General features: G+C 32.9%; 136 protein-coding genes, 1 tRNA gene and 14 pseudogenes (1 of these 151 only partly in view). 90 read left to right on the top strand and 61 right to left on the bottom strand.

Annotated elements, in window-relative coordinates; genetic code table 11:
- Both AAHN00_RS04215 and AAHN00_RS04225 read right to left on the bottom strand, forming a co-directional pair.
- Positions 1-526 (bottom strand): annotated as a pseudogene (locus AAHN00_RS04215) (acetyl-CoA C-acyltransferase); it reaches 660 nt to the left of the window's first position.
- A gap of 195 nt (positions 527-721) precedes the next feature.
- Positions 722-1,135: pseudogene (locus AAHN00_RS04225) on the bottom strand (IS6 family transposase); the annotation flags it as partial.
- A gap of 707 nt (positions 1,136-1,842) precedes the next feature.
- On the opposite strand from AAHN00_RS04225, the gene AAHN00_RS04230 reads away from it, so the two are divergent.
- Positions 1,843-2,427 (top strand): transposase, encoded by a 585-nt coding sequence (locus tag AAHN00_RS04230; protein WP_342271763.1) that lies wholly within the window; start codon positions 1,843-1,845, stop codon positions 2,425-2,427.
- Between the two features lie 149 nt (positions 2,428-2,576).
- Here AAHN00_RS04230 and AAHN00_RS04235 read toward each other — a convergent pair whose 3' ends face one another.
- Positions 2,577-3,839 carry an IS256 family transposase gene (locus AAHN00_RS04235; protein ID WP_342270914.1) on the bottom strand — a complete coding sequence of 421 codons (1,263 nt, stop codon included), beginning with the start codon at positions 3,837-3,839 and terminating at the stop codon, positions 2,577-2,579.
- Positions 3,840-3,895: 56 nt separating this feature from the next.
- On the opposite strand from AAHN00_RS04235, the gene AAHN00_RS04240 reads away from it, so the two are divergent.
- Positions 3,896-4,099, top strand: a complete 204-nt coding sequence (locus tag AAHN00_RS04240; RefSeq protein WP_342272224.1) for a hypothetical protein — start codon at positions 3,896-3,898, stop codon at positions 4,097-4,099.
- Here the strand turns inward: AAHN00_RS04240 and AAHN00_RS04245 are convergent.
- The 3 genes and pseudogenes from AAHN00_RS04245 to AAHN00_RS04255 all read right to left on the bottom strand — a co-directional run bounded on the left by AAHN00_RS04245 (position 4,000) and on the right by AAHN00_RS04255 (position 5,436).
- Entirely contained in the window at positions 4,000-4,260 is a 261-nt protein-coding gene (locus tag AAHN00_RS04245) for a hypothetical protein (RefSeq protein ID WP_342271599.1), read from the bottom strand. The genes AAHN00_RS04240 and AAHN00_RS04245 overlap by 100 nt on opposite strands.
- Positions 4,261-4,319: 59 nt before the next feature.
- Positions 4,320-4,832 (bottom strand): annotated as a pseudogene (locus tag AAHN00_RS04250) (helix-turn-helix domain-containing protein); the annotation flags it as partial.
- A gap of 55 nt (positions 4,833-4,887) precedes the next feature.
- Positions 4,888-5,436: an IS982 family transposase gene (locus AAHN00_RS04255; protein ID WP_410521412.1), complete on the bottom strand. Its 549-nt coding sequence runs from the start codon at positions 5,434-5,436 to the stop codon at positions 4,888-4,890.
- A gap of 99 nt (positions 5,437-5,535) precedes the next feature.
- On the opposite strand from AAHN00_RS04255, the gene AAHN00_RS04260 reads away from it, so the two are divergent.
- The 3 genes and pseudogenes from AAHN00_RS04260 to AAHN00_RS04270 all read left to right on the top strand — a co-directional run.
- On the top strand, positions 5,536-5,724 hold the full coding sequence (locus AAHN00_RS04260) for a hypothetical protein (RefSeq protein WP_342272225.1): 189 nt from the start codon (positions 5,536-5,538) through the stop codon (positions 5,722-5,724).
- Between the two features lie 4 nt (positions 5,725-5,728).
- Positions 5,729-6,067, top strand: coding sequence for an AAA family ATPase (locus tag AAHN00_RS04265; RefSeq protein WP_342272566.1), 339 nt, complete (start codon positions 5,729-5,731; stop codon positions 6,065-6,067).
- A gap of 130 nt (positions 6,068-6,197) precedes the next feature.
- A pseudogene (locus AAHN00_RS04270) lies at positions 6,198-6,464 on the top strand (IS6 family transposase); the annotation flags it as partial.
- Positions 6,465-6,525: 61 nt separating this feature from the next.
- On the opposite strand, the gene AAHN00_RS04275 reads toward AAHN00_RS04270, so the two are convergent.
- Positions 6,526-7,233, bottom strand: a complete 708-nt coding sequence (locus AAHN00_RS04275; RefSeq protein WP_342272226.1) for an IS6 family transposase — start codon at positions 7,231-7,233, stop codon at positions 6,526-6,528.
- Between the two features lie 313 nt (positions 7,234-7,546).
- Here AAHN00_RS04275 and AAHN00_RS04280 point away from each other — a divergent pair, with 313 nt between their 5' ends.
- Together AAHN00_RS04280 and AAHN00_RS04285 are read left to right on the top strand one after the other, a co-directional pair.
- Entirely contained in the window at positions 7,547-8,053 is a 507-nt protein-coding gene (locus AAHN00_RS04280) for an IS110 family transposase (protein WP_342272227.1), read from the top strand.
- 42 nt (positions 8,054-8,095) lie between these two features.
- Positions 8,096-8,722 carry a transposase gene (locus AAHN00_RS04285; protein ID WP_342272228.1) on the top strand — a complete coding sequence of 209 codons (627 nt, stop codon included), beginning with the start codon at positions 8,096-8,098 and terminating at the stop codon, positions 8,720-8,722.
- A gap of 3 nt (positions 8,723-8,725) precedes the next feature.
- Here AAHN00_RS04285 and AAHN00_RS04290 read toward each other — a convergent pair.
- The 4 genes and pseudogenes from AAHN00_RS04290 to AAHN00_RS04305 all read right to left on the bottom strand — a co-directional run.
- Positions 8,726-9,022: pseudogene (locus tag AAHN00_RS04290) on the bottom strand (transposase); the annotation flags it as partial.
- A gap of 29 nt (positions 9,023-9,051) precedes the next feature.
- Entirely contained in the window at positions 9,052-9,852 is an 801-nt protein-coding gene (locus AAHN00_RS04295; protein ID WP_410521413.1) for an IS3 family transposase, read from the bottom strand.
- A gap of 59 nt (positions 9,853-9,911) precedes the next feature.
- Positions 9,912-10,202 (bottom strand): transposase, encoded by a 291-nt coding sequence (locus tag AAHN00_RS04300; RefSeq protein WP_342270937.1) that lies wholly within the window; start codon positions 10,200-10,202, stop codon positions 9,912-9,914.
- An 18-nt stretch (positions 10,203-10,220) separates the two neighbouring features.
- Positions 10,221-11,159, bottom strand: a complete 939-nt coding sequence (locus tag AAHN00_RS04305) for an IS3 family transposase (protein ID WP_342272229.1) — start codon at positions 11,157-11,159, stop codon at positions 10,221-10,223.
- Positions 11,160-11,298: 139 nt separating this feature from the next.
- Between AAHN00_RS04305 and AAHN00_RS04310 the strand changes: the two genes are divergently transcribed.
- From AAHN00_RS04310 to AAHN00_RS04360, 11 genes are all read left to right on the top strand, one after another.
- Entirely contained in the window at positions 11,299-11,664 is a 366-nt protein-coding gene (locus AAHN00_RS04310; protein ID WP_342272568.1) for a transposase, read from the top strand.
- 121 nt (positions 11,665-11,785) lie between these two features.
- On the top strand, positions 11,786-12,169 hold the full coding sequence (locus AAHN00_RS04315) for a transposase (RefSeq protein ID WP_342272230.1): 384 nt from the start codon (positions 11,786-11,788) through the stop codon (positions 12,167-12,169).
- Positions 12,170-12,419: 250 nt separating this feature from the next.
- Positions 12,420-12,740, top strand: a complete 321-nt coding sequence (locus AAHN00_RS04320) for a hypothetical protein (protein ID WP_342272231.1) — start codon at positions 12,420-12,422, stop codon at positions 12,738-12,740.
- 128 nt (positions 12,741-12,868) lie between these two features.
- A complete protein-coding gene (gene murC / locus AAHN00_RS04325; RefSeq protein WP_342272232.1) occupies positions 12,869-14,320 on the top strand; it encodes a UDP-N-acetylmuramate--L-alanine ligase in 1,452 nt (483 codons plus the stop codon).
- 258 nt (positions 14,321-14,578) lie between these two features.
- A complete protein-coding gene (gene murB, locus AAHN00_RS04330; protein ID WP_342272233.1) occupies positions 14,579-15,457 on the top strand; it encodes a UDP-N-acetylmuramate dehydrogenase in 879 nt (292 codons plus the stop codon).
- Entirely contained in the window at positions 15,450-16,415 is a 966-nt protein-coding gene (locus AAHN00_RS04335; RefSeq protein WP_342272234.1) for a D-alanine--D-alanine ligase, read from the top strand. The genes murB and AAHN00_RS04335 overlap by 8 nt, the downstream gene beginning before the upstream one ends.
- Positions 16,412-17,206, top strand: a complete 795-nt coding sequence (locus AAHN00_RS04340) for a cell division protein FtsQ/DivIB (RefSeq protein ID WP_342272235.1) — start codon at positions 16,412-16,414, stop codon at positions 17,204-17,206. The genes AAHN00_RS04335 and AAHN00_RS04340 overlap by 4 nt, the downstream gene beginning before the upstream one ends.
- Before the next feature lie 5 nt (positions 17,207-17,211).
- Entirely contained in the window at positions 17,212-18,450 is a 1,239-nt protein-coding gene (gene ftsA / locus AAHN00_RS04345) for a cell division protein FtsA (RefSeq protein ID WP_341755129.1), read from the top strand.
- A gap of 231 nt (positions 18,451-18,681) precedes the next feature.
- On the top strand, positions 18,682-19,944 hold the full coding sequence (clpX, locus tag AAHN00_RS04350; RefSeq protein WP_341755128.1) for an ATP-dependent Clp protease ATP-binding subunit ClpX: 1,263 nt from the start codon (positions 18,682-18,684) through the stop codon (positions 19,942-19,944).
- Positions 19,945-19,999: 55 nt separating this feature from the next.
- Positions 20,000-20,143 carry a hypothetical protein gene (locus AAHN00_RS04355; RefSeq protein ID WP_341752180.1) on the top strand — a complete coding sequence of 48 codons (144 nt, stop codon included), beginning with the start codon at positions 20,000-20,002 and terminating at the stop codon, positions 20,141-20,143.
- Between the two features lie 500 nt (positions 20,144-20,643).
- Positions 20,644-21,861, top strand: coding sequence for an IS256 family transposase (locus AAHN00_RS04360; protein ID WP_342272569.1), 1,218 nt, complete (start codon positions 20,644-20,646; stop codon positions 21,859-21,861).
- Positions 21,862-21,883: 22 nt separating this feature from the next.
- Here AAHN00_RS04360 and AAHN00_RS04365 read toward each other — a convergent pair whose 3' ends face one another.
- The 3 genes from AAHN00_RS04365 to nuoF form a co-directional block, all read right to left on the bottom strand.
- A complete protein-coding gene (locus tag AAHN00_RS04365) occupies positions 21,884-22,570 on the bottom strand; it encodes an IS6 family transposase (protein WP_342272236.1) in 687 nt (228 codons plus the stop codon).
- A 176-nt stretch (positions 22,571-22,746) separates the two neighbouring features.
- Complete coding sequence (locus AAHN00_RS04370; protein WP_342272237.1) at positions 22,747-22,953, bottom strand: hypothetical protein; 207 nt, start codon at positions 22,951-22,953, stop codon at positions 22,747-22,749.
- A gap of 328 nt (positions 22,954-23,281) precedes the next feature.
- Complete coding sequence (gene nuoF / locus AAHN00_RS04375; RefSeq protein ID WP_342272238.1) at positions 23,282-24,547, bottom strand: NADH-quinone oxidoreductase subunit NuoF; 1,266 nt, start codon at positions 24,545-24,547, stop codon at positions 23,282-23,284.
- A gap of 235 nt (positions 24,548-24,782) precedes the next feature.
- Between nuoF and AAHN00_RS04380 the strand changes: the two genes are divergently transcribed.
- The 12 genes from AAHN00_RS04380 (at position 24,783) to AAHN00_RS04435 (ending at position 33,337) form a co-directional block, all read left to right on the top strand.
- The gene (locus AAHN00_RS04380; RefSeq protein WP_342272239.1) at positions 24,783-24,962 is read left to right on the top strand and encodes a hypothetical protein; all 180 of its coding nucleotides are present in this window, start codon (positions 24,783-24,785) and stop codon (positions 24,960-24,962) included.
- Positions 24,963-25,585: 623 nt separating this feature from the next.
- A complete protein-coding gene (locus AAHN00_RS04385) occupies positions 25,586-25,747 on the top strand; it encodes a hypothetical protein (protein WP_342272240.1) in 162 nt (53 codons plus the stop codon).
- A 468-nt stretch (positions 25,748-26,215) separates the two neighbouring features.
- Complete coding sequence (locus tag AAHN00_RS04390) at positions 26,216-26,584, top strand: hypothetical protein (RefSeq protein WP_342272241.1); 369 nt, start codon at positions 26,216-26,218, stop codon at positions 26,582-26,584.
- Between the two features lie 102 nt (positions 26,585-26,686).
- Positions 26,687-26,959: a hypothetical protein gene (locus tag AAHN00_RS04395; protein ID WP_342272242.1), complete on the top strand. Its 273-nt coding sequence runs from the start codon at positions 26,687-26,689 to the stop codon at positions 26,957-26,959.
- Between the two features lie 554 nt (positions 26,960-27,513).
- Positions 27,514-27,657, top strand: coding sequence for a hypothetical protein (locus AAHN00_RS04400; RefSeq protein WP_342271455.1), 144 nt, complete (start codon positions 27,514-27,516; stop codon positions 27,655-27,657).
- Between the two features lie 109 nt (positions 27,658-27,766).
- A complete protein-coding gene (locus AAHN00_RS04405; protein ID WP_342272243.1) occupies positions 27,767-28,132 on the top strand; it encodes a hypothetical protein in 366 nt (121 codons plus the stop codon).
- Between the two features lie 495 nt (positions 28,133-28,627).
- A complete protein-coding gene (locus tag AAHN00_RS04410) occupies positions 28,628-28,843 on the top strand; it encodes a hypothetical protein (protein WP_342272244.1) in 216 nt (71 codons plus the stop codon).
- Positions 28,844-29,063: 220 nt separating this feature from the next.
- Positions 29,064-30,416, top strand: a complete 1,353-nt coding sequence (rho, locus tag AAHN00_RS04415) for a transcription termination factor Rho (RefSeq protein WP_341755175.1) — start codon at positions 29,064-29,066, stop codon at positions 30,414-30,416.
- A 20-nt stretch (positions 30,417-30,436) separates the two neighbouring features.
- Positions 30,437-31,384 carry a malate dehydrogenase gene (gene mdh / locus AAHN00_RS04420; protein ID WP_342272245.1) on the top strand — a complete coding sequence of 316 codons (948 nt, stop codon included), beginning with the start codon at positions 30,437-30,439 and terminating at the stop codon, positions 31,382-31,384.
- A gap of 22 nt (positions 31,385-31,406) precedes the next feature.
- Positions 31,407-32,159 carry a peroxide stress protein YaaA gene (locus tag AAHN00_RS04425; RefSeq protein ID WP_342272246.1) on the top strand — a complete coding sequence of 251 codons (753 nt, stop codon included), beginning with the start codon at positions 31,407-31,409 and terminating at the stop codon, positions 32,157-32,159.
- 122 nt (positions 32,160-32,281) lie between these two features.
- Entirely contained in the window at positions 32,282-32,746 is a 465-nt protein-coding gene (locus AAHN00_RS04430) for a hypothetical protein (RefSeq protein ID WP_342272247.1), read from the top strand.
- 87 nt (positions 32,747-32,833) lie between these two features.
- Positions 32,834-33,337, top strand: coding sequence for a hypothetical protein (locus AAHN00_RS04435; RefSeq protein WP_342272248.1), 504 nt, complete (start codon positions 32,834-32,836; stop codon positions 33,335-33,337).
- Here the strand turns inward: AAHN00_RS04435 and AAHN00_RS04440 are convergent.
- Positions 33,276-33,437, bottom strand: coding sequence for a hypothetical protein (locus tag AAHN00_RS04440; protein ID WP_342271320.1), 162 nt, complete (start codon positions 33,435-33,437; stop codon positions 33,276-33,278). The genes AAHN00_RS04435 and AAHN00_RS04440 overlap by 62 nt on opposite strands.
- Positions 33,438-33,997: 560 nt before the next feature.
- Between AAHN00_RS04440 and AAHN00_RS04445 the strand changes: the two genes are divergently transcribed.
- From AAHN00_RS04445 to tnpB (AAHN00_RS04475), 7 genes are all read left to right on the top strand, one after another.
- On the top strand, positions 33,998-34,153 hold the full coding sequence (locus tag AAHN00_RS04445) for a hypothetical protein (protein ID WP_341752237.1): 156 nt from the start codon (positions 33,998-34,000) through the stop codon (positions 34,151-34,153).
- A 174-nt stretch (positions 34,154-34,327) separates the two neighbouring features.
- Positions 34,328-34,681 carry a transposase gene (locus AAHN00_RS04450; protein WP_342272249.1) on the top strand — a complete coding sequence of 118 codons (354 nt, stop codon included), beginning with the start codon at positions 34,328-34,330 and terminating at the stop codon, positions 34,679-34,681.
- Entirely contained in the window at positions 34,675-34,953 is a 279-nt protein-coding gene (gene tnpB / locus AAHN00_RS04455) for an IS66 family insertion sequence element accessory protein TnpB (RefSeq protein WP_342272250.1), read from the top strand. Before AAHN00_RS04450 ends, tnpB (AAHN00_RS04455) begins: the two co-directional genes overlap by 7 nt.
- A gap of 109 nt (positions 34,954-35,062) precedes the next feature.
- Complete coding sequence (gene tnpC, locus AAHN00_RS04460) at positions 35,063-36,658, top strand: IS66 family transposase (protein ID WP_342272251.1); 1,596 nt, start codon at positions 35,063-35,065, stop codon at positions 36,656-36,658.
- A gap of 334 nt (positions 36,659-36,992) precedes the next feature.
- A complete protein-coding gene (locus AAHN00_RS04465; RefSeq protein ID WP_342271466.1) occupies positions 36,993-37,172 on the top strand; it encodes a hypothetical protein in 180 nt (59 codons plus the stop codon).
- A 128-nt stretch (positions 37,173-37,300) separates the two neighbouring features.
- The gene (locus tag AAHN00_RS04470) at positions 37,301-37,726 is read left to right on the top strand and encodes a hypothetical protein (RefSeq protein WP_342271098.1); all 426 of its coding nucleotides are present in this window, start codon (positions 37,301-37,303) and stop codon (positions 37,724-37,726) included.
- Positions 37,714-38,067, top strand: a complete 354-nt coding sequence (gene tnpB / locus AAHN00_RS04475) for an IS66 family insertion sequence element accessory protein TnpB (protein ID WP_341752109.1) — start codon at positions 37,714-37,716, stop codon at positions 38,065-38,067. The genes AAHN00_RS04470 and tnpB (AAHN00_RS04475) overlap by 13 nt, the downstream gene beginning before the upstream one ends.
- Here tnpB (AAHN00_RS04475) and AAHN00_RS04480 read toward each other — a convergent pair.
- Both AAHN00_RS04480 and AAHN00_RS04485 read right to left on the bottom strand, forming a co-directional pair.
- Positions 38,064-39,260, bottom strand: coding sequence for an IS66 family transposase (locus AAHN00_RS04480; RefSeq protein WP_342270935.1), 1,197 nt, complete (start codon positions 39,258-39,260; stop codon positions 38,064-38,066). The two genes, tnpB (AAHN00_RS04475) and AAHN00_RS04480, sit on opposite strands and share 4 nt — an antisense overlap.
- Positions 39,261-39,475: 215 nt before the next feature.
- Positions 39,476-39,709: a hypothetical protein gene (locus tag AAHN00_RS04485; RefSeq protein ID WP_342271086.1), complete on the bottom strand. Its 234-nt coding sequence runs from the start codon at positions 39,707-39,709 to the stop codon at positions 39,476-39,478.
- 817 nt (positions 39,710-40,526) lie between these two features.
- On the opposite strand from AAHN00_RS04485, the gene AAHN00_RS04490 reads away from it, so the two are divergent.
- A complete protein-coding gene (locus AAHN00_RS04490) occupies positions 40,527-40,751 on the top strand; it encodes a hypothetical protein (RefSeq protein WP_342272006.1) in 225 nt (74 codons plus the stop codon).
- A 36-nt stretch (positions 40,752-40,787) separates the two neighbouring features.
- Positions 40,788-40,961, top strand: coding sequence for a hypothetical protein (locus tag AAHN00_RS04495; protein WP_342271558.1), 174 nt, complete (start codon positions 40,788-40,790; stop codon positions 40,959-40,961).
- On the opposite strand, the gene tnpB (AAHN00_RS04500) is transcribed toward AAHN00_RS04495, so the two are convergent.
- Both tnpB (AAHN00_RS04500) and AAHN00_RS04505 read right to left on the bottom strand, forming a co-directional pair.
- Positions 40,888-41,076, bottom strand: coding sequence for an IS66 family insertion sequence element accessory protein TnpB (gene tnpB, locus AAHN00_RS04500; protein ID WP_342271559.1), 189 nt, complete (start codon positions 41,074-41,076; stop codon positions 40,888-40,890). The genes AAHN00_RS04495 and tnpB (AAHN00_RS04500) overlap by 74 nt on opposite strands.
- Positions 41,064-41,489, bottom strand: a complete 426-nt coding sequence (locus AAHN00_RS04505) for a hypothetical protein (protein WP_342271013.1) — start codon at positions 41,487-41,489, stop codon at positions 41,064-41,066. The genes tnpB (AAHN00_RS04500) and AAHN00_RS04505 overlap by 13 nt, the downstream gene beginning before the upstream one ends.
- Positions 41,490-41,569: 80 nt before the next feature.
- Here AAHN00_RS04505 and AAHN00_RS04510 point away from each other — a divergent pair.
- Positions 41,570-42,037, top strand: a pseudogene (locus tag AAHN00_RS04510) (IS6 family transposase); the annotation flags it as partial.
- 14 nt (positions 42,038-42,051) lie between these two features.
- Here AAHN00_RS04510 and AAHN00_RS04515 read toward each other — a convergent pair.
- On the bottom strand, positions 42,052-43,032 hold the full coding sequence (locus AAHN00_RS04515; RefSeq protein ID WP_342271025.1) for a transposase: 981 nt from the start codon (positions 43,030-43,032) through the stop codon (positions 42,052-42,054).
- 80 nt (positions 43,033-43,112) lie between these two features.
- Here AAHN00_RS04515 and AAHN00_RS04520 point away from each other — a divergent pair.
- A pseudogene (locus AAHN00_RS04520) lies at positions 43,113-43,337 on the top strand (DDE-type integrase/transposase/recombinase); the annotation flags it as partial.
- 169 nt (positions 43,338-43,506) lie between these two features.
- Positions 43,507-43,818: a hypothetical protein gene (locus AAHN00_RS04525; RefSeq protein ID WP_342272252.1), complete on the top strand. Its 312-nt coding sequence runs from the start codon at positions 43,507-43,509 to the stop codon at positions 43,816-43,818.
- Positions 43,819-43,852: 34 nt separating this feature from the next.
- Here AAHN00_RS04525 and AAHN00_RS04530 read toward each other — a convergent pair whose 3' ends face one another.
- The gene (locus AAHN00_RS04530) at positions 43,853-44,833 is read right to left on the bottom strand and encodes a transposase (RefSeq protein WP_342271025.1); all 981 of its coding nucleotides are present in this window, start codon (positions 44,831-44,833) and stop codon (positions 43,853-43,855) included.
- An 81-nt stretch (positions 44,834-44,914) separates the two neighbouring features.
- Here AAHN00_RS04530 and AAHN00_RS04535 point away from each other — a divergent pair, with 81 nt between their 5' ends.
- The 3 genes from AAHN00_RS04535 (at position 44,915) to AAHN00_RS04545 (ending at position 47,081) form a co-directional block, all read left to right on the top strand.
- Positions 44,915-45,811, top strand: a complete 897-nt coding sequence (locus AAHN00_RS04535) for a virulence protein RhuM/Fic/DOC family protein (RefSeq protein WP_342272253.1) — start codon at positions 44,915-44,917, stop codon at positions 45,809-45,811.
- Positions 45,812-46,198: 387 nt separating this feature from the next.
- Complete coding sequence (locus tag AAHN00_RS04540) at positions 46,199-46,684, top strand: conjugal transfer protein TraG N-terminal domain-containing protein (RefSeq protein WP_342272254.1); 486 nt, start codon at positions 46,199-46,201, stop codon at positions 46,682-46,684.
- Complete coding sequence (locus AAHN00_RS04545; RefSeq protein WP_342272255.1) at positions 46,677-47,081, top strand: hypothetical protein; 405 nt, start codon at positions 46,677-46,679, stop codon at positions 47,079-47,081. The genes AAHN00_RS04540 and AAHN00_RS04545 overlap by 8 nt, the downstream gene beginning before the upstream one ends.
- Here the strand turns inward: AAHN00_RS04545 and AAHN00_RS04550 are convergent.
- Both AAHN00_RS04550 and AAHN00_RS04555 read right to left on the bottom strand, forming a co-directional pair.
- Entirely contained in the window at positions 47,078-47,980 is a 903-nt protein-coding gene (locus AAHN00_RS04550; RefSeq protein WP_342272567.1) for an IS3 family transposase, read from the bottom strand. The two genes, AAHN00_RS04545 and AAHN00_RS04550, sit on opposite strands and share 4 nt — an antisense overlap.
- Positions 47,938-48,228, bottom strand: coding sequence for a transposase (locus AAHN00_RS04555; protein WP_342270937.1), 291 nt, complete (start codon positions 48,226-48,228; stop codon positions 47,938-47,940). The genes AAHN00_RS04550 and AAHN00_RS04555 overlap by 43 nt, the downstream gene beginning before the upstream one ends.
- Before the next feature lie 24 nt (positions 48,229-48,252).
- Between AAHN00_RS04555 and AAHN00_RS04560 the strand changes: the two genes are divergently transcribed.
- The 7 genes from AAHN00_RS04560 (at position 48,253) to AAHN00_RS04590 (ending at position 51,409) form a co-directional block, all read left to right on the top strand.
- The gene (locus AAHN00_RS04560; protein ID WP_342272256.1) at positions 48,253-49,014 is read left to right on the top strand and encodes a conjugal transfer protein TraG N-terminal domain-containing protein; all 762 of its coding nucleotides are present in this window, start codon (positions 48,253-48,255) and stop codon (positions 49,012-49,014) included.
- A 21-nt stretch (positions 49,015-49,035) separates the two neighbouring features.
- Complete coding sequence (locus AAHN00_RS04565; RefSeq protein WP_342272257.1) at positions 49,036-49,743, top strand: IS6 family transposase; 708 nt, start codon at positions 49,036-49,038, stop codon at positions 49,741-49,743.
- Between the two features lie 346 nt (positions 49,744-50,089).
- Complete coding sequence (locus AAHN00_RS04570) at positions 50,090-50,248, top strand: hypothetical protein (protein ID WP_342272258.1); 159 nt, start codon at positions 50,090-50,092, stop codon at positions 50,246-50,248.
- Between the two features lie 184 nt (positions 50,249-50,432).
- Positions 50,433-50,693 carry a hypothetical protein gene (locus tag AAHN00_RS04575; RefSeq protein ID WP_342272259.1) on the top strand — a complete coding sequence of 87 codons (261 nt, stop codon included), beginning with the start codon at positions 50,433-50,435 and terminating at the stop codon, positions 50,691-50,693.
- Between the two features lie 31 nt (positions 50,694-50,724).
- Positions 50,725-50,967 carry a type II toxin-antitoxin system Phd/YefM family antitoxin gene (locus AAHN00_RS04580; RefSeq protein ID WP_341753545.1) on the top strand — a complete coding sequence of 81 codons (243 nt, stop codon included), beginning with the start codon at positions 50,725-50,727 and terminating at the stop codon, positions 50,965-50,967.
- An 8-nt stretch (positions 50,968-50,975) separates the two neighbouring features.
- Positions 50,976-51,242, top strand: coding sequence for a Txe/YoeB family addiction module toxin (locus tag AAHN00_RS04585; RefSeq protein ID WP_341753546.1), 267 nt, complete (start codon positions 50,976-50,978; stop codon positions 51,240-51,242).
- The gene (locus tag AAHN00_RS04590; RefSeq protein ID WP_342272260.1) at positions 51,242-51,409 is read left to right on the top strand and encodes a hypothetical protein; all 168 of its coding nucleotides are present in this window, start codon (positions 51,242-51,244) and stop codon (positions 51,407-51,409) included. The genes AAHN00_RS04585 and AAHN00_RS04590 overlap by 1 nt, the downstream gene beginning before the upstream one ends.
- Positions 51,410-51,412: 3 nt before the next feature.
- Here the strand turns inward: AAHN00_RS04590 and AAHN00_RS04595 are convergent, their stop codons facing one another.
- Complete coding sequence (locus AAHN00_RS04595) at positions 51,413-52,597, bottom strand: IS3 family transposase (RefSeq protein ID WP_342270912.1); 1,185 nt, start codon at positions 52,595-52,597, stop codon at positions 51,413-51,415.
- A 106-nt stretch (positions 52,598-52,703) separates the two neighbouring features.
- Here AAHN00_RS04595 and AAHN00_RS04600 point away from each other — a divergent pair, with 106 nt between their 5' ends.
- A complete protein-coding gene (locus AAHN00_RS04600) occupies positions 52,704-53,000 on the top strand; it encodes a hypothetical protein (RefSeq protein WP_342272261.1) in 297 nt (98 codons plus the stop codon).
- Here AAHN00_RS04600 and AAHN00_RS04605 read toward each other — a convergent pair.
- Positions 52,995-53,423, bottom strand: coding sequence for an IS6 family transposase (locus AAHN00_RS04605; RefSeq protein ID WP_410521382.1), 429 nt, complete (start codon positions 53,421-53,423; stop codon positions 52,995-52,997). The genes AAHN00_RS04600 and AAHN00_RS04605 overlap by 6 nt on opposite strands.
- A 99-nt stretch (positions 53,424-53,522) precedes the next feature.
- Between AAHN00_RS04605 and AAHN00_RS04610 the strand changes: the two genes are divergently transcribed.
- Positions 53,523-53,696, top strand: coding sequence for a hypothetical protein (locus AAHN00_RS04610; protein ID WP_342271197.1), 174 nt, complete (start codon positions 53,523-53,525; stop codon positions 53,694-53,696).
- Here AAHN00_RS04610 and AAHN00_RS04615 read toward each other — a convergent pair.
- Positions 53,676-53,963, bottom strand: a pseudogene (locus tag AAHN00_RS04615) (IS6 family transposase); the annotation flags it as partial. The gene AAHN00_RS04610 and the pseudogene AAHN00_RS04615 sit on opposite strands and share 21 nt — an antisense overlap.
- A 139-nt stretch (positions 53,964-54,102) precedes the next feature.
- Positions 54,103-54,903 carry a cytochrome c oxidase subunit II gene (gene coxB / locus AAHN00_RS04620; protein ID WP_342272262.1) on the bottom strand — a complete coding sequence of 267 codons (801 nt, stop codon included), beginning with the start codon at positions 54,901-54,903 and terminating at the stop codon, positions 54,103-54,105.
- A gap of 171 nt (positions 54,904-55,074) precedes the next feature.
- Here coxB and AAHN00_RS04625 point away from each other — a divergent pair, with 171 nt between their 5' ends.
- Positions 55,075-55,827: a YebC/PmpR family DNA-binding transcriptional regulator gene (locus AAHN00_RS04625; RefSeq protein WP_342272263.1), complete on the top strand. Its 753-nt coding sequence runs from the start codon at positions 55,075-55,077 to the stop codon at positions 55,825-55,827.
- Complete coding sequence (locus AAHN00_RS04630; protein WP_342272264.1) at positions 55,820-56,566, top strand: sugar phosphate nucleotidyltransferase; 747 nt, start codon at positions 55,820-55,822, stop codon at positions 56,564-56,566. Before AAHN00_RS04625 ends, AAHN00_RS04630 begins: the two co-directional genes overlap by 8 nt.
- Positions 56,567-56,581: 15 nt before the next feature.
- On the opposite strand, the pseudogene AAHN00_RS04635 reads toward AAHN00_RS04630, so the two are convergent.
- Positions 56,582-56,791, bottom strand: a pseudogene (locus AAHN00_RS04635) (IS110 family transposase); the annotation flags it as partial.
- Positions 56,792-56,875: 84 nt separating this feature from the next.
- Between AAHN00_RS04635 and AAHN00_RS04640 the strand changes: the two are divergent.
- From AAHN00_RS04640 to tnpB (AAHN00_RS15000), 10 genes and pseudogenes are all read left to right on the top strand, one after another.
- Complete coding sequence (locus tag AAHN00_RS04640) at positions 56,876-57,211, top strand: hypothetical protein (protein WP_342272266.1); 336 nt, start codon at positions 56,876-56,878, stop codon at positions 57,209-57,211.
- 61 nt (positions 57,212-57,272) lie between these two features.
- A complete protein-coding gene (locus tag AAHN00_RS04645; RefSeq protein ID WP_342270937.1) occupies positions 57,273-57,563 on the top strand; it encodes a transposase in 291 nt (96 codons plus the stop codon).
- 11 nt (positions 57,564-57,574) lie between these two features.
- Positions 57,575-58,423: an IS3 family transposase gene (locus AAHN00_RS04650; protein WP_342272570.1), complete on the top strand. Its 849-nt coding sequence runs from the start codon at positions 57,575-57,577 to the stop codon at positions 58,421-58,423.
- A 526-nt stretch (positions 58,424-58,949) separates the two neighbouring features.
- Complete coding sequence (locus AAHN00_RS04655) at positions 58,950-59,840, top strand: IS982 family transposase (RefSeq protein ID WP_342270981.1); 891 nt, start codon at positions 58,950-58,952, stop codon at positions 59,838-59,840.
- A gap of 28 nt (positions 59,841-59,868) precedes the next feature.
- Positions 59,869-60,516 carry a transposase gene (locus AAHN00_RS04660; protein ID WP_342272267.1) on the top strand — a complete coding sequence of 216 codons (648 nt, stop codon included), beginning with the start codon at positions 59,869-59,871 and terminating at the stop codon, positions 60,514-60,516.
- Between the two features lie 36 nt (positions 60,517-60,552).
- The gene (locus tag AAHN00_RS04665) at positions 60,553-60,699 is read left to right on the top strand and encodes a hypothetical protein (RefSeq protein ID WP_342271580.1); all 147 of its coding nucleotides are present in this window, start codon (positions 60,553-60,555) and stop codon (positions 60,697-60,699) included.
- Positions 60,698-61,378 (top strand): annotated as a pseudogene (locus tag AAHN00_RS04670) (IS256 family transposase); the annotation flags it as partial. The gene AAHN00_RS04665 and the pseudogene AAHN00_RS04670, both read left to right, overlap by 2 nt.
- 30 nt (positions 61,379-61,408) lie before the next feature.
- Positions 61,409-61,600, top strand: coding sequence for a hypothetical protein (locus AAHN00_RS04675; protein ID WP_342272268.1), 192 nt, complete (start codon positions 61,409-61,411; stop codon positions 61,598-61,600).
- Between the two features lie 127 nt (positions 61,601-61,727).
- Positions 61,728-61,874 (top strand): IS66 family insertion sequence element accessory protein TnpB, encoded by a 147-nt coding sequence (gene tnpB, locus AAHN00_RS04680; protein WP_342270934.1) that lies wholly within the window; start codon positions 61,728-61,730, stop codon positions 61,872-61,874.
- Between the two features lie 282 nt (positions 61,875-62,156).
- Positions 62,157-62,342 carry an IS66 family insertion sequence element accessory protein TnpB gene (gene tnpB / locus AAHN00_RS15000; RefSeq protein ID WP_410521371.1) on the top strand — a complete coding sequence of 62 codons (186 nt, stop codon included), beginning with the start codon at positions 62,157-62,159 and terminating at the stop codon, positions 62,340-62,342.
- Between the two features lie 100 nt (positions 62,343-62,442).
- Here the strand turns inward: tnpB (AAHN00_RS15000) and AAHN00_RS04690 are convergent, their stop codons facing one another.
- The gene (locus AAHN00_RS04690; protein WP_342270912.1) at positions 62,443-63,627 is read right to left on the bottom strand and encodes an IS3 family transposase; all 1,185 of its coding nucleotides are present in this window, start codon (positions 63,625-63,627) and stop codon (positions 62,443-62,445) included.
- A gap of 88 nt (positions 63,628-63,715) precedes the next feature.
- Between AAHN00_RS04690 and AAHN00_RS04695 the strand changes: the two are divergent.
- A pseudogene (locus AAHN00_RS04695) lies at positions 63,716-64,018 on the top strand (transposase); the annotation flags it as partial.
- A gap of 11 nt (positions 64,019-64,029) precedes the next feature.
- Here the strand turns inward: AAHN00_RS04695 and AAHN00_RS04700 are convergent.
- On the bottom strand, positions 64,030-64,950 hold the full coding sequence (locus tag AAHN00_RS04700) for an IS66 family transposase (RefSeq protein ID WP_342272270.1): 921 nt from the start codon (positions 64,948-64,950) through the stop codon (positions 64,030-64,032).
- A 215-nt stretch (positions 64,951-65,165) separates the two neighbouring features.
- Positions 65,166-65,399, bottom strand: a complete 234-nt coding sequence (locus AAHN00_RS04705) for a hypothetical protein (RefSeq protein WP_250310741.1) — start codon at positions 65,397-65,399, stop codon at positions 65,166-65,168.
- Between the two features lie 336 nt (positions 65,400-65,735).
- Here AAHN00_RS04705 and AAHN00_RS04710 point away from each other — a divergent pair, with 336 nt between their 5' ends.
- Positions 65,736-65,930: a hypothetical protein gene (locus AAHN00_RS04710; protein WP_342272271.1), complete on the top strand. Its 195-nt coding sequence runs from the start codon at positions 65,736-65,738 to the stop codon at positions 65,928-65,930.
- A gap of 670 nt (positions 65,931-66,600) precedes the next feature.
- Here the strand turns inward: AAHN00_RS04710 and dnaE are convergent.
- Together dnaE and AAHN00_RS04720 are read right to left on the bottom strand one after the other, a co-directional pair.
- Positions 66,601-69,948 (bottom strand): annotated as a pseudogene (dnaE, locus tag AAHN00_RS04715) (DNA polymerase III subunit alpha); the annotation flags it as partial.
- Complete coding sequence (locus tag AAHN00_RS04720; RefSeq protein WP_410521431.1) at positions 69,938-71,242, bottom strand: UDP-glucose dehydrogenase family protein; 1,305 nt, start codon at positions 71,240-71,242, stop codon at positions 69,938-69,940. The pseudogene dnaE and the gene AAHN00_RS04720, both read right to left, overlap by 11 nt.
- Positions 71,243-71,350: 108 nt before the next feature.
- On the opposite strand from AAHN00_RS04720, the gene AAHN00_RS04725 reads away from it, so the two are divergent.
- Together AAHN00_RS04725 and AAHN00_RS04730 are read left to right on the top strand one after the other, a co-directional pair.
- Complete coding sequence (locus AAHN00_RS04725; protein WP_342272273.1) at positions 71,351-73,885, top strand: DUF3971 domain-containing protein; 2,535 nt, start codon at positions 71,351-71,353, stop codon at positions 73,883-73,885.
- Between the two features lie 544 nt (positions 73,886-74,429).
- Complete coding sequence (locus AAHN00_RS04730) at positions 74,430-75,410, top strand: transposase (RefSeq protein WP_342271025.1); 981 nt, start codon at positions 74,430-74,432, stop codon at positions 75,408-75,410.
- Between the two features lie 208 nt (positions 75,411-75,618).
- Here AAHN00_RS04730 and AAHN00_RS04735 read toward each other — a convergent pair whose 3' ends face one another.
- The 4 genes from AAHN00_RS04735 to AAHN00_RS04750 form a co-directional block, all read right to left on the bottom strand.
- The gene (locus AAHN00_RS04735) at positions 75,619-76,536 is read right to left on the bottom strand and encodes a transposase (RefSeq protein ID WP_342272274.1); all 918 of its coding nucleotides are present in this window, start codon (positions 76,534-76,536) and stop codon (positions 75,619-75,621) included.
- On the bottom strand, positions 76,503-76,940 hold the full coding sequence (locus tag AAHN00_RS04740) for a transposase (RefSeq protein WP_342270975.1): 438 nt from the start codon (positions 76,938-76,940) through the stop codon (positions 76,503-76,505). The genes AAHN00_RS04735 and AAHN00_RS04740 overlap by 34 nt, the downstream gene beginning before the upstream one ends.
- Before the next feature lie 213 nt (positions 76,941-77,153).
- Positions 77,154-77,321, bottom strand: a complete 168-nt coding sequence (locus tag AAHN00_RS04745; protein WP_342272275.1) for a hypothetical protein — start codon at positions 77,319-77,321, stop codon at positions 77,154-77,156.
- Positions 77,322-77,399: 78 nt separating this feature from the next.
- Positions 77,400-78,290, bottom strand: coding sequence for an IS982 family transposase (locus tag AAHN00_RS04750; RefSeq protein ID WP_410521414.1), 891 nt, complete (start codon positions 78,288-78,290; stop codon positions 77,400-77,402).
- 230 nt (positions 78,291-78,520) lie between these two features.
- Between AAHN00_RS04750 and sdhC the strand changes: the two genes are divergently transcribed.
- The 7 genes from sdhC (at position 78,521) to AAHN00_RS04790 (ending at position 81,982) form a co-directional block, all read left to right on the top strand.
- On the top strand, positions 78,521-78,907 hold the full coding sequence (sdhC, locus tag AAHN00_RS04755; protein WP_341748050.1) for a succinate dehydrogenase, cytochrome b556 subunit: 387 nt from the start codon (positions 78,521-78,523) through the stop codon (positions 78,905-78,907).
- A gap of 420 nt (positions 78,908-79,327) precedes the next feature.
- Positions 79,328-79,711: a succinate dehydrogenase, hydrophobic membrane anchor protein gene (sdhD, locus tag AAHN00_RS04765; RefSeq protein WP_341751466.1), complete on the top strand. Its 384-nt coding sequence runs from the start codon at positions 79,328-79,330 to the stop codon at positions 79,709-79,711.
- 115 nt (positions 79,712-79,826) lie between these two features.
- On the top strand, positions 79,827-80,051 hold the full coding sequence (locus AAHN00_RS04770) for a hypothetical protein (protein ID WP_342272276.1): 225 nt from the start codon (positions 79,827-79,829) through the stop codon (positions 80,049-80,051).
- Between the two features lie 36 nt (positions 80,052-80,087).
- The gene (locus AAHN00_RS04775; protein WP_342272277.1) at positions 80,088-80,288 is read left to right on the top strand and encodes a hypothetical protein; all 201 of its coding nucleotides are present in this window, start codon (positions 80,088-80,090) and stop codon (positions 80,286-80,288) included.
- A 270-nt stretch (positions 80,289-80,558) separates the two neighbouring features.
- A tRNA-Leu gene (locus AAHN00_RS04780) sits at positions 80,559-80,644 on the top strand.
- A gap of 43 nt (positions 80,645-80,687) precedes the next feature.
- Positions 80,688-81,251 carry a NifU family protein gene (locus AAHN00_RS04785; protein WP_341751468.1) on the top strand — a complete coding sequence of 188 codons (564 nt, stop codon included), beginning with the start codon at positions 80,688-80,690 and terminating at the stop codon, positions 81,249-81,251.
- A 5-nt stretch (positions 81,252-81,256) separates the two neighbouring features.
- Positions 81,257-81,982, top strand: a complete 726-nt coding sequence (locus AAHN00_RS04790) for an SDR family oxidoreductase (protein ID WP_342272278.1) — start codon at positions 81,257-81,259, stop codon at positions 81,980-81,982.
- Between the two features lie 59 nt (positions 81,983-82,041).
- Here AAHN00_RS04790 and AAHN00_RS04795 read toward each other — a convergent pair whose 3' ends face one another.
- From AAHN00_RS04795 to AAHN00_RS04810, 4 genes are all read right to left on the bottom strand, one after another.
- Positions 82,042-82,749: a metal ABC transporter ATP-binding protein gene (locus AAHN00_RS04795; RefSeq protein ID WP_342272572.1), complete on the bottom strand. Its 708-nt coding sequence runs from the start codon at positions 82,747-82,749 to the stop codon at positions 82,042-82,044.
- A 1,045-nt stretch (positions 82,750-83,794) separates the two neighbouring features.
- Entirely contained in the window at positions 83,795-84,712 is a 918-nt protein-coding gene (locus AAHN00_RS04800) for a transposase (RefSeq protein WP_342272279.1), read from the bottom strand.
- Positions 84,679-85,116 carry a transposase gene (locus AAHN00_RS04805; RefSeq protein WP_342270975.1) on the bottom strand — a complete coding sequence of 146 codons (438 nt, stop codon included), beginning with the start codon at positions 85,114-85,116 and terminating at the stop codon, positions 84,679-84,681. The genes AAHN00_RS04800 and AAHN00_RS04805 overlap by 34 nt, the downstream gene beginning before the upstream one ends.
- A 136-nt stretch (positions 85,117-85,252) precedes the next feature.
- Positions 85,253-86,083 carry a transposase gene (locus AAHN00_RS04810; protein WP_342272280.1) on the bottom strand — a complete coding sequence of 277 codons (831 nt, stop codon included), beginning with the start codon at positions 86,081-86,083 and terminating at the stop codon, positions 85,253-85,255.
- Positions 86,084-86,249: 166 nt separating this feature from the next.
- On the opposite strand from AAHN00_RS04810, the gene AAHN00_RS04815 reads away from it, so the two are divergent.
- On the top strand, positions 86,250-86,441 hold the full coding sequence (locus AAHN00_RS04815) for a hypothetical protein (RefSeq protein WP_342272281.1): 192 nt from the start codon (positions 86,250-86,252) through the stop codon (positions 86,439-86,441).
- 221 nt (positions 86,442-86,662) lie between these two features.
- Here AAHN00_RS04815 and AAHN00_RS04820 read toward each other — a convergent pair whose 3' ends face one another.
- From AAHN00_RS04820 to AAHN00_RS04865, 10 genes are all read right to left on the bottom strand, one after another.
- On the bottom strand, positions 86,663-87,070 hold the full coding sequence (locus AAHN00_RS04820; protein ID WP_342272282.1) for a transposase: 408 nt from the start codon (positions 87,068-87,070) through the stop codon (positions 86,663-86,665).
- 193 nt (positions 87,071-87,263) lie between these two features.
- Positions 87,264-87,599 carry a DUF2610 domain-containing protein gene (locus AAHN00_RS04825; RefSeq protein ID WP_341751470.1) on the bottom strand — a complete coding sequence of 112 codons (336 nt, stop codon included), beginning with the start codon at positions 87,597-87,599 and terminating at the stop codon, positions 87,264-87,266.
- Between the two features lie 337 nt (positions 87,600-87,936).
- Positions 87,937-88,692: an inositol monophosphatase family protein gene (locus AAHN00_RS04830; protein ID WP_342272283.1), complete on the bottom strand. Its 756-nt coding sequence runs from the start codon at positions 88,690-88,692 to the stop codon at positions 87,937-87,939.
- 154 nt (positions 88,693-88,846) lie between these two features.
- Positions 88,847-89,413, bottom strand: a complete 567-nt coding sequence (gene efp / locus AAHN00_RS04835) for an elongation factor P (protein WP_341751472.1) — start codon at positions 89,411-89,413, stop codon at positions 88,847-88,849.
- Between the two features lie 244 nt (positions 89,414-89,657).
- Positions 89,658-90,179: a methylated-DNA--[protein]-cysteine S-methyltransferase gene (locus tag AAHN00_RS04840; protein ID WP_342272284.1), complete on the bottom strand. Its 522-nt coding sequence runs from the start codon at positions 90,177-90,179 to the stop codon at positions 89,658-89,660.
- A gap of 1 nt (position 90,180) precedes the next feature.
- Positions 90,181-93,474, bottom strand: a complete 3,294-nt coding sequence (locus AAHN00_RS04845; protein ID WP_342272285.1) for an FAD-dependent oxidoreductase — start codon at positions 93,472-93,474, stop codon at positions 90,181-90,183.
- A gap of 25 nt (positions 93,475-93,499) precedes the next feature.
- Positions 93,500-94,276, bottom strand: coding sequence for an ABC transporter permease (locus AAHN00_RS04850; protein WP_341755383.1), 777 nt, complete (start codon positions 94,274-94,276; stop codon positions 93,500-93,502).
- The gene (locus tag AAHN00_RS04855) at positions 94,276-95,013 is read right to left on the bottom strand and encodes an ABC transporter ATP-binding protein (RefSeq protein WP_341762772.1); all 738 of its coding nucleotides are present in this window, start codon (positions 95,011-95,013) and stop codon (positions 94,276-94,278) included. Before AAHN00_RS04855 ends, AAHN00_RS04850 begins: the two co-directional genes overlap by 1 nt.
- Before the next feature lie 16 nt (positions 95,014-95,029).
- Positions 95,030-95,353, bottom strand: coding sequence for a thioredoxin (gene trxA, locus AAHN00_RS04860; RefSeq protein WP_342272286.1), 324 nt, complete (start codon positions 95,351-95,353; stop codon positions 95,030-95,032).
- 292 nt (positions 95,354-95,645) lie between these two features.
- Positions 95,646-96,491 carry a pyruvate, water dikinase regulatory protein gene (locus tag AAHN00_RS04865; RefSeq protein WP_341751478.1) on the bottom strand — a complete coding sequence of 282 codons (846 nt, stop codon included), beginning with the start codon at positions 96,489-96,491 and terminating at the stop codon, positions 95,646-95,648.
- A 451-nt stretch (positions 96,492-96,942) separates the two neighbouring features.
- On the opposite strand from AAHN00_RS04865, the gene AAHN00_RS04870 reads away from it, so the two are divergent.
- From AAHN00_RS04870 to AAHN00_RS04900, 7 genes are all read left to right on the top strand, one after another.
- Positions 96,943-97,107, top strand: a complete 165-nt coding sequence (locus tag AAHN00_RS04870; RefSeq protein ID WP_342272287.1) for a hypothetical protein — start codon at positions 96,943-96,945, stop codon at positions 97,105-97,107.
- A gap of 36 nt (positions 97,108-97,143) precedes the next feature.
- Positions 97,144-97,356 (top strand): hypothetical protein, encoded by a 213-nt coding sequence (locus AAHN00_RS04875; protein WP_342272737.1) that lies wholly within the window; start codon positions 97,144-97,146, stop codon positions 97,354-97,356.
- 407 nt (positions 97,357-97,763) lie between these two features.
- Positions 97,764-97,955: a hypothetical protein gene (locus AAHN00_RS04880; RefSeq protein WP_342272288.1), complete on the top strand. Its 192-nt coding sequence runs from the start codon at positions 97,764-97,766 to the stop codon at positions 97,953-97,955.
- A gap of 72 nt (positions 97,956-98,027) precedes the next feature.
- Positions 98,028-99,047: a uroporphyrinogen decarboxylase gene (hemE, locus tag AAHN00_RS04885; RefSeq protein ID WP_342272289.1), complete on the top strand. Its 1,020-nt coding sequence runs from the start codon at positions 98,028-98,030 to the stop codon at positions 99,045-99,047.
- A complete protein-coding gene (gene hemH, locus AAHN00_RS04890; RefSeq protein WP_342272290.1) occupies positions 99,025-100,113 on the top strand; it encodes a ferrochelatase in 1,089 nt (362 codons plus the stop codon). Before hemE ends, hemH begins: the two co-directional genes overlap by 23 nt.
- Positions 100,114-100,130: 17 nt before the next feature.
- A complete protein-coding gene (gene hemJ, locus AAHN00_RS04895; RefSeq protein ID WP_341751481.1) occupies positions 100,131-100,568 on the top strand; it encodes a protoporphyrinogen oxidase HemJ in 438 nt (145 codons plus the stop codon).
- On the top strand, positions 100,561-101,364 hold the full coding sequence (locus tag AAHN00_RS04900) for a transposase (protein ID WP_342272291.1): 804 nt from the start codon (positions 100,561-100,563) through the stop codon (positions 101,362-101,364). The genes hemJ and AAHN00_RS04900 overlap by 8 nt, the downstream gene beginning before the upstream one ends.
- Positions 101,365-101,386: 22 nt before the next feature.
- Here the strand turns inward: AAHN00_RS04900 and AAHN00_RS04905 are convergent, their stop codons facing one another.
- The 4 genes from AAHN00_RS04905 to pgeF all read right to left on the bottom strand — a co-directional run bounded on the left by AAHN00_RS04905 (position 101,387) and on the right by pgeF (position 106,834).
- Positions 101,387-102,601 (bottom strand): IS256 family transposase, encoded by a 1,215-nt coding sequence (locus AAHN00_RS04905; RefSeq protein WP_342270940.1) that lies wholly within the window; start codon positions 102,599-102,601, stop codon positions 101,387-101,389.
- Positions 102,602-102,752: 151 nt separating this feature from the next.
- Positions 102,753-104,543, bottom strand: coding sequence for a succinate dehydrogenase flavoprotein subunit (gene sdhA, locus AAHN00_RS04910; RefSeq protein ID WP_342272292.1), 1,791 nt, complete (start codon positions 104,541-104,543; stop codon positions 102,753-102,755).
- 265 nt (positions 104,544-104,808) lie between these two features.
- Positions 104,809-105,972, bottom strand: coding sequence for a DNA polymerase III subunit beta (dnaN, locus tag AAHN00_RS04915; RefSeq protein WP_342272293.1), 1,164 nt, complete (start codon positions 105,970-105,972; stop codon positions 104,809-104,811).
- 127 nt (positions 105,973-106,099) lie between these two features.
- Positions 106,100-106,834 (bottom strand): peptidoglycan editing factor PgeF, encoded by a 735-nt coding sequence (pgeF, locus tag AAHN00_RS04920; RefSeq protein ID WP_342272294.1) that lies wholly within the window; start codon positions 106,832-106,834, stop codon positions 106,100-106,102.
- On the opposite strand from pgeF, the gene AAHN00_RS04925 reads away from it, so the two are divergent.
- Together AAHN00_RS04925 and AAHN00_RS04930 are read left to right on the top strand one after the other, a co-directional pair.
- Positions 106,835-107,653, top strand: coding sequence for a glutamine synthetase (locus tag AAHN00_RS04925; RefSeq protein WP_342272295.1), 819 nt, complete (start codon positions 106,835-106,837; stop codon positions 107,651-107,653).
- Positions 107,654-107,740: 87 nt separating this feature from the next.
- Positions 107,741-108,433 (top strand): SURF1 family protein, encoded by a 693-nt coding sequence (locus tag AAHN00_RS04930; RefSeq protein WP_410521432.1) that lies wholly within the window; start codon positions 107,741-107,743, stop codon positions 108,431-108,433.
- Positions 108,434-108,567: 134 nt separating this feature from the next.
- Here AAHN00_RS04930 and AAHN00_RS04935 read toward each other — a convergent pair whose 3' ends face one another.
- A complete protein-coding gene (locus tag AAHN00_RS04935) occupies positions 108,568-109,275 on the bottom strand; it encodes an IS6 family transposase (RefSeq protein ID WP_342272297.1) in 708 nt (235 codons plus the stop codon).
- A 220-nt stretch (positions 109,276-109,495) separates the two neighbouring features.
- Complete coding sequence (locus AAHN00_RS04940) at positions 109,496-110,122, bottom strand: superoxide dismutase (protein ID WP_342272298.1); 627 nt, start codon at positions 110,120-110,122, stop codon at positions 109,496-109,498.
- Positions 110,123-110,287: 165 nt separating this feature from the next.
- Here AAHN00_RS04940 and AAHN00_RS04945 point away from each other — a divergent pair, with 165 nt between their 5' ends.
- Both AAHN00_RS04945 and AAHN00_RS04950 read left to right on the top strand, forming a co-directional pair.
- The gene (locus tag AAHN00_RS04945; protein ID WP_342272299.1) at positions 110,288-110,467 is read left to right on the top strand and encodes a hypothetical protein; all 180 of its coding nucleotides are present in this window, start codon (positions 110,288-110,290) and stop codon (positions 110,465-110,467) included.
- A gap of 357 nt (positions 110,468-110,824) precedes the next feature.
- Positions 110,825-111,112, top strand: a pseudogene (locus AAHN00_RS04950) (IS6 family transposase); the annotation flags it as partial.
- Here the strand turns inward: AAHN00_RS04950 and AAHN00_RS04955 are convergent.
- The 3 genes and pseudogenes from AAHN00_RS04955 to AAHN00_RS04965 form a co-directional block, all read right to left on the bottom strand.
- Positions 111,087-111,251, bottom strand: a complete 165-nt coding sequence (locus AAHN00_RS04955) for a hypothetical protein (RefSeq protein ID WP_342272300.1) — start codon at positions 111,249-111,251, stop codon at positions 111,087-111,089. The pseudogene AAHN00_RS04950 and the gene AAHN00_RS04955 sit on opposite strands and share 26 nt — an antisense overlap.
- A 36-nt stretch (positions 111,252-111,287) precedes the next feature.
- A complete protein-coding gene (locus AAHN00_RS04960; protein WP_410521415.1) occupies positions 111,288-111,725 on the bottom strand; it encodes a hypothetical protein in 438 nt (145 codons plus the stop codon).
- 52 nt (positions 111,726-111,777) lie between these two features.
- A pseudogene (locus tag AAHN00_RS04965) lies at positions 111,778-112,005 on the bottom strand (conjugal transfer protein); the annotation flags it as partial.
- 353 nt (positions 112,006-112,358) lie between these two features.
- Between AAHN00_RS04965 and AAHN00_RS04970 the strand changes: the two are divergent.
- Positions 112,359-112,619 (top strand): hypothetical protein, encoded by a 261-nt coding sequence (locus AAHN00_RS04970; RefSeq protein ID WP_342271599.1) that lies wholly within the window; start codon positions 112,359-112,361, stop codon positions 112,617-112,619.
- Here AAHN00_RS04970 and AAHN00_RS04975 read toward each other — a convergent pair.
- The gene (locus tag AAHN00_RS04975; protein WP_342272302.1) at positions 112,520-112,720 is read right to left on the bottom strand and encodes a hypothetical protein; all 201 of its coding nucleotides are present in this window, start codon (positions 112,718-112,720) and stop codon (positions 112,520-112,522) included. The two genes, AAHN00_RS04970 and AAHN00_RS04975, sit on opposite strands and share 100 nt — an antisense overlap.
- Positions 112,721-112,748 lie beyond the last annotated feature (28 nt).

The following is a 112,748-nucleotide window of genomic DNA, read 5'->3' on the forward strand; positions in this document are numbered from 1 at the left end:
CATTTCTCTAGTAATATTAAATCTTTTAGATATATTTTCGGCGGTAATTCCCATTAAATTATTAGAAAATACATCGGTCAAACCGTCATACTGCATCAAATCTACCATTTGTGTGCTACCTAACTTATGACCAGCACGAATATACGATCCATGTAAACCCAAAGACATATTTTCTTGCCCACCAGCTATCACAATATCATTATCACCTGCAATAATACTACTTGCTGCTAAACATACCGTTTTTAACCCAGATCCACATACTTTATTAACTGTGAAGCCTGTAACTTCTTTAGGTAATCCAGCTTGGATTAGAACCTGCCTAGCAGGATTTTGCCCTACGCCACCAGGTGATTACCTGTCCCATTATTACTTCATTAATAATAGCTGTATCTAGTTTACTATCTTTTAAAATTGATTCTATAATGATAGCTGCAAGTTTAGTTGCTGGAATTGATCCTAAGCTTCCTAGCAGAGATCCTACTGCTGTTCTTTTTGCATGAGTTATATAAACTGCCTTTTTACTCATCGAGTATACTCCTTACATAAGATATCTCAATTGTTATTAATCAAATAGCTAATATGACCACTTGGTACTTCGAAGATCATAGATTCTCTAAATAATTTGTGTAAGGATAACATAGATGATTTTGGTACTATTTTGGGTTTTGTCGCATCTATAAATCATACTACATCAAGATTGTTAAAACTAAGGTTTTGGACATTATGATGCCATTAACATAGCAAAATTCTCAAAAGTAGAAAGATTATCATTAGCTCCAATTATTTGTCTTTTTTGCATCATACGAATATTTTCTATACCGGTAATAGTCATTTCTGCAGAATGAAAACTCTTAAAACCAAGCATTGGCTTTGTACGTTTTTTGATAAACCTATGATCTTGTTCTACAAGATTATTCAGGTATTTGGTCTGAATAACCTTAATTTTATAATCTTTAGGAACTTCTGTATTCAAATCATTAAGAGCAGCCGTATTACTACCGCTTTTATCAATTACTACTTTCTCAGGAAAATTATTCTCTCTAAAGGCTTTACGAAAAAATGCAAGTGCTGCAGGCTTGTCTCTATGCTTACGTAGCAGAAAGTCTACAGTATTACCAAGACTATCTAGTGCTCTATCTCAATAACAACCAGCTGAAGCTGGTGGGTTGATATCTAGACTGGAAGTCGCTATTACTCTAAAGAGATATTACTAATGCCTGTGCTATCTCTCTGATCCTAATTCTTATAAGTTACCCTGCAATACTTTTGTAGCGATATTTAGTGATCCAAACAACATGAAAGCGATGGTAAAATACAGTGTGGCTAGTCTTGTTATAATCTGTCATATATGATATTTTAATATACATAAGAGCAAGCTCTTCATGTATATTAAAATATCATATATTCAAGTTATAGTGAATTGAAATATTAGAACAAGGACTGAAGTCTTTCCCAGCTGAAGCTGGGGGTTTTAACCAAAAAGGTGGGCTCTGTACAAATAAGTGTGTAAATTTTTCAAAGGTTATATAAAAATATAATATAACAAAAGGAGAAATTATAATGCACCAAAAACAAAATGAAGCAATGAATCAAGCGATAGATTTATTAGTTAACCACTCTGCACTGCAAGTGCAGAGCTTAATATTACGGCATGAATGCCTCATGTATGTACTAACTTAAAAGTTAGAAACTATTTGTGTATGGCTCATTTAGCAAGTGTCACAACACAAAAAAATATATCTGTGAAGTGTAAGAGAGTCTGTCCTATAGTTTGTGTAAGTTGCAAAGAAAGCAGTAAGAGATTACTGTAAAAAAAGTAACTTAAGCAAGCAAGGAGGAATTATGGCTAAAAAATTAGATACAGATAAAGATACATTAGACATCAGTAATCAGCTAGTAGAAGAATTATTATCAAAAGCAGATCCATCGGAGTTATTTGGTCGAGATGGTTTATTTCAACAGCTAAAGAAGCAAATAGTTGAGAAAATATTAGCAAGTGAGTTGGATCATGAATTAGGATATTCAAAACATAGCAAGATGCCAAAAGTAGATAATAATCGTCGTAATGGTAGCTATGAGAAGACAGTAATTGATGGGGATGGTCGTAAGCTGACAGTAGAAGTACCAAGAGATCGGGAAGGAGAGTATAATCCTCAATTAATACCAAAAGGGCTGAGGAGATTTAATGGATTTGATGAGAAAGTGATATCCCTTTATGGTCGCGGTATGACAGTCAGCGAGATCCGAGGGCATTTAGAAGAAATATATCAAACTGATGTATCTGGTGACTTGATATCCACCATAACAGATGGGGTGATAGAAGAAGTAACTAGGTGGCAAAATCGTTGTTTAGATAGGGTGTATCCAATATTATACTTGGACTGTATCTATGTAAAATCTAGAGACAATCACATAGTAATAAGTTAACCACTCTGCACTGCAAGTGCAGAGCTTAATATTACGGCATGAATGCCTCATGTATGTACTAACTTAAAAGTTAGAAACTATTTGTGTATGGCTCATTTAGAAAGTGTCACAACACAAAAAAATGAGTCAATCATTTAATTTGTGTAAGTTCATTTTTTATTTTCCAATAAATCATATTTAAAATCTCCACAAAGTATTTCAAATTGATTTAAAGCTAAAGACCAATCTTTAATAGGCATGGTCCATTTTTTGGCTGCATTTTGTAGGGATAAAAATATTATTTTTTGAATTGACTTATCATCTGGAAACACCCCCTTATTTTTGATAATTTTTCTAATTTGACGATTTACAGATTCTATAGTGTTAGTAGTATAAATTACCTTTCTGATCTCTTCAGGAAAGGCAAAAAACGGTATTATCCCAGACCAATTACGTTGCCAAATATCAGAAATTACCGGATATTTTTTATCCCATTTTACACCAAATTGCTGAAGTTTTAAACGTGCCATTTCGTCATTATTAGCTGTATAAATTTGTTTTAGATCTGATGTGACCTCTTTTAAATCTTTATATGACACATACTTTACTGAATTGCGAACCATATGTACAATACATAATTGTACTATAGTACTCGGGAATACACTGCTTATAGCTTCTGGAAAGCCCTTTAAACCATCCACACAAGCAACATAAATTTGTTCAATTCCTCGATTCTTTAACTCAGTAACTACTTGCATCCAAAATTTAGCACCTTCATTTTTGCCTATCCAAATGCCAAGTAACTCCTTTTTCCCTTCTATATTTACAGCAAGTGCTAAATATACTGCTTTATTTATTACTATGTGATTGTCTCTAGATTTTACATAGATACAGTCCAAGTATAATATTGGATACACCCTATCTAAACAACGATTTTGCCACCTAGTTACTTCTTCTATCACCCCATCTGTTATGGTGGATATCAAGTCACCAGATACATCAGTTTGATATATTTCTTCTAAATGCCCTCGGATCTCGCTGACTGTCATACCGCGACCATAAAGGGATATCACTTTCTCATCAAATCCATTAAATCTCCTCAGCCCTTTTGGTATTAATTGAGGATTATACTCTCCTTCCCGATCTCTTGGTACTTCTACTGTCAGCTTACGACCATCCCCATCAATTACTGTCTTCTCATAGCTACCATTACGACGATTATTATCTACTTTTGGCATCTTGCTATGTTTTGAATATCCTAATTCATGATCCAACTCACTTGCTAATATTTTCTCAACTATTTGCTTCTTTAGCTGTTGAAATAAACCATCTCGACCAAATAACTCCGATGGATCTGCTTTTGATAATAATTCTTCTACTAGCTGATTACTGATGTCTAATGTATCTTTATCTGTATCTAATTTTTTAGCCATAATTCCTCCTTGCTTGCTTAAGTTACTTTTTTTACAGTAATCTCTTACTGCTTTCTTTGCAACTTACACAAACTATAGGACAGACTCAAAAAAATATATCTGTGAAGTGTAAGATTTTGTTAAAAAATATCCTATCTTTTCTTGATAAGATATTTAAAATTTATGTTGAAACGACGCACTGCAAGTGCGGGGTTTTTCTCCCAAAGTGGGACAATAAACAAGAAGCTTCCCTATCAATATATTTTGACACTTCTCTGTAGATCCCGCTAGGGCGGAAATCCTTACTATTTAACCATCGACTTGCACTATCATGAGATAGGTTTATTGGACTTACTTCAGATAATGCTTTACCACTATATCTTACGCTACTTGCTTGTAAAAATGATTTATATAAGTCTTTGCTACATTTTGATCTTGCCATGCTGAACTAAAACTCTTTCTTGCTAGATTAACATATTTTTTGCTAAGTGCGAAACTCCTGTAAACATCTTGACAACCAAGATAGCCTGGATTTTCTGTCTCTATTTCCCCATGTGCCTCTTTAAGATTCTTACGATTCTCCAAGACACGTAATTGAGCTTCCTTAAGTATAATGCCATCCTGAGCCATTTTAGTTTCTAAAGCTACTAGCCGTTTCTTAAGATTATTGAGATCGTTCCTAAGCCAGATAGATCTAATGCCGCCGGGAGATACTAAAATCCCATCTTTTTTTAATTCGTTCGATACACGAAGTTGACCATAAGCGGGGTACTCTATTGCCATGTCTAATACCGCTTTCTCTACAATAGGATCAACTCTATTAGCCAATATGGGTTTCTTACGGCTTATTTCATACAAGGCTTCATCGCCACCATTCTCATATAATTCCTTGAATCTATAATAACTATCTCTGCTATACCCCATTGTCTTACATGCACTAGATACATTTCCTAAGCTTTTTGCTAGTTCAAGTAATCCTATTTTTGGTCTTATTATTTTCTGATTTAAATTCATTTTAATCTCCATTTAATAATTTGTTTATTTTACTAAATGTAAGATTAAATCTCAACTACTTCACATGTAGATTAAAATCAAATTTTGTTGAAGGTTTATTTTTCTTTAATGAGTAAGCAACAAGAGTAGATAATATATGGACAAAGGCATTTATTGGTGATCTATGTCTAGTATGTTCAAGGTTCATTTTATTTTTTAGATAATCAAAAACTGTTTCAATTAAGTTACGCTTTCGAAGTAAGATTTTTTCTTTCAAATCCATTAATTTATTTTCCATATTCTTCTTAATTCCATGAATCATTTTTAAGCCTCTTTCATATAAATTTAAGAACAAATTTTGCTTAATATAACCTTTATCAGCTGCTATAATTCCAGTTAATCTTTTTGTTAACTCCGGTACTGGAACCCTATCATCTACATTGCCTTTGGTCACTTTTAATGCCATAAACTCCCCTTTATTATTGATTATTACATGTAATTTAAAACCATAAAAATACCCCATAGAGGATTTACTATGTTTGGCTAATCCTTTAAAAACTTTATTGCTATAACGCCTTTTATTGTGACAAGCTTTAATCGTTGTAGAGTCAATAAAGTTAACCACTCTGCACTGCAAGTGCAGAGCTTAATATTACGGCATGAATGCCTAATGTATATACTAACTTAAAAGTTAGAAACTATTTGTGTATGGTTCATTTAAAAAGTGTCACAACACAAAAAGAATATATCTGTGAAGTGTAAGATTTTGTTAAAAAAATATCTTATCTTATCTTTTCTTGATAAGATATTTAAAATTTATGTTGAAACGACGCACTGCAAGTGCGGGGTTTTTCTCCCAAAGTGGGACAATAAAGCGTCAAGGCCAATTTCCAGTAATATATATAAATTTTAAAGAAGTGAAGGGGAGTAATTATAAGGAAATTGTTAGTAGCATTATAGATCAAATAATAGAATTATACGAAAGATTTAATTATTTAGAACAATATATTCAAGAAGATAATAAATTTTTCAGTATTCCGCAAAAAGTAAAGTTAAAAAATTATCTAAGTGGTGATATTAATATAAGCTATTTAAAAAATAGCCTGAAGTTTTTAAGTCAAATATTGTATAAACATTTTAAACAAAAAGTATACATATTAATAGATGAATATGATACACCAATTAATAATGCGTATTTAGAATTGGTTCTGTCGCATCTATTGCCAAGTATGATGATATGTGGTATATGGAGCTAAAAAATAGCATTATGGTATTCTAAATATCGCCAAAACTTTTGAAGTATTTTAAAGGATTTTGCTCTGGTTCTGTCGCATATGTTGGACAATAGAAAAAAGATTGATATAATGATCTAAAAAAGATGTTAAGATGTTTCGTATTACTGCAAGATTATTATCATATTTCAAAGGATTTTGTTCTTCACCAGAAATAATAATGTTATTTGTCTATATGAAATGCCGATTTTCTTTAAGTTATCGAGATTTGGAAGAAATGATGAGTATAAGGGGAGCAAAAATTGATCACTCTACATTACAAAGATGGGTTATAAAATTTGTACCATTGATAGATCAGGTGGTTAGAAAAAGAAAGAAGCCAGTTGGTAGTAGTTGGAGAATGGATGAGACTTATATTAAATGGTTTTGTCGCATCTATAAATCATACTACATCAAGATTGTTAAAACTAAGGTTTTGGACATTATGATGCCATTAACATAGCAAAATTCTCAAAAGTAGAAAGATTATCATTAGCTCCAATTATTTGTCTTTTTTGCATCATACGAATATTTTCTATACCGGTAATAGTCATTTCTGCAGAATGAAAACTCTTAAAACTAAGCATTGGCTTTGTACGTTTTTTGATAAACCTATGATCTTGTTCTACAAGATTATTCAGGTATTTGGTCTGAATAACCTTAATTTTATAATCTTTAGGAACTTCTGTATTCAAATCATTAAGAGCAGCCGTATTACTACCGCTTTTATCAATTACTACTTTCTCAGGAAAATTATTCTCTCTAAAGGCTTTACGAAAAAATGCAAGTGCTGCAGGCTTGTCTCTATGCTTACGTAGCAGAAAGTCTACAGTATTACCAAGACTATCTAGTGCTCTATATAAATAAACCCATTTACCGTTTAATTTAATATAAGTCTCATCCATTCTCCAACTACTACCAACTGGCTTCTTTCTTTTTCTAACCACCTGATCTATCAATGGTACAAATTTTATAACCCATCTTTGTAATGTAGAGTGATCAATTTTTGCTCCCCTTATACTCATCATTTCTTCCAAATCTCGATAACTTAAAGAAAATCGGCATTTCATATAGACAAATAACATTATTATTTCTGGTGAAGAACAAAATCCTTTGAAATATGATAATAATCTTGCAGTAATACGAAACATCTTAACATCTTTTTTAGATCATTATATCAATCTTTTTTCTATTGTCCAACATATGCGACATGTATCTTGTAACTGCAGGTCAAATTTAGTACTTGCAAAAACGTCTTCAGAGGAGTTAGCTTACTTCTGAAGGCAGAAAGAGGTGACTCTGTAGATGCGACTAGATACTAAGTCTGCGGTTCTGATAAGAGCCCTCTTTCATATCTCCTAAAGCTGAACAGTATCTTAAGAAAAGCTTATGCTTATTCTGTATAAACATGGTTAGCTAAAGCCTTCTAGTACTTCAAATCAACGGTTTATCAAGGAGGAGTAAATGTCCAAACCAATCCTAGGAGTTGACGTCTCAAAGTTAGATTTATCAATAGCACTACTCGTTGATAAAAAATATTATCAAACAAAAATAGATAATAATCAACAAGGTTTTAAGATGTTTGTTAGGTGGCTTGAAAAACATGATGTTACTAAGGTAGCTGCATGTATGGAAGCTACTGGTAGTTATGGTAAATCATTTGCTGATTTTTTATATAATAATGGTCATGAGGTAAGTGTAGTAAACCCTTCATGCATCAATGCCTTTGCAAAAAGCAAGTTATCACGCCATAAGACTGATAAAGTAGACAGTATGATCATTGCAGAATTCGCAATTAAGAATGATCTGACACCGTATATTCCTACAGATAAAGCATTGCAATATCTACAGGATCTATATCGTTGTATGCAAAATCTCAAGAAGCAACACGCACAAACTCAAAACTACCTTGAACACAAACAGCACTTACCAAAATCAATATGCACTAGTTATCAGGAGTTTCGCACTTAGCAAAAAATATGTTAATCTAGCAAGAAAGAGTTTTAGTTAAGCATGGCAAGATCAAAATGTAGCAAAGACTTATATAAATCATTTTTACAAGCAAGTAGCGTAAGATATAGTGGTAAAGCATTATCTGAAGTAAGTCCAATAAACCTATCTCATGATAGTGCAAGTCGATGGTTAAATAGTAAGGATTTCCGCCCTAGCGGGATCTACAGAGAAGTGTCAAAATATATTGATAGGGAAGCTTCTTGTTTATTAGTGGGAGATGACACGTTATTGTCAAAGCAATACAGTAAGAAAATTGAGCTTGTACATTATCAATATTCTGGAGCTGTACATGATGTTATACCTGGTATAGGGATGGTCAACTTACTGCATTACAATGCTAAAACTGATCAATCTACCCCTGTAGATTATAGAATATATGATAAAGAAACTGATGGAAAAACAAAGAATGAGCATTTTTGTGATATGCTTACTTTAGCTAAGGAAAGAGGGATCAATCCTGATGCAGTAGTAATGGATGCGTGGTATAGCGGTTTGGAGAATTTGAAACATATACGTAATTTAGGTTGGACATGGGTTAGTAACCTAAGAAAAAATAGAAAAGTTAATGAAACTGGACTGATTTTTCAAGACAAATTTTTCACTAATTTTGTTTCCCATTTTACATAATTTTTAAGCTGCATTTTGTAAGTAATCAAGATACACGTTCATCGGTTTTTTATAACCAATACTTGAATGGAATCTTTGATTGTTATATTTATCCATGTATTTATCAATACCATCTTTAAGTTCTGCGATATTTTTAAAATCATTTATAAATATACAATTATATTTTAAAGTTCTAAAAAATCTTTCAATCACAATATTATCAATGCTTCTACCCTTACCGTTCATTGAGATTTGTATATTATTCTCTTTTAGAATTCCCGTATGCTCATGTCCAGTATATTGACTACCCTGATCACTATGATCTGTCAACAGTTTTCCGGACAGTTTGTTTAGGCACATTTTTGCATTTTCTCGTATTGTACAGGTGATAGATAGTCATTAGTTGAATGCATCCTTATACGATTATAAAATACTTCTATATATTCAAATATGGCATATTTTGCTTCCTCCCTAGTTTTAAATTTATATTGATAAATTAGTTCTGTTTTTATAGTGTGAAAAAAGCTTTCAGCAACAGCATTATCCCAACAATTTCCTTTACCGCTCATACTCTGTATAATACCATGTTGTTTTGTAAGTTTTGAATGGCTATCAGAACAATATTGACTACCTCTATCAGTATGCCAAATAAGTCCTTTAGGTGGTTTACGTTGCCATATTGCCATTAGCAGAGCATTATTAACTAAATCAGCTTTCATGTTACTATTCATTGACCACCCTATAATTTTCCTAGAAAATAGATCAATAACGGTTGCTAAGTACAGCCAACCTTCTTCAGTTGGAACATATGTGATGTCCCCAACCCAATAACAATTAGCAGCATAGACCTTGAACTTTCTATCCAATAAATTAGGAGCAACTTGCTTATTATGACTAGAATCAGTAGTTGCTTTAAATTTATGTTTGCTTTTACATACTAAACCAGCTTCATTCATTAGCCTTGCAATCCGCTTCCGACTAACAATTATACCGTGTCTAGATAGTTCCTTTTTAATGGGTCTAGATCCATAATTCCTTCTACCTTCTTGAAAAATTGTTTTAATCTTACAGGTTAAAGCATTATCTTCTTTGTCCCTATTGCATTCAGGGGTAGTTAACCATTCATAATAGCCACTACGTGATACTTTCATAAATTTGCACATAATCGCAGTTGAAAAATCACCTTTATGCTTCTTTATCCATGCGTACTTTATTGGGACTCTTTCGCAAAGTACGCGGCAGCCTTTTTTAATAGATCACGCTCCTGCGTTACCCTAGCTAAATCTTTCTTTAATCTTTTTAATTCATCATAGAGATGTTCATCTGTTCGCATTATTGATTCTTTAGGTTTGGAATATTTATCTACCCAAGTATATAGAGTATTTCTAGTAATACCTAACTCTTTAGCTGTTTGTGACACAGGTCGCTTGGACTCAATTGCTAATTTAACTGCTGACTCTTTAAATTCAGCCGGATAAACCTTTGGTTTGCTATTAGTCATTTTTGTACTTCCTTTCTGTTAATATTGTCTCCTATTAACTGTCCGGAAAACTATAACCACATCACTATTGAATATTTGTGGTGCAGGGTATTTATTCAGTGCATCTTTTAATACATCGGTTACAAGTGATGCATCCATAGAATTAGATACTTTATAACTTAGTATTGCCTTACTATGCCAATCTATAATCGCCACAAGATACATAAATCCTCCGTTAGTTCTAATATAAGTAATGTCACCACTCCACACTTGATTAACATAAGGTACATGAATAGTTCTATTCGTTCCTGATTTGTGCCAGTACGGCTCAAGCAAATAGCTATAAATTTTATGTTGACCATCCTTCACAGAAGTAGATTGCTTTTTATGAGGATGAATAGCTTCTATACCCATTATTCCCATATATTTAAGCACCCTATCTCTGCCCACATTAAAGCCGTCTTCCAATAATTGTTTGTATATATAACGATAACCATACTCAGGGTTATCCGTATATATTTCATCTATTCTATTTAAAATATCAAGATTATATAAGCTCATTACTTTAGCTTTATAATATACTCCAGATCTGCTTATCTTTAATAGTTCACATTGCCTTGTCTTTGCTAACGTACTCAGCTTGGGGTCGACAAGACTTTTCTTATTTGATAAGTCCAAGCTGTTTAGCTTTCCCACCGCCCAGTCCCTCTCGACTGTAGCCTTACCTAATGCTTTTGCAAGTTCATCGTTTTGATTCTTAAGTTCACTAATCTGCCCTTTGTACTCACTAACAGCTTTTGCTGGCTCAAATGCCAATGACGCATTATCTAAAAATTGTCGTTTCCAGTTTTGCATAGTTTTAGCCGTTACTTCATATTTGACCGATAACTGACCTATTGTTGATTCTTCTTTTAACATCTCTAATACTATTTTAGTTTTTGCTTCTGCACTAAAATTTTTAATTTGTTTTTTACCCATTTGTTTCTCTTTAATTTTATTTATTATTCTATACTTATTGAGAAACAAAAATACCTGCTTCTTTGTCTAATTTTTTCAGTCCATTATAAATCATAATGTTAGCTTAGAAAGTTTAGAGATTCCTGATGAGGGACTAAAAATTCACCTACGTGGATACGGTTGGGTTACGGTATTTAAGTTTGTGGCAAAAAATGGTCGCATTGATTACATAACAACTAACTTAGAAAATCCAACACGTGAACAAATAGAGAAAATTGTTAAGGCACGGTGGTCTATAGAAGTTTATCATCGAGAATTAAAACAAACTTGTGGTATTGAACGCTGTCAGGCACGCACGGGTCGAGCTCAGAGAAATCATATTTGCCTTGCTGTATTTGCTTGGCTCGATATGAACAAAAGGAGGATAAATGAAAAAATTACTTTATATCAACAAACTTGGGAAGTTATAAAAACATCAATTCAGAACAACATTAGATGCCTTTTAGCTGATTCGCAATTTTGCTAACTGCGAAACTCCTGGTTATGCTAAACTTGCTAAGCATATTAAGAAAGAGATTGAAAATATTGAACTTGAGATAGACAAGATATTGACTAATAACACATCTCTAAAACAGAAGGCAGATAACATGCAAACTATTCCAGGCATAGGTAAGACTACAGCTGTAGCTATTCTTGCAGAAGCTCCTGACTTAGAATCTTTCAGTAATGCTAGACAATTAGCTGCTTATGCAGGACTTACTCCAAAACATAAAACTTCTGGCACATCTGTCAGAGGAAAAACTTCTATCTCAAAAATTGGTTCTTCTAACTTGCGTAAAGCCTTATACTTTCCTGCTATAGTTGCTAAAAAGCATAACCCACTATTCAAGGAATTTACTCAAAAATTATCTAGTAAGGGTAAACCTGCTAAAGTTATCATTGTTGCTATCATGAGAAAGCTATTACACATAATCTTTGGAGTTGTAAAAAATAAAACCTCATTTAATCCAAATTTAGTGCTTGACTCCTAAGACAGTATCAGAACCGTACAATTTCCTGATATAATATTTATTTGTGTTAATTCTTTTATTAGATCACAAATAATGGCTAAATGTAGTAATAGTAAAAGTTGGGAGTCAAAAATGACTGTAGATGAGTACAATCATTATTCTAGTTAACCACTCTGCACTGCAAGTGCAGAGCTTAATATTACGGCATGAATGCCTAATGTATATACTAACTTAAAAGTTAGAAACTATTTGTGTATGGTTCATTTAAAAAGTGTCACAACACAAAAAGAATATATCTGTGAAGTGTAAGATTTTGTTAAAAAAATATCTTATCTTATCTTTTCTTGATAAGATATTTAAAATTTATGTTGAAACGACGCACTGCAAGTGCGGGGTTTTTCTCCCAAAGTGGGACAATAAAATGAGAGCGACTTATGAAATTATTGTAGCAGATCACGAATTTACAGCAAGAACAAAAGTATTGCTTATTGATCCTATGGATTGCACATTTGCTAAAACTTGGGAATCGCAAATAAAACCTGAAATAGATCAGTTAATGGGTTTGGTCACAGAGACCTGTGATTATTGTTAGTGAGTATACTCAATGAATTGCAAGATTTTGGAATATATACTCAAATCAATCGAAATTTTTTCTTAAAAGCTTGACCTTTGGTTAAAAACTGATTATGCAAGAGATAAACAACTATAACTATTATTAAAATGTTTTTATTAGAAATAAAAAAAATAAACGGAACTCTTGATACGATACATTTTATAGGTATCGGAGGAATCGGTATGAGTGGCATTGCCGAAATACTACATAATCTCGGATATAAAGTGCAAGGGTCTGATATAGCAGAAAATTATAATACCAAAAGACTAGAAAATAATGGTATTAAGGTTTTCCTAGGTCATCAAGGACAAAATGTCACTAATGTTTCATATGTAGTGGTATCATCAGCTATAAATAAAGATAATTCTGAAATTCAGGAAGCCTTACATAGAAAGATACCAATAATTAGGCGTGCTGAGATGCTGGCTGAATTAATGAGGCTAAAATGCTCTGTAGCAATCTCTGGTTCGCATGGAAAGACTACTACAACATCACTAGTTGCTTGTTTATTTGAAGCTGCCGGGCTTTGTCCAACTTTAATTAATGGTGGTATTGTTAATAGTAAATCTACTAATGCCTATCTTGGGTCTGGGAATTATCTGATAGCCGAAGCCGATGAGTCTGACGCAACTTTCATTCACATACCAGCAACCGTTGCGGTAATAACTAATATCGATCCTGAACATCTAGATTTTTACCATGATTTTGATAGTTTAATTCAAGCTTTTAGAAGTTTTATAACTAATTTACCATTTTATGGTTTTGCAGTTGTTTGTATTGATCATCAAGCTGTTAGAAAACTAGTAAATGACATAGTTGAGCGTAGAATCATAACTTATGGAATAGACTCGGATGATGCTAACATACAAGCCTTTAATTTAGATTCTGATATTGAATCGTCAACTTTTGATGTGCGAATTAGTTTACCTAATGTAAATGGCGTAACAACTATCGAGAGAATTACTTTACCTACCCCAGGAAGACATAATATCCTTAATGCTCTTGCTGCTATCGCGATAGCTGTGGAGCTTGATTTTGGTATCAAAATTATTAAAAATGGATTTAATAGCTTTAAAGGGATAAAACGCCGATTCACTAAAGTGGCAGAATATAACAATGCTACGATAATTGATGACTATGCTCACCATCCGGAGGAAGTAAAAGCTACACTTGCTACGGCAAAAAATATTGCTAATAAGCGAAATAGTAAGGTTATAGCGATCTTTCAACCACATAGATATTCAAGAGTTAAATATTTATTTGATGATTTTGTAACTTGTTTTTCTGACGCTGACCAGTTGTATATTACAGATATATATGCTGCCGGTGAACAGCCAATAGATGGTATAACGGGAAGAAACTTAGTAAACAAAATCAAAAATACTAAATCCCATGCAATGGTATCATTTATTGAGAATCACGAGGATATAGCTGGCATTATTGCCAAGGAGGCTATGCCAAATGATATAATAATTATGATGGGTGCTGGGAGCATTTCTGCTTGGGCCAATGATTTGCATCAGCAATTTACGCGAGAACGTCATTGCGAGAAGGCGTAAGCCAGCGAAGCAATCCATTTTGGTCATTTTTTGGATTGCTTCGTCGCTACTAAAGTAGCTTTTCGCGATGACGTTATTTTAACAGATTTATTAGACTTACTGCATAAATCAAAGATAGTTGAGGGATTTTTAGGAGAAACGAAGCCGGCTACCTTCGCGTACACAGACGTACGTGAGGAGCGGAGGCGAGTTTCGACGACAAAATCACCAACTAGATTGACTTATGCAGTAAGTCTATTAAGTAGATATTTTATAATTATGGCATTACTTGGTGAATATAGGAATAATTACAATCTAAGTCATCTAACTTGGTTTAAAGTTGGTGGACCTGCGGAGATATTTTTTAAACCATTAGAGTCAATGACTTTAGCAGATTTTGTAGCACAAAACCAACAACAGAGACCAATAACTGTTTTAGGGGCTGGATCAAATATTATTATTAGAGATGGTGGTATAGAGGGAGTTGTAATAAAACTTGGTCAAAATTTTACTAATATAGAATTAATGCCGAATAATCAAATATCGGTAGGGAGTAGTTGCCTTAATTTTAACCTTGCTAAATTTTGTCAGGTACATTCAATTACTGGCTTTGAGTTTCTCAGCGGTATACCGGGTACTATAGGTGGTGGAGTGGTTATGAACGCTGGGGCGTATGGTTCGGAGTTTAAAGATATCATAATAGCAATTGAAGCAATAGATTCTAGAGGGAATTTTATCCTAATCCCTAATGAGAAGATAGGTTTTAAATATCGTGGTAATAATTTACCACAAGAGTTGATTATAACCAAGGCGATCTTTAAGACAGCTATAGGAGATAGTCATATGATCTTAGAAAAAATGAATGAAATAAATAAAAATAGACTAGCAACCCAGCCGATTAAAGAACGGACGAGCGGCAGTACATTTGCTAATCCAGAGAATCATAAAGCATGGCAATTAATTGACAAAGCTGGTATGAGGGGATACAGAATTGGCGGGGCTTCTATGTCACAACTACATTGTAATTTTATGATAAACCATGGTAATAGCTCTGCTCGTGATTTGGAAGATTTGGGTGATCTTGTTAAAAAAAAGGTATTTGAAGATAGTGGAATTAGTCTAAAATGGGAGATTAAACGAATAGGGAAATATGCATAAATATCAAACAAGCTTTATTGCCAATTCTAAGGTTACAATATTAAGCGATAAAGGAAAAAAACATGTGGCAGTAGTAGGTGGCGGTATGTCGGCTGAGCGAGAAGTTTCTTTAGTATCGTCTTCGGGAGTTAACCAAGCTTTGGTAGATAGTGGGTATAAAGTTACTTTCATAGATATGGGAGTAGATATTGCTTCAGTATTGTTGCAGATAAAGCCTGATATAATTTATAATTGTTTGCATGGCACTTATGGTGAAGATGGTTGTTTGCCTGGATTACTCAATATCCTACGGATTCCTTATACTCATAGTGGTGTTCTTGCTTCTTCTTTAGCATTTAGTAAAACACATGCAAAAGCATGGTTTGTTGCTAATGATATTAAGATAGCCAAGAGTATTGTCATTAATAAATCTGACAATATTAGCAACGACCCTATGCCAAGACCATATGTGATAAAACCTCTTACCCAAGGATCAAGCATAGGCATTGAAGTAATATTTGTTGAAGATGATTTTAACTTTGCTGATTATGATTTTCCTTATGGTGATCAGGTAATGATTGAAGAATATATTAAGGGGAGAGAAATGCAGGTAGCCGTTTTAAACGGCAAAGCTTTAGGGGTATTGGAAATAAAACTCCTGAAACAGCGTTTTTATGATTATAAGACTAAATACACAGATGGATTTGCTGAGCATTTATGTCCAGCTCCACTACCACAGAATATGTATAATAAATTATTAGAAGAGTCGGAAAAAATATATCAAACCATGAATTGTAGAGGTGTAGTTAGAGCGGAGTTTATTTTTGATGAAAGCAAGAATGAATTTTTTACTCTAGAAGTTAACACCCATCCTGGTATGACTTCCTTATCGATTATACCAGAAATAGCTGCCTTACAGGGGATGGATTTCCGTACACTAGTTGAAAGAATTTTAGAAACAGCATGTATTGACACATGAAGAGGAATAAAGCGTCTAGTAAGAAGAAAAAAGCCAATATACCGCTGCGACGAAAGTTAGCAGTGTTGTATATTAGAGTGGTATTTTTTATTAAAATTGCCCTAGTGGTTTTGCTATCTGCATTTTTCTTTACTAGCTATTTTGCTCCTATAAGACAAGAAATTATCCAAAATACTTACGAATTTACTTCTGATATTGGATTTAAACTTGAAAATGTTTTAATAGAAGGACAATATAATACTAAGGCAGAAGATATATTGGCTACTTTAAATGCTGATAAGGGTACACCTATTCTTTCTCTAGATATGGAGGCAATAAAGAATAATTTGGAACGCAATCCTTGGATTAAAAATGTTGCAATTATCGAGAGAAGATTACCTAACACTATTTACATAAGATTAATTGAGAGAGTGCCTATTGCTATTTGGCAGATTAACGGGCAAGTTTTTCTTATTGATCAAGAAGGATATAAAATTACCAATAATATAGGTAGTTTCTCTAATCTTTTGCATGTTGTGGGATCAGATGCTAATATTTATACTAGCAAATTAATTCAGGATTTAGCTAAACACCCTGAATTAGCTAAAAAAATTATCTCTTCTGTACGTTATGGAGGAAGACGTTGGGATTTAAATCTAGAGCAAGGTATAACTGTTAAAATGCCGGACTTAAGGTTTGAACATGCTTTAGATTATCTTGCAGGATTGGATATGGAAAATATATTATTTAATCAGAACTATAAAATTGTAGATTTACGAGATTCGAGTAAAGTTTACATGGAAAAATATTAAAAGTTATGAAAGCCAAATTGTCTAACTTTGTTACTCTTGACCTTGGTAGTAGTAAAATAGCTTGCATTGCGGCATATATTGACAAAAGAGAGGAAGCAAAAATAATAAGCCAAAATCTGTATTACTCAAAAGGCATTAAATCAGGAGTCATATTAGATTTAAAAGAGGCAGAAAATAGCATAGTCGGGGCGATTTATGCATTAGAAAAAGATTGCGGTAAAAACATAAAAAAAATAACTATATCACTAACAGGCTATGGCACTAAGTCTTATTACATAAATAATAAAATAAAACTTTCTAATCAGCCAATTTCACAGCAAGATATCAAAAAACTTATCAAAAAAGCCTTATTGGAGTTCAAGCTTAAAGACCAAGAAATTATTCATTATTTTCCTATAGAATTTATTCTTGACGATAATAATGCTATTGAAGACCCAGTTGGGATGTTTGGCAAAGAATTAGGGTGTGAATTACATATTATTACAGCAAATTCTAATATGCTGATGAATATTACCAATTGTTTTGCAAAATGTCATGTTGAAATAAATAATATTATATTAGCAATTTACGCTTCGGGAATTGCTTGTCTTTCAGAAGATGAAAAAGCTCTTGGTTCTATTATAATTGATATGGGTGCTAGAACTACCTCATTTGGTGTATTCGTCTCAGGTAAATTACTATATACAAGCTACATAGATATAGGTAGCTTTCATATTACATCTGACATAGCAAAAGTCTTTTCAGTAAGCCTTGATGTTGCAGAAAAACTTAAAATTCTTCATGGTAATGCTATGCCATCTTCTTTTGATAAAGATAGTGTTATTATTTTAGAAGATTCTGAAATGGAGATTCCTGATAGCGGCAGACCAACAATTACTTCAAAATATCTTGCATCTGTCATTAATCCAAGAGTAGAAGAAATATTATTGATGGTTCAAGCAGAATATGACAAAGTTGTTGCAGGCAATATGATCGCTTATCGCATTGTTATTACCGGCGGTGGGGCAATGCTTCGAGGAGTAAAAGAACTGGCAAGCAAAATTTTTGAAAAACAAGTACGAATTGGTAAACCAGAGGTCTTACTAGGTTTTGCTGAAGATTATAATCCCCATATATACTCCACTTCTATAGGTATGGTAAAAAATCAATCTTTAAAAATACAAAAAAATAATTTTGATATTAATGATAATAACGATACTAGTTGGTTTAAAAAGTTTCTAATTTGGCTAAAAGAGAATATTTGAAAAGAAAATGCCTAATACTCGATAATCAAGTTTTTTAGAATTATTAAAAAATACGTCATTGCGAGCGTAAGCGAAGCAATTATAATTTCACCGAATTTGAGTATATAAGAATTGACAAATTCTTATCCTAAGTTCGCGTGTCTTGAAAATATATTAGACTTACCTAAATAACTTATCTATATTAGATGTATATAAGCTATATTAAACTCATAAATTAAATAAAGCGGAATCATGTCAGGGGAAGTTGGAAAAAAAGAATTAAACTGTTCTTTTTGTGGTAAAAATCAATATGAAGTAATAAAATTAATTGCTGGACCAACAGTATTTATTTGTAATGAATGTATTGAACTGTGCCGTGATATTATAAAAGAAGAGACTAAAGTAACTCTTAAACAAGTTGCCTCTTTAATTCCAACACCACACAGAATTTTTTCTACTCTTAATGATTACGTAATTGGTCAAGATCAAGCAAAAAAAGTTTTATCAGTTGCGGTATATAATCACTATAAACGATTAGAATATATCGAGTCAGGTAATAATGATGTCGAATTAAATAAATCAAATATCCTAATTATTGGTTCTACTGGCTCTGGTAAAACCCTTTTGGCACAAACCTTAGCAAAGATTCTTGATGTACCTTTCACTATGGCAGACGCCACTTCTTTAACCGAAGCTGGCTATGTTGGTGAAGATGTTGAAAATATCTTGCTAAGATTATTACAAGCAGCAGACTTTAATATAGCCAAAGCCCAACGAGGCATTGTTTATATAGATGAAGTAGATAAAATCGCTAGAAAATCTGAAAATCCTTCCATAACAAGAGATGTATCGGGAGAAGGAGTCCAACAAGCGTTACTTAAAATCATGGAAGGAACTATTGCTTCTGTTCCCCCCCAAGGTGGCAGAAAACACCCACAGCAAGATTTTGTTCAAGTAGATACTTCCAATATTTTGTTCATATGCGGTGGAGCTTTCATGGGGATAGATAATATCATTAATGCCCGTACTGCTCAAAGTTCAATTGGTTTTGCAGCAAATGTCCAATCAAAACAAGAAAAAAACCACAGCGAAATACTCAAATCATTAGAAATTGAAGATCTAGTAAAGTTTGGGTTAATTCCAGAATTCATCGGTAGGCTTCCAGTAGTAGCAACTTTAGATGACCTAGACAAAGCATCTTTGGTGGCAATTTTAACTCAACCCAAAAATGCTGTTATCAAGCAATATCATAAATTATTTGAGTTAGACGATGTTGAACTATCAATTGATAATGATGCTTTAGAAGGAATAGCCGAGAAAGCGCTGGCACGAAAAACCGGAGCTAGGGGACTCCGTTCTATAATCGAAACACTTCTACTTGACAGTATGTATAATGTTACCAATCTGAAAAAAATGCATGTACATATTTCCAAAGATGTTATAGATGGTACAGCTCAGCCAGTAGTTACCCCAAAAAATTATGTAAAACCTACGAAAAAACGTATGGCGGTTTAGTACTAGGTATTCTAATTTCTGATATAGCTGATCATTAATATAGATATTGAAGTTCATGTTAGGATTTCTTATTATTAATAACATTAATATATTTGTTATTGTAAAAATGTTCTATAAATATGGTTTAGAAGAGAAGAGTTATAATTCATCTAGAACTGGACTAAAAAATAATCTATTATCAAAATTAAAGGATTGTTGATATGAAACTTCTAATTACTATTTTCACCCTACTATTTTATTTCTCCAGTAATGCTAGTGATCACAAACAAAATGGTACGGTTTTGTCGCATCTATAAATCATACTACATCAAGATTGTTAAAACTAAGGTTTTGGACATTATGATGCCATTAACATAGCAAAATTCTCAAAAGTAGAAAGAGGCTCTGTACAAATAAGTGTGTAAATTTTTCAAAGGTTATATAAAAATATAATATAACAAAAGGAGAAATTATAATGCACCAAAAACAAAATGAAGCAATGAATCAAGCGATAGATTTATTAGTTAACCACTCTGCACTGCAAGTGCAGAGCTTAATATTACGGCATGAATGCCTCATGTATGTACTAACTTAAAAGTTAGAAACTATTTGTGTATGGTTCATTTAAAAAGTGTCACAACACAAAAAGAATATATCTGTGAAGTGTAAGATTTTGTTAAAAAAATATCTTATCTTTTCTTGATAAGATATTTAAAATTTATGTTGAAACGACGCACTGCAAGTGCGGGGTTTTTCTCCCAAAGTGGGACAATAAATAATGATACAGATATATCAACATTACTTAAAGAGGATGGTTTATTAAAACAATTAACCAAACGGCTTGTAGAGAAGGCATTGCAGTCAGAGATGAATAATCATTTAGGATATGATAAATATTGTCATACTGATAGTGATAATGTTCGTAATGGTAGGAATGTAAAGAATCTAGTAACAAATAATGGAGTTGTAGAGATTGAGGTTCCAAGGGATAGAAGTAGTACATTTGAACCTGCATTAATTCCGAAGCGTCAAAGACGTATTGAAGGATTTGATGATAAAATAATATCATTATACGCTAAAGGAATGAGCTTATCTGATATTAAGATTCAAATGCAAGAATTGTATGGAGCTGACGTTAGCGAAAGTTTGATAAGTCAAATTACTGATGATGTAATTGAAGATGTCAAGATATGGCAAAGCCGACCATTGGATCGAGTATATGCTATAGTATTTTTTGACTGTTTAGTAGTAAAAGTACGTCAAGATAAACGAATTATCAATAAGTCTGTATATGTAGCATTAGGTATTGATTTATCTGGAAGGAAGGATATTTTAGGATTGTGGATCAGTGAAAATGAAGGAGCGAAATTTTGGCTTGGTAATTTTACTGAGATGAAGAACAGAGGTATGCAAGACATGCTTATTGCTTGCAGTGATAATTTAACCGGTATGTCTGAGGCAATAGAAGCAGTTTTTCCGAAAACTGAACATCAATTATGTATTGTACATCAGATTAGAAATAGTTTAAAATATGTATCATATAAAGACCGAAAAGAATTAGCGGCTGATTTAAAGCCTATATATACTGCTAGCACAGAGGAAGAAGCACATCTTGCTTTAGAATCTTTTGAAGCTAAATGGAGTAAACAGTATCCACAAATTGCTAAATCTTGGTATGTTCATTGGGAAAATTTAATGGTTTTTCTAGGATACCCTGAGGCGATAAGGAAAGTAATATACACAACTAATAGTGTAGAATCTGTCAATAGCCAATTACGTAAGGTTACTAAGAATAAACGGGTTTTTCCAAATGATAATGCCGTTTTTAAGACCTTGTATTTGGCAATTGATTATATGACCAAGAAATGGGTTATGCCGATTCCAAACTGGAACGCAGCTATGGCTCACTTTTTGATAAAATTTGAAGGTAGAATTTAAGCCCTATGAAAAATTTACACACTTAATTAGAAAGGCTCGAAAGATTATCATTAGCTCCAATTATTTGTCTTTTTTGCATCATACGAATATTTTCTATACCGGTAATAGTCATTTCTGCAGAATGAAAACTCTTAAAACCAAGCATTGGCTTTGTACGTTTTTTGATAAACCTATGATCTTGTTCTACAAGATTATTCAGGTATTTGGTCTGAATAACCTTAATTTTATAATCTTTAGGAACTTCTGTATTCAAATCATTAAGAGCAGCCGTATTACTACCGCTTTTATCAATTACTACTTTCTCAGGAAAATTATTCTCTCTAAAGGCTTTACGAAAAAATGCAAGTGCTGCAGGCTTGTCTCTATGCTTACGTAGCAGAAAGTCTACAGTATTACCAAGACTATCTAGTGCTCTATATAAATAAACCCATTTACCGTTTAATTTAATATAAGTCTCATCCATTCTCCAACTACTACCAACTGGCTTCTTTCTTTTTCTAACCACCTGATCTATCAATGGTACAAATTTTATAACCCATCTTTGTAATGTAGAGTGATCAATTTTTGCTCCCCTTATACTCATCATTTCTTCCAAATCTCGATAACTTAAAGAAAATCGGCATTTCATATAGACAAATAACATTATTATTTCTGGTGAAGAACAAAATCCTTTGAAATATGATAATAATCTTGCAGTAATACGAAACATCTTAACATCTTTTTTAGATCATTATATCAATCTTTTTTCTATTGTCCAACATATGCGACAGAACCGGTTTAGATCATTGAATCCATGATACTCACTCCTTAAATCAACATCAATAATATCTGTTTTACACCCAATAGCATTTTTAAATTGGTTAACACTAAATTGTCCACTGGCAATTATATTATATTGTTCGATATATCTAATATTTTTAGGAAGTAATTCTTGTAGTTTATTGTCCCACTTTGGGAGAAAAACCCCGCACTTGCAGTGCGTCGTTTCAACATAAATTTTAAATATCTTATCAAGAAAAGATAAGATAAGATAAGATATTTTTTTAACAAAATCTTACACTTCACAGATATATTCTTTTTGTGTTGTGACACTTTTTAAATGAACCATACACAAATAGTTTCTAACTTTTAAGTTAGTACATACATGAGGCATTCATGCCGTAATATTAAGCTCTGCACTTGCAGTGCAGAGTGGTTAACTATAATTATTAAATTGGAAATATGCTAAATTTCCATTATTTAAATATTCTGATGGTAACATGTAAGTAATACAAGATGAACGACTACGATATGATATAAGCAATAATAACCCCATTATAGCAAATGCAATAATAAATTGAGATTTTCTACTTATGTTCAGAGCTATTATTTTCTTCATTTATATGATACTAATTTGCTAACAGTAACAGAGCAATCTAAACTAAACCCCTTGCTTGGCTAGCCTTTCTTCAATCTCATGACGGAAATGACGAATTAACCCTTGAATAGGCCAAGCAGCAGCATCTCCAAGGGCACAAATAGTACGACCTTCGATCATTTTTGTAACGTCCAATAATTGATCTATTTCATCTATTTTTGCCTGACCGCGTACCAGTCGCATCATAACTCGCCACATCCAGCCTGTACCTTCTCGACAGGGGCTACACTGACCGCAAGACTCATGCATGTAGAATTTACTAAGCCTAGCAATAGCGTAAATAATATCCGTAGAATTATCCATAACAATGACTCCACCAGTCCCGAGTGCTGAACCAGCTGACCTTAAACTATCAAAATCCATTGCAACATCCTGACATAATGACCTTGGTAGCAACGGTACTGATGAACCACCTGGGATAATAGCTTTCAGATTACTCCATCCACCCCGTACACCCCCGGCATATCTCTCAATCAACTCCTTTAAAGGTACGCCCATGGCTTCTTCAACATTACATGGCTTATTTACATGACCAGAAATACAGAAAATCTTTGTTCCGGTATTATTAGGCTTACCGATTCCAGCAAACCAATCAGCTCCACGCCGGAGTATAGTAGGCACAACTGCAATTGATTCAACATTATTAATAGTTGTTGGACAACCATATAAGCCAAAATTAGCTGGGAATGGTGGTTTTAGTCTAGGAAATCCCTTGTTACCCTCTAAACTCTCGAGTAGAGCTGTTTCTTCACCGCAAATATACGCCCCAGCACCTCTATGCAAATAAATGTCAAGATTGTAGCCAGTACCGCAAGCATTATTACCTATAAAACCAGCATCATAAGCCTCATCTATAGCACGCTGTACATTGGATGATTCGTTATAAAATTCACCACGAATATATATATAGCAAATACGTGCGCTAATAGCAAAACTAGCGAGCAAACAACCTTCAATTAATTTATGTGGCTCATACCTTAAAATATCACGATCCTTGCACGTACCAGGTTCTGATTCATCAGCATTAACCACTAGATAGCTAGGTTTCGGGTGATCTTTAGGCATGAACGACCATTTGGTGCCAGTCGAAAATCCAGCACCACCCCGCCCTCGCAGACCTGATTTTTTTACTTCATCAATTATCCATTCTCTACCTTTAATAATAAAATCTTTTGTATTATCCCAATCTCCACGTTGCTTACTGCTTATTATATCATATTTTTCCTGCCCACTAAGATTAGAAAAAATTTTATCGCTAATTTGTAACATAATTAACTCTTAGAATATCTACATATGATATTATAGCTGAAGGCAAACAATTGTGAAGAGTTAACCACTCTGCACTGCAAGTGCAGAGCTTAATATTACGGCATGAATGCCTCATGTATGTACTAACTTAAAAGTTAGAAACTATTTGTGTATGGTTCATTTAAAAAGTGTCACAACACAAAAAGAATATATCTGTGAAGTGTAAGATTTTGTTAAAAAAATATCTTATCTTTTCTTGATAAGATATTTAAAATTTATGTTGAAACGACGCACTGCAAGTGCGGGGTTTTTCTCCCAAAGTGGGACAATAAATATTAGCAGGGTTTTGCACAAAAATACAACAACACCAACTCTGAAATGCGTTAAGTACATTTGTTCTACATCAAAATGCTTGCAAGAATCATCAATTCAATAGAGATTCTTTATGTAATAGGAATTATATGTCTTCTAATTTTATGATTAATATAATACCCCAATTCAGGATAAGAATTAACTAATTCTTATCCTGAATTGGCTTTAATATAAGGAAAAATGCATTCTTAAAGCGGCTAACGCGAATGCATTTTAAACCTTTCTAAAGCTAAAAACATGATTTTAATCTTTTAAAATCATGTTTTTAGCAAAATATTAATTTAACAATCAGATGCAGAACCGTCTCAAATCTGATTGTTTCTATAACTTCACCGAATTTGGGATAAGAATTGACAAATTCTTATCCCAAATTCGCGTATAATGAAAGGTTTTTATGTCAGACGATAGAGCAACTATAGAATCCAGTAATTTAAATATATCTAATTTTGAGAGTGATAAGGATTCTATTCATTCTGAATAGATGATACTATATCGGTAAGATCTGTTGATTCCGGGTACGAAAGTGATAGCAATTTAGCAGACAAAAAAGATGATATTATTAGAGTTAACACTAAAAACGAGATTGAAAATATAAGTTAACCACTCTGCACTGCAAGTGCAGAGCTTAATATTACGGCATGAATGCCTCATGTATGTACTAACTTAAAAGTTAGAAACTATTTGTGTATGGCTCATTTAGAAAGTGTCACAACACAAAAAAATATATCTGTGAAGTGTAAGATTTTGTTAAAAAATATCCTATCTTTTCTTGATAAGATATTTAAAATTTATGTTGAAACGACGCACTGCAAATGCGGGGTTTTTCTCCCAAAGTGGGACACTCAATAACAACCAGCTGAAGCTGGTGGGTTGATATCTAGACTGGAAGTCGCTATTACTCTAAAGAGATATTACTAATGCCTGTGCTGTCTCTCTGATCCTAATTCTTATAAGTTACCCTGCAATACTTTTGTAGCGATATTTAGTGATCCAAACAACATGAAAGCGATGGTAAAATACAGTGTGGCTAGTCTTGTTATAATCTGTCATATATGATATTTTAATATACATAAGAGCTTGCTCTTATGTATATTAAAATATCATATATTCAAGTTATAGTGAATTGAAATATTAGAACAAGGACTGAAGTCTTTCCCAGCTGAAGCTGGGGGTTTTAACCAAAAAGGTGACTATAAATTAATAGGAAGGGCATACACATATAAACTTAAATTTCTAAAACAACCAATTCCACAATTATCAAAAGAATCCATAGATAACGGATTACTCATTGGTACTAACGAATCATTTATGAGTGCAATGACTGGATTAGCAGTAGAAAGTTTTTACTGTAATTTATCTGATAAAAAGACAGAAGAACTTCTTGATAATTTTAGTTTAAATATAGAACGTTCTAAAAGCCTTATGAACGACAATGACAAGGCAAAAGCAGATAGGCAATTTGCAAACTTAGAAGCTAGTTTAAAGGGATTTGTATTAAATGATATTAAAAGTAACAAGGATAAGGATAAGATCGCTATTGAAGCGGTTAAAAAAGTAATATTAGAGTTAAAAGGTCAAGCAATTCCTAAATCAGATTATGCCAGTACAGTAATTAACAAAACTATGGAAAGTTTACAAGCAGATGCAAGACATTTTGGTACTGAGCAACTTAATATTTTTAGTTAACCACTCTGCACTGCAAGTGCAGAGCTTAATATTACGGCATGAATGCCTCATGTATGTACTACTTAAAAGTTAGAAACTATTTGTGTATGGCTCATTTAGAAAGTGTCACAACACAAAAAGAATATATCTGTGAAGTGTAAGATTTTGTTAAAAAATATCTGTATGATTCATTCTTATCTTTTCTTGATAAGATATTTAAAATTTATGTTGAAACGACGCACTGCAAGTGCGGGGTTTTTCTCCCAAAGTGGGACAATAAAGGAAGGTTATGGTAAATTGACTGACTTTGTTGCGTGGGTACTCATAGTACCCTACATTTTTTATATAACCACTATTAAAATAGTTGTTGATCGTCTATTAGCGAGGAGTCACTGAAAGCGGCGACGCGGCAATCTAAGATACGCGAAGCGTTACTCTAAAAAAACAGCTTCGCTGTTTACCTAGATCGCCACGGCATCTAAAGATGCCTTGCTATGACGATTATAGAAAAATGTAGGGTACTATGGTGCTTTAGACACGACGACCTTAATTCTTGAAGTTGACCGAGTATATACACATGTGCATCAACTATTGGTTATACTTTTAAATTATCCTACCATGTGTAATTTGTTTGACAACCGCAAAATAATTTGATAAATATAAATAATTAAGTTAGTATTAATATCAATTCCCAAATTAAGTTAGTTAGTCTGTCCGGCAAAACTCTATAAGTCTTATAGATAATAGGGTTTAATGGCAGAAAATAGTTAACCACTCTGCACTGCAAGTGCAGAGCTTAATATTACGGCATGAATGCCTCATGTATGTACTAACTTAAAAGTTAGAAACTATTTGTGTATGGCTCATTTAGAAAGTGTCACAACACAAAAAAATATATCTGTGAAGTGTAAGATTTTGTTAAAAAATATCTTATCTTATCTTTTCTTTTCTTGATAAGATATTTAAAATTTATGTTGAAACGACGCACTGCAAGTGCGGGGTTTTTCTCCCAAAGTGGGACAGTTAACCACTCTGCACTGCAAGTGCAGAGCTTAATATTACGGCATGAATGCCTCATGTATGTACTAACTTAAAAGTTAGAAACTATTTGTGTATGGTTCATTTAAAAAGTGTCACAACACAAAAAGAATATATCTGTGAAGTGTAAGATTTTGTTAAAAAAATATCTTATCTTATCTTTTCTTGATAAGATATTTAAAATTTATGTTGAAACGACGCACTGCAAGTGCGGGGTTTTTCTCCCAAAGTGGGACAATAAAGATAAAAAAATCGTTTGTTGATCTTGGTTATACTGGCAGCAATGTTAAAGAGAAGAGTAAGGTATATACCCCAAAAACTCGGAAAAAGTTATTGAAAGAAGACAAGTGTATGATCAGGAGACGCAGTGCTATAGAACCAATAATAGGGCATTTGAAACAATATGGCAGGATGGGCAGAAACTTCTTGAAGGGTGTGATAGGAGATGTGATCAATCCAATAATCTCTGCTATAGGTTTGAATTTACGATGTATTGCCAATCATTTACACATCATGCCTAACTCTACATAAAAAAATTATCATTAAAAAACTTGCTAAACGATTAAAAAAAATCGTTAACAACAAGCTCATGTAAAAATTTTACTAAAACAGAAATTTTTCAATAAAATTGAAAACAATTTTTAATTTTAGTGCAAATATTAGAATTTTTTTTGTAAAAATTTTATTCAATCATAGATTATGGGGGGCTTTAAATATTTTTGGCGGACGGACTAGTTACTCGGAAATACGAATGCTCTCTAGGTCCACATAGTCTAGCTGAGCTGTCAAAATTTTGTGATGCTAATTTCAATAAATTTCTTGCAGAGTTCACTTATGTGCAAGGATTTAAGGAAGCCACGAAATCTCGACTTGCAGCACACTCAAATTCCGTTACGAATTCGAGCCTAGGCACGATGAGTTAACCACTCTGCACTGCAAGTGCAGAGCTTAATATTACGGCATGAATGCCTCATGTATGTACTAACTTAAAAGTTAGAAACTATTTGTGTATGGCTCATTTAGAAAGTGTCACAACACAAAAAGAATATATCTGTGAAGTGTAAGATTTTGTTAAAAAATATCTTATCTTTTCTTGATAAGATATTTAAAATTTATGTTGAAACGACGCACTGCAAGTGCGGGGTTTTTCTCCCAAAGTGGGACAATAAATTACCAACAAAAGTAGAATTATGCAAGAAGTCTAATCATTCGAGTAGCAGTCTAACCTTAATCTTTAAGTAACTTGACTTTCGTAGGTTTCGTGATTTTCCCAGTTTTTAAAGCAATAGACCTATTTCAAAACTAGCTATGAAAGGAATTTTTACTAAAAAAATTAATCAAAAAATCGTAAGTAGTACTGGTGTACATGAGAATTCCTTCGATTAATTCTAACAACAAAATGACTTAGAAAGAATAAAGTTTCTAGAAAAGTTTGATCTTAACTAATCTAAAAAAAATAGGTATGACCCAAAATACAGTTACTAACAATAAGGAATCACCTGATATTTATTATAATAATAATACTAAGTATGATAATCCTAATAAAGATGGTATTGTTATCATCAATCTTAAACAATTAAAACGTAAGTCACCTGAAGAATTACAAATACAAGCAGAAAATCTTAATATTGAAAATTCTAGTGCTTTGCTAAAACAAGAGCTAGTCTTTGCTATACTCAAGAAATCTGTTGAGCAGGGTGATTTGATTTCAGGAGAAGGCGTACTTGAAATTTTACCTGATGGGTTTGGCTTCCTTAGATCTCTAGAAGTAAATTACTTAGCCGGTCCTGATGATATTTATATTTCCCCAAGTCAGATTCGTCGTTTTGGACTACGTACAGGGGACACGGTAGAAGGGCAAATTAGAGCTCCAAAACCAGGAGAACGTTATTTTGCCTTGTTAAAAGTAAACAAAGTTAATTTTGAAGACCCTTCTAAGGCATATCATAGAGTACATTTCGATAATTTAACACCACTTTATCCTGAAGAAAAATTATCCCTAGAGCTAGAAGATAATAGTAAGGATTTTAGTACAAGAATAATTGAATTGGTTGCTCCTATGGGTAAAGGACAACGTGCGTTGATTGTTGCTCCACCAAGAACCGGAAAAACTGTTCTATTGCAAAATATAGCTCATGCTATTACCACCAATAACCCCGAAGTATTTTTAATTGTTTTGTTAATTGATGAACGCCCAGAAGAAGTTACCGATATGCAACGTTCAGTACGTGGTGAAGTAGTTAGCTCAACTTTTGATGAACCCGCTATTAGACACGTTCAGCTTGCTGAAATGGTTATTGAGAAAGCTAAAAGGTTGGTCGAGCATAAAAGAGATGTAGTAATATTGGTTGACGCAATAACAAGACTTGCAAGAGCTTATAACACTGTTGTACCCTCGTCTGGTAAGGTTCTTACTGGGGGAGTTGATGCAAATGCTCTGCAACGTCCAAAAAGATTCTTTGGAGCGGCAAGAAATATTGAGAGTGGTGGTTCATTGACTATAATAGGAACTGCTTTAATTGAAACCGGTTCTCGTATGGACGAGGTAATCTTTGAAGAATTTAAAGGTACTGGTAATTCTGAAATAGTCCTCGATCGCAAAATAGCTGATAAGCGCGTTTACCCTGCGATTGATATTACTAAATCTGGTACACGTAAAGAGGAGCTATTGGTTGATAAAGCCATTTTAACCAAAATGTGGGTTCTTCGTAGAATCATTAACCCAATGGGAACTATCGATGCAGCAGAATTTTTAATTGATAAACTTAAAAACACTAAAACTAATACAGAATTTTTTGATTCAATGAATTCATAAAATGCTTTTCAGAAGGAAGTATGGCTAAAAGAACAAAAATTGCTTTAATTGGTGGGGGAAAGATTGGCGGAACACTTGCACATTTGATCAGTCTTAGAGAACTTGCTGATATAGTTATGTTTGATTTATCTGAAGGTCCTTCGCAGGGTAAGACTTTAGATATATCACAAGCTGGAGCAATTACTGGATCAGATATAATTGCTAAAGGTACTAACAATTATAAAGACATAGAAGGTTCAGATGCTATAATTGTTACAGCTGGAGTACCACGTTCACCTGGAATGAGTCGGGATGATTTAATTAATGTTAATACTACTGTTATAAAAACTGTGGCTAGCAACATTAAGCAATATGCACCGAACGCTTTTGTCATTGTTGTAACCAATCCACTTGACGCTATGGTTTACGTAATGTTAAAGGAAAGTGGACTAGCTAGCAATATGGTAGTTGGTATGGCTGGGGTACTTGACTCATCAAGATTTAATTTTTTCTTAGCCAATGAATTTAATGTTTCCGTAGAAAATGTTAGTAGTTTTGTACTTGGAGGTCATGGTGACTCAATGGTTCCTTTGGTTAGATATTCGACAATTAACGGCATACCAGTTTTAGATTTACTAGAAATGGGGTGGTCGACGAAAGAACGTATTAATGCGATAATAGATCGCACAAAAAATGGTGGTGGAGAAATTGTTTCACTACTTAAAAATGGTTCTGCCTATTACGCTCCGGCAACTTCTGCTATTGAAATGTTAGAGAGTTATCTAAAAGATAAACGTAAAATATTAAGTTGTGCTGCTTATCTTCAAGGAGAATATGGAGTAAAAGATATGTATGTCGGAGTGCCAGTTATTATTGGTAAAAATGGTGTAGAAAAAATAGTGGAAATAAAATTAAATGATGAAGAACAAGCTCTATTTAATAAATCAGTAGATGGAGTTAGAAAATTAATTGAATCAGTTAAATTGTAAATTTCTTGTCTAGACTACAGATATGCTAAGTATAATTTCACCAGCTAAGACTCAAGATTTTATCTCGGAAATACCGGATTTACCATGTACGCAACCGCATTTCCTTACTAAAATGCAGTATCTCTTACAGATATGTAAAAGCCTATCACAAAATCAGATCAGGCAATTAATGGGGATTAGTGATAAACTGGCTGAGCTTAATTATCATAGATTTCAAGATTTCGATAACCATCCTCAAAAGCAAGCGATATTTGCCTATGATGGGGATGTTTATGATAATATTGATAGACGCAGTTTCTCTAAAGAGCAATGGGATTTCTTGCAAGGACACACGTTAATTATATCAGGTTTATATGGACCACTAAGAGTTTTAGATAAAATAAAACCCTATAGGCTAGAAATGTCAACAAAATTGCCAAATTTAGAAAAATTATCCAGTTTTTGGCAAATTAATATTACCAATTATCTAAATCAAATATTAGCAACTCACCAAAATAAATATCTAATCAACCTAGCCTCTAATGAATATTCCTCCGCCATAAATCAAAATGATCTTAAATATCCAATAATTAATATATATTTTAAAGAAAAAAGAAATAACAAATTACAAATAATAGCTATAAACTCCAAAAAAGCTAGGGGAAGCATGCTTAACTTTATTGCAGAAAATCTTATAAACGTACCTGAAAAATTAAAACAGTTCTCTAAACAAAACTATTATTATAGTGAAACTGAGTCTTCCGATAAAGATTGGGTATTTGTGAAAAATGAATAAGTTGTAATATTACAACTACATTTAAATTTAAAGATAATAACTTGGAATTATATATTAGTTATATTTAAATTCTTTACTATTCTGATTATTATTTATTAGTAGTTTATAAAATAGTAGTATCTATGCAATTTAACCGTAACAGAGCAATTATTGGTTTCCTTAAAGCCAATGAAGGTCGGAAATTTACTTCTAGAGAAATAGCTGCATGGCTAGTAAAAACTTATCCTGAGGAAGTCAAGAGAAAAGCGGAGAACAGTAAATGCAAATCAATACTCAATGTAACTGATCCAGCAAAAATAGCTCAAATTATTATAGTACTCTTTAGTGGAGAAATGACTAAAGAACGTAATGAAGCCATACAAAAACAAGAGCCTGGTATTAAAATAACACAAGAGTGTCCGCGCAAATATTATTTTACTAAAAAAACTGATCAAGCGGAGATAGAAGAAGCTGAAAAATGGTCAAACATAAAAGAAAAAGAGGTGTATCTAAAGCTTTCAGAATTTCTTTGGGATGAGCTTAGTATTTATAACATGACTATTAATGATAAACGTTCTTCAAATCGTAGTGGTACTAATGCTAGTTAACCACTCTGCACTGCAAGTGCAGAGCTTAATATTACGGCATGAATGCCTCATGTATGTACTAACTTAAAAGTTAGAAACTATTTGTGTATGGCTCATTTAGAAAGTGTCACAACACAAAAAAATATATCTGTGAAGTGTAAGATTTTGTTAAAAAATATCCTATCTTTTCTTGATAAGATATTTAAAATTTATGTTGAAACGACGCACTGCAAGTGCGGGGTTTTTCTCCCAAAGTGGGACAATAAATGGTTATATCCCAACCTAGTGGGAATGGAGGCTATGACGAAAGGTTGGGCAGAGCCGATCAAAGATTGCGTCAAACAATATGCGGATATAAAAGCTAAACTTTGGTCTTTTGAGGTGAAAGTAACAATTAATCACTCCAATGTACGAGAATCTTTTTTTCAAGCATTATCAAATTCGTCATGGGCTCACTATGGATATTTAGTAGCTTTCTCTCTAGTAGAAAGCAAGGATAGTAACACTTCTCGTGAACTGGAAATTCTTTCTGCTAGGCACGGTATAGGATTTATTTTATTGTCCCACTTTGGGAGAAAAACCCCGCACTTGCAGTGCGTCGTTTCAACATAAATTTTAAATATCTTATCAAGAAAAGATAAGAATGAATCATACAGATATTTTTTAACAAAATCTTACACTTCACAGATATATTCTTTTTGTGTTGTGACACTTTCTAAATGAGCCATACACAAATAGTTTCTAACTTTTAAGTTAGTACATACATGAGGCATTCATGCCGTAATATTAAGCTCTGCACTTGCAGTGCAGAGTGGTTAACTAAACATAAACGAATCAGAAAAAGGTCGAATACTAATTGCTGCTAAAGAAAGATTAGAGATTGATTGGGATATGGCTAATAGGCTCGTTAAAGAAAATCCGGATTTTGAACATTTTATAAAAGAAGTAACTTCTTTTTATAAAACCGGAGAAACTAAACGTTCCGACTGGAAAAATGTGAATTATTAAGGCTCTAGGCTCTGTCCAACTGATTGTGTGTACGTCAAGATAAGGTGCATTAATCTTACGGGTGAAAATTCTATTATGGAAGGAGTAGCTAGCTCCACCATATAGCGAGTCTTGTGCAGCTGAAGGTAACGACAGTAGTAAAGCGTAGACAGCGAAACATCCGAGCCGAAAGCAAATCTAACAGTTAGCCTTAAGTTTTAATTGCAAGGATTAAAAAAAATAAGATAATATTAAATTTTATTTTTTAAGATTTGAGGTAAGCAATTGGATAGTTTAGGACTAGGAGAAGGAAGTAATAAGTTATTTTTTGAATCAGAATTTGAAAGTTTAGTTTTAAAAGATCAACGTCTTAAATCAAAAGCTTTAAAGATTTTTACAGCCCTAATGGCAAAATTTACAATCTACCCCAATTCGGGATAAGAATTAACTAATTCTTATCCCGAATTGGCTTTAATATAAGGAAAAATGCATTCTTAAAGCGGTTTTGCAAATGCATTTTAAACCTTTCTAAAGTAACCGTCTAGTGAAGGTGGTCTATAAAAGCAAGAAGATATAAGTATTATTCTGTAGTAGAAACTACAAGGGAATAATAGTATGAATAAGAGTAGGAGAGATATTACAGCTGAACAAAGGAAGCAAATAATTTCAGAGTCATATGTGTCTAGGTGTGTTATATCACAAGTTGCTCAGTCTTATGGAATTTCGAAAGAGACATTATATGGATGGCGTAGTAAGGAAAGGAGGAAAAGAAGGGAAGAGGCAAAGGCAAATAATTCAGGCAACAAATTTATAGAATTATCAATACAGAAAACAACGGTACAAGAAACAAAATGCACAATATTAAAAAAAGCAGAATTAAAATTTAATGATTTTTCTTTATCAATTGAAGGTAGTGTTAGTAGTAGCAAGTTGTTGGAGATAGTCAAAATATTGGATAGATCATGCTAGATATAGGACATGATAGCAAAATCTATCTTTGTACCGGTTATACTGACATGCGTAAGGGCATTAATGGTTTATCAATACTGACCCAATCAATATTACTTGATCAATATGATAAGAGTATCTTATTTGTATTTAGGGGTAAAAAGGCTGATCGGATAAAAATATTGTGGTGGGATGGTCAAGGTTTTTGTTTATATTATAAATGTCTTGATGGCGGAAAATTTGTATGGCCTAAGGTTAATGAGAAACAATCTATTGGAATTACTAAAGCCTAGTTAGCAATGTTGATAGAAGCTATTGACTGGCGTAATCCGAAGTGGTTTAATAGACCTCAATATGCTGGATGAAGATTTAGCGTGATAGTGTGTATTATTTATAACAGTTATGATTTTAAATTTAAATAACTTACCTACTGACATAGCAGTGTTGCATAGAATGCTTGCGGCATTAAACAATAATATACAGTCACTAACTATAGAAAACCAGTCACTAACTATAGAAAACCAGTCATTAACCAGTGAGAATCAATCATTAAAAGAACAGCTGGCATTACTAAAAGCCAAGCGTTATGGCAAATCATCAGAGAAACTAGATAAGCAAATAGAGGAACTTGAGCTTAAAATAGAAGAAAACGAGCTAATTTTAGGATTTAAAACTGAGCCAAATAATGCTAATTCCGATAAGAGTATAGTCACTTCAAATGATAGTAAACAGAAGCCAAAGCGTCAGAAATTACCGGATCATTTACCAAGAGAAGATGTGGTATTAAAGCCTATTGACCAGTGTCACGCATGTGGTGGAGTAGAGTTTCGTAAGATAAGTGATGATATTGCAGAAACATTAGAATATGTTCCTGCATCATTTAAGGTAATACGACATATAAGACTACGCTGTGCTTGTATTAATTGTGAGCAGATAGTACAGGCTTATCCTCCATCAAAAGCCATTGATAAAGGTAAGCCGGGGGCTGGTTTACTGGCACATATATTAATTCAGAAATATTGCAATCATCTGCCGCTATATCGTCAATCGCAAATTTACGAGAGAGAAGGAGTAGAGATTTCGAGGACAACAATGGCAAGCTGGGCTGGTCAATGTGCTAGATTGCTAGAGCCAATAGCCAAAGCAATTCAACAATGTATCTTTTCGAGTAAGCAGATACATGGTGATGATACACCTGTGAGGGTTCTAGCTCCTGGGATTGGTAAAACCAAGACTGGTAGAATATGGACTTATGTATCAGATGGTAGACCTCATGGGGATAAGTCTCCAGTTGCAGTTTGCTATTTTTATAGCCCTGATCGGAAAGGGACAAGACCGCTTGAGCATCTCAAAGATTTTACAGGAGTGCTGCATGCTGACGCTTATGCTGGTTATAACCAATTATATATCGATGATGAAAAATCAGCTACTAAGATAGAGGAAGCAGCATGTTGGGCTCATGTACGCCGTAAGTTTTACGAAGTAACAATAGCAAATGATAAAGCCAATATTGCTATCGCCATATTGGAGCAGATTGGTGAAATTTATGGCATCGAAGCTAACATAAGAGGATTAGAACCTGATAAGAGGCTAGAGGAACGCACGAAAAAATCTAAAGTACTGGTGGAAAAATTGTTTACAGGTTTTAGGAAAGCATATGATCAACTGCCTAAAAAAAGCAGTACGGCAAAAGCTATTTCTTATGCTTTGAACAATCAGAACGCACTGATGAAATTTTTGGATAATGGTAAAATAGAAATTGACAATAACGCTGCAGAGCGTGCAATGAGATCAATTGCCATAGGGCGAAAAAATTGGCTTTTTGCTGGATCAGACAATGGTGGTCATACTGCTGCTATTATCTATTCCATTATCGAAACTGCTAAATTAAATAATGTCAATCCTTGGAAATATTTGCAAAAAGTACTTGCAACAATTCAGGATTATAAAGCCAATAAAATTGTAGACCTCCTCCCTTGGAATATTATACTAGAATAAATAATAATTCTAGACCGCCTTTACTAGACGGTTACTTTCGAAATAGGTCTATTGTATTTACTAGTAATTTAGCTGAGTCTACGGTAGAAAGTTTAATTAATCGTTGTGCAAGGTCACCAACATATGCGTTGCTCTAGAGATGGTCTTAATCCGTTGTTTAGATCAGGACTGTTTTACATAGTCCGTCCGCCAAAAATATTTAAAGCCCCCCATAATCTATGATTGAGTTAACCACTCTGCACTGCAAGTGCAGAGCTTAATATTACGGCATGAATGCCTAATGTATGTACTAACTTAAAAGTTAGAAACTATTTGTATATGGCTCATTTAGAAAGTGTCACAACACAAAAAGAATATATCTGTGAAGTGTAAGATTTTGTTAAAAAATATCTGTATGATTCATTCTTATCTTTTCTTGATAAGATATTTAAAATTTATGTTGAAACGACGCACTGCAAGTGCGGGGTTTTTCTCCCAAAGTGGGACAATAAAATTTTTACAAAAAAAATTCTAATATTTGCACTAAAATTAAAAATTGTTTTCAAGAGCCTTTCTAATTAAGTGTATACCTGCAGCAAAACTGCATAACTTTATCTAATGTTTTTGCTAGTATGAATTTTTTATACATTTGGGTTTCATACTATGCAAATACCATCAATTACTATTGAGCAAGTAGCTCAGCAATTTAAAGCCTGGCGTCAAACTAAAACTAATAAGTTTGATCCTATACCAAACCATCTAAAGGAATTAGTTTACCAATTACTCCATCATTATTCTTACCAAGAGATAGCTAAACATCTTAATATTAATAAAGCAACAATCAGTTCAATTAAAAAAGCCCATGAGCCTACCCTCAAAACTTCTCCTGTCTCAACTTCAAATCAAGCTCTACAACAAAATATTAATTTTCTCCCATTTCAACTATTAAATTCTATAGATACCGATCCTGTAGCTGCCCCCAAACAAAATCACTATATTTGTCACATTATTAAACCAAATGGTACCAAACTTATTATCCAAACACTAGAACCAAAAACCATAATTCAGACATTTTTATGCTGCAACTAACCCCGGCGTCAGTTATTTTTGTTGCCACTATTGCCATCGATTTTCGCAAGGGTATCGATGGCTTAATCGCTGTTTGTAGACAAAAACTTTCTTCTGACCCTCTTAATGGTTCCTTGTTTTTATTCTATAATAAAAACAGAACTGCCATTAAAATTTTGTCCTTTGACGGTCAAGGCTTTTGGCTATGCTCTAAACGCCTATCCAAAGGTAAATTTACCGCAAAACTTTTCCCATCTGATAATTCATCTTATCAAATTTGTTATAGAACCTTACACATTCTTATTCATAATGGTGATCCTAGTTCTGCCAAATTCTCTAATGATTGGCTTCCTGTCGTTTAAGCTGCTGTCTCGATTAATTCCGTATTATTCATATATCTTGCATAGGCAAAAGGCGTATAATTCGCAGGACGCTTCTTTGCTTTGCTACTCTGCTCTTGTAGCCAATTTAAATATTTAAAGGCATTGATCTCGTTCTCACTACAAGTCTTTACTATACTATACAAACCACTATGTATCTCAGCACTATTGATTGTTTTAAAGAATAATGAATTCTTCCTTTGTAAAATAATGGTACGCAGTGATCTCTCAGCCCAATTATTATCAAGATTGCTAACTGGGATTTTTAAAAATTGGGTCAAACCTTCTTTATTATTTATCCAATATTTCATAGCTTGTCCAAGCCTACTATTAGGCTCAACTTTCTTGTCGTTAAATAATTCGTCTATTTTGTTATATATGTTTTCTATATATTTACTGCTATGTTCCTGATGATACCCAAGTTTTTCTTCAGGACTCATCTCTTTACATTGATGTTCATTGTGGTAAATCCCTCGTGTTTGTTTGAGAAAATATCCGCATTCTTCAGGGTAATATAGTTCATTCTCTGTAAATTTTCTCTGACCATGTGACAAACAATTGATCATCACTATTATTGCCAGTAATTCTTGATCTGCTTCTGATAATACCGGGTTATTATTGTTACTTGCGTCAGTCATTAATTGGATAGAATCTGTTCTATTCTTACGATTCTTTAGTACGTTACCTATATTTTCTCCACCATGCCTATTACCGGTAAAATATAAAACTATCACCTCATTATTTGCAGTCTTAGCACATATTGTAGTAGTATAACAGCTGCGTCCTTTCTTATTTTGAGTACGTAATTTCTTATTGGCTATAGTAATTTCTAAAATCCTAGCTCTAGTATCATCAAGGTTCAGTGAACTACATTCGGCAGCCATTTCCAATAATACCCCGTAAATTTCAGCTCCACCACCTTCTTGCCAAACATCTAAATATTGTTGCCAGAGCGAGCTATATGCCACAGGAACACCACTTAAACTTTGCAGCCTAGATAAACGGTAGAAAGGAGTACCATAGGTCTTTTGTAACACTATTGCACTTCTGCTACTATTTGTCCATTTGTTGATATTTTTATTGTTCATAACTATATAATCACAAGCATTACAACGTAGCGTTTTCTTTACATATCTGTTGACTGTAATTGGAGCATTACCTGTAAATTGTAGCAATTTTCTAGCTTCACTATTATATAGTTTGCCATTACAACAGTGAGGACAGCTATCACCACTACAAAAATTCTCAGGAGTTAAATAGCTGGTATTCGCATCCTTATAATCATCAAACCCATATTTACCTTGCCAATTACTACGATCTATCTTTTTGGGCTTATCGCACTCTTCTTCATTACCACCATTCCCCTTATCAGATTCACTTGGCGGTTCTTTTAATGAATCTGAACTATCTTTTTTTTGTTATCTGCCTTAAAACCAATCAGCATTTCCTTAAGCTTATTTATACTGATATTTGATGATGCTAGCTTGTCTATTAGCTCATTACAAAATTTCACAAGTTCTACTATCGTTTGCTGTTCATCTCCCGTTAATGAACTGTCCTTGACATGTTGTATTAGTTCTTCTCGTTCTTCAGCACTTAAGGTCGCTACTTTTGGTTTTTTCATTTGATTAATTATCATTATTATTAATATTTCAAATGTTATAATATAATTGGTACTTTTTCAACTAGTTTTTATTACAAAACTTACGCTATGTTATCTCAAGTATGACTAAAAACCTTGGCTGAAAGCCATTTTTTCATAGTAAAGAATTTTAATAATATCTCAGTACAAAGCCACTTATCATAAAACATAGCGTAAGTTTTGATTAATCGGTGATATTTGCATAGTAGAAACCCAAATTTATACAATAAATTCATACTAGCAAAAAAATTAGATAGTGTTACGCAGTTTTGCTGCAAGTATACAATTAAGTGTGTAAATTTTTCATAGGGCTTAAATTCTACCTTCAAATTTTATCAAAAAGTGAGCCATAGCTGCGTTCCAGTTTGGAATCGGCATAACCCATTTCTGGTTCTGTCGCATATGTTGGACAATAGAAAAAAGATTGATATAATGATCTAAAAAAGATGTTAAGATGTTTCGTATACTTGCAGCAAAACTGCGTAACACTATCTAATTTTTTTGCTAGTATGAATTTATTGTATAAATTTGGGTTTCTACTATGCAAATATCACCGATTAATCAAAACTTACGCTATGTTTTATGATAAGTGGCTTTGTACTGAGATATTATTAAAATTCTTTACTATGAAAAAATGGCTTTCAGCCAAGGTTTTTAGTCATACTTGAGATAACATAGCGTAAGTTTTGTAGTTAACCACTCTGCACTGCAAGTGCAGAGCTTAATATTACGGCATGAATGCCTAATGTATGTACTAACTTAAAAGTTAGAAACTATTTGTATATGGCTCATTTAGAAAGTGTCACAACACAAAAAGAATATATCTGTGAAGTGTAAGATTTTGTTAAAAAATATCTGTATGATTCATTCTTATCTTTTCTTGATAAGATATTTAAAATTTATGTTGAAACGACGCACTGCAAGTGCGGGGTTTTTCTCCCAAAGTGGGACAGTTAACCACTCTGCACTGCAAGTGCAGAGCTTAATATTACGGCATGAATGCCTAATGTATGTACTAACTTAAAAGTTAGAAACTATTTGTGTATGGCTCATTTAGAAAGTGTCACAACACAAAAAGAATATATCTGTGAAGTGTAAGATTTTGTTAAAAAATATCTGTATGATTCATTCTTATCTTTTCTTGATAAGATATTTAAAATTTATGTTGAAACGACGCACTGCAAGTGCGGGGTTTTTCTCCCAAAGTGGGACAATAAAAACAAGGAACCATTAAGAGGGTCAGAAGAAAGTTTTTGTCTACAAACAGCGATTAAGCCATCGATACCCTTGCGAAAATCGATGGCAATAGTGGCAACAAAAATAACTGACGCCGGGGTTAGTTGCAGCATAAAAATGTCTGAATTATGGTTTTTGGTTCTAGTGTTTGGATAATAAGTTTGGTACCATTTGGTTTAATAATGTGACAAGTATAGTGATTTTGTTTGGGGGCAGCTACAGGATCGGTATCTATAGAATTTAATAGTTGAAATGGGAGAAAATTAATATTTTGTTGTAGAGCTTGATTTGAAGTTGAGACAGGAGAAGTTTTGAGGGTAGGCTCATGGGCTTTTTTAATTGAACTGATTGTTGCTTTATTAATATTAAGATGTTTAGCTATCTCTTGGTAAGAATAATGATGGAGTAATTGGTAAACTAATTCCTTTAGATGGTTTGGTATAGGATCAAACTTATTAGTTTTAGTTTGACGCCAGGCTTTAAATTGCTGAGCTACTTGCTCAATAGTAATTGATGGTATTTGCATAGTATGAAACCCAAATGTATAAAAAATTCATACTAGCAAAAACATTAGATAAAGTTATGCAGTTTTGCTGCAGGTATACGATGTTTCGTATTACTGCAAGATTATTATCATATTTCAAAGGATTTTGTTCTTCACCAGAAATAATAATGTTATTTGTCTATATGAAATGCCGATTTTCTTTAAGTTATCGAGATTTGGAAGAAATGATGAGTATAAGGGGAGCAAAAATTGATCACTCTACATTACAAAGATGGGTTATAAAATTTGTACCATTGATAGATCAGGTGGTTAGAAAAAGAAAGAAGCCAGTTGGTAGTAGTTGGAGAATGGATGAGACTTATATTAAATTAAACGGTAAATGGGTTTATTTATATAGAGCACTAGATAGTCTTGGTAATACTGTAGACTTTCTGCTACGTAAGCATAGAGACAAGCCTGCAGCACTTGCATTTTTTCGTAAAGCCTTTAGAGAGAATAATTTTCCTGAGAAAGTAGTAATTGATAAAAGCGGTAGTAATACGGCTGCTCTTAATGATTTGAATACAGAACAGGAGTTTCGCAGTTAGCAAAATTGCGAATCAGCTAAAAGGCATCTAATGTTGTTCTGAATTGATGTTTTTATAACTTCCCAAGTTTGTTGATATAAAGTAATTTTTTCATTTATCCTCCTTTTGTTCATATCGAGCCAAGCAAATACAGCAAGGCAAATATGATTTCTCTGAGCTCGACCCGTGCGTGCCTGACAGCGTTCAATACCACAAGTTTGTTTTAATTCTCGATGATAAACTTCTATAGACCACCGTGCCTTAACAATTTTCTCTATTTGTTCACGTGTTGGATTTTCTAAGTTAGTTGTTATGTAATCAATGCGACCATTTTTTGCCACAAACTTAAATACCGTAACCCAACCGTATCCACGTAGGTGAATTTTTAGTCCCTCATCAGGAATCTCTAAACTTTCTAAGCTAACATTATGATTAACTTTTCTATTTTTTCTTAGGTTACTAACCCATGTCCAACCTAAATTACGTATATGTTTCAAATTCTCCAAACCGCTATACCACGCATCCATTACTACTGCATCAGGATTGATCCCTCTTTCCTTAGCTAAAGTAAGCATATCACAAAAATGCTCATTCTTTGTTTTTCCATCAGTTTCTTTATCATATATTCTATAATCTACAGGGGTAGATTGATCAGTTTTAGCATTGTAATGCAGTAAGTTGACCATCCCTATACCAGGTATAACATCATGTACAGCTCCAGAATATTGATAATGTACAAGCTCAATTTTCTTACTGTATTGCTTTGACAATAACGTGTCATCTCCCACTAATAAACAAGAAGCTTCCCTATCAATATATTTTGACACTTCTCTGTAGATCCCGCTAGGGCGGAAATCCTTACTATTTAACCATCGACTTGCACTATCATGAGATAGGTTTATTGGACTTACTTCAGATAATGCTTTACCACTATATCTTACGCTACTTGCTTGTAAAAATGATTTATATAAGTCTTTGCTACATTTTGATCTTGCCATGCTTAACTAAAACTCTTTCTTGCTAGATTAACATATTTTTTGCTAAGTGCGAAACTCCTGCAGAAGTTCCTAAAGATTATAAAATTAAGGTTATTCAGACCAAATACCTGAATAATCTTGTAGAACAAGATCATAGGTTTATCAAAAAACGTACAAAGCCAATGCTTGGTTTTAAGAGTTTTCATTCTGCAGAAATGACTATTACCGGTATAGAAAATATTCGTATGATGCAAAAAAGACAAATAATTGGAGCTAATGATAATCTTTCTACTTTTGAGAATTTTGCTATGTTAATGGCATCATAATGTCCAAAACCTTAGTTTTAACAATCTTGATGTAGTATGATTTATAGATGCGACAAAACCGGAAAGACTAGTATTACAGCAACGATCATTCAAAGCAGGATTTGGTAGATTTTTAGAATATAACACTCAAGGGTAAAAATGTATAAATTAAATATAAGACAATAATATTATGAATGAAATACAAGATAATCAGTTAGTTATTTACCAAACTGAAAATGGTGAAATAAAAGTAGATGTAAAATTACATGACGAGACTGTATGGCTATCATTAAATCAAATGTCTCAAATATTTGAGCGTGATAAATCAGTAATTGCCAAACATCTTAAAAATATTTTTAAAGAAGGAGAGTTAGCAAGTAGTGCAACTGTGGCAAAGTTTGCCACAGTTCAAAATGAGGGAGAACGAGCAGTTAACCACTCTGCACTGCAAGTGCAGAGCTTAATATTACGGCATGAATGCCTAATGTATGTACTAACTTAAAAGTTAGAAACTATTTGTGTCAGGAGTTTCGCAGTTAGCAAAATTGCGAATCAGCTAAAAGGCATCTAATGTTGTTCTGAATTGATGTTTTTATAACTTCCCAAGTTTGTTGATATAAAGTAATTTTTTCATTTATCCTCCTTTTGTTCATATCGAGCCAAGCAAATACAGCAAGGCAAATATGATTTCTCTGAGCTCGACCCGTGCGTGCCTGACAGCGTTCAATACCACAAGTTTGTTTTAATTCTCGATGATAAACTTCTATAGACCACCGTGCCTTAACAATTTTCTCTATTTGTTCACGTGTTGGATTTTCTAAGTTAGTTGTTATGTAATCAATGCGACCATTTTTTGCCACAAACTTAAATACCGTAACCCAACCGTATCCACGTAGGTGAATTTTTAGTCCCTCATCAGGAATCTCTAAACTTTCTAAGCTAACATTATGATTAACTTTTCTATTTTTTCTTAGGTTACTAACCCATGTCCAACCTAAATTACGTATATGTTTCAAATTCTCCAAACCGCTATACCACGCATCCATTACTACTGCATCAGGATTGATCCCTCTTTCCTTAGCTAAAGTAAGCATATCACAAAAATGCTCATTCTTTGTTTTTCCATCAGTTTCTTTATCATATATTCTATAATCTACAGGGGTAGATTGATCAGTTTTAGCATTGTAATGCAGTAAGTTGACCATCCCTATACCAGGTATAACATCATGTACAGCTCCAGAATATTGATAATGTACAAGCTCAATTTTCTTACTGTATTGCTTTGACAATAACGTGTCATCTCCCACTAATAAACAAGAAGCTTCCCTATCAATATATTTTGACACTTCTCTGTAGATCCCGCTAGGGCGGAAATCCTTACTATTTAACCATCGACTTGCACTATCATGAGATAGGTTTATTGGACTTACTTCAGATAATGCTTTACCACTATATCTTACGCTACTTGCTTGTAAAAATGATTTATATAAGTCTTTGCTACATTTTGATCTTGCCATGCTTAACTAAAACTCTTTCTTGCTAGATTAACATATTTTTTGCTAAGTGCGAAACTCCTGTGTGTATGGCTCATTTAGAAAGTGTCACAACACAAAAAGAATATATCTGTGAAGTGTAAGATTTTGTTAAAAAATATCTGTATGATTCATTCTTATCTTTTCTTGATAAGATATTTAAAATTTATGTTGAAACGACGCACTGCAAGTGCGGGGTTTTTCTCCCAAAGTGGGACAATAAAAAGAACAATAGAATATTACAATTTAGATGCCATTTTATCAGTCGGATACAGGGTAAATTCTAAAAGAGGAGTAGAGTTTAGAAAATGGGCATCAAAAATATTAAAAGATTATCTAGTCCAAGGATATAACATCAATCATGATAAAGTAACAAGCAAGCATCTAGCTAAGTTAAAACAAACTATTGAATTGTTATCTACTACGTTAATCAATCAAAACCTAGCGACTGATACTGGTAAGGAATTACTTAGACTAATCAAATCATATACTAAAACATGGGATATGCTCATAAGATATGATGAAGATAATTTTAATATGCCAGTAAATCTACAACTTGTTTCTATCGTATTACTTGATTATCAAGAGGCAATTGACTCAATATCTGTCTTAAAAGAAGAATTGCAGCATGAAGCTGGTAATTTATTTGGAATAGAAAGGGGGAATATGCTTAAAGCGATACTTGGTAACATTGAGCAAACATTTGGTGGAGAGTCATTATATCCATCAGTGCAAGAAAAAGCAGCACATCTTTTATATTTTTTAATTAAAGATCATCCATTTAGCGACGGCAATAAGAGAATAGGTAGCTTATTGTTCCTTCTTTACTTAAGTAAGGCAAAAATTGGACTGAAAAACATGAATGAAACTAGTATGACAACGCTCGCATTAATGATTGCTGAGAGTCATCCGGTGCAAAAAGAAATAATACTCAATAACAACCAGCTGAAGCTGGTGGGTTGATATCTAGACTGGAAGTCGCTATTACTCTAAAGAGATATTACTAATGCCTGTGCTATCTCTCTGATCCTAATTCTTATAAGTTACCCTGCAATACTTTGTAGCGATATTTAGTGATCCAAACAACATGAAAGCGATGGTAAAATACAGTGTGGCTAGTCTTGTTATAATCTGTCATATATGATATTTTAATATACATAAGAGCAAGCTCTTCATGTATATTAAAATATCATATATTCAAGTTATAGTGAATTGAAATATTAGAACAAGGACTGAAGTCTTTCCCAGCTGAAGCTGGGGGTTTTAACCAAAAAGGTGACTATAAAATTAATTATGAATTTAATCAGTGATTAGTTGCTTAATAGCGAGAGATAAAAAGAGAATAACGATATGGATTTAACAGTACATACCTATGGGCATATAGATGCTATGTTTTATTGCTTAAACGCCATAGCGATGCTAATGAGCAGCAGTTTTGGTGAATCATTAATTCTAGTAGTAACCATGGGTACTGTTGGTTATTATGCACTTAAGATGTCTTATGCAGGTGCAAATGGATACAAAGCCCATCTTGGTAAGGTTATAGCGATGATAGCTATGATATATTTTATGTTACTTCCTAAAGCCGATATGATGATTTATGATAACGTGTCCAAGAAACAAGAAAAAGTTGACAATCTGCCGATTGGCTTTGCCCTACCTGTCGGCATATTAGAAACTTTTGGTGATTTACTAACCTTAGGTTTTGAACAGGCATTTACCATGGTTAGTAACACTAATTACCGGGATTACGGTATGGTATTTGGTGCAAGGCTTATACAAGAATCACGTAATTGGCGTATCAGGTCTCCTGGAGTTCATGGAAAATATGAGTAACTTTATTGATCGATGTGTAATGTTAGATGCGATGATTGGCTATCATTACACACCCGAAGAATTGCTTAAAACGGATGATATATGGAGTTTGGTCAAAGATAATGCTGCTACTTTACGGCATACTAGTGTACGTATTGGTAAAACTAAAAGCTTAATGTCTTGTGATAGAGCAGCCAAAGAAGTGCTAGACCCAGCATTTAAATTGGAAATTGAAGCACTTGAGAAAAAGGTAAAAGATACTGATATTGCACAGGCAGGACAAACTAATTACGTTCAAAGAACATTCCAGCGACTAACCTCAAATTTTAAAAAGAATATTGAGTTATCCTTTAAAAACTATGCAGGAGTTAATATTGGAGGTGTGATCTGTCAACAGTTTTCCGGACAGTTTGTTTAGGCACATTTTTGCATTTTCTCGTATTGTACAGGTGATAGATAGTCATTAGTTGAATGCATCCTTATACGATTATAAAATACTTCTATATATTCAAATATGGCATATTTTGCTTCCTCCCTAGTTTTAAATTTATATTGATAAATTAGTTCTGTTTTTATAGTGTGAAAAAAGCTTTCAGCAACAGCATTATCCCAACAATTTCCTTTACCGCTCATACTCTGTATAATACCATGTTGTTTTGTAAGTTTTGAATGGCTATCAGAACAATATTGACTACCTCTATCAGTATGCCAAATAAGTCCTTTAGGTGGTTTACGTTGCCATATTGCCATTAGCAGAGCATTATTAACTAAATCAGCTTTCATGTTACTATTCATTGACCACCCTATAATTTTCCTAGAAAATAGATCAATAACGGTTGCTAAGTACAGCCAACCTTCTTCAGTTGGAACATATGTGATGTCCCCAACCCAATAACAATTAGCAGCATAGACCTTGAACTTTCTATCCAATAAATTAGGAGCAACTTGCTTATTATGACTAGAATCAGTAGTTGCTTTAAATTTATGTTTGCTTTTACATACTAAACCAGCTTCATTCATTAGCCTTGCAATCCGCTTCCGACTAACAATTATACCGTGTCTAGATAGTTCCTTTTTAATGGGTCTAGATCCATAATTCCTTCTACCTTCTTGAAAAATTGTTTTAATCTTACAGGTTAAAGCATTATCTTCTTTGTCCCTATTGCATTCAGGGGTAGTTAACCATTCATAATAGCCACTACGTGATACTTTCATAAATTTGCACATAATCGCAGTTGAAAAATCACCTTTATGCTTCTTTATCCATGCGTACTTTATTGGGACTCTTTCGCAAAGTACGCGGCAGCCTTTTTTAATAGATCACGCTCCTGCGTTACCCTAGCTAAATCTTTCTTTAATCTTTTTAATTCATCATAGAGATGTTCATCTGTTCGCATTATTGATTCTTTAGGTTTGGAATATTTATCTACCCAAGTATATAGAGTATTTCTAGTAATACCTAACTCTTTAGCTGTTTGTGACACAGGTCGCTTGGACTCAATTGCTAATTTAACTGCTGACTCTTTAAATTCAGCCGGATAAACCTTTGGTTTGCTATTAGTCATTTTTGTACTTCCTTTCTGTTAATATTGTCTCCTATTAACTGTCCGGAAAACTATAACCACATCAATGAGAAGTTAATACGCCAGCAAATGATGATCAATGCCATCAGAAACTACTCTAGTGATTATGGTTACGTTCGAGCTTCGGCTACTCAAGAATCAAACTGGCGAATTGCTGGAGATTTAGCATATACTTACTTACCAATATTGATGAGTGTATTGAAAGGACTGGTATATAGCTCATTCATCTTCATGGTACCAATGTTGATCATGAGTGGCGGTTGGAGCAGATATTTAGGTTATTTAACGCTCGTAGCATCATTTCAGTTATGGGCTCCGTTAAATGCTGTACTTAACATGTTCATCGATATCTATAGCAGCACTACTTTACTTGGTATTGCTGATCGAGTAGTTAGTTTCAGTACTATCAGTCAAATAGGCAACTATACGGACAAGATTGTAGCAGTTGCATCAGGTTTGCAGATGGCAATACCATTTCTTGCTTTTAGTCTGATGCAAGGCGGGGTAGGTGGCTTCATCCATTTAGCTGGCACTATCACAGGGGCTAGCCAATCCGCTGCATCACAAGCGGCTAATGAATCGGTGACAGGCAACAAGTCGTTCGATAATTATTCGGTTGGCAACCAACAGTTATATCAGCAGGGTGTTTTTAAGACCGACTGGAATGAGTCTTACGCGGCAGGAGCTAGCTCTTTTCAACATATGGACGGTATTATGGAGAAAGGGTTCTGTCGCATATGTTGGACAATAGAAAAAAGATTGATATAATGATCTAAAAAAGATGTTAAGATGTTTCGTATTACTGCAAGATTATTATCATATTTCAAAGGATTTTGTTCTTCACCAGAAATAATAATGTTATTTGTCTATATGAAATGCCGATTTTCTTTAAGTTATCGAGATTTGGAAGAAATGATGAGTATAAGGGGAGCAAAAATTGATCACTCTACATTACAAAGATGGGTTATAAAATTTGTACCATTGATAGATCAGGTGGTTAGAAAAAGAAAGAAGCCAGTTGGTAGTAGTTGGAGAATGGATGAGACTTATATTAAATTAAACGGTAAATGGGTTTATTTATATAGAGCACTAGATAGTCTTGGTAATACTGTAGACTTTCTGCTACGTAAGCATAGAGACAAGCCTGCAGCACTTGCATTTTTTCGTAAAGCCTTTAGAGAGAATAATTTTCCTGAGAAAGTAGTAATTGATAAAAGCGGTAATAATACGGCTGCTCTTAATGATTTGAATACAGAAGTTCCTAAAGATTATAAAATTAAGGTTATTCAGACCAAATACCTGAATAATCTTGTAGAACAAGATCATAGGTTTATCAAAAAACGTACAAAGCCAATGCTTGGTTTTAAGAGTTTTCATTCTGCAGAAATGACTATTACCGGTATAGAAAATATTCGTATGATGCAAAAAAGACAAATAATTGGAGCTAATGATAATCTTTCTACTTTTGAGAATTTTGCTATGTTAATGGCATCATAATGTCCAAAACCTTAGTTTTAACAATCTTGATGTAGTATGATTTATAGATGCGACAAAACCGATGTGATCAATCCAATAATCTCTGCTATAGGTTTGAATTTACGATGTATTGCCAATCATTTACACATCATGCCTAACTCTACATAAAAAAATTATCATTAAAAAACTTGCTAAACGATTAAAAAAAATCGTTAACAATAAGCTCATGTAAAAATTTTACTAAAACAGAAATTTTTCAGTTAACCACTCTGCACTGCAAGTGCAGAGCTTAATATTACGGCATGAATGCCTCATGTATGTACTAACTTAAAAGTTAGAAACTATTTGTGTATGGCTCATTTAGAAAGTGTCACAACACAAAAAGAATATATCTGTGAAGTGTAAGATTTTGTTAAAAAATATCTTATCTTTTCTTTTCTTGATAAGATATTTAAAATTTATGTTGAAACGACGCACTGCAAGTGCGGGGTTTTTCTCCCAAAGTGGGACAAAAAATTATTATTAAAAAACTTGCTAAACGATTAAAAAAAATCGTTAACAATAAGCTCATGTAAAAATTTTACTAAAACAGAAATTTTTCAGTTAACCACTCTGCACTGCAAGTGCAGAGCTTAATATTACGGCATGAATGCCTCATGTATGTACTAACTTAAAAGTTAGAAACTATTTGTGTATGGCTCATTTAGAAAGTGTCACAACACAAAAAGAATATATCTGTGAAGTGTAAGATTTTGTTAAAAAATATCTTATCTTTTCTTTTCTTGATAAGATATTTAAAATTTATGTTGAAACGACGCACTGCAAGTGCGGGGTTTTTCTCCCAAAGTGGGACAATAAAATTGAAAACAATTTTTAATTTTAGTGCAAATATTAGAATTTTTTTTGTAAAAATTTTATTCAATCATAGATTATGGGGGGCTTTAAATATTTTTGGCGGACGGACTATATAATGTATAAAATTAAATAAGGAGAAAAGATATTATGTCGTACTTAATAGCTAGTGAGGCAAGGAAAAATCTATATCAATTAATAGATCAAGTTGGACTAAGCCATGAGCCAACAATTATCAAAGGTAAAAGAAATAGTGCGGTATTAATTTCATTTAAAGATTGGGAGGATATTCAAGAGACGTTATTTGTGGCATCTAATAAAGAACTAAGTGAGTCAATTATTAAAGGGCTAGAGACTGATTTCAAGGATTGTAGTAGTAAGCTAGAGGAATAGGGCAGTATATGTATGATTTATATTTCACCAAGGATGCAGCTAATGATTTTAAGAAAATTGATCGATCAAATTTAAAGAAACAAGTTTATAAATTATTAGACATTATAAAAAATGATCCATTTGCAAACCCACCTCCATATAAAAAGCTAAGAGGAATATATGCTAAGTCTTACTCAAGGCGTATTAACTTAAAGCATAGATTATTTTATGAAGTGGATGAAGTAGGTAGGAGAATAAAAGTCTTACGGATGTGGAGTCATTATGGTGATAATTAATGCAAACTGAAGTTTTATTGTTGGTAGTATTTTTCTTGTGTAGCAGTATTAATACTGCCATTGCCAAGGATTTTGGTAAGCAATCGGCAACTTTTGAGATTAAGGAAGAAACTGGACTGATTTTTCAAGACAAATTTTTCACTAATTTTGTTTCCCATTTTACATAATTTTTAAGCTGCATTTTGTAAGTAATCAAGATACACGTTCATCGGTTTTTTATAACCAATACTTGAATGGAATCTTTGATTGTTATATTTATCCATGTATTTATCAATACCATCTTTAAGTTCTGCGATATTTTTAAAATCATTTATAAATATACAATTATATTTTAAAGTTCTAAAAAATCTTTCAATCACAATATTATCAATGCTTCTACCCTTACCGTTCATTGAGATTTGTATATTATTCTCTTTTAGAATTCCCGTATGCTCATGTCCAGTATATTGACTACCCTGATCACTATTGAATATTTGTGGTGCAGGGTATTTATTCAGTGCATCTTTTAATACATCGGTTACAAGTGATGCATCCATAGAATTAGATACTTTATAACTTAGTATTGCCTTACTATGCCAATCTATAATCGCCACAAGATACATAAATCCTCCGTTAGTTCTAATATAAGTAATGTCACCACTCCACACTTGATTAACATAAGGTACATGAATAGTTCTATTCGTTCCTGATTTGTGCCAGTACGGCTCAAGCAAATAGCTATAAATTTTATGTTGACCATCCTTCACAGAAGTAGATTGCTTTTTATGAGGATGAATAGCTTCTATACCCATTATTCCCATATATTTAAGCACCCTATCTCTGCCCACATTAAAGCCGTCTTCCAATAATTGTTTGTATATATAACGATAACCATACTCAGGGTTATCCGTATATATTTCATCTATTCTATTTAAAATATCAAGATTATATAAGCTCATTACTTTAGCTTTATAATATACTCCAGATCTGCTTATCTTTAATAGTTCACATTGCCTTGTCTTTGCTAACGTACTCAGCTTGGGGTCGACAAGACTTTTCTTATTTGATAAGTCCAAGCTGTTTAGCTTTCCCACCGCCCAGTCCCTCTCGACTGTAGCCTTACCTAATGCTTTTGCAAGTTCATCGTTTTGATTCTTAAGTTCACTAATCTGCCCTTTGTACTCACTAACAGCTTTTGCTGGCTCAAATGCCAATGACGCATTATCTAAAAATTGTCGTTTCCAGTTTTGCATAGTTTTAGCCGTTACTTCATATTTGACCGATAACTGACCTATTGTTGATTCTTCTTTTAACATCTCTAATACTATTTTAGTTTTTGCTTCTGCACTAAAATTTTTAATTTGTTTTTTACCCATTTGTTTCTCTTTAATTTTATTTATTATTCTATACTTATTGAGAAACAAAAATACCTGCTTCTTTGTCTAATTTTTTCAGTCCATTATAGAAGAAGATTTTGTCAGCATGATGCAGCGTAAATTACAGAATCTGAATTTTGCTGAGTATCAGCAAGAGATGCAAGATTTAGCTAGAAAGAAGATAGAAGAACCAGTTGCTATTGCTGGCATAGGTAAGGCAACTAAGACCGTTAGTCATAATTTCGATCCGAGTTATGTTTTAGATCAGGATGTAGTTTTGCCATGCGGCAAGCTATTATATGCAAGAGGTACAAGAGTTAATCCGCTAGGTTATATGGGTTTTGTCGCATCTATAAATCATACTACATCAAGATTGTTAAAACTAAGGTTTTGGACATTATGATGCCATTAACATAGCAAAATTCTCAAAAGTAGAAAGATTATCATTAGCTCCAATTATTTGTCTTTTTTGCATCATACGAATATTTTCTATACCGGTAATAGTCATTTCTGCAGAATGAAAACTCTTAAAACCAAGCATTGGCTTTGTACGTTTTTTGATAAACCTATGATCTTGTTCTACAAGATTATTCAGGTATTTGGTCTGAATAACCTTAATTTTATAATCTTTAGGAACTTCTGTATTCAAATCATTAAGAGCAGCCGTATTACTACCGCTTTTATCAATTACTACTTTCTCAGGAAAATTATTCTCTCTAAAGGCTTTACGAAAAAATGCAAGTGCTGCAGGCTTGTCTCTATGCTTACGTAGCAGAAAGTCTACAGTATTACCAAGACTATCTAGTGCTCTATATAAGTTAACCACTCTGCACTGCAAGTGCAGAGCTTAATATTACGGCATGAATGCCTAATGTATGTACTAACTTAAAAGTTAGAAACTATTTGTGTATGGCTCATTTAGAAAGTGTCACAACACAAAAAGAATATATCTGTGAAGTGTAAGATTTTGTTAAAAAATATCTGTATGATTCATTCTTATCTTTTCTTGATAAGATATTTAAAATTTATGTTGAAACGACGCACTGCAAGTGCGGGGTTTTTCTCCCAAAGTGGGACAATAAACCCATTTACCGTTTAATTTAATATAAGTCTCATCCATTCTCCAACTACTACCAACTGGCTTCTTTCTTTTTCTAACCACCTGATCTATCAATGGTACAAATTTTATAACCCATCTTTGTAATGTAGAGTGATCAATTTTTGCTCCCCTTATACTCATCATTTCTTCCAAATCTCGATAACTTAAAGAAAATCGGCATTTCATATAGACAAATAACATTATTATTTCTGGTGAAGAACAAAATCCTTTGAAATATGATAATAATCTTGCAGTAATACGAAACATCTTAACATCTTTTTTAGATCATTATATCAATCTTTTTTCTATTGTCCAACATATGCGACAGAACCTTTCTTTAACCTGTTTTGCGTAAAGATGGGGATAATGCTTGTTGAAATGTACCATAGTAACTCTTTTATTTAATTTATTTGAAGGCTAATTTTTTGTTAGTCTTCATATTCATAGAGAATTTTGACTTTGCCATAATCAACCAGTTTTGAAATTCTTCCTTGCTTACCACTTCAATGGCAATCGGCATAAAAGCATGGTTAATACCACAAAGCTCTGAACACTGACCATAATACACGCCTTTTTTGCTAATTTTAGTCCAAGTTTCATTGATTCTTCCAGGAACGGCATCCATCTTTATGCCCAGTGCTGGTACTGCAAAACTATGTATGACGTCTCCTGCGGTAATTAGAAATTTTACCGTAGTATTTTCTGGTATGATAATACGGTTATCAACTTCTAATAATCTTTTTTGACCAGGTTTTAAGTTTTCATCAGTAATTAAATAACTATCAAATTCAATATTCTCATGATCAGGGTAGATATAGTGCCAATACCATTGATATCCTACAACTTTAACCGTCATGTCTATCTCAGGGATTTTTTCGGCAAACCGTAAAATACGGAACGATGGTACAGCAATAATAACCAAAATTATTATAGGAATTATCGTCCAAATAACTTCAATCAATATATTATGAGAGAATTTTGCTGGAATGGGATTGGCTTTGGCATTAAATCTAATACAAACATACATTAGTAAAACGAAAATAAAGACAACTATCCCTCCTGATATGAGTAGCAGGAAATTATGAAACCCTTGTAGCTCCTCCATAAGAGGGCTTGCTGGAGTTTGTAGCAACATTTGCCACGCCTGAGGTTCTGATGCTAGGCAATCATGAGCAAATAAAAGACATAAAATTACAAATTTTTTCATATTTGGTATTAGTGGGTTTGATTCTATGTGTTATACTTAGCTAATATAAAATGATATGCAGTTTTATTAAAGTAAAAAATGACTCTAATGTTGGAAAAGCTTGAAGAATTTATCATTGACTTTAAGCTGCCTTCTGATACGATTCGGTTCAAAATGATTTAAGATTACAATATGGCTGGTCATTCAAAATTTAAAAATATTCAGCATCGAAAAGGTGCACAAGATAAAAAAAGGGCAAAAATTTTTACTAAGTTAGTTAGAGAAATTATTACTGCTGCTAAACTAGGGGCTGATATAAGCAATAATCCACGATTGCGAAGTAGTATAGCGGCAGCTCGTAGTCAAAATTTGCCAAAGGAGCGAATAGATAAGGCAATAAGTGCAGCGAGTGATTCTAGTAATAATGAAAATTATACAGAAATTAGATATGAAGGCTTTGCTCTTGGTGGGATTGCGATAATAATAGAGGCTTTAACTGATAATAAAAATCGTACGGCTGCTGAAATTAGAGCAGCTTTTAGCAAATTTGGTGGTAATTTAGGTGAAACTGGAAGCAGTAGTTATATGTTTGATCATCTTGGAGTAATACAATATCCGGCAAATTTAGCAACAACAGAAGCTATGTTTGACAGTAGCCTAGAGGCTGGAGCAAAAGATATGATTTCTGAAGAAGATACATATTTAATCTACACGGATATTGAGAATTTTATGCAAGCTGTTGATTTTCTGACCAATAAATATGGACATCCTGAAGAATCTTACATAGGTTGGGTGCCTAAAAATACCATAATTATAGAAGATAATGATAAAGCAGAGAAGCTATTAAAATTAGTGGATATTTTAGAAGAAAGTGATGATGTGCAAAAAGTTTTTGGTAATTATGAATTATCTAACGCAATTTATGAAACTATGAAAGATGCTTAATATGGACTGCCAAGTTATTGTTTTAGCTGCAGGTAATGGTCGAAGAATGGATTCTACCTTACCAAAAGTAATGCATAAAGTTGGTGGTAGATCGATGCTTGATAGGGTGATAACCAATGCTCGGCAAGTGAGCAATGAAGTTATTTTAGTTCACTCATGGCAATTAGAAGAACATATTGTTTGTTATAAAGATATTTGTAAATTTATATTACAGCCAAAACCTCTTGGTACTGCTCATGCAGTATATACTGCTTTAGACTTAGTTGATGACAATAAAATTGTAGCAGTGCTTTACGGAGATAATCCTTTAATCACCGCAAATATTATTAATGATTTACTAGACCACCTAGTTTCTACCAATTCAGCCATTACAACGTTATGCTTTAGACGTGATAACCCGGGGCAATATGGACGAATAGTTACTGATGAACTAGGATATTTCTTAAAAATTGTGGAATTTAAAGAGGCAACGAGTGAAGAACAAGCTATAACAATTTGTAATTCTGGTATTATGGCTTTTGAAGCTGGTATATTAAAAAAATATCTACCTAGTATTTTTTTAGGTAAGGTTGATAGATCAAAAGAGTTGTATTTGACCGCCCTTGTAAAAATAGCTAAGGATAGCGGAGAAAAAGTATCATATTTGTTATCTTCAGACCACGACATAGTGCTTGGAGTAAATACTAAACAGGAGCTAGAAGAAGCTAATAAAACTATTGCTAAGTTAATGGGCAGGTAATACACACAAAATTCTTCAACGTAACTTAGCGTTTGCAATCACAATGATTTTACGCATTAATGCTACCATCGCCACCATTTTCTTTTTTCCTCTATTGATCAATTTTTCATAAAATACCTTCAGTTCAGAGTTAGAATTTCTAGCAGCCATAGCAGCTACAAACAACATAGGTCTAACAAAATTTCGACCATGACCTGTATGTCTATATCCGCTATATCTACCGCTAACCTGAATTCGATGTAACTTAACCAGGAGTTTCGCACTTAGCAAAAAATATGTTAATCTAGCAAGAAAGAGTTTTAGTTAAGCATGGCAAGATCAAAATGTAGCAAAGACTTATATAAATCATTTTTACAAGCAAGTAGCGTAAGATATAGTGGTAAAGCATTATCTGAAGTAAGTCCAATAAACCTATCTCATGATAGTGCAAGTCGATGGTTAAATAGTAAGGATTTCCGCCCTAGCGGGATCTACAGAGAAGTGTCAAAATATATTGATAGGGAAGCTTCTTGTTTATTAGTGGGAGATGACACGTTATTGTCAAAGCAATACAGTAAGAAAATTGAGCTTGTACATTATCAATATTCTGGAGCTGTACATGATGTTATACCTGGTATAGGGATGGTCAACTTACTGCATTACTGATGTGGTTATAGTTTTCCGGACAGTTAATAGGAGACAATATTAACAGAAAGGAAGTACAAAAATGACTAATAGCAAACCAAAGGTTTATCCGGCTGAATTTAAAGAGTCAGCAGTTAAATTAGCAATTGAGTCCAAGCGACCTGTGTCACAAACAGCTAAAGAGTTAGGTATTACTAGAAATACTCTATATACTTGGGTAGATAAATATTCCAAACCTAAAGAATCAATAATGCGAACAGATGAACATCTCTATGATGAATTAAAAAGATTAAAGAAAGATTTAGCTAGGGTAACGCAGGAGCGTGATCTATTAAAAAAGGCTGCCGCGTACTTTGCGAAAGAGTCCCAATAAAGTACGCATGGATAAAGAAGCATAAAGGTGATTTTTCAACTGCGATTATGTGCAAATTTATGAAAGTATCACGTAGTGGCTATTATGAATGGTTAACTACCCCTGAATGCAATAGGGACAAAGAAGATAATGCTTTAACCTGTAAGATTAAAACAATTTTTCAAGAAGGTAGAAGGAATTATGGATCTAGACCCATTAAAAAGGAACTATCTAGACACGGTATAATTGTTAGTCGGAAGCGGATTGCAAGGCTAATGAATGAAGCTGGTTTAGTATGTAAAAGCAAACATAAATTTAAAGCAACTACTGATTCTAGTCATAATAAGCAAGTTGCTCCTAATTTATTGGATAGAAAGTTCAAGGTCTATGCTGCTAATTGTTATTGGGTTGGGGACATCACATATGTTCCAACTGAAGAAGGTTGGCTGTACTTAGCAACCGTTATTGATCTATTTTCTAGGAAAATTATAGGGTGGTCAATGAATAGTAACATGAAAGCTGATTTAGTTAATAATGCTCTGCTAATGGCAATATGGCAACGTAAACCACCTAAAGGACTTATTTGGCATACTGATAGAGGTAGTCAATATTGTTCTGATAGCCATTCAAAACTTACAAAACAACATGGTATTATACAGAGTATGAGCGGTAAAGGAAATTGTTGGGATAATGCTGTTGCTGAAAGCTTTTTTCACACTATAAAAACAGAACTAATTTATCAATATAAATTTAAAACTAGGGAGGAAGCAAAATATGCCATATTTGAATATATAGAAGTATTTTATAATCGTATAAGGATGCATTCAACTAATGACTATCTATCACCTGTACAATACGAGAAAATGCAAAAATGTGCCTAAACAAACTGTCCGGAAAACTGTTGACAGATCACTGAACAAAACGACTATAGCTCACAAGTTTTGGAAATTCCTTTCTATAACTTTGGCATAGGCAGCATAAGTTAACCACTCTGCACTGCAAGTGCAGAGCTTAATATTACGGCATGAATGCCTAATGTATGTACTAACTTAAAAGTTAGAAACTATTTGTGTATGGCTCATTTAGAAAGTGTCACAACACAAAAAGAATATATCTGTGAAGTGTAAGATTTTGTTAAAAAATATGAGTCTGTCCTATAGTTTGTGTAAGTTGCAAAGAAAGCAGTAAGAGATTACTGTAAAAAAAGTAACTTAACCTGAGTTTGACGTAAGCACCAAACAAAATGCTAAGCATTATGTAATAACATAAACAAACTGTTGGTGGTGAGCTATGGTAAAAATAAAACCTTCTTTTAAACTAGTGTGTTAGGAGAAAGAATATTTGAAAAGTAAGAAGGGAGGGATTATAAAGTTCTCGAATAATAACAACAAAATTGGAGAATATATTATGATCCCTCTTACGGAGATTTTCTGCTTAATTGATGATTTTTGCAAGCATTTTGATACGGAGCAAAATAAATATATATTACCAAATCCTAACCGTAAGCGTAAAGTAGTTTGCAGTATAGGACTCTCAGAGATTATTACTATTATAGTAATGTTTCACTTGAGTCACTACCGTACCTTTAAAGATTTTTATTTATGCTGCCTATGTCAAAGTTATAGAAAGGAATTTCCAAAACTTGTGAGCTATAGTCGTTTTATTCAGTTAATGCCAATGAGCTTCATGCCCATGGTGTTACTGCTAAAAAGCCTATCAGGAAAACAAACTGGTCAATATTATATCGACTCTACTAAACTTCCTGCTTGCCATAATTTAAGAATTAATAGACATAAAGTATTCAAAGACATAGCAAAAAGAGGTAAGACTTCCACTGGGTGGTTCTTTGGTTGTAAGCTACATATTGTCATTAACAGTTGCGGAGAGATTATGAGTTTTTCTTTAACTCCAGGAAATGTTGATGATAGAGCAGTGGTGGAAAATTTAGTAGATAAATTACAAGGCTGGCTTTTTGGTGATCGTGGGTATATCAGTAAAAAACTCACTCAATCCCTTGCTAATCAAGGTTTAGAACTAATAACAAAAATTAAAAGTAATATGAAAGAAAAAATAATAGATCCTATTAAAAAGCGGTTTTTAAATAAAAGGTATATTATTGAAACCATTAACGATCAACTAAAAAACCTTTGTCATATAGACCATACAAGGCACAGATCTGTTATGAATTTTCAAACTAACGTATTAGCTGGACTGCTTGCCTATGTTTTTAAGCCTAATAAAATTTCTGTAGCTTTTGGAAAATTAAACAATCTCAACCTTCCTCTTACATCAAACTGAGGTTAACTTAAGCAAGCAAGGAGGAATTATGGCTAAAAAATTAGATACAGATAAAGATACATTAGACATCAGTAATCAGCTAGTAGAAGAATTATTATCAAAAGCAGATCCATCGGAGTTATTTGGTCGAGATGGTTTATTTCAACAGCTAAAGAAGCAAATAGTTGAGAAAATATTAGCAAGTGAGTTGGATCATGAATTAGGATATTCAAAACATAGCAAGATGCCAAAAGTAGATAATAATCGTCGTAATGGTAGCTATGAGAAGACAGTAATTGATGGGGATGGTCGTAAGCTGACAGTAGAAGTACCAAGAGATCGGGAAGGAGAGTATAATCCTCAATTAATACCAAAAGGGCTGAGGAGATTTAATGGATTTGATGAGAAAGTGATATCCCTTTATGGTCGCGGTATGACAGTCAGCGAGATCCGAGGGCATTTAGAAGAAATATATCAAACTGATGTATCTGGTGACTTGATATCCACCATAACAGATGGGGTGATAGAAGAAGTAACTAGGTGGCAAAATCGTTGTTTAGATAGGGTGTATCCAATATTATACTTGGACTGTATCTATGTAAAATCTAGAGACAATCACATAGTAGTTAACCACTCTGCACTGCAAGTGCAGAGCTTAATATTACGGCATGAATGCCTCATGTATATACTAACTTAAAAGTTAGAAACTATTTGTGTATGGCTCATTTAGAAAGTGTCACAACACAAAAAGAATATATCTGTGAAGTGTAAGATTTTGTTAAAAAATATCTTATCTTTTCTTGATAAGATATTTAAAATTTATGTTGAAACGACGCACTGCAAGTGCGGGGTTTTTCTCCCAAAGTGGGACAATAAATAAAGCAGTATATTTAGCACTTGCTGTAAATATAGAAGGGAAAAAGGAGTTACTTGGCATTTGGATAGGCAAAAATGAAGGTGCTAAATTTTGGATGCAAGTAGTTACTGAGTTAAAGAATCGAGGAATTGAACAAATTTATGTTGCTTGTGTGGATGGTTTAAAGGGCTTTCCAGAAGCTATAAGCAGTGTATTCCCGAGTACTATAGTACAATTATGTATTGTACATATGGTTCGCAATTCAGTAAAGTATGTGTCATATAAAGATTTAAAAGAGGTCACATCAGATCTAAAACAAATTTATACAGCTAATAATGACGAAATGGCACGTTTAAAACTTCAGCAATTTGGTGTAAAATGGGATAAAAAATATCCGGTAATTTCTGATATTTGGCAACGTAATTGGTCTGGGATAATACCGTTTTTTGCCTTTCCTGAAGAGATCAGAAAGGTAATTTATACTACTAACACTATAGAATCTGTAAATCGTCAAATTAGAAAAATTATCAAAAATAAGGGGGTGTTTCCAGATGATAAGTCAATTCAAAAAATAATATTTTTATCCCTACAAAATGCAGCCAAAAAATGGACCATGCCTATTAAAGATTGGTCTTTAGCTTTAAATCAATTTGAAATACTTTGTGGAGATTTTAAATATGATTTATTGGAAAATAAAAAATGAACTTACACAAATTAAATGATTGACTCTTTCTTGATAAGATATTTAAAATTTATGTTGAAACGACGCACTGCAAGTGCGGGGTTTTTCTCCCAAAGTGGGACAATAAAGCAACAATCAGTTCAATTAAAAAAGCCCATGAGCCTACCCTCAAAACTTCTCCTGTCTCAACTTCAAATCAAGCTCTACAACAAAATATTAATTTTCTCCCATTTCAACTATTAAATTCTATAGATACCGATCCTGTAGCTGCCCCCAAACAAAATCACTATACTTGTCACATTATTAAACCAAATGGTACCAAACTTATTATCCAAACACTAGAACCAAAAACCATAATTCAGACATTTTTATGCTGCAACTAACCCCGGCGTCAGTTATTTTTGTTGCCACTATTGCCATCGATTTTCGCAAGGGTATCGATGGCTTAATCGCTGTTTGTAGACAAAAACTTTCTTCTGACCCTCTTAATGGTTCCTTGTTTTTATTCTATAGTTAACCACTCTGCACTGCAAGTGCAGAGCTTAATATTACGGCATGAATGCCTCATGTATGTACTAACTTAAAAGTTAGAAACTATTTGTGTATGGCTCATTTAGAAAGTGTCACAACACAAAAAGAATATATCTGTGAAGTGTAAGATTTTGTTAAAAAATATCTGTATGATTCATTCTTATCTTTTCTTGATAAGATATTTAAAATTTATGTTGAAACGACGCACTGCAAGTGCGGGGTTTTTCTCCCAAAGTGGGACAATAAAAACAGAACTGCCATTAAAATTTTGTCCTTTGACGGTCAAGGCTTTTGGCTATGCTCTAAACGCCTATCCAAAGGTAAATTTACCGCAAAACTTTTCCCATCTGATAATTCATCTTATCAAATTTGTTATAGAACCTTACACATTCTTATTCATAATGGTGATCCTAGTTCTGCCAAATTCTCTAATGATTGGCTTCCTGTCGTTTAAGCTGCTGTCTCGATTAATTCCGTATTATTCATATATCGAAACTGGACTGATTTTTCAAGACAAATTTTTCACTAATTTTGTTTCCCATTTTACATAATTTTTAAGCTGCATTTTGTAAGTAATCAAGATACACGTTCATCGGTTTTTTATAACCAATACTTGAATGGAATCTTTGATTGTTATATTTATCCATGTATTTATCAATACCATCTTTAAGTTCTGCGATATTTTTAAAATCATTTATAAATATACAATTATATTTTAAAGTTCTAAAAAATCTTTCAATCACAATATTATCAATGCTTCTACCCTTACCGTTCATTGAGATTTGTATATTATTCTCTTTTAGAATTCCCGTATGCTCATGTCCAGTATATTGACTACCCTGATCACTATTGAATATTTGTGGTGCAGGGTATTTATTCAGTGCATCTTTTAATACATCGGTTACAAGTGATGCATCCATAGAATTAGATACTTTATAACTTAGTATTGCCTTACTATGCCAATCTATAATCGCCACAAGATACATAAATCCTCCGTTAGTTCTAATATAAGTAATGTCACCACTCCACACTTGATTAACATAAGGTACATGAATAGTTCTATTCGTTCCTGATTTGTGCCAGTACGGCTCAAGCAAATAGCTATAAATTTTATGTTGACCATCCTTCACAGAAGTAGATTGCTTTTTATGAGGATGAATAGCTTCTATACCCATTATTCCCATATATTTAAGCACCCTATCTCTGCCCACATTAAAGCCGTCTTCCAATAATTGTTTGTATATATAACGATAACCATACTCAGGGTTATCCGTATATATTTCATCTATTCTATTTAAAATATCAAGATTATATAAGCTCATTACTTTAGCTTTATAATATACTCCAGATCTGCTTATCTTTAATAGTTCACATTGCCTTGTCTTTGCTAACGTACTCAGCTTGGGGTCGACAAGACTTTTCTTATTTGATAAGTCCAAGCTGTTTAGCTTTCCCACCGCCCAGTCCCTCTCGACTGTAGCCTTACCTAATGCTTTTGCAAGTTCATCGTTTTGATTCTTAAGTTCACTAATCTGCCCTTTGTACTCACTAACAGCTTTTGCTGGCTCAAATGCCAATGACGCATTATCTAAAAATTGTCGTTTCCAGTTTTGCATAGTTTTAGCCGTTACTTCATATTTGACCGATAACTGACCTATTGTTGATTCTTCTTTTAACATCTCTAATACTATTTTAGTTTTTGCTTCTGCACTAAAATTTTTAATTTGTTTTTTACCCATTTGTTTCTCTTTAATTTTATTTATTATTCTATACTTATTGAGAAACAAAAATACCTGCTTCTTTGTCTAATTTTTTCAGTCCATTATAATTTCTGATATTTGGCAACGTAATTGGTCTGGGATAATACCGTTTTTTGCCTTTCCTGAAGAGATCAGAAAGGTAATTTATACTACTAACACTATAGAATCTGTAAATCGTCAAATTAGAAAAATTATCAAAAATAAGGGGGTGTTTCCAGATGATAAGTCAATTCAAAAAATAATATTTTTATCCCTACAAAATGCAGCCAAAAAATGGACCATGCCTATTAAAGATTGGTCTTTAGCTTTAAATCAATTTGAAATACTTTGTGGAGATTTTAAATATGATTTATTGGAAAATAAAAAATGAACTTACACAAATTAAATGATTGACTCAAATTGGGTCAAACCTTCTTTATTATTTATCCAATATTTCATAGCTTGTCCAAGCCTACTATTAGGCTCAACTTTCTTGTCGTTAAATAATTCGTCTATTTTGTTATATATGTTTTCTATATATTTACTGCTATGTTCCTGATGATACCCAAGTTTTTCTTCAGGACTCATCTCTTTACATTGATGTTCATTGTGGTAAATCCCTCGTGTTTGTTTGAGAAAATATCCGCATTCTTCAGGGTAATATAGTTCATTCTCTGTAAATTTTCTCTGACCATGTGACAAACAATTGATCATCACTATTATTGCCAGTAATTCTTGATCTGCTTCTGATAATACCGGGTTATTATTGTTACTTGCGTCAGTCATTAATTGGATAGAATCTGTTCTATTCTTACGATTCTTTAGTACGTTACCTATATTTTCTCCACCATGCCTATTACCGGTAAAATATAAAACTATCACCTCATTATTTGCAGTCTTAGCACATATTGTAGTAGTATAACAGCTGCGTCCTTTCTTATTTTGAGTACGTAATTTCTTATTGGCTATAGTAATTTCTAAAATCCTAGCTCTAGTATCATCAAGGTTCAGTGAACTACATTCGGCAGCCATTTCCAATAATACCCCGTAAATTTCAGCTCCACCACCTTCTTGCCAAACATCTAAATATTGTTGCCAGAGCGAGCTATATGCCACAGGAACACCACTTAAACTTTGCAGCCTAGATAAACGGTAGAAAGGAGTACCATAGGTCTTTTGTAACACTATTGCACTTCTGCTACTATTTGTCCATTTGTTGATATTTTTATTGTTCATAACTATATAATCACAAGCATTACAACGTAGCGTTTTCTTTACATATCTGTTGACTGTAATTGGAGCATTACCTGTAAATTGTAGCAATTTTCTAGCTTCACTATTATATAGTTTGCCATTACAACAGTGAGGACAGCTATCACCACTACAAAAATTCTCAGGAGTTAAATAGCTGGTATTCGCATCCTTATAATCATCAAACCCATATTTACCTTGCCAATTACTACGATCTATCTTTTTGGGCTTATCGCACTCTTCTTCATTACCACCATTCCCGTTATCAGATTCACTTGGCGGTTCTTTTAATGAATCTGAACTATCTTTTTTTTGTTATCTGCCTTAAAACCAATCAGCATTTCCTTAAGCTTATTTATACTGATATTTGATGATGCTAGCTTGTCTATTAGCTCATTACAAAATTTCACAAGTTCTACTATCGTTTGCTGTTCATCTCCCGTTAATGAACTTTCCTTGACATGTTGTATTAGTTCTTCTCGTTCTTCAGCACTTAAGGTCGCTACTTTTGGTTTTTTCATTTGATTAATTATCATTATTATTAATATTTCAAATGTTATAATATAATTGGTACTTTTTCAACTAGTTTTTATTACAAAACTTACGCTATGTTATCTCAAGTATGACTAAAAACCTTGGCTGAAAGGCATTTTTTCATAGTAAAGAATTTTAATAATATCTCAGTACAAAGCCACTTATCATAAAACATAGCGTAAGTTTTGATTAATCGGTGATATTTGCATAGTAGAAACCCAAATTTATACAGTTAACCACTCTGCACTGCAAGTGCAGAGCTTAATATTACGGCATGAATGCCTCATGTATGTACTAACTTAAAAGTTAGAAACTATTTGTGTATGGCTCATTTAGAAAGTGTCACAACACAAAAAAATATATCTGTGAAGTGTAAGATTTTGTTAAAAAATATCCTATCTTTTCTTGATAAGATATTTAAAATTTATGTTGAAACGACGCACTGCAAGTGCGGGGTTTTTCTCCCAAAGTGGGACAATAAATCACAAATTTGTTATAGGAGTAGAATGGCATCCTGAATATTTAAACCCTAATGATTTAGATTTAAATTTATTTAAAGGATTAATCGAAGCTATAGCTAAACTGGAAAGGTTTTAGCCAAAGAACCGCCTATTAGCGAGGGAGACGATGAAATCGCCGACGTGGCGATCTCATGAAGTAATATCTGTCTTTGTTAGGCGACCTCTAGGTGATTTGAGTACTACTTCACAAGATTGCCACGTTGCCCCTTCTTGCAGCGGCTTCTCGCAATGACGGTTTAAGCCTTACAATAGCACTTCACTAATAGACGATTTTTTAACTTTTTTCATCATTCAATATGTGATTTTAATTATTAAAATCACATATTGAATGGAGTATTATATTTTAACAATCAGGTGGGCAGCCGCTTCAAACCTGATTGTTTCTATATATAATACTGAATTCGATGTAACTTGTTACATCGAATTCAGGTTAACTAGAACCTAACATAAACCGATTTAAAAATTCAAAATCTTCAGTTTCTAGACATAAAATTTCTGGTAAATGGACTCGAGCAGTAAAGTTATTATTTATATACCCTTTGCCTTTCAAGTGTTGGCGTTGTGGCACGATGGAACTTCGCGTAGGAACAACGATTTGACTACGCCTAGTCCGCTCACCACTTGTACACCTAGCCAACTCTTGAAATTCATCTTGTATACTCACTTTAAGCAGTAAAATTATTCTTGTATTACTACGTTCAGGGCTAATACGGTTTTTAAGCAAATCAACGATTTGACATAGTTCATAATGATTTTGTGGATAGAGTTTTATCTCTAGTCGTTCTTCATTCATTATATCGTCAATAGTTGTGAAGCTTTTAGCGATTAACCTTGTTCCTCCAGCATCCTTAAACAAATCACAGTTTGCCACAACTAGACATTGAATGTCAAGTAAGTGAACAAAATTTTTAAGTATTTCTTCACTATAAATAGTTAATTCGAAAATACCAAACTGATCAGATAGTTGTAAGGTTATAAACCTTCCACGAGATGACATACGTGAATCTTTTTTTTGTATTACCCCAGCTATCCTTATCTGCCTACTAGAAGTAGCACCACTATCATTTTGCAAGTCAAGTGATGTTGCAATATTAAGCCTAGCTAGCAAATCTTGATATCTTGATAATGGATGTAGCGTAATGAATAGTCCTAATACTTCAAATTCATAAGAAGAGACAGTATTATTATCAAGTGGTTCTGCTTCAATTAACACTTGTTGACTTGCAGAATTTACCTTAATCAGGCTAAATTGATCAGAAACTTTTTCTGCATGATAGGAAGAGGCGTAAGCTAAAAGTTTAGCGATACTTAACAGTAACTGATTACGATTAGAATGTAACGTATCAAAATACCCGGCTTTAATAAGATTCTCTAATAATTTTCGATTAATAGATTTAAGCGATAGCCTCTCAATAAAATCTATAATATTTTTAAACTTACCATTTTTAACTCTTTCTTCTGCTAATATTTTGCCAAAAGTAGCTGTGACACTTTTGATAGCACCTAGGGCATAGATAATAAATGTCTTTCCTTCTTCATGAGTAGTACTAAAATAACCAGTGGAAAGATTGATATTAGGAGGAATAATAGTAATGTTGTTATTTCTAGCTTCTTGCATGAATAGATTGATTTTATCATGATTATTTAATTCAAGATTTAAACAAGCTACTAAAAATTCAGCTGGGAAATTGGCTTTTAGATAAGCTGTTTGATAAGATATTACCCCATAGGCTGATGCGTGTGCTTTATTAAAACCATAGCTGGCAAATTTAGCCACCGTTGCAAAAATAGATTGGGCTTGCTGACGTGAGACGTTGTTAGCCATTGCCCCTTTAACAAAAATTTCTTCTTGTTCTGCCATTTCAGATTTTATTTTTTTGCCCATGGCTTTACGAAGTAAATCTGCTCCACCTAAGCTATAGCCGGCAATTACTTTGGCAATTTCTAAGACCTGTTCCTGATATATAACAACTCCATAAGTCTCTTCTAAGATTGGTTTAAGCATCTCATGCAAGTAATCTGGTAGCTGCAAACCGTGCTTACAAGCAATATAAGTTGGGATATTATCCATAGGACCAGGGCGGTATAATGCTCCTAACGCTATTATATCTTGGATGGAGTCAGGCTTAAGACGTCTTAAAGCATCCTGCATTCCACTACTTTCAAACTGGAAAACACCGGTAGCTCTGCCACTACACAGCAGTTCATAAGTTTTTTGATCATCAAATAGCATATTACTAAAATCAATATTTACGCCTTGTTGTTTTAATAATTCTAGACATTTAGTAATAACAGTCAGAGTTTGCAGACCTAAAAAATCAAATTTAATTAAACCAGCAATCTCAGCATATTTCATGGAATATTGTACTACCAACATATCCGAATTTAGGTCTTTATAAACTGGTAATATTTCTACTAAATCTTTGCCAGCTATAACGATTCCCGCTGCATGTGTAGAAGCATGCCTGTTAAGTCCCTCAAGCACTAAGGATGTATCCAATACTTGTTTTATTAGCTCCTCTTGACCATCTAAATTATATAGACCACTGCCATGGGCGGCGTTGTTCAACTCCTTTACTTCCTTTATAGCCTGATTTAATGTAACGGGAGTAACAGCATTAAATGGCACAAGCTCAGTTAGATATTCGGCATATTTATAAGGCAAGCCAAGAACTCGTGATACATCTTTGATAACAGCTTTTGCCTGCATCTTACCAAAAGTGATGATTTGACCAACTTTATTATCCCCGTATTTAGAACGTACATAATTAATAACTTCTTCTCGCCGTTCTTGACAAAAATCAATATCAAAATCTGGCATTGATATACGTTCAGGGTTTAAAAAACGCTCAAATAGTAGACCAAATTTAATAGGATCGAGATCAGTGATAAGAAGACTCCAAGCAACTATTGAACCCGCCCCAGAGCCTCTACCAGGTCCTACCATAATACCTTGCTCTTTACTCCATTTTATGAAGTCAGAGACTATAAGAAAATAGCCAGCAAAATCCATCCGACAAATAATATCTAGTTCGTAATTAAGACGAGTTAAATATTGTTGTTTAATATCTTGCTGTTTATCTATGGCAATATTTTCCCATTTAAATTTTGTATCAAGTCTTGATAGTAATCCTGCTGTGGAGTTTTGCTTAATTAGATCTATTTCATTAATATCTAGACTAGAGAAATTTGGTAACATTGGTGGATTAGCATGTGCCATAAAATGGCATCTTTGGGCTAAATGGACGGTATTTTGTACAGCATCAGGTAAATCACTAAAAAGTTCTAGCATTTCTTTTGGTGATTTAAAATAACAACCAGTACTAACCTTTTTACGATTCTCCTCTTCTTTACTAACACCAGCAGATATACATAATAATACATCATGTGCATCATGCATGTTAACATCGCTAAACAATACTTTGTTGGTAGCAATTAGTGGAATACCAAGGTCATCGGCTATTTTTATATAATTTGCTTCTATAGATTGTTCTATTGCTAAATTATGCCGCATAATCTCAAAATAGAAACGATCACCAAAAATGCTTTGTAGCTTAGTGGTCCAAAAAATGGCTAATTCTTCGTTTCCATCAATCAGGCTTTTACCAATTATCCCATCAGTATAAGCGGATAAGATAATAAGCCCTTCATGGTACTTAACTAAATCATCAAAAGTAATATGATTACAAATTTTGCGATCATTTTCAGTGAAACTAGCACTAACTGCTTTTAGTAAATTTTTGTAACCTACCTCATCTTTAGCAATCAGCACCATTTCACCAAAATTATCTTTAGTAAAAGCAACGTTTACAATTGCCCCATTTATAGGTTGTACTCCTGCCCTGCAGCTAGCTAGAGCAAACTCTAGTGAGCCAAATAAGTTACCCTTATCTGCTAAACAAATCGCTGGCATTTTGTGTAATTGTGCCAGCTCTACTATACGATCAATTGTTAAGGCACTCTCAAGAAATGAATATGAGCTTTGTACTCTTAAGTGAATAAAATCAAACTTCATATTGTGTACCAATAAGATAATATTTAAACCCAAGAGATTTTAGCATATCTCCGTCAAGAATATGCCTGAAATCAATAATTATAGGAGATTTAACTTGATGGCGAATAAGTGACCAATCTAAATCTTTAAACTCCAACCATTCAGTTGCCACTACAATTATATCACTATTTTGGCAAGCACTAAGTGCTGAATCGGCAAAAAATATTTTTTTTAGCTCTTTTTTAGCATTATCCATACCTATTGGATCGAAGGCTATAATATTAGCTCCTTTATCAACTAGAATTTTGATGATTTTAATAGAAGGGCTGCTTCTAATATCATCTGTACCAGCCTTAAAAGTAAGACCCAATACGGTAATATTTTTATTAGTCAAATTATCATTTATGATATAATCAATCCTATCCGCCATATCATAGGCTCTTTGATCATTACTACTTATAACAGAATTAACTATTTGTAAGTTACATTGATAATGCCCCGCTATTTGTGAAAGTGCTAAGAGATCCTTAGGAAAACATGAGCCACCAAATCCAGGACCAGCATTTAAACATTCTTTACCTATTCTCTTGTCGAGTCCTATAGCAATCGATAGTTCTTTGATATTTGCCCCAGTTCTCTCACATAAATTTGCCATTTCATTAATAAAAGCAATCTTTGTTGCTAAGAAAGCGTTTGAGGCATATTTGGTAAGTTCTGCCGTAACCAAATCAGTACATATAAGAGATATATTCTTTGTAGTCAAAGGCATGTATATCTTTTTTAATAAATCTTCTGCGTATTTATTATTTGTACCAATTAATATTCTATCAGGATTTAAAAAGTCATCTACAGCAGTACCTTCTCTAAGAAATTCAGGATTTGAGGCAACAGGAAATTTAAGATTCCTTTTTTTTAAATAATCAATAATTTGGTTACATGTTGTTGGAGGTACAGTTGATTTAATAACAATCAAACAATCATCGTTGATCCATTCACATAAATTATCGATAGCAGTAAAAATATATTGTAAATCTGCCTCCCCTGAAGGTAGTGGTGGTGTTCCTACTGTAATAAATACCGCTTGGGCATTTCTTAATTCAGCCGAGTAGTTGGCTGTAAACTTCAACTTACTAGACTTTACTAATGGCGGTAGGTACTGAGCTAATTTTGGTTCATAAATTGGTAAAATATTTTTTTTAAGCTGATCGATTTTAGAAATATCGGTATCTAAGCAAGTAACGTCGTGTCCTAAGTAACTCATCATTACGCCAGATACTAATCCAACGTAACCAGTACCTATAAAATGAAGTCTAATATTCATAAATAATTTTCAAATTTTTTTCAGTATATACTTAGTGCAACAAGTTTGTTGTGCTATATTGCTGCAAAGTATATATTAACTGATCAAGTACTAAATAACAAGATGATGCTCATTAAAAGATTTTTTATTAACCTAAGCATAATAGTTTGCACAATTGTAGTAATTTTAACTTTATTAATATTAACTTTATTAATATTAAGTAGTAGTAAAGGATATTTAGATAAGCCAATTAAGAAGATAATAGAATTTATCCTTGATAAAAAAGCTATGAAAATACGGATAGGTAACTTACAAGTAAGAAATAATATTCTATCAATCGATAAAATCTTTATGGATTTAGCAAATAACGCCCAAGGCGAAATTACTAATTTCAAAATCAGTTTTATTATTGATGATATAACAACCAAGCCTTTAATTCTTAGTACTATTGATATAGATAGTTTTTCCTTAATCTCTAAAGATGATCAACTAGTAATAAATGCCAAAATATCTGCTAGTTCCATTGTAGATTTTTTTAAAAATAAGATTGCAACACAGTTAAATTTGGGGTCTATAAAAAATGTCTCTTTGCTTGATAGTTATGGCAAGAAATTACCTGATGGTGAAGGGTTTTGTTCCTATAACAGTAAAATTTCTAGAGCTTCTAAGAAATCGATCAATTGCAAACTAGAGTTTGGTGATAAAGCCTATCTATTATTCAATAGTGTATTGGATGGTAGCATAATTCAAGCAAGTGGTAATGTTCAGAATATTCCTATAATGATTTATCAAATTGCTGAGAAAATTATTCCTGATAATCAAGTAATTTTATTTCTACAGGAATATATGAAAGGTGGTTATATTAGAAATGGAGAATTTGATTTTAATTTTGATAAAAATTCTTTAGAAAAGAATATTTCCTTAGAAACTGCATTGAAGGCTAAGCTGCATGTTGTAGATCTTGAATATCAATATGATAAAGACTATCCCCCTTTACGAAAAATTGATACTGATGTTATTATATCTGGGCTATCTGTTAAGTTCATATTAAATCAAGCATATAGTAGTAATAGTCTTATTTCAGGTGGGGTAATAACTTTTGATTGGCAAGGGATGGATAAATCAAATTTTATTGTTAATGCTGATGCTAAGGGGAGAGTTAACGATTTAATTGATTTCATATCAAATGAGGATTATAACAAGATAAAAAAACAAGGGATCGATCTTAAAAATATTACTGGAATCGCTAACTCAAAAATTGGCATAATAATACCAATTAGCCCAGTTATCAAAAATACTTATGACATTTCTACAATAATAACGGGAGTAAATGGAAAAGCATTTAGTGACAATATTATATTAAAAAATGCCAAAATAACTGGAAAATTTAATGGCGATAAGGTAAATTTGATCGGTATAGGTAAAATTAATGGCTATGACAGTAATTTACTTATCGATGTTAATGTCACTGATAATAACCAAGATGATTATCAGAATCTATTAAAAGTAAAAACTACCATTATGGGTAATAACCAAAAGGTTGGTATATTAAAGTTAATCTCAGGTAGTAGTGTCCTAGATTTTGAATATAAAGAGCAAAAAGATGGGAAAAGCTTAATTAAAGCCAATACTAACCTCAAAAACTTAGAATTTTATATTGATAAAATATCTATACATAAAAAACTTGGTAGTGAAGCTAACTTTACTTTAACTGGCAAGTTATATAATAACCTAAATGGTGATATTGATTTTAATCTTTCGGGAGAAAATAACTTAAAAATAGTTGGTAAGGTTAAAGTAGCAGAAGATAAGTATGATGTTACTTTACCTGTAATGAAGTATGATACGACTGATCTAGTAGGAAAATTGCTTTTAGGTAAAGATAGCTTGAATGCTCAGATTCATGGGAAACAACTAGATTTGTCTGAATCTAATATGATGCAATTCTTAGAGAAAGAAGGAGATCCAAAAAATATTCATTTAACAGTTGATGTAGATAGGGTAAGGTTAAAAAATAATATAATGCTTGATAAGCTTAATTTACAAATTGATTGTAATAAAATCAAATGTTTTTTTGGTTCTTTAAATTCAAAAATTGGTACTAAATCTTTTAAAATGCTACTTACAGATAAAAAAGATCTAGAACAATGGATAGTTACCTGTGATAATGCTGGAGCTTTATTTAGAGGTATTGGTATGTATAATAAAATGAAATCTGGTATTATAAATCTGACACTTGATACAAAAAGATATGATGCTAGAAAGGGAGAAGTGATACCAATCGTAGATGGAACATTTGATATCAAGCACTTTGTTACTACCGATGTGCCTTTTCTTACTAGAATGGTATCGGTTGTTTCTTTCCCAGGTTTTATGAGTTTTATATTAAATAATAAGGATATCATGTTTAGGAACATGACAGGTAGATTTAGTTATATAGGTAATACCATAAATATTGCTGATACATCAGCTACCGGACCATTTTTTGATTTTACAATGCAAGGTACAATTGATACTAATAAACATCAAATGAAGCTTAAAGGTAATGTAATACCTTCTTTCTTTTTTGCAAGTAACGTTATTACTAAAGTACCAATAATTGGTAAAATATTTTCAAAGGTTGTGCCTTACTCTATGGAGATGAAGTATAAGGAGTAATAGTCCCTATGTCATCAACCCGAGCAGAGATGATACTGATAACTTGTTATATCAAACCTAGGTTACTTAAGTCAAACTTAAAGTAACCTTAATAGCTTTTTCAATATTAATAATCTCAGTTTTATAGTCACCTTTTTGGTTAAAACCCCCAGCTTCAGCTGGGAAAGACTTCAGTCCTTGTTCTAATATTTCAATTCACTATAACTTGAATATATGATATTTTAATATACATAAGAGCAAGCTCTTCATGTATATTAAAATATCATATATGACAGATTATAACAAGACTAGCCACACTGTATTTTACCATCGCTTTCATGTTGTTTGGATCACTAAATATCGCTACAAAAGTATTGCAGGGTAACTTATAAGAATTAGGATCAGAGAGATAGCACAGGCATTAGTAATATCTCTTTAGAGTAATAGCGACTTCCAGTCTAGATATTAACCCACCAGCTTCAGCTGGTTGTTATTGAGTCTCCCCCAGGAGTTTCGCACTTAGCAAAAAATATGTTAATCTAGCAAGAAAGAGTTTTAGTTAAGCATGGCAAGATCAAAATGTAGCAAAGACTTATATAAATCATTTTTACAAGCAAGTAGCGTAAGATATAGTGGTAAAGCATTATCTGAAGTAAGTCCAATAAACCTATCTCATGATAGTGCAAGTCGATGGTTAAATAGTAAGGATTTCCGCCCTAGCGGGATCTACAGAGAAGTGTCAAAATATATTGATAGGGAAGCTTCTTGTTTATTAGTGGGAGATGACACGTTATTGTCAAAGCAATACAGTAAGAAAATTGAGCTTGTACATTATCAATATTCTGGAGCTGTACATGATGTTATACCTGGTATAGGGATGGTCAACTTACTGCATTACAATGCTAAAACTGATCAATCTACCCCTGTAGATTATAGAATATATGATAAAGAAACTGATGGAAAAACAAAGAATGAGCATTTTTGTGATATGCTTACTTTAGCTAAGGAAAGAGGGATCAATCCTGATGCAGTAGTAATGGATGCGTGGTATAGCGGTTTGGAGAATTTGAAACATATACGTAATTTAGGTTGGACATGGGTTAGTAACCTAAGAAAAAATAGAAAAGTTAATCATAATGTTAGCTTAGAAAGTTTAGAGATTCCTGATGAGGGACTAAAAATTCACCTACGTGGATACGGTTGGGTTACGGTATTTAAGTTTGTGGCAAAAAATGGTCGCATTGATTACATAACAACTAACTTAGAAAATCCAACACGTGAACAAATAGAGAAAATTGTTAAGGCACGGTGGTCTATAGAAGTTTATCATCGAGAATTAAAACAAACTTGTGGTATTGAACGCTGTCAGGCACGCACGGGTCGAGCTCAGAGAAATCATATTTGCCTTGCTGTATTTGCTTGGCTCGATATGAACAAAAGGAGGATAAATGAAAAAATTACTTTATATCAACAAACTTGGGAAGTTATAAAAACATCAATTCAGAACAACATTAGATGCCTTTTAGCTGATTCGCAATTTTGCTAACTGCGAAACTCCTGTCCCCGTCAAAAGTGCTAAAAATTAAGAAAAATTCAAAATTTAATACCTTAGCCAAAAATTCTTGTATAAAATTTGAGAGTTTAATTTTTTTGATTTAAATTTTTGGTACAAAAAGATGATTTTTAGAGAATTTTTGCATGATGATTTATTAACGATTTTGTAATTATTTGATTATTTTTTTACTGACTAATTTCTATGTAGAAAAATTTGTTTTGAGTAAATGATTCGCAATACACCGTAAGTTCAATCCTACAGCGGAAATTAACGGATTAATGACATCTCCTATTACCCCTTTCAGGTAGTTTCTGCCAACTCTACCATAACTTTTAAGATGCCCTATTATCGGTTCTATGGCACTCCGTCTCTTGAGCATTGCCTTATCATCTGACGATAGTTTCTTCTTGCAATATGAGCTATACACTTTGCCCTTCTCCTTAAAATTATTCCCCTTGTAACCTGAGTCAACAAAGGTTCTTGCTACTTCAACTCCTGTTAATTCTTTTACAATCTCTACAGTCTCCGATAATGTATGCCCATCATATGGATTGCCATGAAAAGATTTTGTCCCTAATACAAAGTTACCCCGACCACTTACTGCTATCGAAACCTTATTACCAAACTCGTATGGCTTGTTTAATTTCCCTTTACCAATGCACTCTACCTCCGGTGCATGAAAACTATATAATATTTTATTCTCTTCTTTATATTGTTCTTTTTCTGCTTTACTCAATATAGATTGTACTTGTATCTTTTTTATCTTATTCAGTATTTCTTGTTGTCTTGCCGATAAACTTAACTTTGCTTTAGCTATTTCTCGCTGACATATCCTAACTAAACGACCCAGTAATACTTTTAAATGCCTCATTATTTTCTTACGCTTCTTGGCTTTACTATTATCCTTATATTTCCATAATTTTAATATATCTCTTTTATATTGCTTGGCATATGTTTCATTTAACTTGATGCCTAAGGCATGACATAGCTTTACTAGCTCTATTCTTGCCTTATCCATCAAGTACACATCATGGGGATACTTAATATTCTTAATTTGTACAGTAGTATCAACTATTATCGATGCTAAGTCTTTTTTTTTACTACACCTGCTTTGCATCCGATTCTTATCAGCTCCTTTAATATCTCATTGTAGCCATCTTCTCCTAATATAGTACGAAACCGACGGATACTAGCTTCTGATATTTCAGCATCTTTCTGCAAATATTCCCAACCACAAAAATACTGCCAATATACGTTCTCTCTTAACTCTTCCTCAGTCGCTGCATCTGACAGGTTATACATCGCTTGCAGCATAGTCACCCCAAGTAACAGGCGGTGACATCTGCGATTCCTACCAAATTTCTTAATATCAACATTTGCTGACAACCATTCCTCTAAACTAGACCAATTTATTAATGATCTTAATTTATATAATTTATTATTGTGGTTTAATTCTTCGGTCAGTTTGTAACCAAAAAGTTGTCCTTGTCTTTGCAACTTTGTTATATTTTCTATCGGCATTAATCAGATAATCCTTAAGTTTTTTGCCAATATTATAGCTTTTTCTTATGGATTCTCTATATATTTTTATCTGCTAAGCATATTATATATTATCCTTCTAGACTTTTGACGGGGAGACTATTGAGTGTCCCACTTTGGGAGAAAAACGACGCACTGCAAGTGCGGGGTTTTTCTCCCAAAGTGGGACAATAAATATTGCCTCGTATTATTTCTTTATTTTTTATTAATGTCATCTATTGCATCCCACTCTTTTAGCAAATTTTGACGTTCATTATCTTGCTCTGCATCTTTATATGCCAAAGTAAGTTCCAGTTCCTTTTTTTCTAATTCTTTAGCAATAGCATTGCTTACAAAGTTACTAATTTTTTTAGAAGGAATCATATATTTTAATTTATCATATAAGGTCTCGTTTAAACTAATGCTCATCGTTCTCATAAAATTAACTTCATTATTGTAACCTCAGTTTGATGCAAGATGAAGGTTGAGATTGTTTAATTTTCCAAAAGCTACAGAAATTTTATTAGGTTTGAAAACATAGGCAAGTAGCCCAGCTAATACATTAGTTTGAAAATTCATAACAGATCTATGCCTTGTATGGTCTATATGAAAAAGGTTTTTCAATTGATCATTAATGGTTTCAATAATGTGCCTTTTATTTAAAAACTGCTTTTTAATAGGATCTATTATTCTTTCTTTCATATTACTTTTAATTTTTGTTATTAGTTCTAAACCTTGATTAGCAAGGGATTGAGTGAGTTTTTTACTGATATACCCACGATCACCAAAAAGCCAGCCTTGTAATTTATCTACTAAATTTTCCACCACTGCTCTATCATCGACATTTCCAGGAGTTAAAGAAAAACTCATAATCTCTCCGCAACTGTTAATGACAATATGTAGCTTACAGCCAAAGAACCACCCAGTGGAAGTCTTACCTCTTTTTGCTATGTCTTTGAATACTTTATGTCTATTAATTCTTAAATTATGGCAAGCAGGAAGTTTAGTAGAGTCGATATAATATTGACCAGTTTGTTTTCCTGTTAGGCTTTTTAGCAGTAACACCATGGGCATGAAGCTCATTGGCATTAACTGAACAAAACGACTATAGCTCACAAGTTTTGGAAATTCCTTTCTATAACTTTGGCATAGGCAGCATAAATAAAAATCTTTAAAGGTACGGTAGTGACTCAAGTGAAACATTACTATAATAGTAATAATCTCTGAGAGTCCTATACTGCAGCCCACTTTACGCTTACGGTTAGGATTTGGTAATATATATTTATTTCGCTCCTTATCAAAATGCTTGCAAAAATCATCAATTAAGCAGAAAATCTCCGTAAGAGGGATCATAATATATTCTCCAATTTTGTCATTATTATTAGAGAACTTTATAATCCCTCCCTTCTTAATTTTCAAATGTTCTTTCTTACGTCAAACTCAGGTTATTGTACAATACAATATGAAAACTTGAGTATTTTCTAACTAGCGTTTATACTGTTGCTATTAGAGTTATAGGGGCTTCATCCTGAATTTGTTTTAGGATATAGATTACACCTATAGATAATTTATGACAGAAACTTATGACAAAAACAAAGCAGGAAATTTATAATAGTAGACCTACTTCTCCTCATTTGACGATATATAAAAAGCAGATAAGCTCCGTTTTGTCTATTTTGCATCGTATAACGGGGATAGGCTTATTTTTTGGACTATCAATATTGTCGTGGTGCTTTATTTTATTAGCTTTTAGTAAATTTGATCCTGAATATTTACAGTGCTTTAAATGTAATTTACTTAGAATTCCTCTAATATTCATAAGTTTTGCATGGTTTTATCATTTATGTAATGGGGTGCGTCACTTAATTTGGGATAGTGGGCATTGTTTCTCAATAAGGGCTATTAACTTCACAGGTTGGTTTGTGGTAGTAGCTTCGATATTGATGATGTTAGTTTTCTGGTTGTTATAGCTAACCAGAACAGGTTGTTAATATTAGATATCTTTCGAAACTCTACTTCTGCTGGTAATTTGTACGTCGTTCCGGTACTCAAATCCTCACGTACGCCTAAGTACGCTGTGGTTTTGCGTTCCGTGACTCCTTCAAATTCCTCAGCACAAGCGAGTTTCGAAAGATATCTATTGTTTATAAATTTCTAAGTGTCTATTAGTGATTCACCTTACGTATAGCATTTAAAAATTGCAGAAAAGTACAAGACGTCATTGCGAAACCACGTAGTGGTTGAAGCAATCCATAAAGTAATTAGAAATGGATTGCTTCGTCGTGCTTACGCACTCCTCGCAATGACGCTAGGTTGTTTTCCCTATGACTTTTAAATTACCATGGGTGTTATACGTAAGGTGAAATAATAATTTAACTTAAGGCCTCTATATGAATAATAATTTAAGGACAGAGTTGGCAAAAGCTAAAGGGGTTGGTTCGGCAAAAAGTGGTTCGAGTCACTGGTTGCATCAAAGAATAACAGCTATTATTTTAGCAATTTGTTCTATTTGGCTAATATTTTTTATTAAATATGCTACTAGAGAGGGTTTTACTCATTTTGTTAGTACTTTACAAAGACCTTACAATATTGTCCCTTTAGGAATACTGCTTATTACTGCTTTCTATCATTCAATGCTTGGTATGCGTGTGGTAATTGAAGATTATATTAGTTGTATTAAGCTCCGCACAGGGTTAATTATATTACTTAAAATATTTTGCATTATAACGATTGCCTTCTTAGTGGTAGCATTATTTTATGTTATAGTAATCTGATGGATTAGTTAACCACTCTGCACTGCAAGTGCAGAGCTTAATATTACGGCATGAATGCCTCATGTATGTACTAACTTAAAAGTTAGAAACTATTTGTGTATGGCTCATTTAGAAAGTGTCACAACACAAAAAGAATATATCTGTGAAGTGTAAGATTTTGTTAAAAAATATCTGTATGATTCATTCTTATCTTTTCTTGATAAGATATTTAAAATTTATGTTGAAACGACGCACTGCAAGTGCGGGGTTTTTCTCCCAAAGTGGGACAGTTAACCACTCTGCACTGCAAGTGCAGAGCTTAATATTACGGCATGAATGCCTAATGTATATACTAACTTAAAAGTTAGAAACTATTTGTGTATGGTTCATTTAAAAAGTGTCACAACACAAAAAGAATATATCTGTGAAGTGTAAGATTTTGTTAAAAAAATATCTTATCTTATCTTTTCTTGATAAGATATTTAAAATTTATGTTGAAACGACGCACTGCAAGTGCGGGGTTTTTCTCCCAAAGTGGGACAATAAATATATGATATATTCTGTAACGAAAGGCATAGTACCCTACATTTTTCTATAATCGTCATAGCAAGGCTCTTTAAATGCCGTGGCGATCTAGGTAAACAGCAAAGCTGTTTTTTAGAGTAACGTTTCGCGTATCCTAGATTGCCACGTCGGCGATTTCATCGCCTCCTCGCAATGACGGTTTTTTGGCTGAAACCTTTCCGGTTTAGCTATATACTCAATGAAAATCAAGAAGAAATGAGGTTTTATAGTAAAAATACTTGCTTTTTAACGTTTTTTTTATTAGTCTGTGCAATCTTCATAGAGTCTAAAATAACCTGACCTTGCCCGCGTGATGGAATGGTAGACATAACGGACTTAAAATCCGTGGGGTGCAAACCCTTGCCAGTTCAAGTCTGGCCGCGGGTACCATTCATTTTTATCAAGATCATTCTTTTTATCGAGGAAAAAGTATATGTTTATTCAAACTGAAATTACTCCTAATCCTAATGCGATAAAATTTTTCCCTAACATACCTGTTAGTCCTAATGGACCGGTTCATTTTAGTAATCTTGATGAGGCAAAAGGTAAAAGCAGGTTAGTAGTTCAATTATTTAGTATAAATAACGTAAAATCTGTATTTTTTGGTAGTGATTTTATTACCGTTACTAAAGAAGAAGAAAGTGATTGGCTAGTTTTAAAACCTGAAATTTTGATGATTATTATGGATCATTTTACTGCTGGTTTTACTGCTTTTGATGGGGAAAATGGTCAATCTGCCATAAATAATTCTGACGAGATGTCTGAAATCGAACAACAGATTGTAGAAATTATTGAAACACGTGTACGTCCTTCGGTTGCCATGGATGGAGGTGATATAATATATCGAGGATTTGAAAATGGAGTGGTAAAATTAGAACTTCGTGGAGCTTGCCAAGGTTGTCCTAGTTCGGCTATTACTTTAAAAAATGGTATTGAATCAATGCTTAAACATTTTATCCCCGAGGTAGAATCTGTTGAAGCTGTAGACGAGTTATAGATATTATGTCAAAGTTAGCAGTAGTTACAGGGGGAACAAGGGGGATAGGCAAGGCTATTACTATAGCATTAAGGGATAGAGGCTTTACCATTGTAGCAAATTTTTATAGTGATTACCAAGCTGCTAAAGATTTTAATGAAAATTATTCTATTAAAACTAAGCAATGGAATACAGCAAATTATGCTGAATGTTTTAGGTCAATAAAGGAACTTGAAAATGAATTTGGTCGTCCAGTAAGTGTCCTAGTGAATAATGCTGGTATTACTAGGGATGCGATGATGCATAAAATGACTGAAGAAGAGTGGCAAGAAGTGATTAACGTTAATCTTAGCTCATGCTTTAATATGTGCCGTGCAGTAATTAACCAAATGCGAAATCAAAATTACGGACGAATTATTAATATTAGTTCAATTAATGCTCAGGCAGGACAAATAGGGCAAACTAATTATTCTGCTGCTAAAGCTGGAATTATAGGATTTACTAAGGCGTTAGCTAGGGAATCAGCTTCTAAAAATATAACGGTAAATTGTATAGCTCCTGGGTATATTAAAACATCAATGGTTGAAAAGATACCAGCTAATGTACTAGAGCAAATAATAGCAGCTGTGCCAATGAAAAGGTTGGGTAGACCAGAAGAAATTGCTAGAGCCGTAGAGTATCTAGCAGATGAGCAAGCTGGTTTTATTACTGGGGAAACGTTGTCAATTAATGGTGGGTATAATATGTCATGAGGTATATTTCTACCAATCCTTCATTGCGGGCAATGCCCAAGTGAGTTTGCCAAAAATATCTAATGTTTATGGTCATGATGATGGACATAAAAACCAATTGATGACAAGGTGTTTAGGAAGTCTTGGTTCTGTGCTAAATCGTTAGGCTTACCACTACAACATATATGTCCATTCAAACATATAACTTGGTCAGAGTTTTTCATCACAGTAAATAAGTCATGTGATATCATAAAAATTGTAATATTTAGACGTTTTTTTATTTGATTAATAATCCGATAAAATTCTTGCTGACTAGTAACATCTAATGATTGAGTTGGTTCATCTAAAATAATTAGATCAGGATTGTTGAGTAAGGTAGCAGTTAGAATTAGCTTCTGAAATTGACCACTAGAAAGTTCTGAAATATCATGATGTTTATAATTATCAAAATCAATAAAATTATTCCATTCTTGCCAATCATTGCGAGTAGCATTTGAGGCTAATAAATATAAAAAATTTTCAGCTGTAATTGGTAAGTCTGAAGCAAAATCTAGTCTCTGCGGTACATAGCCAATTTTTAGATAGGGGTGAATTGTTATATTACCAGATGAGGCACTGTCTAATCCCAAGATTAATCTAGCTATTGTTGTTTTCCCAGCACCATTTGGACCAATTAAAGTCGTAACCTCACCTTTTTTAACGGTAAAATTAATATTATTAAGGGGTAACTTTTTGCCAAATTGTTTAGATACATTACTGAATTTTATTAATGTAATATCTTCTGATATAGACACAACCACCTGATCAAAATTATTATTGTGTGCCAATTATGATAAATAGCTAACCTCAGTTTGATGTAAGCCATAGTACTCTACATTTCTCTATAATCGTCATCGCGAAGCATCTTTGGATGTCGTGGCGATCCAAATAAACAGCGAAGCTGTTTCTTCTAATACGCTTTGCATATCCTGGATTACCGCGTCGCCGCTTTTTCGCGACCCCTCGTAAGGACTCTTAACAGTAGTGACATAAAAAATGTTATGGCTGCTCCGTTACTCATGTACACCTAGCAGCTCGACTTTGCTGCTGCCTAGTCCGTCTCCGCCAAAAATATTTAAAGCCCCCCATAATCTATGATTGACTCAATAACAACCAGCTGAAGCTGGTGGGTTGATATCTAGACTGGAAGTCGCTATTACTCTAAAGAGATATTACTAATGCCTGTGCTATCTCTCTGATCCTAATTCTTATAAGTTACCCTGCAATACTTTTGTAGCGATATTTAGTGATCCAAACAACATGAAAGCGATGGTAAAATACAGTGTGGCTAGTCTTGTTATAATCTGTCATATATGATATTTTAATATACATAAGAGCAAGCTCTTCATGTATATTAAAATATCATATATTCAAGTTATAGTGAATTGAAATATTAGAACAAGGACTGAAGTCTTTCCCAGCTGAAGCTGGGGGTTTTAACCAAAAAGGTGACTATAAAATTTTTACAAAAAAAATTCTAATATTTGCACTAAAATTAAAAATTGTTTTCAATTTTATTGAAAAATTTCTGTTTTAGTAAAATTTTTACATGAGCTTATTGTTAACGATTTTTTTTAATCGTTTAGCAAGTTTTTTAGTCTCCCCGTCAAAAGTGCTAAAAATTAAGAAAAATTCAAAATTTAATACCTTAGCCAAAAATTCTTGTATAAAATTTGAGAGTTTAATTTTTTTGATTTAAATTTTTGGTACAAAAAGATGATTTTTAGAGAATTTTTGCATGATGATTTATTAACGATTTTGTAATTATTTGATTATTTTTTTACTGACTAATTTCTATGTAGAAAAATTTGTTTTGAGTAAATGATTCGCAATACACCGTAAGTTCAATCCTACAGCGGAAATTAACGGATTAATGACATCTCCTATTACCCCTTTCAGGTAGTTTCTGCCAACTCTACCATAACTTTTAAGATGCCCTATTATCGGTTCTATGGCACTCCGTCTCTTGAGCATTGCCTTATCATCTGACGATAGTTTCTTCTTGCAATATGGGCTATACACTTTGCCCTTCTCCTTAAAATTATTCCCCTTGTAACCTGAGTCAACAAAGGTTCTTGCTACTTCAACTCCTGTTAATTCTTTTACAATCTCTACAGTCTCCGATAATGTATGCCCATCATATGGATTGCCATGAAAAGATTTTGTCCCTAATACAAAGTTACCCCGACCACTTACTGCTATCGAAACCTTATTACCAAACTCGTATGGCTTGTTTAATTTCCCTTTACCAATGCACTCTACCTCCTGTGCATGAAAACTATATAATATTTTATTCTCTTCTTTATATTGTTCTTTTTCTGCTTTACTCAATATAGATTGTACTTGTATCTTTTTTATCTTATTCAGTATTTCTTGTTGTCTTGCCGATAAACTTAAATTTGCTTTAGCTATTTCTCGCTGACATATCCTAACTAAACGACCCAGTAATACTTTTAAATGCCTCATTATTTTCTTACGCTTCTTGGCTTTACTATTATCCTTATATTTCCATAATTTTAATATATCTCTTTTATATTGCTTGGCATATGTTTCATTTAACTTGATGCCTAAGGCATGACATAGCTTTACTAGCTCTATTCTTGCCTTATCCATCAAGTACACATCATGGGGATACTTAATATTCTTAATTTGTACAGTAGTATCAACTATTATCGATGCTAAGTCTTTTTTTTTACTACACCTGCTTTGCATCCGATTCTTATCAGCTCCTTTAATATCTCATTGTAGCCATCTTCTCCTAATATAGTACGAAACCGACGGATACTAGCTTCTGATATTTCAGCATCTTTCTGCAAATATTCCCAACCACAAAAATACTGCCAATATACGTTCTCTCTTAACTCTTCCTCAGTCGCTGCATCTGACAGGTTATACATCGCTTGCAGCATAGTCACCCCAAGTAACAGGCGGTGACATCTGCGATTCCTACCAAATTTCTTAATATCAACATTTGCTGACAACCATTCCTCTAAACTAGACCAATTTATTAATGATCTTAATTTATATAATTTATTATTGTGGTTTAATTCTTCGGTCAGTTTGTAACCAAAAAGTTGTCCTTGTCTTTGCAACTTTGTTATATTTTCTATCGGCATTAATCAGATAATCCTTAAGTTTTTTGCCAATATTATAGCTTTTTCTTATGGATTCTCTATATATTTTTATCTGCTAAGCATATTATATATTATCCTTCTAGACTTTTGACGGGGAGACTTTTTAATGATAATTTTTTTATGTAGAGTTAGGCATGATGTGTAAATGATTGGCAATACATCGTAAATTCAAACCTATAGCAGAGATTATTGGATTGATCACATCTCCTATCACACCCTTCAAGAAGTTTCTGCCCATCCTGCCATATTGTTTCAAATGCCCTATTATTGGTTCTATAGCACTGCGTCTCCTGATCATACACTTGTCTTCTTTCAATAACTTTTTCCGAGTTTTTGGGGTATATACCTTACTCTTCTCTTTAACATTGCTGCCAGTATAACCAAGATCAACAAACGATTTTTTTATCTTTATTCCAGTTACATTTTCTACCGCTTCAAAACTCTGCTGCAATGTATGACCATCATAAGGATTATTATGAAACGATTTTGCTGACAGTACAAAATTTCTACGACCACTGACTACTACCGCAACTTTATTGCCAAACTCATATGGCTTGTTTCGTTTTCCCTTCCCTATACACTCTACCTCAGGGGCATGAAAACTATACAATATTTTATTCTGTTCTTTGTATTGCTTTTTCTCTTCTCTTTTTAAAACAGATTGGCTATGTATTTGTTTTACTTTTTTCAATATTTCTTGATCTCTGATAGATAAGTTTAATTTCTGATTTTTTATCTCACGCTCACATATTCTAACCAAACAACCAAGTAACGTTTTTAAATGCTTCATTATTTTCCAACGCTTCTTGGCTTTGCTATGCTCTTTATACTTCCAGAGCTTTATTATATCTCGCTTATAGGTTCTAGCGTAGGTTTCGTTTAAACTTATACCCAAACTTTGGCAAAGCTTCACAATACTAAGCCTAGCTTTATCCATTAAGTTAACCACTCTGCACTGCAAGTGCAGAGCTTAATATTACGGCATGAATGCCTCATGTATGTACTAACTTAAAAGTTAGAAACTATTTGTGTATGGCTCATTTAGAAAGTGTCACAACACAAAAAGAATATATCTGTGAAGTGTAAGATTTTGTTAAAAAATATCTTATCTTTTCTTGATAAGATATTTAAAATTTATGTTGAAACGACGCACTGCAAGTGCGGGGTTTTTCTCCCAAAGTGGGACAATAAACATCATGTGGGTGCTTGATATTCTTAATTTGTACCGTTGTATCAGCAATTATCAATTCCAAATCTTTTTTTTTAATTGTGTTAGTTCTTATTCCAACTCTTATCAACTCTGCTAATATCTCGTTATATCCAGATTCACCTAGTTAACCACTCTGCACTGCAAGTGCAGAGCTTAATATTACGGCATGAATGCCTCATGTATGTACTAACTTAAAAGTTAGAAACTATTTGTGTATGGTTCATTTAAAAAGTGTCACAACACAAAAAGAATATATCTGTGAAGTGTAAGATTTTGTTAAAAAAATATCTTATCTTTTCTTGATAAGATATTTAAAATTTATGTTGAAACGACGCACTGCAAGTGCGGGGTTTTTCTCCCAAAGTGGGACAATAAATTACGAAATCTTCTTATGCTAGTTTCCGACATCGCTATATCCGTTTCTATATATTCCCACCCACAGAAATATTGCCAATACATGTTTTCTTTTAGTTCTTCCTCTGCTAATGAATCTGAAAAATTATACATTGCTTGTAGCATCGTTACACCAAGCATCACTCTATGACATTTTCTATTTCTACCAAATCTCTTAATAGAAACATTTTTTGATAAACATTCTTCTAGACCAGACCAATTTATTAATTCTCTTAATTTATATAGCTTATTATTTGAGTTTAATTCTTCTTTTAATTTATAACCAAAAAGTTTTCCTTGTTTTTGTGATTTGATAATATTTTCTATTGGCATATTGACTGAAATCCATAAGGTTTATTAGCATATTTTAACATTTTCTTATGGATTTCTTTATTATTTTCTGCCATTAAACCCTATTATCTATAAGACTTATAGAGTTTTGCCGGACAGACTGCCTAGCTCTTCTTGAAATTATACTATCGTCTACCCAACTCTTGAAATCATAGCAATATACATCGAACTCAGGTTAACTAGCAGTCTCACCGTTAACATCATTATTACTATCTTGGTCGTCATTATCACTTTCCGATTCTTCACTTTTTTCAGATTTATCATCCTCTTCTTGTGCAGAACCAAGAGCATACACACACAATTCTTCCAGCAGAACATTATTCTTATTAGCCAGTTCTTGCAGTTTAGTTATCGCATCCATGACCTCAGCTGGTATTTTCCCACCACGTTGCTTTGATAACCAGTCATCCTGAAAATGCAAGGGATGATGCCCCGGCTCAGGTTGCCCTACATATATGGTAAACGGTGCCATTTGTCCACCAAAATCACAATTAACACTAAACTTTTTCATAACATAACATTAAATTATTAGAATAATATTAGGGATTTCAAGATTTAATCCTAAAAAACCATAGTACCCTACATTTTTCTATAATCGTCATAGCAAGACTCTTTAGATGCCGTGGCGATCCAAAGTAAACAGCGGAGCTGTTTTTTAGAGTAACGCTTCGCGTATCCTAGATTGCCATGTCGCCGCTTTTTCGCGACTCCTCGCTAATAGACGATCAGCAACCATTTTAATAGTGGTTATATAAAAAATGTAGGGTACTATGCTAAAAAACTTATCCCTAACAAAATTGTATATGATACAACAAAAAAATAAAAGTAAAAAAATTTGGCAACAAAAATTAACTACTCAATGACGTTTTTTCAAATAATAGATGTTTAAATTTCTCGGAAAGTTCATAATTAGTAGCAACAAACGTTTTGTCATTATTTATTATTGCTCCACCTGATTCTCGGACAATTAAATCAAAACTAGCTTTTAAAGTGTAATTTAATGATGAAAAATAAACAGCATCAATCTTACCAGCTGCAAGTAATAGAATTCCATAACAATGAGAACCAAAAACCCTAGCATTTTTCAAAAAAACTGGGTTTATGTTAAAATCGTCAGTAGAAATTAGAAAATTATCAAAACTAGAACAAGCAGAAACCCTTAATCTACCACTATTATTAGTGGTATTATTTCCTACCCATACCCCTTTTCCCTTCTCAACATAATAAATCTCATCAAGAGCTGGAAAGTTTATCACAGTACAAACCGTGGTTAAAATTTTATTAATCTTTTTTAAACACGTTATAGATACAGCAAAAAATGGTATACTTTTTTCTAAATTACTCAAACTATCAAGCGGATTTATTAATAAAACCATCTCAGAAGTGTTATCTAATTCAAACTTATCCTCTGAAAAAAATAAAGAACTTGTATATTTTTGCAACTCATTACGTAATAAATCTTGTGTTTTAATGTAAGATTTATTGCAGAAATCATAGTTTCCCTTATTAGATCTTTGAAGCATTTCCAGCTCTAAAAAATCTCTCTTCAAAAACTTAACAGCTTTACATGATGCAGTAATAAGTAAGTTAGTTATAGGCTGCATAAGCTATATATGACTTCAAAAGTTGATGATAGACGATAGTATAACTTCAAGAGGCAATAGCAAAGTCGAGCTAGCTGTGCGTACATGAGTAACTAGGCAGCTTTAATCTTCAGAGACAATGACCTTAACTCTTAAAGTTCTACCTAAGTATATATTACTTTGCTCTCTCAACAAAGCTTATATCTTCAATTTTTATAACTATTTTCTCCCCAGTAACTAAATAAGGCGGTACCATTACCTTTACTCCATTGGTTAAAATCGCTGGTTTATAAGAAGATGTTACCGTAGAGCCTTTAATTACAGGATCAGTTTGCATAATTTCAGCAATAACGGTTTGCGGTAATTCAGCATTTAAAGCTTTTTCTTCATAAAACTGTACCTTGAGTACCATATTATCCTCAAGAAATGGCAATCTTTCGCTAAGAATTGCCTTATTAATTAAAATTTGCTCAAATGTCTCATTATCCATTAACACGAGGTCATCACCTTCAAAATATAGGAATTGTAAATCCTTATTCTCAAGCTGTGCTTTTTCAACATAATCGGATGAATTAAAACGCTCATTAAGTTTTGTACCAGTTTTTAAATTTTTCATCTCTACTTGCACATAAGCCCCACCTTTACCAGGTTTGGTATGTTCAGGTGTTTTGCTCACAACCCATAAATCATTATTATACACTATAATGTTACCAGCTCTAATAGCATTTGCTGAAATTTTCATATTATTATCACTTATCTAAAATAATTATTAGACTTGCTGCATAAATCAAAGATAGTTGAGGGATTTTTAGGAGAAACGAAGCCGAACACCGCAGCGTACACAGACGTACGTGAGGAGCGGAGGCGAGTTTCGACGACAAAATCACCAACTAGATTGACTTATGCAGTAAGTCTATTTTGTATATTTGTTCAAGCTGGTTATTAACACCTTTCTAGGTCTATTTTATCATTTTTATCGATAAAGGTCAAAGTATAATCATATCCTTATAGCTTTCTTCTAATTCTAAAAGTTTTTTCTTGAGTTCAAGTCCTCCAGCGTAACCAGTTAGTCTACCATCAGTAGCTATAGCCCTATGACATGGTACTATAATTGACAAAGTGTTGCGTGCCACAGTGTTTGCTACTACACGTACAGATTTAGGAGCAAATATTAAATTTGCAATATCCTTGTAACTCATCACTCTAGCATATGGGATGGCAGAGATGGTAGACCATACTTTCTCCTGAAAATTAGTCCCCATGAAACGGTAAGGTACGGTAAATTCTTTTCTAGTACCATTTATGTATTCTGTTAGCTCTTGGTAAGTTTGATCGAATATACTGCAATTTTGCTGTTCATGATAACTACTATCTAAAATTGGCATATGTTTTTGCCCTACAAAATATAAACCTGTTAAAAAGTCCCCATCTGATACCAATAATATATTCAAATCATTTGAGTATATTAGAGCAATTGGTAAGTCTATATATCTATATATTTTTGTCATTTTAATTTTTTTCTTGGAGAGAATTTTGTTCTAAACGACTTTTACACCCTGTGAAGTCAACTATTTTTGTATCTTGATCTTGGCAAGCACAAGTAAAAATATATTTCCTTTCGTCTGTGACTTCCTGAATGCATTGTCCGCAAATACCTTTCATCATACACTGCATAGGAGAATTAAGACTTACTATTAATTGAGTTTTGTTACCAAAAAAATCATCTTTTATATCTTTTATAGCTTCCATCATTTCTGTACTACCCGCAGCTATTATCCTATCTATGCTCAAATTTTTCCAAAGGTAACAATGCCCCATTATAGCATACACCAAATCGCCCTTAACACTAATATCTTCCGCCCTATTTTTTGATAAAATACCTTCTTCACAACACCAAACTACTATATCGGCTGCTTCTTCTATTCTTTCTTGATAGAACCTATCTTGTAAATTTTTATAACCAGCAAAATATATAATTTTACAATTATTATTTTTAAGAGCCTTAGCTATTGAGCATAAAACTGCATTTCCAACTCCTCCACCAACAAGCACTACATTACTATCCTTTAATATCTCAGTTGGCTTACCACTAGGCCCCATTAGTACTACTAATTCATTTTGCGATAAATATCTACATAATTTACTTGATTTACCATTTTGCCAAACTATCAAATGAATTAACCCTTTTTCTGAATCAACATAAGCTCCAGTGACAGCCAATGGTTCGATAATTTTTGAAATATCACTAGAATAATTTTGTAAACGGAAAAATTGCCCCGGTTGAAAATTTTGAGCAGCGATAGGAGAATGTATTACCAGCTCTACTATTTTATCAGATAGAATCTTAACCTCTTCAATACGACTCATTAATAGATAATCTAGTTTAGCAAAGAAATCTACATAATTACCAAGAAAATTTGGACTATTTTTGGTAAGTTTTTTTCCAATAAACTTGTACCCCTCTTTACTACTTGCTAAGGCTTTAACCACACTTCCAGAGTATTGAGGATTACAATCACCAAAATATGTTATACTTCCTGCATAAGTCAATCTAGTTGGTAATTTTGTTGCCGAAACTCGCCTGTACTCCTCACGTACGCCTGTGTACGCTGCGGTACTCGGCTTCGTTTCTCCTAAAAATTCCTCAACTATTTTTGACTTATGCAGGAAGTCTGTTATACTCGAATGATTTTCCAAATAACTATTATCTTTATGCGTACCTATTGCCATAAGTACAGTCCTTACCTTAAATTTTTTCCTTATACCTAAATTATCAAATTCTATTGATTCAGCGTAAGTATACTGATCAACATCAATGCCTAAAGGTATCATATCTTTAGCAAAATTTACACCTGCAGCCATAGCATACATAACTTCCTCAGGATTTAACTTGTAGGCAGGAGAATCCTTTAATTTTCCTCTGTAACAAATTGTTACTCCACCTAGTTCATCGAGGATTTTTTTTACAGCTTCTGTATCTTGTACTTGCCTAAATAATTTTGCATGCGAGATAAATTCTTCGGCTATTAATTTGTCCTCATCTGTCCAATTTTGTTCTGTATGATTTTTCCCATTCTCCTCAACTGACAATTCATACTTTTTTAGAAATTTTTCTACTTGTAACTTATAATAATTTAAACTTTCAGTTGCTGCATCAATAGAGGTCAGTCCTCCGCCAATGATAATAATAGGCATCCTAATAAGCAAATTAGTGTTAGATTGTTCTAAAAAAGCTCCTCCTGATTGTAATGTCATTAGAAAGTCGGAGGCTGTTTTCACACCTTTTGCAAGAAAATTTTTCATTTGAGCAATTTTGGGCTTACCAGCTCCAACACACAAAGCAACATGGTCAAATCCTAAATGAAATACCTGCTCCATAGTTATATTACTATCTAAACTTACACCACCAAAAAGCTTAAAATGACTGTTTCTCTCCAGTATCAGACGTAATATAGTTAAATTATTTTTATCCCACCTTGCAGTAATACCATACTCGGCTACTCCTCCAAAACCTTCAGGTATTTTTTCTGATAAGTTTTTTTTATAATCAGACCAGTATTTAATAGGCTTGTTAATATCAAAAGGTAATGGGGTGATTTTTAAGCCATCTATAGCTACTACAGTATGTCCGTCTCGTAATAAATAATAGCTTAAACTAAACCCAGCTGGTCCTTGACCCACTACTAAAACTTTGTAATTAGTTGAAGGCTTTGGCATCAGAGAAAAAATGTTAAGTGGATTCCAATTGGTAAGTAATAAATATATTTCCACCCCGTAAGGTAGAAGCAAAGTAGTTTCCAAAATATTAGATTCAACAAGAGGAATATCTACAGGTTCTTGCTTTTGATAAATGCAAGCATTAGAACAATCATTACAAATCCTATGACCGGTGGCAGCCACCATTGGATTATCAATGACAATAATAGCAAGAGCAGCTAAATTAAACCCCTTGAACTTTACATAATTCATCTCAGAGATTTTCTGCTTCAGCGGACAGCCCGACTTTGATGGCGTAGTCGGTAGTATATTCGCAGAATCATTCGAGTATAACCCTTTAGAACACGAGTCTTTTCCCTGTTTATGACAGTAGATACAATAGTGAGTAGCATTTAAGACTGTATCTAGATTAGATATAGGATTTAAACAATCAAACCCTAATCTTACATGTTTTTTATATTTAGCTACCTTATTAAGATCTATTAAATTATCTTTATCTGTTTTATTTGGTAAAGAAAATAATATACTTTCAGATTCATTAAATCTCCTTTGAAACTCTACTCCTGCAAGAGATCTATTATAAACCATAAAGGCAGCATATTTTGCTGCTATATCTAACTCAAAAGCATATTTTTCATCATCTAATTGCCATTTTATTACTTGACGAGCAAACTTGTCTTGGGTAAACTCCTCTCCTAAAAGTTTTTCTAAAAAAATTGATACACTATCAAAATCAATCTCTTTTAGTTTTTCAGGAGGATATTTTCTTACCGCAACACGCTGGATGAACTTTCTCTTACATTCATAAATTACATCAAATTCTTTATGACTAAATCTCAGATTGGCTATTTCTTGTTCAATACCAAATAACTTAGCTAGAAAATCATCAAAAACAGGCGAAATTTCTAATAAAAAATCCGAGTAATATTTTTGATCAACTTGATCAGGATTAGCCCTTAATGATAAAATAATTTCATAAATAGAATAACTATGGCTACGCAGAAAACTTAGAAAAATTTCATCTAATTTTTTTAAGCCTTCTAATCTATTCAGATCTATAAAATCTAAACCAAAAGCAAGTGTCATATAGCTAAAACCTTCTTTAGATTAGCTATATATAATATATGACATTTTTAGAAAAAAATCTGTAGCCAAGATAACTGAAAAATGAAACAATAACGGCTACAATAAAGGATTTTATAATCATAAATACATCTGGCAACACTCCTTCTATTACTAAGAATTGAACTGGTCTTATGACAAGAAAAATGGGGTTAATTTCAAAAAATATTCTCTTTGATTCTGGTACCATAGAATATGGGTACACTATTGGTATAGTCCAATATGCAACATTCAAAATCAAATTTAATACCTGTGGAACATCACGTATATAAGGAGTTAAAAATGCAAATGCGATAGAACTACTAATCACAGAAATAATCAGCGGTAACACAAGTATTGGTACAAAAAGTATATATACACTAAATCTTTCAGGATATAAAATGATAAAAGCTATATACATAGCTACAAACGAATAAATTAGGGTATAAACTTGTGTTAAACTATCCGATATAGGAAAGATAGTTCTAGAAATTACTACCTTTTTTATAATACCACTGCGATTAATTAATGAATTTGATGATATATTTAAGCTGCTAACAATAAATGTCCATAACGGTAAACCACCGACTAGATTCATAATCATTGCTTCTCTTGGTAGCTTAAGTAAAAATCCAAAAAAATATGAAATGATCATTATATGCACAAAAGGCTGAACTAAACCCCATAACGAACCTAAAAAAGAATCTTTATTTTGATGAGATATAGAAGCTTGGGTTAATAATACCACTGACAACCAGTATTTCTTGGAAAAAAAATACTTTATCATTAATAATTCCCACTATTATAAATTTTTAGTATTTCATTTGGATTACCGTCTGCGATAATACTACCTTCTTTTAATAATACACATCTATTACAATTCTCCTTAATAATATTTTCTTGATGACTTACTAATATTAAAATAGGTATATTTTGTAACTTGTTTTTCATAAAATTGGTCGACTTCTCAATAAAATGACTATCACCAGCAGCAAAAACTTCATCTAGTAAAAGAATATCTGAATCTTGAAAAGCCGATACAGAAAAAGCCAATCTTGATAACATACCAGAGCTATAATTTTTTACCGGTAAATCTATTTTATTCCCTAGCTCAGAAAAATCTATAATTTCTTGTTCCAGTTCTTTACTATACTTACCTAACATATTATTATAAATCATGAGCATTTTGATATTTTCTCTGCCAGTTTGCTCTAATTCAAAACCTACTCCCATCTCAATAATGGCGGCAAAGTTACCGTGAACTTTAATTTTTCCAAACTTTAATGGATAAATTCCAGCAATTACTTTAAGCAAAGAACTCTTACCTGAACCATTGCTACCAATAAAGGCAATTTTTTCGCCTCTTTGACAGGAAAGATTTATATTATTTAAGATAGGAATTGACGAAGGAAAAAGTTTACCTCCTTTAATAAAAAAGTGTCTTAAACTTTCTACCCTTTGTTGGTTATTGATTCCTTCTACACAACCATCAGATATCTCTATAAATACTAGTTTAGACGTCATATATTAAAAATATGAGTTATATTTTTACTGAAGAGTTAATCCATTCTTCAATAATATTTTTGGGGAATACTCCAGTCTTAGTAGCTAGTTGTTTCCCATCTTTAAACAAAATCATTGTAGGTATACTACAAATGCCTAAACTTGAAGGTATATTGGGATTTTGATCTATGTCCATTTTAACGATTTTTATTTTGCCCACTAATTCCTTACTTAATTCTTCAATAATAGGTGTTAACATTTTACATGGTCCGCACCATTCAGCCCAAAAATCAACTAATACAGGTGTGGTGGACTCTAAAACTTCTTTATTAAAAGAATCATCTGTTATATTACTTGCCATAATCTCTTATTTTTTGAATTATTAAATATCGAATAAAAAACACCTTCGATGTCATCCCCGCGTAAGCATAATCATAGTACCCTACATTTTTCTATAATCGTCATAGCAAGGCTCTTTAGATGCCGTGGCGATCTAGGTAAACAACGAAGCTGTTTTTTTTAACTATGAGGCATAATACTCAACAGCCTGCTATTTTTCTAGATTCCTCTACCTACGTGGGGATAACATCCCTGTGTTTTAACAATTATAATCATACTAAGTAATATTCTTATTGTAAATGACTGCTTTAAGTTTACTTAAAAATGTTAGTATTTAAATTGTTAAGAACATATTTCTTACGATCATAATAAAGCTTCATAGCTACAGCAGCAGTTTCTTCTACAGATCTTCTTGAAACATCAATTATTGGCCACCCTTGTTGCTCGCAAATTTGTTTTACTTGCATACATTCTTCTTGGACTGTTTTAAAATCTGTATAATTAGTATTATCGCTCATCTGTAACAAATGCATTCTAGTTTCTCTTATTTCAATTAGCCGAGTTGGGTTAATAATCAAACCAATTACAAGCTGTTTTGTAATGCTGCCTAACAAGTCTAAAAACGGATAACCATGAATATAAGGTACATTTGCTGTTTTAAATCCATTATATGCTAGATATACGGAAGTTGGAGTTTTTGATGTCCTAGAAGGACCAATCAGAATAATATCAGCTTCATCTAATTCACTAGTCATCTGACCATCATCATGTCTAAGAGTATAATCAATAGCATGAATCTTATCAAAATAACCTTCATCAAATTTATAATCATAAACTAAACTTTCTTCTGTTTCTACACCTAAAAAAACTGAAATTTCTTTTACAATTCTACCTACAACAGAGATACAAGGAATTTTTAAATCATAACAAAATTTAGTTAAATTTCTTCTTAGTTCGTGATCTAAAATAGTGTATAATACAATGCTTGGTTTCATCTTGATTTTTTTCAAAACCTCATTTAATGATTCTGCATTTCTTAACATTGGCCAATGATACAATTTTGACTCAATTTTGCTAAATTGTGACAAAGCAGTATTAGCTGCATGTTTAACTGTTTGTACTGAAGAGTCTGAAACTAAGTGAATAATCAGCTTATTCATAGTTTATTAGTCTTTGTGGATAATTTTTATTCATATTTTAATCTCTATATTAAAAGTAACCAATAACTACCCATATATATCCCGTATATAGAGGTTAATAACCTATATAATTTAAAGAATAATTTTGTGGATAATTTTGTGTGTAAAATGCTAGATATCTAATATCTTTCACGTTTTCTCATTCTACACACATAAAACACTATGAATTATCCACTAAAAAAATAATCCTATGAATAATGTGAGTAATAATTATAATCAATAAACTTCACTGGTAATTTAGCAGTTAACCACTCTGCACTGCAAGTGCAGAGCTTAATATTACGGCATGAATGCCTAATGTATGTACTAACTTAAAAGTTAGAAACTATTTATGTATGGCTCATTTAGAAAGTGTCACAACACAAAAAGAATATATCTGTGAAGTGTAAGATTTTGTTAAAAAAATATCTGTATGATTCATTCTTATCTTTTCTTGATAAGATATTTAAAATTTATGTTGAAACGACGCACTGCAAGTGCGGGGTTTTTCTCCCAAAGTGGGACAGTTAACCACTCTGCACTGCAAGTGCAGAGCTTAATATTACGGCATGAATGCCTAATGTATGTACTAACTTAAAAGTTAGAAACTATTTGTGTATGGCTCATTTAGAAAGTGTCACAACACAAAAAGAATATATCTGTGAAGTGTAAGATTTTGTTAAAAAAATATCTGTATGATTCATTCTTATCTTTTCTTGATAAGATATTTAAAATTTATGTTGAAACGACGCACTGCAAGTGCGGGGTTTTTCTCCCAAAGTGGGACAACAAAGCAGTATTAGCTGCATGTTTAACTGTTTGTACTGAAGAGTCTGAAACTAAGTGAATAATCAGCTTATTCATAGTTTATTAGTCTTTGTGGATAATTTTTATTCATATTTTAATCTCTATATTAAAAGTAACCAATAACTACCCATATATATCCCGTATATAGAGGTTAATAACCTATATAATTTAAAGAATAATTTTGTGGATAATTTTGTGTGTAAAATGCTAGATATCTAATATCTTTCACGTTTTCTCATTCTACACACATAAAACACTATGAATTATCCACTAAAAAAATAATCCTATGAATAATGTGAGTAATAATTATAATCAATAAACTTCACTGGTAATTTAGCAGTTAACCACTCTGCACTGCAAGTGCAGAGCTTAATATTACGGCATGAATGCCTAATGTATGTACTAACTTAAAAGTTAGAAACTATTTATGTATGGCTCATTTAGAAAGTGTCACAACACAAAAAGAATATATCTGTGAAGTGTAAGATTTTGTTAAAAAAATATCTGTATGATTCATTCTTATCTTTTCTTGATAAGATATTTAAAATTTATGTTGAAACGACGCACTGCAAGTGCGGGGTTTTTCTCCCAAAGTGGGACAATAAAAAAATGTGTATAACTATGTGTATATATAATTAATCTACATATTAACAATGTCTATATCAACTAAAAAAATATTATATATAAATATATATTATTATGGGTTATTTCATGAATCAGCTTTTACAAACTTTTAAGAAAAAAAATGATCTTGTACCTATTTGGTTAATGCGTCAAGCTGGTAGATATTTGTCTGAATATCAAAAAATAAGAAAAACTGTTAGTGGTTTCTTAGATTTATGTTATAATGTTGATAAGGCTGTAGAGGTGACTTTACAACCAATAAGAAGGTATGGATTTGATGCTGCTATAATTTTTTCTGACATTTTAGTTTTACCTGATGCACTTGGCTGGGATGTAAAATTCGAAGAAAATATAGGACCAATATTACGTAAATTTCAATCAAAAGAAGATTTTAAATATCTTGAAGGAAATTCAAATGGAAAACTAAATGTAATTTATGAAATAATCAATAAAACTAAAGCAAAATTACCAGTTGATACTGCATTGATAGGTTTTGCCGGTAGTCCATGGACGGTAATGACTTATATGCTTGAAGGAAGAGGCAAACAAAGTTTTGAAACAAGTAAAAAATTTATTTATGAAAATAATAACTTAGCACAAGAATTTCTAGACTTTATTACTGAAAAAACTATTATTCATTTAAAGGAACAAGTAAAAGCTGGGGTAGACTTAGTACAATTATTTGATTCATGGGCAGGGATATTAGAAGAAGCAGAATATGATCAGTTTGTAGTGCAACCAACAAAAAAAATAGTATTAGCTTTAAAAAAACAGTTTCCACATTTACCAATTATAGGTTTTCCAAGAGGTTCTGGGCTTTTATATGAAAAATATATTGTTAATACTGGAGTGGATGCTATTGGAGCAGATCAGTTTGTACCAGCTAGTGCCATGAAATTATGGAGTGAGAAAATTGTTGTACAAGGTAATTTAGACCCATTTATATTGCTTACTAATAAAGAAATTATCGCAGAAAAGGTAAGTAAAATAATTGCAAATTTTAAAAAAAGAAATTTTATATTTAATCTTGGACATGGTGTTTTGCCAAATACACCAGTTGAAAATGTTGAGTTTTTAGTTAATTATGTTAGAGAATTTAAATACTAAAATATCTCAAAAAAAAATAGCCATCGTACTTTTTAACCTTGGTGGACCAAATAGCTTAAACTCAGTCAAACAATTTCTATTTAACTTATTTTATGATAAGGCAATTATTAACTTGCCAAATCCCCTAAGGTTTATTCTTGCTAAGATAATATCAATTACTAGAAATAAAAAATCTCAGAAAATATATTCTCTAGTAGGTAATAATTCGCCTATTTTACAAGAAACAGAATCTCAAAAAGATGCTATTACAGAGAAGTTAAAACAAACTCTGAATGAGGATTTTAAGATTTTTATAGCAATGCGTTATTCTTATCCTGATTCCGAAGAAGCAGTAAGAAAAATAAATGAGTATAACCCTTCAGAAATAATATTGTTACCATTATACCCACATTTTTCTAGCACCACTACTGGATCTTCGATTAAAGATTTTATGTCTTCTCTTTATAAAAATAAAAGTGAATATTCCAGACATATTAAAACTATTTGTTGCTACCCTATCGATGACGAATTTATTGAAGCTCATTTATCATTAATAAAGCAATCATTTAAAAAATTGAAAAACAAAAAAAATTTTCGTATATTATTTTCAGCTCATGGTCTGCCTGTAAAAATAATAAAAGCAGGAGATCCATATCAGTGGCAGATTGAAAAGACCGTAGAAAGTTTGGTATCTAAGCTTAGCATAGATAATTTAGATTATAAAATAACTTATCAAAGTCGTGTTGGTCCAGTGGAATGGCTTAAACCTAATACGGAGGATGAAATTGAGATAGCAGGAAAAGAAGATAAATCTCTTATAATAGTCCCAATAGCATTTGTATCAGAACATGTTGAAACACTGGTAGAATTAGACATTGAATATAGAAAGATTGCTGGTAAGTACAAGATAGAATATATTAGGACTCCTGCTCTTGGAACAAATAAATTGTTCATCAATAGTATAACTAAAATGGTATCAAATTTAGTTAATTATAGTTTCGATACAAAAAATTTGATATGTAGTTCAATTAATAAAAGAATATGTCCTTATAATTTTACTATGTGTCCTTGTAATTTAAAAAACTAAGTAATGGGATAAAATTAATGGCTAGTTATTATTTATGGTTTAAAGCATTCCATCTTGTATCAGCAATTTCTTGGATGATAGGTTTACTATACCTACCAAGATTATATGTCTACCACACTAAAGTTGTAGTAGGTAGTGAAACTGACAAGATGTTTCAGTTAATGGAAAGTAGGTTACTCAGAATCATTATGAATCCGGCTATGATCAGCACTTATACCTTAGGTATAATTAACAGTTATATATATGGATTAGTAGCTTTAGGAACATGGTTTTACGTAAAAATGACAGCAGTTCTAGGTATCACTATTTTTCATGGTTTATTAGCTAGATGGAGGAAGAATTTTGTTGAAGGCAAAAATAATCATTCTGAAAGATTTTATCGTATCATTAATGAAGTACCAGCACTGTTGATGATAGTGGCTGTTGTTATGGTTATTGTTAAACCATTTGATTAATTATTTTTCTGCTTTATTAGTGGGAGATGACACGTTATTGTCAAAGCAATACAGTAAGAAAATTGAGCTTGTACATTATCAATATTCTGGAGCTGTACATGATGTTATACCTGGTATAGGGATGGTCAACTTACTGCATTACAATGCTAAAACTGATCAATCTACCCCTGTAGATTATAGAATATATGATAAAGAAACTGATGGAAAAACAAAGAATGAGCATTTTTGTGATATGCTTACTTTAGCTAAGGAAAGAGGGATCAATCCTGATGCAGTAGTAATGGATGCGTGGTATAGCGGTTTGGAGAATTTGAAACATATACGTAATTTAGGTTGGACATGGGTTAGTAACCTAAGAAAAAATAGAAAAGTTAATCATAATGTTAGCTTAGAAAGTTTAGAGATTCCTGATGAGGGACTAAAAATTCACCTACGTGGATACGGTTGGGTTACGGTATTTAAGTTTGTGGCAAAAAATGGTCGCATTGATTACATAACAACTAACTTAGAAAATCCAACACGTGAACAAATAGAGAAAATTGTTAAGGCACGGTGGTCTATAGAAGTTTATCATCGAGAATTAAAACAAACTTGTGGTATTGAACGCTGTCAGGCACGCACGGGTCGAGCTCAGAGAAATCATATTTGCCTTGCTGTATTTGCTTGGCTCGATATGAACAAAAGGAGGATAAATGAAAAAATTACTTTATATCAACAAACTTGGGAAGTTATAAAAACATCAATTCAGAACAACATTAGATGCCTTTTAGCTGATTCGCAGAGTCTTTCTAATTAAGTGTGTAAATTTTTCATAGGGCTTAAATTCTACCTTCAAATTTTATCAAAAAGTGAGCCATAGCTGCGTTCCAGTTTGGAATCGGCATAACCCATTTCTTGGTCATATAATCAATTGCCAAATATAAGGTCTTAAAAACAGCATTATCATTTGGAAAAACCCGTTTATTCTTAGTAACCTTACGTAATTGGCTATTGACAGATTCTACACTATTAGTTGTGTATATTACTTTCCTTATCGCCTCAGGGTATCCTAGAAAAACCATTAAATTTTCCCAATGAACATACCAAGATTTAGCAATTTGTGGATACTGTTTACTCCATTTAGCTTCAAAAGATTCTAAAGCAAGATGTGCTTCTTCCTCCGTGCTAGCAGTATATATAGGCTTTAAATCAGACGCTAATTCTTTTCGGTCTTTATATGATACATATTTTAAACTATTTCTAATCTGATGTACAATACATAATTGATGTTCGGTTTTCGGAAAAACTGCTTCTATTGCCTCAGACATACCGGTTAAATTATCACTGCAAGCAATAAGCATGTCTTGCATACCTCTGTTCTTCATCTCAGTAAAATTACCAAGCCAAAATTTCGCTCCTTCATTTTCACTGATCCACAATCCTAAAATATCCTTCCTTCCAGATAAATCAATACCTAATGCTACATATACAGACTTATTGATAATTCGTTTATCTTGACGTACTTTTACTACTAAACAGTCAAAAAATACTATAGCATATACTCGATCCAATGGTCGGCTTTGCCATATCTTGACATCCTCAATTACATCATCAGTAATTTGACTTATCAAACTTTCGCTAACGTCAGCTCCATACAATTCTTGCATTTGAATCTTAATATCAGATAAGCTCATTCCTTTAGCGTATAATGATATTATTTTATCATCAAATCCTTCAATACGTCTTTGACGCTTCGGAATTAATGCAGGTTCAAATGTACTACTTCTATCCCTTGGAACCTCAATCTCTACAACTCCATTATTTGTTACTAGATTCTTTACATTCCTACCATTACGAACATTATCACTATCAGTATGACAATATTTATCATATCCTAAATGATTATTCATCTCTGACTGCAATGCCTTCTCTACAAGCCGTTTGGTTAATTGTTTTAATAAACCATCCTCTTTAAGTAATGTTGATATATCTGTATCATTATTTATTAATAAATCTATCGCTTGATTCATTGCTTCATTTTGTTTTTGGTGCATTATAATTTCTCCTTTTGTTATATTATATTTTTATATAACCTTTGAAAAATTTACACACTTATTTGTACAGAGCCGATTCGCAATTTTGCTAACTGCGAAACTCCTGTTTTCATTTAAAGCTTGGCATAATTTTAGTGAATTTAGCATATTCTTAATAAACTCGTTTAGCTGGCGAAATGCTATCTACTTCATCTGTCAAAGTTGTAAGAGTTACAGGTTTGTAATCTAACCTCACCTTACCTTTCTCATCAATCCAAGCGAGTGTATGTTTCATCCATTCTTCATCATTACGCTCTGGGTAATCCTCCCTAGAATGAGCTCCCCTACTCTCTTTTCTAGCCGCTGCACAGTGCACAGTAATTACCGCTTGATCTAATAAATTAGCTAGTTCTAATGCTTCAACCAAGTCGCTGTTCCATATTAATGATCTATCATTAACCTGAATATTTGCATATTCCTTTCTTGCTTGGTCAATCATTTCTATTCCTTCATCTAGAACCTCTTGAATTCTAAATACCGCTGCATGATTTTGCATGATTTTTTGCATTTTAAGTCTTAAGTCAGCTACTGGTAGACCCCCTTTAGCATGACGTATACCATCAAATCTGCTAATTATTTTATCCAATATAGACTTCGGCAATCTTTTATGCTTTTGCCCTACTTTAACAATTTCAGCAGCTTTTTGTGCTGCGGCTCTACCAAATACTACTAAATCAAGCAGAGAGTTTGATCCTAACCGATTGGCCCCATGTACTGAAACGCAAGCAGCTTCACCGATTGACATTAACCCAGGAATAATCTTGTTATGACCATCCTGATCTTTATCAATAACTTGCCCATGGTAATTTGTTGGTATTCCCCCCATATTATAATGCACTGTTGGTAATACAGGTATTGGCTGAAGAGTTACATCAATACCAGCAAAAATTTTAGCCGTCTCTGAAATACCGGGTAAACGTTCGTGAAGAATTTCCGGCGGTAAATGATCTAAATGTAAGAATACATGATCTTTATGCTCCCCTACCCCCCTACCATCTCTGATTTCCATGGTAATAGCTCTTGATACTACATCTCTTGAAGCAAGATCCTTAGCAGCGGGAGCATATCGTTCCATAAATCGCTCTCCATTAGAATTTACTAAATACCCACCTTCTCCTCTAGCACCTTCGGTAATTAAGCAACCAGCTCCATATATACCAGTTGGGTGGAATTGGACAAATTCCATATCTTGCAAGGCAATAGAACTTCTTGCCGCCATGCCACCTCCATCACCAGTACAAGTATGAGCACTTGTTGCAGAAAAATAAGCTCTACCATACCCGCCAGTAGCTAATACCACTAAGTGAGCATGGAAACAGTGAATTGTTCCGTCATCAAGATTCCAAGCAACTACCCCTACACATTCTCCATTATTCATTAATAAATCAAGGGCAAAATATTCGATAAAAAATTGGGCTTTATTTTTTAAAGCCTGTTGATATAAAGTATGTAATATTGCATGACCAGTACGATCTGCTGCAGCACAAGTCCTTTGAGCTGCTTGTCCCTTACCATAATTTGTTGTCATGCCACCAAAGGGACGTTGATAAATTTTGCCTTCTTCTGTTCGAGAAAAAGGTACTCCATAATGCTCAAGCTCTAGCACTGCTGCAGCTGCATGTTTACACATATACTCAATTGCGTCTTGATCACCCAACCAATCCGAGCCTTTTACTGTATCGTACATATGCCAACGCCAATCATCTTGCCCCATATTACCAAGAGAAGCACTAATGCCCCCTTGGGCAGCCACAGTATGACTCCTAGTTGGGAAAACCTTACTAATGCAAGCAGTATTTAAGCCCTCTTTCGCCATACCAAAAGTAGCCCTAAGACCAGCCCCACCTGCTCCAACTACCACTACATCAAATTCATGGTGGATAATATTATAAGATTTAGACATTTATATAAATTCCTTTTGTTCATAGTACCCTACATTTTTTATATAACCATTATTAAAATGGCTGCTGATCGTCTATTAGCGAGGAGTCGCGAAAAAGCGGCAACGCGACCAATCTCATGAAATAATATCTACCTTTATTAGGCGACCTCGAGGTAATTTAAGCTCTTCTTCACAAGATTGCCACGTCGGCACTTTGTACCTCCTCGCAATGACGGTTTTTGCTAAAACCTTTTCGTGTTATTTATACATCGAATTCAGGTAAATATTAAACCTTAACTGGCATAATCACAAAAACATCTTTAGGATTCTGAAGGGTTTTCAATAACATTGGTGATGATGCATTTAAAAAGTATAGCTCAACTTGGTTTGCTTTAGTAGCACTTAACACAGCACTTAGTGCATCAGTAAGATATTTAGGATTAAAACCTATAGACAGAGTATCTTCATGATCAAAAATGCATAAATTACTTTCATCTAGAGAACATGGTATACATTCTTTAGCCACACCTCTTGTTTCTCCAGAAGCGGTAATTTCAAGCAAGTTTTTTGATAAAATCAATTTTATTGCTTGAAATTTGTCTATAGTTATTGTCGCTACTCTATCTATAGCATCAGCTAGCAACTTGGTATTAATAGTAAGTTTATAGTTGTTCTCTACTGGGATAAAAGCTTGATAGTCGGGAAAAGTTCCATCAATTAGTTTTGATACCATTATAATATCATTACAAACAAATTTAATCCTATTAACACTTAGAAAAATTTCAGTCTCCAGCTGAATATTCTTAGGGTATTTCAATATCTTAACAATTTCCTCGAGAGTCTTTTTAGGTAAAATAACTCCAAATTCGCTAGCATTATTGACTATTTTTACTACTGACACTGATAATCTATGCCCATCGGTGCTAGCCATACAACATTCTTCATCTTTTACGTAGAAATAAACACCATTAAGATTATAACGAGTTTCATCAACGGATACCGAAAACAAAGTACCGTCGATCATTTTAACAAAATCACTACAAGATATTTTTAAAGTAGCTTCAACATTAATATCATCTAACGCAGGGAACTGGTTAGCATGTAGGGTTAGTAGGTTAAAAGCACAATTCTTTCCTAGAATTTCAAGTTGATCTGTTTCATTTGAGACACTAAGTGTTACATCATTATCAGATATCTTTCTTATTATGTCATTTAATGTTTTAGTAGATACCATTATTTCGCCTTCACTTATTACTTGAGCTGCTACTTTTTGGCTTAAATATATTTCCATGTTAGTAGTTATTAGCTCTAGCTTACCATCCTTAGATGATAATTTAACATGACTAAGCTCAGCAATTACGTTACGTTTTTCTACCACAGAATTGGCAAAAGCCAAAGCATGAGTTAATGTTTTTGTTTCAACTATTGTTTTTAAGTTATTATTATTCATAGTATTTATCCATAATTAACCTCAGTGCAAACTTACTCTTGAAGTAGGAGAAGTATACATATTATATACTATCTAACAAATAAATACAAATATGTTTCCCATGTAGTTGATTCTCATCTAGTGTTATTTATCCTTTAATTACAATGGTGGATAATATGGTACGGTTATATAATTCTCCAGTATGGTAGGAACGTCGATAACTTGGATATTTCTCAGGATTAGTATATGTATCTTCTAGCATCCTTGTTATATCTTTAATACCAGCTTTTTGCAGTTGAAGTTCTACATAAGCTGGTAAATCAAACATATAATGCTTTGTTCTCAAAGAGCTACTAAAAAACTTTGAGTTCTTAGCCTGTTGCTTTATAAAATTATCGTAAAATTCTTGGTCTACCTCATAAGAATATTGTTGAATACTAGGGCAAATAATAGTTTTAATATTTTTTGCTCCTTTCTCATGCATTAGTTTTACCAAATTATTAGTGATACCAGCTTTAGCTCCACGCCAACCACAATGAGCTGCCCCTATAACCTTACCATCTTCGCTACTAAGTAGAATAGGAACGCAATCAGCAGTTTGTACTGTTAGTACTAGATTTTTTTTGGTAGTAACTGCCCCATCAGCTTCGGGATCAGTCTCAATATCACTATCAGCATCAATAACTTTGTTACCATGAACTTGCTGTAGGATAACAATGTTCTTGGCATCATAATGTTTAACTACTGTTAGCCGATTATTCTCGACACTTTCTAAGGTCCTAGAATCACCCAACTTATTTTTTTTACTATAAATATGACTAGATTGCTTGAAGCTTCCATCAAAAATTTTATAATAAACTTTATTTTTTATAAACTCATCCATATGGTCACCCTACAGAAATTTATCCATACACTATCAGATCATTTGCAAAAGAACAATGCTTTACAAAAAATCATTAAGAAATTTCGAACAGACTACTCGCTAATAGCTTGCATCGGAGTGGAAATAGAATTTTATTTAAGCAAAAATATTGATCCACTCGAATTTCAGACTCTACTTGGAATAGCCGTTAAGAAAGAAAAAGGAGCTAATCAATTTGAGGTAGATTTGCCGCCTTCCACTAACATAATTGAGTATATAGAAAAAATTATTAGCACTAAGTCTAAAATACAAATTATTGCAGAAAAATTACGAGGTAATATAAATTTTTCTGCCAAACCATTTGCAAATGATTATGGTAGTAGTATGCATTTTCATGTAAATTTTATATCTCCAAATAATTTGGAGAATTGTATACTTAATATTGATCTAATGGGTCAAAGTATCTGTCATTATATGCTTGACACTTTCTTGATATTCATGCCAAATGAGAATGATTACCTGCGTTTGGATAAGAATTTTATGGCACCAACTAATGTATCTTTTGGTAATAATAATAGAACTGTTGCACTGCGCATCCCTGACCTCTCTCCTAAAAGACTAGAGCATAGAATAGCAAATCCGCTAACTGATCCTTATTTAGCAATCTTTACTATTTTAAACTCTATATTTCTAGGTCTAAAATTTCCTGATAAAATAAATAATATCAACAAAATATATGGCAATGCTTTTGATCAACAATATAATTTAGTGTCATTCCCCAAATCATTAACAGAAGCATTAGAGCTATTTAATTTGGAGTTTTTTATATATACTCAATAGACAAAGAGAACTAGCTACTCTAAAATCACTACTAGAAATAATGAAGAAATTATAGTGTTACAAACTTTAAAAAAAAATACTTTAAAAATCGGTAAGTGCCAAGTTCAATTATTACCTTTATTACTTACTATATTAGCATTTGTAATTCTCTTATCACTTGGGTTTTGGCAAATTGCTAGATTACAGGAAAAAGAACTGTTTTTAAGTTCAATGAAAAATAATCTTAATAATCCGCCAATTAATATAAAAACACTTAGTGGGAATAAATTATATGCTAAAATAAGGGCGAACGGCTATTTTCTAGAGGGTAAGAATTTACATCTTTATGGACGCAGATCAATGTCCACTGAAAAAGATGGTTATTATTTAGTTACCCCATTTCAAACTGATGATAACAAGATAATCTTGGTTGTACTAGGGTGGTTTGCTGGGAGGCATAAAAAAAATATTGATAATATAATAAATAACTCTATGGAAATCACAGGTGTAATTCTTCCCGGTGAAAAAACAAAGCTGTTTGTACTGGATAATGATGTTAAAAATAATGTTTGGTTTACCTTGGATTTAACTCAAGCCTCTGATGTTCTTGGCTTAAAATTAGAAGATTTTTATTTAGTTATGGAGGGTAATAACAATCGATCTGATATTCTTAAAAGTTTGTCGATTGAAAATTTGCTGAATGTCAGAAATGATCATTTAGAATATGCCATAACTTGGTTTGCATTAGCGATTTCATTAGCAGTAATTTTTGTTATTTATCATTTATCTAAAAGAAATTAGAGTGTATACTATTGTTAATTTTGATTCTATCGTATACCAATTTTTTAAATCACAGTAGTATACACTAGTTAGTCGGTTTTGTCGCATCTATAAATCATACTACATCAAGATTGTTAAAACTAAGGTTTTGGACATTATGATGCCATTAACATAGCAAAATTCTCAAAAGTAGAAAGATTATCATTAGCTCCAATTATTTGTCTTTTTTGCATCATACGAATATTTTCTATACCGGTAATAGTCATTTCTGCAGAATGAAAACTCTTAAAACCAAGCATTGGCTTTGTACGTTTTTTGATAAACCTATGATCTTGTTCTACAAGATTATTCAGGTATTTGGTCTGAATAACCTTAATTTTATAATCTTTAGGAACTTCTGTATTCAAATCATTAAGAGCAGCCGTATTACTACCGCTTTTATCAATTACTACTTTCTCAGGAAAATTATTCTCTCTAAAGGCTTTACGAAAAAATGCAAGTGCTGCAGGCTTGTCTCTATGCTTACGTAGCAGAAAGTCTACAGTATTACCAAGACTATCTAGTGCTCTATATAAATAAACCCATTTACCGTTTAATTTAATATAAGTCTCATCCATTCTCCAACTACTACCAACTGGCTTCTTTCTTTTTCTAACCACCTGATCTATCAATGGTACAAATTTTATAACCCATCTTTGTAATGTAGAGTAATCAATTTTTGCTCCCCTTATACTCATCATTTCTTCCAAATCTCGATAACTTAAAGAAAATCGGCATTTCATATAGACAAATAACATTATTATTTCTGGTGAAGAACAAAATCCTTTGAAATATGATAATAATCTTGCAGTAATACGAAACATCTTAACATCTTTTTTAGATCATTATATCAATCTTTTTTCTGTTGTCCAACATATGCGACAGAACCTCATGCTTTTCTAGTTCGCTGTAGTGTTGTGAATCTTCATAGGAACAAAGGTCTTGATATTCCTTTACGTTTTCTAATGATTTTTCTAATCAGTATGCTTTCTTTTCATAACTAATTACCTTAATTATTGATTGTATTTTTTCTAAAATTAAGTTTCAAAGATGACTTTCAGCAAATTGCCAATTAATCATATGTTCTATATAAACTGAGACATAGTCTAGACGCTTATTACGATAATCTATATAGTATGCATGCTCCCAAACATCACAGGTAAGCAGAGGTTTCATAGATTTAGTAATAGGAGTTTCACCATTACTAGTTTTTACTATTTGTAATTTTCCATTATTAGAGACTAACCACGCCCAGCCGCTACCAAATTGGCTTACTGCTGCTTGCTTAAATTCAGTAGCAAAATTCTCATAACTACCAAAATCTTTATTTATCTGTTCCAATATCTTACCAGTAGGCTTCCCTCCAACTGAAGGCTTAATAGAATGCCAAAAGAAAGTATGATTCCATATTTGTGCTGCATTATTAAATATGGCTGCTTCAGTTGGTTTTATGCTTGTAGAAATTATTAATTCTTCCAAACTTTTTTTCTGCAATTCCTGATTATCTTGTAAAAGATTATTCAGGTTAGTTACATATGTTTGGTGGTGTTTCCCATGGTGGTAGTCAAAAGTTTCAGGGGAAAAATGCGGAACAAAATCACTTTTACCATAAGGTAATTCCGGTAAGACAAAAGGATAAGATGTTTGGTTAGATTGTTTGCAATATATCATAATTTCCTCAATTTTAGTATAAAATACTTACTTTTTTATTAAGCACTCTCGTTGTCATTCCAATTCTAGATTAGTTAACCACTCTGCACTGCAAGTGCAGAGCTTAATATTACGGCATGAATGCCTAATGTATGTACTAACTTAAAAGTTAGAAACTATTTGTGTATGGCTCATTTAGAAAGTGTCACAACACAAAAAAATATATCTGTGAAGTGTAAGATTTTGTTAAAAAATATCTTATCTTATCTTTTCTTGATAAGATATTTAAAATTTATGTTGAAACGACGCACTGCAAGTGCGGGGTTTTTCTCCCAAAGTGGGACAATAAAATTAATCCGAAATTGAGGTTTAGTATATCATAACTATATAACTTTTGCAGACTATTTTTTGAATTTCTACTTTTAGCTAGGAATGACATCGAAGACTATTGAGCTGGATTGCACTGTTTTGTCGGTTACCTAGTATGTGTATCTGTTTTTTTTACCCCCAAATTCGGTGTAGGTGCTTCTGTTTCTTTTTGAGAAGAAGTAACTGCTTTTCTCAACCCTGCTAGTGCATTTGTGATATCTGCTGAGCCAACAACAAACCCCGGTCTCTTTTGCTCAGTCTGCGGATTGGTTGTTGGAGATACTTCTACGGTTCTGTCGCATATGTTGGACAATAGAAAAAAGATTGATATAATGATCTAAAAAAGATGTTAAGATGTTTCGTATTACTGCAAGATTATTATCATATTTCAAAGGATTTTGTTCTTCACCAGAAATAATAATGTTATTTGTCTATATGAAATGCCGATTTTCTTTAAGTTATCGAGATTTGGAAGAAATGATGAGTATAAGGGGAGCAAAAATTGATCACTCTACATTACAAAGATGGGTTATAAAATTTGTACCATTGATAGATCAGGTGGTTAGAAAAAGAAAGAAGCCAGTTGGTAGTAGTTGGAGAATGGATGAGACTTATATTAAATTAAACGGTAAATGGGTTTATTGTCCCACTTTGGGAGAAAAACCCCGCACTTGCAGTGCGTCGTTTCAACATAAATTTTAAATATCTTATCAAGAAAAGATAAGATATTTTTTAACAAAATCTTACACTTCACAGATATATTCTTTTTGTGTTGTGACACTTTCTAAATGAGCCATACACAAATAGTTTCTAACTTTTAAGTTAGTACATACATGAGGCATTCATGCCGTAATATTAAGCTCTGCACTTGCAGTGCAGAGTGGTTAACTATTATTTTACCAGCTTGATTTTTTATATCAGTACTTTGTGTAAAGCTTGGATCATATAGCCTGCTTGTATTTTTGCTAGCTTTGCTTAAATTCTTAACTGGTACCGGTCTTATTATTTTCTGCTTTACTCTTTCTTGAAATTCTTCTTGCATTTTTTCTAATAAACCACTTTGCTCAGTAATTTTAAGTTTTGTAATAATTGTTTCTAATAATGATTGTTCAATGATTGGAAATATATGCCCCCTAACTCCATAGTCTTTAATTTTTACTTCTTGCTTAAGCTCTCCATAACTTGTACTTGTAAAACATATAATAAAAATTATTAAACAACGTCTACAAATAATTCCAGTACTAATAGTTATCATAATTATAAAATATCTATTTCATCCTACTGTACAATTTTTACTGTATACTCACTTAAACTACTCTTCTTTCATTAAGTATGTTATTAATTGCCTCACTTACACTCATTCCTTTACTCATTTTGTCTTCTATTGCTTGATAATCTCTAGCATTAGTTGAAGTTAGCAGCAGGGTAAATGGATCTATCATTAATCTACCAATCACTCCTGTAACATTAGGGCTATAAATGGCTGCTTCACTATAATAGGGGGGATTTGAATGAATAGATTGCAGTAAATTTATAGTCACCTTTTTGGTTAAAACCCCCAGCTTCAGCTGGGAAAGACTTTAGTCCTTGTTCTAATATTTCAATTCACTATAACTTGAACATATGATATTTTAACAAGACTAGCCACACTGTATTTTACCATCGCTTTAATGTTGTTTGAATCACTAAATATCGCTATAAAATACTGCAGGGTAACCTAAGAGTTAGGATCAGAGAGATAATGCACAGGCGTTAGTAATATCTCTTTAGAGTAATAGCGACTTCCAGTCTAGATATCAACCCACCAGCTTCAGCTGGTTGTTATTGACAGGAGTTTCGCACTTAGCAAAAAATATGTTAATCTAGCAAGAAAGAGTTTTAGTTAAGCATGGCAAGATCAAAATGTAGCAAAGACTTATATAAATCATTTTTACAAGCAAGTAGCGTAAGATATAGTGGTAAAGCATTATCTGAAGTAAGTCCAATAAACCTATCTCATGATAGTGCAAGTCGATGGTTAAATAGTAAGGATTTCCGCCCTAGCGGGATCTACAGAGAAGTGTCAAAATATATTGATAGGGAAGCTTCTTGTTTATTGTCCCACTTTGGGAGAAAAACCCCGCACTTGCAGTGCGTCGTTTCAACATAAATTTTAAATATCTTATCAAGAAAAGATAGGATATTTTTTAACAAAATCTTACACTTCACAGATATATTTTTTTGTGTTGTGACACTTTCTAAATGAGCCATATACAAATAGTTTCTAACTTTTAAGTTA

The organism is Candidatus Tisiphia endosymbiont of Parasteatoda lunata (genome assembly GCF_964030955.1).
In the GTDB taxonomy this organism is placed as follows: Bacteria; Pseudomonadota; Alphaproteobacteria; order Rickettsiales; family Rickettsiaceae; genus Tisiphia.

Excerpts from the sequence above, each read along its gene's own strand:
- AAHN00_RS04230 (WP_342271763.1), top strand. The coding sequence starts at position 1,843 with ATGGCTAAAAAATTAGATACAGATAAAGATACATTAGACATCAGTAAT.
- AAHN00_RS04235 (WP_342270914.1), bottom strand. The coding sequence starts at position 3,839 with ATGGCTAAAAAATTAGATACAGATAAAGATACATTAGACATCAGTAAT.
- AAHN00_RS04245 (WP_342271599.1), bottom strand. The coding sequence starts at position 4,260 with ATGGCAAGATCAAAATGTAGCAAAGACTTATATAAATCATTTTTACAA.
- AAHN00_RS04275 (WP_342272226.1), bottom strand. The coding sequence starts at position 7,233 with ATGTTTCGTATTACTGCAAGATTATTATCATATTTCAAAGGATTTTGT.
- AAHN00_RS04280 (WP_342272227.1), top strand. The coding sequence starts at position 7,547 with ATGTCCAAACCAATCCTAGGAGTTGACGTCTCAAAGTTAGATTTATCA.
- AAHN00_RS04285 (WP_342272228.1), top strand. The coding sequence starts at position 8,096 with ATGGCAAGATCAAAATGTAGCAAAGACTTATATAAATCATTTTTACAA.
- AAHN00_RS04295 (WP_410521413.1), bottom strand. The coding sequence starts at position 9,852 with ATGAAAGTATCACGTAGTGGCTATTATGAATGGTTAACTACCCCTGAA.
- AAHN00_RS04300 (WP_342270937.1), bottom strand. The coding sequence starts at position 10,202 with ATGACTAATAGCAAACCAAAGGTTTATCCGGCTGAATTTAAAGAGTCA.
- AAHN00_RS04305 (WP_342272229.1), bottom strand. The coding sequence starts at position 11,159 with ATGGGTAAAAAACAAATTAAAAATTTTAGTGCAGAAGCAAAAACTAAA.
- AAHN00_RS04315 (WP_342272230.1), top strand. The coding sequence starts at position 11,786 with ATGCAAACTATTCCAGGCATAGGTAAGACTACAGCTGTAGCTATTCTT.
- murC (WP_342272232.1), top strand. The coding sequence starts at position 12,869 with ATGTTTTTATTAGAAATAAAAAAAATAAACGGAACTCTTGATACGATA.
- murB (WP_342272233.1), top strand. The coding sequence starts at position 14,579 with ATGGCATTACTTGGTGAATATAGGAATAATTACAATCTAAGTCATCTA.
- AAHN00_RS04335 (WP_342272234.1), top strand. The coding sequence starts at position 15,450 with ATGCATAAATATCAAACAAGCTTTATTGCCAATTCTAAGGTTACAATA.
- AAHN00_RS04340 (WP_342272235.1), top strand. The coding sequence starts at position 16,412 with ATGAAGAGGAATAAAGCGTCTAGTAAGAAGAAAAAAGCCAATATACCG.
- ftsA (WP_341755129.1), top strand. The coding sequence starts at position 17,212 with ATGAAAGCCAAATTGTCTAACTTTGTTACTCTTGACCTTGGTAGTAGT.
- clpX (WP_341755128.1), top strand. The coding sequence starts at position 18,682 with ATGTCAGGGGAAGTTGGAAAAAAAGAATTAAACTGTTCTTTTTGTGGT.
- AAHN00_RS04355 (WP_341752180.1), top strand. The coding sequence starts at position 20,000 with ATGTTAGGATTTCTTATTATTAATAACATTAATATATTTGTTATTGTA.
- AAHN00_RS04360 (WP_342272569.1), top strand. The coding sequence starts at position 20,644 with ATGTTGAAACGACGCACTGCAAGTGCGGGGTTTTTCTCCCAAAGTGGG.
- AAHN00_RS04365 (WP_342272236.1), bottom strand. The coding sequence starts at position 22,570 with ATGTTTCGTATTACTGCAAGATTATTATCATATTTCAAAGGATTTTGT.
- nuoF (WP_342272238.1), bottom strand. The coding sequence starts at position 24,547 with ATGTTACAAATTAGCGATAAAATTTTTTCTAATCTTAGTGGGCAGGAA.
- AAHN00_RS04385 (WP_342272240.1), top strand. The coding sequence starts at position 25,586 with ATGGCTCATTTAGAAAGTGTCACAACACAAAAAAATATATCTGTGAAG.
- AAHN00_RS04390 (WP_342272241.1), top strand. The coding sequence starts at position 26,216 with ATGACTGGATTAGCAGTAGAAAGTTTTTACTGTAATTTATCTGATAAA.
- rho (WP_341755175.1), top strand. The coding sequence starts at position 29,064 with ATGACCCAAAATACAGTTACTAACAATAAGGAATCACCTGATATTTAT.
- mdh (WP_342272245.1), top strand. The coding sequence starts at position 30,437 with ATGGCTAAAAGAACAAAAATTGCTTTAATTGGTGGGGGAAAGATTGGC.
- AAHN00_RS04425 (WP_342272246.1), top strand. The coding sequence starts at position 31,407 with ATGCTAAGTATAATTTCACCAGCTAAGACTCAAGATTTTATCTCGGAA.
- AAHN00_RS04430 (WP_342272247.1), top strand. The coding sequence starts at position 32,282 with ATGCAATTTAACCGTAACAGAGCAATTATTGGTTTCCTTAAAGCCAAT.
- AAHN00_RS04435 (WP_342272248.1), top strand. The coding sequence starts at position 32,834 with ATGGCTCATTTAGAAAGTGTCACAACACAAAAAAATATATCTGTGAAG.
- AAHN00_RS04450 (WP_342272249.1), top strand. The coding sequence starts at position 34,328 with ATGAATAAGAGTAGGAGAGATATTACAGCTGAACAAAGGAAGCAAATA.
- tnpB (WP_342272250.1), top strand. The coding sequence starts at position 34,675 with ATGCTAGATATAGGACATGATAGCAAAATCTATCTTTGTACCGGTTAT.
- tnpC (WP_342272251.1), top strand. The coding sequence starts at position 35,063 with ATGATTTTAAATTTAAATAACTTACCTACTGACATAGCAGTGTTGCAT.
- AAHN00_RS04470 (WP_342271098.1), top strand. The coding sequence starts at position 37,301 with ATGCAAATACCATCAATTACTATTGAGCAAGTAGCTCAGCAATTTAAA.
- tnpB (WP_341752109.1), top strand. The coding sequence starts at position 37,714 with ATGCTGCAACTAACCCCGGCGTCAGTTATTTTTGTTGCCACTATTGCC.
- AAHN00_RS04485 (WP_342271086.1), bottom strand. The coding sequence starts at position 39,709 with ATGAAAAAACCAAAAGTAGCGACCTTAAGTGCTGAAGAACGAGAAGAA.
- tnpB (WP_342271559.1), bottom strand. The coding sequence starts at position 41,076 with ATGCTGCAACTAACCCCGGCGTCAGTTATTTTTGTTGCCACTATTGCC.
- AAHN00_RS04505 (WP_342271013.1), bottom strand. The coding sequence starts at position 41,489 with ATGCAAATACCATCAATTACTATTGAGCAAGTAGCTCAGCAATTTAAA.
- AAHN00_RS04515 (WP_342271025.1), bottom strand. The coding sequence starts at position 43,032 with ATGGCAAGATCAAAATGTAGCAAAGACTTATATAAATCATTTTTACAA.
- AAHN00_RS04525 (WP_342272252.1), top strand. The coding sequence starts at position 43,507 with ATGAATGAAATACAAGATAATCAGTTAGTTATTTACCAAACTGAAAAT.
- AAHN00_RS04530 (WP_342271025.1), bottom strand. The coding sequence starts at position 44,833 with ATGGCAAGATCAAAATGTAGCAAAGACTTATATAAATCATTTTTACAA.
- AAHN00_RS04540 (WP_342272254.1), top strand. The coding sequence starts at position 46,199 with ATGGATTTAACAGTACATACCTATGGGCATATAGATGCTATGTTTTAT.
- AAHN00_RS04545 (WP_342272255.1), top strand. The coding sequence starts at position 46,677 with ATGAGTAACTTTATTGATCGATGTGTAATGTTAGATGCGATGATTGGC.
- AAHN00_RS04555 (WP_342270937.1), bottom strand. The coding sequence starts at position 48,228 with ATGACTAATAGCAAACCAAAGGTTTATCCGGCTGAATTTAAAGAGTCA.
- AAHN00_RS04565 (WP_342272257.1), top strand. The coding sequence starts at position 49,036 with ATGTTTCGTATTACTGCAAGATTATTATCATATTTCAAAGGATTTTGT.
- AAHN00_RS04580 (WP_341753545.1), top strand. The coding sequence starts at position 50,725 with ATGTCGTACTTAATAGCTAGTGAGGCAAGGAAAAATCTATATCAATTA.
- AAHN00_RS04585 (WP_341753546.1), top strand. The coding sequence starts at position 50,976 with ATGTATGATTTATATTTCACCAAGGATGCAGCTAATGATTTTAAGAAA.
- AAHN00_RS04590 (WP_342272260.1), top strand. The coding sequence starts at position 51,242 with ATGCAAACTGAAGTTTTATTGTTGGTAGTATTTTTCTTGTGTAGCAGT.
- AAHN00_RS04595 (WP_342270912.1), bottom strand. The coding sequence starts at position 52,597 with ATGGGTAAAAAACAAATTAAAAATTTTAGTGCAGAAGCAAAAACTAAA.
- AAHN00_RS04600 (WP_342272261.1), top strand. The coding sequence starts at position 52,704 with ATGATGCAGCGTAAATTACAGAATCTGAATTTTGCTGAGTATCAGCAA.
- coxB (WP_342272262.1), bottom strand. The coding sequence starts at position 54,903 with ATGAAAAAATTTGTAATTTTATGTCTTTTATTTGCTCATGATTGCCTA.
- AAHN00_RS04625 (WP_342272263.1), top strand. The coding sequence starts at position 55,075 with ATGGCTGGTCATTCAAAATTTAAAAATATTCAGCATCGAAAAGGTGCA.
- AAHN00_RS04630 (WP_342272264.1), top strand. The coding sequence starts at position 55,820 with ATGCTTAATATGGACTGCCAAGTTATTGTTTTAGCTGCAGGTAATGGT.
- AAHN00_RS04640 (WP_342272266.1), top strand. The coding sequence starts at position 56,876 with ATGGCAAGATCAAAATGTAGCAAAGACTTATATAAATCATTTTTACAA.
- AAHN00_RS04645 (WP_342270937.1), top strand. The coding sequence starts at position 57,273 with ATGACTAATAGCAAACCAAAGGTTTATCCGGCTGAATTTAAAGAGTCA.
- AAHN00_RS04655 (WP_342270981.1), top strand. The coding sequence starts at position 58,950 with ATGATCCCTCTTACGGAGATTTTCTGCTTAATTGATGATTTTTGCAAG.
- AAHN00_RS04660 (WP_342272267.1), top strand. The coding sequence starts at position 59,869 with ATGGCTAAAAAATTAGATACAGATAAAGATACATTAGACATCAGTAAT.
- tnpB (WP_342270934.1), top strand. The coding sequence starts at position 61,728 with ATGCTGCAACTAACCCCGGCGTCAGTTATTTTTGTTGCCACTATTGCC.
- AAHN00_RS04690 (WP_342270912.1), bottom strand. The coding sequence starts at position 63,627 with ATGGGTAAAAAACAAATTAAAAATTTTAGTGCAGAAGCAAAAACTAAA.
- AAHN00_RS04705 (WP_250310741.1), bottom strand. The coding sequence starts at position 65,399 with ATGAAAAAACCAAAAGTAGCGACCTTAAGTGCTGAAGAACGAGAAGAA.
- AAHN00_RS04710 (WP_342272271.1), top strand. The coding sequence starts at position 65,736 with ATGGCTCATTTAGAAAGTGTCACAACACAAAAAAATATATCTGTGAAG.
- AAHN00_RS04725 (WP_342272273.1), top strand. The coding sequence starts at position 71,351 with ATGATGCTCATTAAAAGATTTTTTATTAACCTAAGCATAATAGTTTGC.
- AAHN00_RS04730 (WP_342271025.1), top strand. The coding sequence starts at position 74,430 with ATGGCAAGATCAAAATGTAGCAAAGACTTATATAAATCATTTTTACAA.
- AAHN00_RS04735 (WP_342272274.1), bottom strand. The coding sequence starts at position 76,536 with ATGCAAAGCAGGTGTAGTAAAAAAAAAGACTTAGCATCGATAATAGTT.
- AAHN00_RS04740 (WP_342270975.1), bottom strand. The coding sequence starts at position 76,940 with ATGCCGATAGAAAATATAACAAAGTTGCAAAGACAAGGACAACTTTTT.
- AAHN00_RS04745 (WP_342272275.1), bottom strand. The coding sequence starts at position 77,321 with ATGATTCCTTCTAAAAAAATTAGTAACTTTGTAAGCAATGCTATTGCT.
- AAHN00_RS04750 (WP_410521414.1), bottom strand. The coding sequence starts at position 78,290 with ATGATCCCTCTTACGGAGATTTTCTGCTTAATTGATGATTTTTGCAAG.
- sdhC (WP_341748050.1), top strand. The coding sequence starts at position 78,521 with ATGACAAAAACAAAGCAGGAAATTTATAATAGTAGACCTACTTCTCCT.
- sdhD (WP_341751466.1), top strand. The coding sequence starts at position 79,328 with ATGAATAATAATTTAAGGACAGAGTTGGCAAAAGCTAAAGGGGTTGGT.
- AAHN00_RS04785 (WP_341751468.1), top strand. The coding sequence starts at position 80,688 with ATGTTTATTCAAACTGAAATTACTCCTAATCCTAATGCGATAAAATTT.
- AAHN00_RS04790 (WP_342272278.1), top strand. The coding sequence starts at position 81,257 with ATGTCAAAGTTAGCAGTAGTTACAGGGGGAACAAGGGGGATAGGCAAG.
- AAHN00_RS04800 (WP_342272279.1), bottom strand. The coding sequence starts at position 84,712 with ATGCAAAGCAGGTGTAGTAAAAAAAAAGACTTAGCATCGATAATAGTT.
- AAHN00_RS04805 (WP_342270975.1), bottom strand. The coding sequence starts at position 85,116 with ATGCCGATAGAAAATATAACAAAGTTGCAAAGACAAGGACAACTTTTT.
- AAHN00_RS04820 (WP_342272282.1), bottom strand. The coding sequence starts at position 87,070 with ATGCCAATAGAAAATATTATCAAATCACAAAAACAAGGAAAACTTTTT.
- AAHN00_RS04825 (WP_341751470.1), bottom strand. The coding sequence starts at position 87,599 with ATGAAAAAGTTTAGTGTTAATTGTGATTTTGGTGGACAAATGGCACCG.
- AAHN00_RS04830 (WP_342272283.1), bottom strand. The coding sequence starts at position 88,692 with ATGCAGCCTATAACTAACTTACTTATTACTGCATCATGTAAAGCTGTT.
- efp (WP_341751472.1), bottom strand. The coding sequence starts at position 89,413 with ATGAAAATTTCAGCAAATGCTATTAGAGCTGGTAACATTATAGTGTAT.
- AAHN00_RS04840 (WP_342272284.1), bottom strand. The coding sequence starts at position 90,179 with ATGACAAAAATATATAGATATATAGACTTACCAATTGCTCTAATATAC.
- AAHN00_RS04845 (WP_342272285.1), bottom strand. The coding sequence starts at position 93,474 with ATGACACTTGCTTTTGGTTTAGATTTTATAGATCTGAATAGATTAGAA.
- AAHN00_RS04850 (WP_341755383.1), bottom strand. The coding sequence starts at position 94,276 with ATGATAAAGTATTTTTTTTCCAAGAAATACTGGTTGTCAGTGGTATTA.
- AAHN00_RS04855 (WP_341762772.1), bottom strand. The coding sequence starts at position 95,013 with ATGACGTCTAAACTAGTATTTATAGAGATATCTGATGGTTGTGTAGAA.
- trxA (WP_342272286.1), bottom strand. The coding sequence starts at position 95,353 with ATGGCAAGTAATATAACAGATGATTCTTTTAATAAAGAAGTTTTAGAG.
- AAHN00_RS04865 (WP_341751478.1), bottom strand. The coding sequence starts at position 96,491 with ATGAATAAGCTGATTATTCACTTAGTTTCAGACTCTTCAGTACAAACA.
- AAHN00_RS04870 (WP_342272287.1), top strand. The coding sequence starts at position 96,943 with ATGATTCATTCTTATCTTTTCTTGATAAGATATTTAAAATTTATGTTG.
- hemE (WP_342272289.1), top strand. The coding sequence starts at position 98,028 with ATGAATCAGCTTTTACAAACTTTTAAGAAAAAAAATGATCTTGTACCT.
- hemH (WP_342272290.1), top strand. The coding sequence starts at position 99,025 with ATGTTAGAGAATTTAAATACTAAAATATCTCAAAAAAAAATAGCCATC.
- hemJ (WP_341751481.1), top strand. The coding sequence starts at position 100,131 with ATGGCTAGTTATTATTTATGGTTTAAAGCATTCCATCTTGTATCAGCA.
- AAHN00_RS04905 (WP_342270940.1), bottom strand. The coding sequence starts at position 102,601 with ATGCACCAAAAACAAAATGAAGCAATGAATCAAGCGATAGATTTATTA.
- sdhA (WP_342272292.1), bottom strand. The coding sequence starts at position 104,543 with ATGTCTAAATCTTATAATATTATCCACCATGAATTTGATGTAGTGGTA.
- dnaN (WP_342272293.1), bottom strand. The coding sequence starts at position 105,972 with ATGAATAATAATAACTTAAAAACAATAGTTGAAACAAAAACATTAACT.
- pgeF (WP_342272294.1), bottom strand. The coding sequence starts at position 106,834 with ATGGATGAGTTTATAAAAAATAAAGTTTATTATAAAATTTTTGATGGA.
- AAHN00_RS04925 (WP_342272295.1), top strand. The coding sequence starts at position 106,835 with ATGGTCACCCTACAGAAATTTATCCATACACTATCAGATCATTTGCAA.
- AAHN00_RS04935 (WP_342272297.1), bottom strand. The coding sequence starts at position 109,275 with ATGTTTCGTATTACTGCAAGATTATTATCATATTTCAAAGGATTTTGT.
- AAHN00_RS04940 (WP_342272298.1), bottom strand. The coding sequence starts at position 110,122 with ATGATATATTGCAAACAATCTAACCAAACATCTTATCCTTTTGTCTTA.
- AAHN00_RS04945 (WP_342272299.1), top strand. The coding sequence starts at position 110,288 with ATGGCTCATTTAGAAAGTGTCACAACACAAAAAAATATATCTGTGAAG.
- AAHN00_RS04960 (WP_410521415.1), bottom strand. The coding sequence starts at position 111,725 with ATGATAACTATTAGTACTGGAATTATTTGTAGACGTTGTTTAATAATT.
- AAHN00_RS04970 (WP_342271599.1), top strand. The coding sequence starts at position 112,359 with ATGGCAAGATCAAAATGTAGCAAAGACTTATATAAATCATTTTTACAA.
- AAHN00_RS04975 (WP_342272302.1), bottom strand. The coding sequence starts at position 112,720 with ATGGCTCATTTAGAAAGTGTCACAACACAAAAAAATATATCTGTGAAG.